This window comes from Microvirga makkahensis (genome assembly GCF_009830105.1).
Taxonomy (GTDB): Bacteria; Pseudomonadota; Alphaproteobacteria; order Rhizobiales; family Beijerinckiaceae; genus Microvirga; species Microvirga makkahensis.
This window is the reverse complement of the sequence record NZ_WURB01000010.1, coordinates 1-112647: the sequence shown is the minus strand read 5'-3', so window position 1 is coordinate 112647 and position 112647 is coordinate 1. Positions and strand designations below refer to the sequence as shown.

Sequence of the window (112647 nt, the reverse complement as noted above, 5' to 3'; positions counted from 1 at the left end):
CGAACACCTCCGCACCGACCAGGATCATGATGCTGACGACGGTGATGAGATTGCGCCAGTTGGTGCTTTTCGCCTGAGCCACGGTTCCATTACTCCATTCGCTGCCGGAAGGGACTACCCTAAACGCCCCCTCCGGTGCAAGGTTCGCCTGACATTCCGTTCCGTCGTGTTAGTCTTGAAGCCCATGCCCGAAACTCCCGTCTTTTCCACCACGGCGGTTGCCGCCCCCCACATGCTCGCCGCCGAGACCGGCCAGACGATCCTGGCGGCGGGCGGCAACGCCGTGGAGGCCATGGTCGCCATGGCCGCCACTATCGCCGTCGTCTACCCGCACATGAACGGGCTGGGCGGCGACGGCTTCTGGCTGGTGCGCGAGCCCAAGGGCCGGGTCCATGCTCTCGATGCATCGGGTCCCGCCGGGTCGCTCGCCACCATCAAGCGCTACCGGGACAAAGGCTATGACGGCGTTCCGCCGCGCGGTCCCGATGCGGCGCTCACCGTCGCGGGGGCCGTCGGCGGCTGGGGTCTGGCGCTGGAGCTCGCGAAAGCCCTCGGCGGGCAGTTGCCGCGCGACATGCTGCTCGCCGATGCCGTCCGTCTCGCCCGCGAGGGCTATCGCGTCGGGGCCGCCGAGGGACGCAACCCCATGCTGGAGGAGGCTGCACTCTTTGCCGCACCGGGCTTCGCCGAGGCCTTTCTCAAGGACGGCAGGCTGCCGCCCGCAGGCGAGACGCGGCATTCCCCCAGGCTTGCCGATACCCTCGAACAGCTCGCCCATGCGGGCCTTGGGGACTTCTACCGGGGCGATGTGGGACGCGAGATCGCGGCGGATCTGGAGCGCATCGGAAGCCCGATCACGCGAAAGGACCTGGAGACCTTCCAGGCGCGCGTGGTGAAGCCGCTCTCGGTGGAGCTGAAGCACTCGACCGTCTACAACATGCCGCCGCCGAGCCAGGGGCTCGCCACGCTGCTGATGCTCGGCCTGTTTCACCGGCTCGACGTGAAGCATGGCGAGACGCCGGAGCATCACCACGGTCTCATCGAGGCGGCGAAGCGCGCCTTCGCGATCCGCGACAAGGTTGTCACCGACCCGCGCGATCTGAGCGCCGATCCGGCCTCCTTCCTGACACCCGCATTGCTCGAGAGGGAGGCGGCGATGATTGAGACGCGCCGTGCCGCCCCCTATCCGCCGCGGCCCGCCGAGGGTGACACGGTCTGGATGGGCTGCATCGACCGGGACGGGCTGGCGGTATCCTACATCCAGTCGGTGTTCTGGGCCTTCGGCTCGGGCTGCGTGCTGCCGTCTACCGGTGTTCACTGGCACAATCGTGGCTTCGGCTTCTCGCTCGATCCGAAGAGCCTGAAGGCCCTGGAGCCCGGCAAGAGGCCTTTCCACACGCTCAGTCCCGGCCTTTGCGCCTTCGACGACGGGCGCGTGCTCTCCTACGGCACCATGGGCGGCGAGGGGCAACCGCAGATCCTAGGCCAGATCTTCACGCGCTATGCCGATTTCGGCATGAGCCTCGCCGATGCGGTCGATGCGCCGCGCTGGCTCTTCGGCAAGCGATGGAAGGAGCCCGCCGCAACGCTGAAGGTCGAGGACCGTTTCGATCCGAGCCTGCTGCGTGCGCTCAAAAGCTACAGCCATCCGGTGGAGGAACTGGCCAAGCCTTATGCGGATATGATGGGCCATGCGGGCATGCTCGTGAGGCACCCGCGCAACGGCCGTGTCGAGGCCGTGCACGATCCGCGTTCGGACGGCGGTTCGCTGGGGCTCTGACCGGCCTCGCGCCCGCTCAGCTCATACATGAGTTCTAGCTTACGCCCATGTAGCGGCCGGGCTTGTGGTTGGTCGCGATGACGAGGTTGATCATCGTCGTCGCCAGGAGCGAGAGCGCGAACTGCTCCACGCTGATGACGAACAGAGAGGCCAGCAGGATCAGGCCGTCCACGGCGAGCTGGACGTATCCGGCACGCAGGCCGTAGCGCTCCTGGGCGTAGAGGGCGAGGATGTTCACGCCGCCGAGGCTTGTCCGGTGGCGGAACAGGATCAGCAGGCCCAGCCCGATGAGAATGCCGCCGACGACAGCCGCATAGACCGGTTCGAGATACGCGATGCCAATCCAGACGGAGGTCAGCTTGGTCAGGTAGGAGACCAGCAGAACGGCGAGAAAGGTCCGGATCGTCAGCTTCCAGCCCATGCGCAGGATGGACAGCGCGTAGAATGGCAGGTTCGCCACGAGGAAGAGCGGCCCGAACTCGAACTCGGTTGCATATTGCAGCAGCAGCGCGAGCCCGGCGGTGCCGCCCGTGAGCAGCGTGGCCTTCGAGAGAAAGGCGATGCCGAGGGCCACGACCAGGGTGCCCGTGAGCCCGGCGACGACATCCTCGTACAGACGATGGGCATGCGGTGGCGATGTAACGGACGCGCTCAAGTTCCGACCTCCGAAAGATCGGCCCGCTATAGCGGCCTCTCGCAGGTGCAGCAATATGTGTAAAACAGGGAGGCGCCGCCGGACTTGCCCCAGGCGCATCCCTCGCGGAGGGGGCTTACAGACCGCCCGCCGTGCTCCAGAGGCCGATCAGCAGATTGACGCCCAGTACCAGGACGAACGCCGCGGCCAGCAGCTCGAGTCCGGCCACGGCGACGGCGCCCGAAGCTCCCCGTCCGCCCGCCACCTTCAGGGCCAGGGTCTTGGCGAAGACCGCGACCGCCGCGATGGCGCTGGTGGTGAGCGCGGTGCCGAGCGCCATGGCGAAGGTGGCGGCGATCCCCGCCGCGAAGAGACCCTGGGCCAGGGAGAATACGAGCACGATCAGCGCCCCCGCGCAGGGGCGGATGCCGGCGGCGAGCGCCACGCCCGCCATGTCGCGCCAGCGGGTGAGGCGGCCGATCTCCTCAGGCGGCGGCATGTGGATATGGTCGCAGCCGGCTTCCTGCGTAGGCGCCAGGGGATCGCGCGCGAGGGCCAGGACGCCCAGCACCTTGCCGCTCTTGCGCCATGTGATCACGAGCCCCAGCAGGGCGACCGCGACGAAGCTCGCGAGCTCCACGTTCATGGCGAGCTTGTTCATGGTGGAGGCAGTCGCGCGCAGGACAAGGCTGACCGTGCCGACGATGAGGATGGCGACCGCCGCCTGCACGAAGGCCGCGGCGAAACTCAGGGCGAAGCCCTTGCGGAGCGCCTTCTCGTCGGCCACCAGATAGGCCGAGATCACGCTCTTCCCGTGCCCCGGCCCCGCCGCATGGAAGACCCCGTAGGCGAAGCCGACGGCGAGGAGCGAGCCGAGGGCAGCGCCGCTCTCCTTCATGGCGTGCACGCTCGCCCGGAGGCTGGCGTAGAAGCCGGATTGCACGGACAGGAGCCAAGCCCCGAAATCGCCCGACGGGGCCGCCTCCCGGATGCCCATGCCGAAGGGGCTGCGCGGGGCGGGCGCATCAATGGGACCGAGCCAGAGCGCGAGCAGCCCCATGGCCGCCGCTACGACAACGGACGCTAGGACCATCAGGACGAGCCTCTGCCGGAGCCGCGTCTGACCGGGGGCAGAAGAGGCGAGCGGAGCGGAGGTCACGGACATGCGATGATCGCCTTGTTCGAATATTCGACGCTGAAGCTCGCGCCCGGCGCTGCCGCCTGGATCGCGCCCTCGTCCTGAAGGATCTTCAGCATCGCCTCATCGAGCGGCTTGGCCTTGGCGATAGTCGTGACGCAGCCCTGAGGAGCGTTGGCCAAGGTCACAGAGGTTTGATCGTTGAGGCTGAAATAGACGAAGAAGGTCGGGTCGTCGATCTCGATGGCGAGAGCGCCGTTCACCGGGGCTGGGGCCTTCAAGGGCAGCAGGAACGTCATGGTGACCTGATTCCGGCTCATGGTCATCCGGGCGTTTCGTGGGTCGCTGAACGCCTGCGGCCTGCCGTGCACCTTAAAGGTCGTGAAGTACTCGAATTCGGAGAGGCTGCCTGCGTTCTCATCGGCCAGCTCCTGCAGCTCCTCCGGCGTCAGCTTGCCGTCGCCGTCCTTGTCCAGCCCCTGCGTGACATAGGCCGTATAGGCCTCGTCGAACGTCCATTCGTGCCGAATGCCCGTGACCTTGCCGTCGGGAGCGAACACCACCTCGGCCCTGGCGGTGATCCAAACATGGGGATGCGCAAGGGCCGGCACGCTGAGCCCTGTCAGAAGAAGCGCGAGGCAGAGGATGGGACCAAGGCGGATGTTCATGCGTTGACTTCTAAAGCGACGCTTCCGAGGCTCCGGAAGCCGATTCAAGATCTAGAGGCATCAAGGTTAATGGAGGCAAAACGAAGGCCTGGGCCGGATCGCCGCCGGACGGTTTGATTGACGTGATCCGGCGATTATGTCAGCCTTGCTGACGTAATTAGTGGAACCAGCAAGAACCGGGGCAACCGGCGGGCGGGGGCAAGAGGGCTCCAAGGAGGAACGGCATGACCGCAGGTCATGTGGCGCTTCGTAGCGTTACGCTCGACGACAAGTACGATCTCACGAAGGATCACGTGTTCATCACCGGCACGCAGGCCGTCATCCGCATGCTGCTGATGCAGCGCGAGCGGGACAGGCTCGCGGGCCTCAACACGGCCGGCTTCGTCTCCGGTTATCGCGGCTCGCCGATCGGCGGCCTGGACCAGAACCTCTGGCGGGCCAGGAAGTGGCTCGAGCAATCCAACATCGTCTTCCAGCCCGGCCTCAACGAGGAACTCGCCGCCACCGCCGTCTGGGGTTCACAGCAGGCCGAGATCCGCGGCGACGGCAGGTACGACGGTGTGTTCGGCCTCTGGTACGGCAAGGGCCCGGGCGTCGACCGCTCCGGCGACGTGTTCCGCCACGCCAATATGGCGGGCTCCTCCAGGCATGGCGGTGTGCTCGCCCTTATGGGCGACGACCACACGGCGGAATCCTCCACCGTCGCTCACCAGTCCGAATTCCATTTCGTCGACGTGATGATCCCGATCCTGAACCCGGCAGGGGTTCAGGAAATTCTCGATTACGGCCAGTACGGCTACGCGATGAGCCGCTTCTGCGGCACCTGGGTGGCCTTCAAGTGCGTGAAGGACAACATCGAATCCACCGCCTCCGTCGACGGGTCGCTCGATCGCGTGAAGATCGTCATTCCCGACGATTTCGCCATGCCGCCGGGCGGGCTCAACATCCGCAGCCGCGACGGCGTGCTCGATCAGGAGGCGCGCCTCCAGGACTTCAAGCGCGATGCCATGCTGGCGTTCGTGCGTGCCAACAATCTCAACCGCATCGTCCTGTCCGGTGGGCGCAATCCGAAGATCGGGGTCATCACCGTCGGCAAGTCCTATCTCGACGTGCGCGAGGCGCTCGACGAACTCGGCCTCGACGAGGTGAAGGCCAACGACATGGGCCTTCGCCTCTACAAGGTCGCGTGCCCCTGGCCGCTCTCGCAGCGCGAGCTCCTGGAATTCGCGCAAGGGTTGGACAAGGTCATCGTCGTCGAGGAGAAACGCTCGCTCATCGAAGTGCAGCTGCGCGAGGAGCTCTACGGCACAGCGAACCAGCCGCTCTGCATCGGCAAGAAGGACGAGAGCGGCAACTGGCTCTTCCCCGTCAAGGGCGCCCTCGATCCCAATGACATCGCCATCGTCATCGGCGAGCGGCTGCTCGTCTATCACAACAACGACGACCTGCGCGGCCGCGTGGCGCGGCTTCGCCACGCGCAGGAGGTGCTGAAGGTCACCGGCGACGTGGCGACCCGCGTGCCGCATTTCTGCTCAGGCTGTCCGCACAACACCTCCACCAAGGTCCCTGAAGGCATGCGGGCCTATGCGGGCATCGGCTGCCATTACATGGTGCAGTGGATGGGCCGAGCCACGGACGGCTTCACGCAGATGGGCGGCGAAGGCGCGAACTGGATCGGCGAGGCGCCGTTCTCAAAGCGCGGACACGTGTTCCAGAATCTCGGGGACGGCACCTACAATCATTCCGGCGTTCTGGCCCTGCGGTGGGCGATCCACACCAAGACCAACGTCACCTACAAGATTCTCTTCAACGACGCGGTCGCCATGACCGGCGGGCAGAAGCACGAGGGCGGACTCACCGTCGACATGATCGCCCGTCAGGTGCGCGAGGAGGGAGTGGAGCGCATCGCGCTCGTCACCGACGAGCCGCACAAGTATCCCAAGTCGATCCGCTGGCCTGCGGGCATGACCATTCACCACAGAGACGAACTGGACGCCGTGCAGCGCGAGCTGGCCGGAATCCCCGGCGTCACGGTGATGATCTACGATCAGACCTGCGCATCCGAGAAGCGCCGCCGCCGCAAGCGCGGCGAATATCCGGATCCGGACAAGCGCGTGATCATCAATGATCTCGTCTGCGAAGCCTGCGGCGATTGCTCCGTGCAGTCGAACTGCGTGGCCGTGCAGCCGGTCGAGACCGAGTTCGGCCGCAAGCGCCAGATTGACCAGTCCAGCTGCAACAAGGACTTCTCCTGTGTGAAGGGCTTCTGCCCGTCCTTCGTGACGGTGCACGGAGCCAAGGTGAAGAAGGCGGCACCGGAGACGGTCTCCGCCGACGGCATGACCTTCAGGCCGCTGCCCGATCCGGAGCTGCCCGGCATCGACCGCACCTTCAACGTGATCGTGACGGGCGTGGGCGGCACGGGCGTCGTCACCATCGGCGCGATCCTCGGCATGGCGGCCCATCTCGAGGGCAAGGGTCTCGGCATGATCGACATGGCGGGCCTCGCCCAGAAGGGCGGCGCGGTCTACAGCCACGTGCGCCTCGCCAATCACCAGGACGATATCCACGCCATACGCGTGAGCGCGGAATCGGCCCATCTCGTTCTCGGCTGCGACCTCGTGGTGACGGGTACGAAGAAGGTGCTCGCCTCCGTTAAGCAGGGGCAGACCGCGCTCGTGGTGAACACAGCCGAAGTGATGCCCGGCGAGTTCACGCGCAACGCCGATTTCTCGCTGCCCACCGAGCGCCTGAAGCGCGCGATCAGGGGCGCTGCTGGCGACGACGCCGTCGCCTTCGTCGATGCGACGGCGATCGCCACCGCGCTTCTCGGCAATGCCATCGCCGCCAACATGTTCATGCTGGGCTATGCCTACCAGACGGGCCGCGTGCCGCTGTCGGCAGCCGCCATCGAGAAGGCCATCGAACTCAACGGCGAAGCGGTGAAGATGAATCTCGAGGCTTTCACCTGGGGCCGCCGCGCGGCTGCCGAGCCCGGGCCCATCGCCGCCATGATGAGCGAGCTGAAGGCGCCGACGGAGTCGCGCAAGATTTCCGAGACGCTGGATGAGGTGATCGATCGCCGCCAGGAGTTTCTGTCCGCGTACCAGAGCAAGCGCTACGGCAGGCGCTACCGCGCGCTCGTGGAGCGCGTGCGCGAGGCGGAAGCGAAGGCGGTTCCTGGCTCCACCGCGCTCACCGACGCCATGGCGCGCTCGCTCTTCAAGCTCATGGCCTACAAGGACGAGTACGAAGTGGCGCGCCTCTACACGAACGGCGACTTCGAGCGCCAGGTGGCCGCCACCTTCGAGGGCGAGAATCTGAGGTACGAGTTTCACATGGCTCCGCCGGTCCTGGCCAAGAAGGACCCGGCGACCGGCCTTCCGAAGAAGATGAGCTTCGGCCCGTGGATGATGAACGCCATGCGGGTTCTGGCAAAGTTCAGAATCTTGCGCGGCACGCCCCTCGACGTGTTCGGCTACACGCAGGAGCGCCGCACCGAGCGCCGGCTCATCCGCGAGTTCGAGGCTCGGATCGAGGAGATCCTGGCAAGGCTCGACGCGGGGAACCATGCGCTTGCCGTAGGCCTCGCCAACATCCCGCAGAAGATCCGCGGCTTCGGCCATATCAAGGAGAGCAACCTCGAAAAGGCGAGAACGGAGGAGCTGGAGCTGCTCGCCAAGCTCCGCGCCGGGCAGCCGCAGCCGGTGCCGGTTGCGGCGGAGTGAGAGGAGATCGAGATCGCTCCGCACATCTCACGCACTTCCCGTCATGGCCGGACCTGGTCCGGCCATGACGATCGGAATGTCGCCGCGCTTCGCGGGTCGGGATCACCGGCACAGGGCCGGCAATGGCGAGTAAGGTTCGGCAAGCCCTACGCTTGGCTTGCCGCGACGAAGCTCTCGGCGACCTTCGGCACGTTGTCCGCGTTGAGACCCGCCACGCACATGCGGCCCGATCCCACGAGATAGACGCCGTCCTTCTCGCGCATGTCGCGGACCTGCTGCTCGCTCAGGCCCGTGAAGCTGAACATGCCGCGCTGGCTCAGGAGGAAATCCACGTCCACCTCGTTCGACAGGGCGCGGATGCGCTCGGCGAGGAGCCTGCGCATGGCATCCATGCGGGTGCGCATTCCGTCGACCTCGGCGATCCACCGGGCGCGCAGCGTGTCGTCGCCGAGCACGGTTGCGACGAGAAGGCCGCCGGTCATCGGCGGGCTCGAATAGCTGCGGCGCACCGCGAGCTTCAGCTGTCCCAGCACGCGCTCGGCCTCGTCCGCGTCGCGGCAGACGATGCTCAGGCCTCCGCAGCGCTCCCCGTAGAGCGAGAAGTTCTTCGAGAAGGAATTGGCCACGAGGCAGCTGGCGCGCTCCGCGAAGCGGCGCACGAAAGCGGCATCCGCCTCGATGCTGGTGCCGAAGCCCTGATAGGCCATGTCGAACACCACGATATGACCCTTGGCGACGAGCACGTCGGTCACGGCGGTCTGCTGCTCCTCGCTCAGGTCCACGCCGGTCGGGTTGTGGCAGACGGGCTGGAGAATCACGATGGACCCCGCCTCGGCGGCTTCCAGCGCCCTGACCATGCCCGTAAAATCGACCGATCTGTTGGCGCGGTCCCAATAGGGATAGGTCGTCGTCCTGAAGCCTGCCCGCTGGAACAGGCCGTGATGGTTCTCCCAGGTCGGGTCGCTGACGAGAACGGTGCGGCCGGGCGTGTGCTTGGCCAGAAAGTCGGCCGCGATGCCGACCGCTCCCGTGCCGCCGATGGTCTGGATCGTCGCGATGCGCTTCTCTGCACGGGCCGGGTGCCCGCCGCCGAAGACCAGCTTCTGCACGCCCTCGCGATAGCCGGGATGGCCTTCCATGGGGAGATAGGGCCGCTCCGCGAAGCCGATCCGCTCATAGGCGGACCTGACGGAGCCCAGCACCGGAATGCGGCCCTTCTCGTCCGTATAGACGCCGATGCTGAGATTCACCTTCTCCGCCCGGGGATCGGCCTTGAAGCTGTCGTTCAGGGACAGGATCGGGTCACCCGCGAAGGGCTCCACATGTCCAAACAGTGATTCCGTCATGCTGATCTCCAGGGTGTCGCGGTCGCATTCCGCGAGAGACCTACTCCCCGGCCCGTTTCCCGGCAAGGCTCTTCGTGGGGCGCCGCATTCCCGTATGATCAGGAGGCGAGCCGCCAGTCGATGGGCTCCAGGCCCTTCTCGACCAGCCAGTCGTTGGCGCGGCTGAAGGGGCGGGTCCCTTTGAAGTCGTTGAGGCGGTTGAGGGGAGAGGGATGCCCCGCTTCGATCACGAGGTGCTTCCCGCGATCGACGAGCGCGGCGCGCTTGCGGGCAGGAGCACCCCAGAGCAGGAACGCGACGGCGGGTTGCCGCGCGGAAACGGCGGCGACGGCCTGATCGACCAGGTCGGACCAGCCGAACCTCATATGCGCGCCCGATTTCCCGGCCTCGACCGTCAGCGCCGTGTTGATGAGCAGCACGCCCTGTTTCGCCCATTTCGTCAGGTCGCCCGATGCCGGCATGGGGGCATCCAGATCCGACGACATTTCGGCGAGGATCGTGCGCAACGAGGCGGGCAGCCTCCGCGCGCCGCGGTAGGAGAATGCAAGCCCATGGGAATCCCCCGGGGTAGGGTAGGGGTCCTGACCGAGGATCACGACCTTGACCTTGTCGAGAGGGGTCAGCCTGAGGCTGGTAAAGACCGCCTCGGGCGGCGGAAGCACATGACCGCCGCCGGCAATCACGGTGTCGACCTTTGCGGCGACCCGGTCGGCGCTGCCATCCTGAAAGAAGGGAAGCGCCAGCCAGGAGGCGGCCTGACGGTTGCGGCGGAACTCTGCAAGGGCTTGGCTGATGGGACCTGTCATGAAAGCCGTGCCTTTCGGGTAGGGGAACGCATGGGCGTCGTGTCAGATGGTGTCTAGCCGGCAGGGATGAAAATGGCATCACCCCGTGTCCGCGTTCGAGGCGCGGAGGACATCGACAGGATATTGTTTCTGTGACACGCTTCCTGTCTAGGCTCCCGGCCGTCCGCTCTGGGCGCCGCCCGATACGAGGATCCGTGATGATATCGACTAGCCGACCCTCCGCTGCCCTGCGTGCCGGTCTCCTGGGATTGTCCCTGCTCCTGTCCGGCACCGCTCTGGCGCAGGAAACCGTGACCCTGCGCTTCGTCCAGACCAACGACATCGACCGCATGAGCGCCGAGAAGGGGCGCGGCGGCTTCGCCCGGCTGGCGACCGTGATCAAGGAGGAGAAGGCGAAGGGCAATGCCTTCTTCGTCCATGCGGGCGACACCATTTCGCCCTCGCTGCTGTCGGGTTTCGACAAGGGTGCGCACGTGATCGACATCCTCAACCGCATGGGCGTCGATGCGATGGTGCCGGGCAACCATGAGTTCGACCTCGGCCCCGACGCCTTCCGGGCCCGCATGAGAGAGGCCAAGTTCGACGTCCTGGCCACCAACATCATCGACGGCAACGGCCTGCCTGTGAATACCAAGCCCGACAAGATGGTCGAGGTGCAGGGGGTCAAGGTCGGCTTCTTCGGCCTCACCACGGAGGAGACGCCCATCGCGTCGAGCCCCGGCGACATCAGGTTCGCCTCCACCATCGACACGGCCCGCACCAAGGCCAAGGAATTGCGCGAGAAGGGCGCCGACATCGTGGTCGCCCTCGCTCATACCCCGCTCGAAGTGGACATGATCATCGCCCGCTCCGCCGGGGTGGACGTGATCATCGGCGGTCACGACGAGCATCTTCTGGCCTTCTACGACGGCAAGGTGGTTCTGTCCGAGTCCGAATCCCAGGCCAACTACATCAACGTGGTCGAGCTGGCCGTCACGAAAACCACCAAGGACGGCCAGACCCGCGTCACCTGGATGCCCAATTTCCGCATCGTCGACAGCGCCGGCGTAAAGCCCGATCCGGAGATCGAGGCCGTGGTGAAGGGCTACGAGGACAAGCTCTCCAAGGAACTCGATGTGGAGATCGGCGTCACCGAGACGCCCCTCGACAGCCGCCGGGCCACGGTGCGCGGCGGCGAAGCCGCCATCGGGAACCTGATCGCCGATGCCCTCAGGGCCTCCGTCGGAGCCGACGTGGCCATCACCAATGGCGGCGGCATTCGCGCGGACAAGCAATATGAGGCCGGACAGAGACTGACCCGGCGCGACATTCTGTCCGAAATGCCCTTCGGCAACACCACGGTGCTGCTCGAGGTGAAGGGCGAGCAGATCAAGGCGGCGCTGGAGAACGGCGTGAGCCAGGTGCGCGAGCTCGGCGGCCGTTTCCCGCAGGTCTCCGGCATCGTGGCCGAGGTCGATGTGAAGGAGCCGGTGGGCAGCCGGGTGAAATCGGTGAAGATCAACGGAGAACCGCTCGATCCTGCCAAGACCTACAGGCTCGCCACCAACGACTTCATGGCCCGCGGCGGCGACGGCTACCGGGTCTTCGCAGACGCCAAGTCCCTCATCGACGTATCGGCCAGCCAGCTCATGGCGAGCCAGGTGATCGAGTATGTGGCCAAGGCCGGGAAAGTCGCGCCCAAGGTCGAGGGACGCATCGTCCTGCGCTGACCCCCGAGGCGCAGGCAATCGCCGCCGGGATCGCGAGAGATCCCGACGTTTCTTTTTCAAGGGGGGAGGGGCCTAATTTTACCCCTCCATCTCTCGCCGAGGCTGTGTCATGGTGGCCCGCCTGATGCGAATCGCAGCACCAACACGACCTGTTTCATTGCAGTTTTCACCGCGACCGGAGCCTAGAAGCCTGTCCGTCAAGCGCCGCCGCCAGCGGCTGGCGCGGGGCCGCTTGACCCTGATCATGGGTCTTTTCGGTGTTGCCTTCATCCTCATCACCTTCGGCTACATCGCCTGGGAGCAGCGCAGCCGCCTGATCCAGCGCCACGAGGCGGATATCGCCAGCAACGCCTTTTTCCTGGCGGATCATACGGCTCGCCTTCTCGAGGTCACCGATCTCACCCTCAGGCAGCTGAGCATGCAGTTCGAGGGAGGCAGCTGGGATCGGATCGAGACATCGAGGCCGCATTGGCAGCATCTCAAGGAAGTCAAGGAAACGCTGCCATATTTCGACAATCTCTGGCTCAGCGACTCGACGGGGCGCCTGCGGATGACCACGGCGCAGTTTCCGGCCCCGCCATCGAACGTGTCGGACAGGGATGCCTTCAAGGCTCAGGTCCGACCGGGTCAGGGGCTTTTCGTCGGCGAGCCGATCATCAGTCGGATCACCAAGCGCCCGACCTTCATGATCAGCCGCCGCCTCAGCGGCCCGAACAACACCTTCCACGGCATCATCTCGGCCACCGTCGCGCTGTCCTATTTCGAGGCCTATTGGGGCAAGCTGCGCCTGCCGAAGGGCAACCGCATCACGCTGCTGCGCACCTCGGACGGTGGCGTCATCGCGCAATTGCCCCTGCCGCCCGACGGCCTGTCGTTCGCTCCCATCGACAAGGCGGCTCTCGACGCAGCGATCGAGCGGAACCGCGCCGCCGGACACTATTACTTTCTCAGCAACGGCGAAAAGCGGACCGGAGCCTACCGCAGGGTCGGCGATCGGCCGCTCTATGTCAGCGTCAGCATTCCCGACGATGCCTATTGGGTGCCCTGGACGGTCCAGATGAAGCTCTACGGCGCCTTCGCGCTGATCGCTCTTCTGGCTCTGGCCGCGCTCACCTCCCTGGCGTCCCAGCAGTTCCGGGAGCAAGCCGCCAACGAGGCGTTCCTGCAAAAGGAAGTCGCTCTGCGCACCAGCGAATTGCAGGCCGAAACGGCGGCGCTCGAGGTGCTCAACCGGACGGGCCGGGCGCTTGCGGCCGAACTCGACTTGGACCGCCTCGTCGAAAGCGTGGTCGAGGCAGCGGTGCTTCTCACCGGCGCGCAGGCCGGCGCCTATTTCTCCAACCGCAGGGATGGCTCCGGGGGCGAGGCGCGGACCGAGGATTACGGGCTCTACACGTCGGGAGGAGCCCGCACGGCCTTTACGAAGCTCCCCAGCGACAAGATCTGCAGAGCCGTCTTCGAGCAGGGCCGGGTCCTGCGGTTCGACGACGTCTCCGACGATCCGGAATTCGGAGGGCCGGGCGGCGGGGCCTCTTCCCCGGACGGGGCCAGGGCGCGCAGCATCATGGCGGTTCCGATCTCCTCGCGGAATGGGCAGATTCAAGGATTGCTCCTCTTCGCCCACGAGCGGGCGGGAGCGTTCACGGATCGTGCCGAGCGCCTCGTGACAGGCCTTGCCGCGCAGGCGGCCATCGCCCTCGAGAACGGCCGCCTCTACAGCGAGGCGCAGCACGAGATCGAGGAGCGCAAACAGGCGCAGAACCAGCAATCCTTCCTGATCCGCGAGCTGCACCACCGGGTGAAGAACACCCTGGCGACCGTACAGGCGGTGGTGGGCGCTACGGCTCGCTCGACCTCGAGCATCGACGATTTCTACAAGGCCTTCGTGGGGCGCATCGTCTCGCTCGCCAACACCCATTCCCTGCTGACCGAGGCCCTGTGGCAGACTGCACCCCTGCGGGACATCCTGGAAAAGGAATTGACTCCCTATAATGATGCGTCCGGCGGACGGGTCACGCTCCACGGGCCTGCCGTGGAGTTGCCGTCCGAGATCGCCGTTCCCATCGGCATGGCCATTCACGAGCTGACGACGAATGCCGCGAAATACGGGGCTCTTTCCGTGCGCAACGGCAAGGTTTCCGTGACATGGGACGTGCACGAGGAGGATGGCGGCGAAAAGCGTCTCGCCATGACCTGGCAGGAGCGGGGCGGGCCGAGCGTCTCGCAGCCGGAGCGGCAGGGTTTCGGTTCGCGCCTCCTGCACCGGGTTCTGACGACGCAGCTCAACGCCAAGGTCGAGGTCGAATACGACCCGGCCGGTCTGCGCGTCGCCATCGATGCGCCGCTCAGGGCCACGGCGAACCTGAGCCCGCCGATCCGAGAGCGGTCTTGAACCACGTCAAAGTGAAACAGAACGCATTGGCGTAACGGGAAGAAAGCCACTATCTAGGACCCATTCCGAGCGGGATCCGCCCCGGATCCCGCGGCCAAGGGGCTTCGATCCATGAATGAACGCGTGAGCATGACCGAGACCAGCCAGGGCGTACGTCCGGCGGATCATCCGCCTGTGAAGGCGGGGCGGATCGGCGTGCTTCTGATGAATCTCGGAACGCCGGAGGGCACCACCTATTGGCCCATGCGGCGCTACCTGAAGGAGTTTCTTTCCGACCGCCGCGTGATCGAGACCCCGCGCCTGCTCTGGTGGCCGATCCTCAACCTGATCATCCTCACCAAACGCCCCAGCGCGAAGGGCCGCGACTACGCCTCGATCTGGAACAACGAGCTCGACGAAGGTCCGCTGAAAACCATCACCCGCAACCAGGCCGAAAAGGTCACCGCGCATCTGAAGAGCATCGCCGGCGACAAGATCTCCGTAGATTGGGCCATGCGTTACGGCAAGCCCGAGGTGCGCGAGCGAATCCAGGCGCTGCTCGACCAGGGCTGCGACCGCATCCTGCTGGTGCCGCTCTATCCGCAATATGCGGCGGCAACGTCCGCGACGGCCTGCGATCAGGCCTTCCGCGCCCTCATGGACATGCGCTGGCAGCCGACGGTGCGCGTCTCGCCGCCCTATCACGATGATCCGGTCTACATCGAATCCGTCGTCGCATCGATGAAGCAGGAACTCGCCAAGCTCACCTTCGAGCCGGAGGTGATCCTCGTCTCCTTCCACGGCGTGCCGAAGGAATACCTGCTTAAGGGAGATCCCTATCATTGCCACTGCGCGAAGACTTGGCGACTGATGCGCGAAGCCTTCGGCTGGCCTGCGGACAAGTTCCGCATGAGTTTCCAGTCGCGCTTTGGAAAGGCGGAGTGGCTCCAGCCCTATACGGACAAGACAGTGGAAGCACTGGCGAAAAGCGGCGTGAAGCGCATGGCCATCGTGGCGCCGGGCTTCTCCGCCGATTGCCTGGAGACCCTGGAGGAGCTCAACGGCGAGAACAGGGAGATCTTCATGCACAATGGCGGTGAGGAATTCGCCTATCTGCCGTGTCTCAACGACAGCCCCGAGGGCATGCGCGTGATCAACCACATCGTAGAGCGCGAACTCCAGGGCTGGATTTGATCAATCGGCGAAGCCGACGCGGATGCGCCGGTTTTGCTTTCCTTTGTTGTCGACCTTCAGAATCCGAACGGGACGGGCCAGACCCGTGGAAGTTAGGTGCGTCCCGCCACAGGCCTGCCGGTCGAGGCCGGCGATCTCTACGATCCGCACCGATCCATCCTCCTGCGGCGGAGGCGAGACGGATTTGCTGCGGAACATGCCCGCCTCCGCCTCGGCTTCAGTCCAGGGCATGTGGAAGGTGCGGATCGCAAGGTCGTGACGGATGACGTCGTTGATGGGGCCGTCCAAGGACCGCAGCCAGTCGGGATGAGTTCCCGGCATATCGAAATCGACGCGGAAGGTGCCGTCGGCCGCCAGTTGCGCGCCCGTCAGCAGCGCGCCACCGAAATCCCGATAGACGATGCTGTTGAGCACGTGCGCCAACGTGTGCAATTCGCACATGAGCCGGCGAAATTCCGCCTCGACTTTGGCCATCACCATTCCCTGAACGGTGATGGGCTCGGCAAACACATGCCAGAGTCCATGCGGATCGGGCTCGATCCTCTCGACGCTCAGCACGCCGCCTGACCATTCGAGAAAACCCCTATCGGCCACCTGTCCCCCGCCGCCCGGAAAGAAGGGCGAATGAGCCAGCAGAACTGCGCCGGGACGTGAATCGAGCACGAGCGCTTCGAGTTCGAGCTGATCCGGATGATCCTGGCAAAAATAACGCGGCATGGTGTGTTATTCAGCGATGGTAGGTGCAGAATAGCAGCTTGGAAGGCACCCGCTAGCGCATCGTGCGAAAAAATGGACCCGATTTTCGTCAAGAACGATACGCTGCTTGAAAGAGGGCGCGCAGGATGGGCCCAGAGGTGGAGGCACCTTTGGGGCCGATGCTATAGGAGTTCCTGCTCCCATCGGGTAGTCTGCCTGCTTTGCAACTTCGTTGCTCGGGGGAAGGGATGTTGGGTGGTTTCGATATCTTCGTGATCGTTCTCGTGCTCGTGGTCGTGGTGACGATCGCGATGGGGGTGAGAACGGTGCCGCAAGGGTATGCCTATACGGTGGAGCGCTTCGGCCGTTACTCGCGCACGCTCACGCCGGGCCTCGCCCTAATCATTCCCTATATCGAGCAGATCGGGAAGAAGGTGAACGTCATGGAGCAGGTGCTCGACGTTCCGAGCCAGGAAGCGTTCACCCGGGACAATGCGGGCGTCACCATCGATGCGGCCGCCTTCTATCAGGTGCTCGATGCGGCGCGTGCCTCCTATGAGGTGGCGGATCTCAACCAGGCCCTGCTCGTGCTGACCATGACCAACATCCGTACGGTTGTCGGATCCATGGATCTGGATCAACTCCTGTCCCATCGCGACGAGATCAACGAGCGGCTTCTGCGCGTGGTCGATGCGGCGGCATCCCCCTGGGGAGCCAAGGTCACCCGCGTCGAGATCAAGGACATTCTCCCGCCGCAGGATCTCGCCGGTGCCATGGCCCGGCAGATGAAAGCCGAGCGCGAGAAGCGCGCCGCGGTGCTGGAGGCGGAAGGTCTGCGGCAGGCGGAAATCCTGCGGGCCGAAGGCGAGAAGCAGGCGCAAATCCTTTCAGCGGAAGGCCGCAAGGAAGCGGCCTTTCGTGACGCGGAGGCGCGTGAGCGCCTCGCGGAGGCGGAGGCAAGGGCCACCAGCATGGTGAGCGACGCGATCACCCGCGGTGATCTCGCGGCCGCCAACTTCATCGTGGCGGAGAAATACATCGACGCCATCCGCAGCCTCGCCACCGCTCCCAACCAGAAGGTCGTGATCGTGCCCATCGAAGCGGCGGGCCTCGCAGGCACCCTGGGCGGCATCGCGGAGCTCACGAAATCCGTGTTCGGCGGCGATGGCGGCGCAACCGCGTCGAAGCCCGCGCGCAGCGTACCCGCGGTGACAAAGGGCGCGGAGTACCCATGATTCGGGAGGCGTTCATCGGTCTCGGCGCCTGGGGCTGGATCATTCTCGGACTCGTGCTGATCGGCGCCGAGCTGATGGCGCCCGGGATCTTCTTCATATGGCTGGGGCTGGCGGCCATCGTGACGGGCGTGCTCGATGCGGCGCTCGATCTCTCCTGGCAGGCCTCCCTCATTCTGTTCGCGCTACTGTCGGTCGCGGCGGTGCTCCTGGGACGATACGTCACCCGCTCGAAGGAATCGCCCGAATCTTCCGCTTATCACCTCAATCAGCGCGGACAGACGCTGGTCGGACGCGTGTTTACGCTGGAGACGCCGATCAAGGACGGTGAGGGGCGCATCCGCGTCGATGACAGCTCATGGCGTGTCACCGGCGCGGATCGACTCGCTGGCGCCAAGGTCCGGGTCGTTCGCGTGGAAGGCTCGACTCTCGTCGTCGACGATCCTTGAGCACCCGGAGGCGAGCAGATCTCGCATCGGCACTGGACGTGCACCCCTTCTCGTCCTATCGCCAGAAGGTGGTCACCGCACTCTACGAGAACGGGACGTCCTTCGAATACCGGATGTTCGATAACGAGCGGGCGAGTGCCGAGCTGGCGGCCCTCTGGCCGATCGGACGCTTCCCGGTCCTGGTCGATGGCGGGCGTACCATTCCCGAGGCGAGCATCATCATCGATCATCTCGGTCTCCGTCATCCCGGGCCGGTGCGGCTCATCCCGGACGATCCGCGTGCGGCTCTCGACGTGCGGATGATGGACCCTTCTTCGACATTTACGTGATGACGCCGATACAGTGGATCGTGGCTGATCGCCTCCGCCCGGAGGCCGATTGCGATCCCTACGGCCCCACCGAAGCAAGACCAATGCTCGACACGGCCTGTGCATGGGTCGACCGCGCATTGGCCGGACGGGAATGGGCGACGGCCTCACCATGGCCGACTGCGCGGCTGCCCTGACATTGTTCTACGCAGATTGGACGCATCCGATCGGGACTGAGGGCGAAAGTTATGCGGCGCCTGCCCGCAGCAGGTCGAGGTAGTGCACGAGGCCGACAGGCCTGTCGTTCTCCACCACGATCAGCGCGGTGATGCGCGCGGTTTCCTCGATCTCGAGCGCGGTGGCCACCAGCGCATCCGGCGCGATGGTGCGCGGCGTGCGGGTCATGATGGCGGTGATCGGCAGGCTGCCGAGATCGGGGCGAAGGTTGCGGCGCAGGTCGCCATCGGTGACGATGCCGGCAAGCGTGCCGTCCGTGTTGACCACGATGACGGAGCCGAAGCCCTTCCGGCCGATCTCTTCGATGGCCTGATCCATGCGGGCCTCGACGCCGATGATCGGCAGGCGCTCGTCCTTGTGCATGATGTCGCGCACGAGCTTGAGGCGCGCACCGAGCTTGCCGCCAGGATGGAACACGCGGAAATTCTCGGCCGTGAAGCCCCGCCTCTCGAGCAGCGCGATGGCGAGGGCATCGCCGAGCGCCAGCTGAATGGTGGTGGAGGTGGTGGGCGCAAGCCCGTTGGGGCAGGCCTCCTTGGCCTTCGGCAGCGCCAGGCAGACATCGGCGGCTTGGCCCAGGGTCGAGGATGCGTTCGAGGTGAAGGCGATCAGCGGCACCCGGAAACGCTTGGCATAGCCGATGATGTCGGCGAGCTCGGCGGTCTCGCCGGACCAGGACAGGGCGAGGATCACGTCGTCGGTCTGCACCATGCCCAGGTCGCCATGGCTGGCTTCCGCCGGGTGGACGTAATAGGCGGGGGTGCCGGTCGAGGCGAGGGTGGCTGCGATCTTTCGGCCCACATGGCCGGATTTGCCCATGCCGGTGACGATGACCCGCCCCCTGGCGGATGCGATCGTCTCGACGGCGGAGGTGAAGGAGGGGGCGAGCCCGTTGCCGATGGCTTCCATCAGGACGGACAGGCCCTCGCGCTCGGTGTCGAGCGTGCGAAGGGCCGAGGCGATAGCCTGCTGGACGTGCGAAACGGGTTTGGTCTGTGCGAGTGCCATGGCCGCCCTATAGCGCATCGTGCGGAAAAGTGGACCCGGTTTTCCGCATGAGCGATGCGCTTTCAAGGATTGAGCATCGGATAGGACCCCGAAGTGGATCCCACTTTTGAGTCCGATGCTCTAGCACAATCGCGCGGCCATGGGTAATCCTGAAACCCGCTCACTGTCCGCGCAGGAGGGCCTCCAGCTCCTGCCGGAAGACGGGCCCGAGGTCCTCGCGCTCCAGGGCATAGGCCACGTTGGCCATCAGAAACCCGATTTTCGAGCCCGTATCGTAGGTTGTACCCTCGTATTTCATGCCGAAGAACTTCTGGTCCTTCATCAGGCGGATCATGGAGTCGGTGAGCTGGATCTCGTTGCCAGCGCCGCGCTCCTGGTTGGAGAGCAGATCGAAGATCTCGGGCTGCAGGATGTAGCGGCCGGAGATGATGTAATTGGAGGGGGCGGTGCCCTTCGGGGGCTTTTCCACCATCCCCGTGATCTCGAAGGTTTGGCCGAATTCCTCGCCTACCGAGACGATGCCGTATTGATGGGTCTGGTCCTCCGGCACCTCCTCCACGGCGATGATATTGCCGCCGTGCTTCTCGTAAGCGGCGAGCATCTGCTCCATGGAGCCACGGCTGAGCATGTCGGGCAGGAGGACGGCGAAGGGCTCGTCGCCCACGAGTTCGCGGGCGCACCAGACGGCATGGCCGAGTCCTAAGGGCTCCTGCTGGCGGGTGAAGCTCGTCTGGCCGGCTTTCGGCTGATCCTTCGTCAGAAGCTCCAGCTCCTTCGTCTTTCCGCGCGCTTCCAGGGTCTGGTTCAACTCGTAGGCAATGTCGAAATGGTCCTCGATCACGGCCTTGTTGCGGCCGGTGACAAAGATGAAATGCTCGATCCCGGCGGCCCGGGCCTCGTCCACCACATGCTGCACCACGGGGCGATCCACCACGCACAGCATCTCCTTCGGCACCGCCTTGGTGGCGGGAAGGAAACGGGTGCCGAGACCGGCAACAGGAAGGACTGCTTTGCGAATGCGCTTCATCGATCAAGCCATGTTTGAGCAGAGAGTAGAGGGAGGTCAATCTAAGGCAGGGCAGGCAAAAGAAAACCGTTTACCGTCAAGCTTAGGCTCCTCTTAACGCCCGGCGCGCTGCCTTGTTGCACCGGGGCCGGGTCTTCTTTGCGGCTCGGGACCTGAATTGAAGCTGAAGCGTTTGGGTTAGGCTACGACGGCATCGGGCCGGGGAGGGGCGCTCTCCCTTTCCGCGCAATGCGCCAGGTCGGGCAGATCTCGGGGAGAACGGATATGGCGGTATTGGTGACGGGCGGCGCGGGTTATATCGGCAGCCACATGGTGCTCGAGCTGTTGGATGCGGGCGAGCAGGTGGTGGTTCTCGACAACCTGTCCTCCGGATTCCGCTGGGCCGTCCCTCCGGAGGCCGCCCTCGTCGTGGGCGACGTGGGCGACCAGGAACTGGTGACCAGGATCGTCGAGGAACACGGGATCGACAGCATCATGCATTTCGCGGCCCGGATCGTGGTGCCCGAATCGGTCACCGATCCGCTGGGTTACTATTTCAACAATACGGTGAAGACCCGCTCCCTGGTCGAGACGGCGGTTCGGACGGGCATCAGGAACTTCGTCTTCTCCTCCACGGCTGCCGTCTACGGCAATGCCGATGCGCCGCTGCTCGCCGAGGACAGGCCCCTGTCCCCGATCAATCCTTACGGCCGCAGCAAGCTCATGAGCGAATGGATGCTCCAGGACGCCCATGCGGCCCATAGCCTGCGCTATGCGATCCTGCGCTATTTCAACGTGGCGGGCGCGGATCCGAAGGGCCGCTCGGGTCAGTCGACCCCCCACGCCACCCATCTCATCAAGGTGGCGGCTCAGGCGGCCCTCGGCCAGCGCCCCCATCTCGACGTATTCGGCACGGACTACGAGACGCCGGACGGCACCTGCATTCGCGACTACGTTCAGGTGAACGACCTCGCCCGCGCGCATCTTGCCGCACTGAAATCCTTGCGCGAGGGCGGCGATTGCGCCGTTCTGAACTGCGGCTACGGTCACGGCGCCTCGGTTCTGGAGGTCGTGGACGTGGTCAAAAGAGTCTCAGGCGTCGATTTCGAGGTACGCCTCGGTCCCCGCCGCCCGGGCGATCCGGCTCGGCTCGTGGCCCAAGTGGACCGCATCCAGGGCCTCGGATGGCAGCCGCAGCATGACAATCTGGCCGAGATCGTCGATCAGGCCCTGCGGTGGGAACACATTTTGGCGGCGCGCAAAGCCGCATAACCCCCCTCTATCAACCGGCTGTTAACTCTCTTAGTGTCGCAATGGCGGGGTCAATTCCGCCCCATTCCGACGAGCGACATTCATGCAGCTGCCGCTTCTCTCGATGCGCCGCCTCGGCGGTGCCCTCCTTCTCGGTTTGAGCCTCATCATCGGCGTGGAGGGCCCGATTCGGCCGGTCCAGGCACAGGGGGGGACGGAGGCTGGATTCCAGCGCTTCGTGCAGGGCCTGTGGCCGACGGCCAAGGCGCGCGGCGTCTCGCGCGCCACCTTCGATGAGGCCTTCCGGGGCGTCGAGCCCGATCCGAAGATCATCGCGCTCACCAAAAAGCAGTCGGAGTTCGTCCGCCCGATCTGGGACTACATCAACGGCTCGGTTTCGGCTCAGCGCCTCCGGCGCGGCCGCGAGATGGCCGCCGAATGGCCGAAGACCCTGACCGCCATCGAGAAAACCTACGGCGTTCCGCGTTCCGTGATTCTCGGCGTCTGGGGCATGGAAACCAATTTCGGCAGCTTCACCGGCTCAATCTACGCGGTACGGGCCCTCGCGACGCTCGCCTATACGGGCTACCGGGGCGACTTCTTCAAGAAGGAGCTGCTCGATGCGCTCCAGATCCTCGAAGAGGAGCACATCAGCCGCGACAAGATGCTGGGCTCCTGGGCCGGGGCCATGGGGCAGACCCAGTTCATGCCTTCGAGCTTCTTGAAATATGCCGTGGACGGCAATCGCGACGGGGTGCGCGACATCTGGTCCTCCGTGCCCGACGCCATGGCCTCGACCGCCAATTACCTGCGCCGGCAGGGCTGGGAGCCGGGTCTGCCCTGGGGCTTCGAGGTCAGGCTGCCGGCGCGGTTCGACTTCAGGTATCTGAAGCTGAGCTTCGCCGAATGGCAGGCCCTGGGCCTGCGCCGGGCCGACGGAAAGGCCATGCCGCGGGCGGGGGAGGCGAGCCTATTCCTGCCGGGCGGAGCGGGCGGACCGGCTTTCCTGGTCACGCGCAATTACGACGTCATCAAGAGCTACAACTCGTCGGATGCCTATGCCATGGGCGTGGCCCATCTCGGCGACCGGATCATGGGAGGGCTGCCGATCCAGGGATCCTGGCCCAAGGACCAGCCCCTTCTCGGCAAGGACGAGCGCCACGAGCTGCAGGTGCGCCTTGCGCGGCTGGGCTTCTACGAGGGCGAGATGGACGGCAAGTTCGGGTCGAAGACACGGGAAGCCGTGCGGAACTTCCAGCTCGGACGCGGCTTGATTCCCGACGGTTACGCCGATTACGCGGTCCTGCGCGAATTGCGCGCGGCCCGCTGACGGATCCGGTGAAAGCCCTATAAAACGGGTGGTCCGGATCAACATGGAACCACCATGCGTTTGCTGACGATCCTTGGCCTGCTGACTTTGAGCCTGTTTCTCGCCCTGGGAAGCGGTCAGTCGGTCTTGGCGCAAGGTTATTACTATTACCCGCCGCAGCAGCAGCCGCAACGGCCCTACCGAGATCCCAGAGCCTATCCGCCGGGCTATTATCCCGGAAAGCTCGTTCAGCCGGCGCAGCCTCGGCAGGGATTCAGCCTGCGACGCTTCTTCGGAACCCCCGAAGAACCGCGGGCGCCGGCGCGCGCTCCTGTCGCCAAGCCGCGCAAAGCTCCACAAGCTACGAGCGTCGCGCGCTCTGAAAAGCCCAAGGTGGATCCCAGCACCCACATCGTGGTCTTCGGCGATTCCCTAGCCGAGTTCGCGCGCCAGGGGCTCGAGGCGGCCTATGGGGAGAATCCTGATGTCGCCGTGGTGGGCAGGATTCGAAGCGGCAGCAATCTGGTGCGCAGTGATCCGGCGGATTGGCCGAACTTCATCAGATCGACCCTCGATTCCGGCCAGAAGGCGACCGTCGCCATCGTCATGCTGGGCCTGAGCGACCGCCAGAATCTGCAGGAGGGCGAGGAACGGATCGAGCTGCTCTCCGACCGCTGGAAGGAACTCTACGGGCAGCGGATCGACGGGATCCTGAACGCCTTCAGGGAACGCAACATTCCCGTGGTCTGGATCGGCCTGCCGCCCATGAAGAGCAGCAAGCTCTCCGAGGATCTCCTGGCCATGAACACCGTCTATCAGGAGAATGTGCAGCGCCACGGCGGGGCTTACGTCGATATTTTCCCCGGATTCGTGGACGACGAAAATCACTACACCTCCACCGGCCCCAACGTGGACGGCGAGCCTGCACGGCTGCGCACCGGCGATGGCGTCTCCTTCACCAAGGCGGGTGCGCGCAAGATCGCCTTCTTTGCGGATGTGGAGATCAAGAAGATCCTGGAATCGATCCGCACCGGCACGCCGGTCGCGACCGCTCCGACCGCAGTCTCGGGCATTGAGGCCGCTCTTCCCGCACCGCCGGATGCTGCCGCTCCGGTTTCCCTTCCCAGCAAGCCCCTGGTCGGCCCCGTCCTGCCGCTGACGCGTCAGGACGTGACGCCGGGCGGAACCCTGATCTCCGGCGTGCCGAAGCTGAACGGCGATCATGCCTATCCCGTGCAGCGCGCGCTGCGCAATGGCATCGCGCCAAGCTCCCGCCCAGGGCGCGCGGACGACTTCCGCTGGCCGCGAAGCTGACGAATCCAAATCGAGGAAGGGCTTTTCGGAAACGGCGCGCTGCCGGCTCTCCCCCAACAGGGAGAAAGCCAGGCTCTCAATCCTGCGCCCGAGGGCCGGGTCGCGTTCCGCCGCTTTCCCTCCCCCTGCGGGCTCTCCTCCCCGTCATCGCCGCCTCGGACTTGATCCGAGGATCAGTCCCGGCGATCTCGATCGGAAAAGCCTTGCGCCTTATTGAAGCGTCATCACCGGCACGAGGCCGGTGATGACGTGGCGGGGAAGGACAATGCAGCGTGCCGACGATCACACCGGCAGGTTGCTGTCGCCCATCAGATAGGTGTCGATAGCGCGCGCGGCCTGGCGGCCCTCGCGAATCGCCCAGACGACGAGGGACTGGCCGCGGCGCATGTCTCCCGCCACGAAGACCTTATCGTTGGAGGTCCTGTAGCTACTGTCGTCCGCCACCACGTTGCCGCGCCTGTCCATGGCGACGCCGGACTGCTCCAGCAGGCCCTCCTTGACGGAACCCGCAAAGCCGATGGCGATGAAGACGAGGTCGGCCTTGAGCGTGAACTCGGTGCCCGGGATCGGCTGACGCCTCTCGTCCACGCGCGCGCATTGCACCCCGGTGGCCTGCCCCTTCTTGCCGACGATGCCGAGCGTCGCAGCCTGGAACTCGCGCTCGGCGCCCTCGGCCTGGCTGGAGGAGGTGCGCATCTTCGTCGGCCAGTACGGCCACACGGTCAGCTTGTCCTCGCGCTCCGGAGGCCTGGGGCGAATGTCGAGCTGCGTGACGGAGAGCGCGCCCTGGCGGAACGCGGTGCCCACGCAGTCGGAGGCCGTGTCTCCGCCGCCGATGACCACGACGTGCTTGCCGCCTGCGAGGATCTGCTCGTCGGTGACATCCTCACCGCCCACGCGCTTGTTGGACTGGGTCAGATAGGGCATCGCGTAATGCACGCCCTTCATATCCTGGCCCGGCAGGTTCGGGTTGCGCGGATCTTCTGCGCCGCCGGCGAAGAGTACCGCGTCGTACTCGTTGTGAAGTGAGGCGAAGCTGCGGTCCACGCCGATATTGATACCACAATGGAAGGTGACGCCCTCGGCCTCCATCTGCTTCACGCGGCGGTCGATGTGGTACTTCTCCATCTTGAAGTCCGGAATGCCGTACCGGAGCAGGCCGCCCGGCTTCGCCTGACGCTCGAATACATGAACGTCGTGGCCCGCGCGGGCGAGCTGCTGCGCAGCGGCAAGGCCCGCAGGGCCCGAGCCGATGATGGCGACGCGCTTGCCGGTGGAGAAGCCTGCGGGTTCAGGCTTGATGTAGCCCATCTCCCACGCCTTGTCGGCAATGGCCTGCTCGATGGTCTTGATGGTGACCGGCTGGTTTTCGAGGTTCAGGGTGCACGCTTCCTCGCACGGGGCGGGGCAGATGCGGCCGGTGAACTCGGGGAAGTTGTTGGTGGTGTGGAGGTTGGCTGCGGCCTGCTCCCAGTCGCCCTGCCAGACCAGATCGTTCCAATCGGGGATCTGGTTGTGCACCGGACAGCCCGTCGGCCCGTGGCAGAACGGGATGCCGCAATCCATGCAGCGGCCCGCCTGTTTCTTCAGATCGCTGTCGTCGAGCGGCAGGGTGAACTCGCGGAAGTGGCGCACGCGCTCACCGGCGAGCTGATACTTCTGCTCCTGGCGGTCGTATTCGAGAAAGCCTGTGACCTTACCCATCGGTTTGCCCCTTATCCTTATTCCGCTGCCTGCAGGTTCCGGAGACGATCCATCTCCTGGAGCGCGCGACGGTATTCGACCGGCATCACCTTCACGAACTTGGTGCGGAAGGTCGCCCAGTTGTCGAGGATCTCCTTCGCGCGGGCCGAGCCCGTATAGGTGTGGTGATTGGTGATGAGCTGCATCAGGCGCTCTTCATCGGGGCCTGACATGTTGGCCATGATGTCGATGCGTCCCTTGGTCTCCAGGTCCCCTCCGTGATGGTGGAGGCGGCGCATGAGATCCTCCTCCTCCTCGACGGGTTCGAGATCGACCATGGAGAGATTGCAGCGCTTGGAGAACGTGCCGTCCTCGTCGAGCACATAGGCGATGCCGCCCGACATGCCCGCCGCGAAGTTGCGGCCGGTTTGTCCCAGCACGACCACGAGGCCGCCGGTCATGTACTCGCAGCCGTGATCGCCCGTGCCTTCCACCACCGCGATGGCGCCGGAATTGCGCACGGCGAAACGTTCGCCCGCGACGCCGCGGAAATAGGCTTCGCCGGAGATCGCGCCGTACATCACCGTATTCCCGACGATGATGGAGCGCTCAGGTTGAGCCTTCGAATGCGGCGACGGCTTGATGACGATCTTGCCGCCCGACAGGCCCTTGCCGACATAGTCGTTCGCCTCACCCTCCAGGTTCAGCGTCACGCCGGCGGCGAGCCATGCGCCAAAGCTCTGGCCCGCCGTGCCCTTCAGGTTCACGGTGATCGTGTCGTCCGGCAGGCCCTCGTGGCCGTAGCGCTTGGCGACCTCGCCCGAGAGCATCGCGCCTACGGAGCGGTCGGAGCTGCGCACGCCCGCCTCGATGGTGACGGCCTCGCCATGATCCAGCGCGGGACCGGCCTGAGCGATGAGCTCGCGGTCGAGCACGTTCGCGATCGGATGAGCCTGACGCTCCTGATGGCGGACCGCCACATGCGGAGGAACATCGGGCTTGTGGAAGAGCTTCGTGAAGTCGAGGCCCTTCGCCTTCCAGTGGTCGATGGCCGCGTTCTTGTCGAGGAGATCGGACCGGCCGATCAACTCGTCGATGGAGGTGAAGCCCATCTCGGCCATCAACTCGCGCACTTCCTCGGCGACGAAGAAGAAGTAGTTGATGACGTGCTCTGGCAGGCCCTTGAAGCGCTTGCGCAGAACCGGATCCTGCGTGGCCACTCCCACCGGGCAGGTGTTCAGGTGGCACTTGCGCATCATGATGCAGCCCGCAGCGATCAGCGGCGCGGTCGAAAAGCCATACTCGTCGGCGCCGAGCAGCGCCGCGATCACCACGTCGCGGCCGGTGCGCAGGCCGCCGTCCGCCTGCAGCGCCACGCGGCCGCGCAGGCGGTTGAGGACGAGGGTCTGCTGCGTTTCGGCGAGGCCGATCTCCCACGGCGAGCCCGCATGTTTGAGCGAGGTGAGGGGAGAGGCGCCCGTTCCGCCTTCGAAGCCCGAGATGGTGATGTGATCGGCGCGCGCCTTCGCGACGCCGGCCGCCACCGTACCCACGCCCACTTCCGACACGAGCTTCACCGAAACGTCGGCCTGAGGATTCACGTTCTTCAGGTCGAAGATCAGCTGGGCGAGATCCTCGATGGAGTAGATGTCGTGGTGCGGCGGCGGAGAGATGAGGCCCACGCCCGGGGTCGAGTGGCGCACGCGGGCGATCTTGGCATCGACCTTGTGGCCGGGCAGCTGGCCGCCTTCGCCGGGCTTCGCACCCTGCGCGACCTTGATCTGCATCATGTCCGCGTTGACGAGATATTCCGTCGTCACGCCGAAGCGGCCCGAGGCTACCTGCTTGATGGCGGAACGCTTGGAGCGTCCGTCCGGAAGAGGACGGAAGCGCTCCGGTTCCTCGCCGCCCTCGCCGGTGTTGGACTTGCCGCCGATGGCGTTCATGGCCAGTGCCAGGGTCTCGTGCGCTTCCTTCGAGATCGAGCCGAAGGACATGGCGCCGGTGGAGAAGCGCTTCACGATCTCCTGCGCGGGCTCGACTTCTTCCAGCGGAACCGGCGTGCGGCCCGCCTCGTCCGCCTTCCTGATGCGGAAGAGGCCGCGGATTGTCTTGAGCTCGTTGTCCTGCTCGTTCACGAGGCGCGCGAATTCGCGGTAGCGCTCCTGCGCGTTAAGGCGCACGGCGTGCTGGAGCGTGGCGACCGTATCCGGGTTCCAGGCATGCACCTCGCCACGCTGACGATAGGCGTAATCGCCGCCCACATCGAGCGCGTTACGATAGATCGGCGCGTCGCCGAAGGCGTCGCGGTGGCGGCGTACGTTCTCCTCCGCCACTTCGTCCATGCCGATGCCTTCGATGGTGGTGGCGGTGCCGAAGAAATCGCGCCCCACGAAGTCGGACTTGAGACCGACCGCATCGAAGATCTGCGCGCCGCAATAGGACTGATAGGTGGAGATGCCCATCTTGGACATGACCTTCAGGAGGCCCTTGCCGATGGACTTGATGTAGCGCTTGATCGCCTCGTCGGCGTCCACCTCTTGCGGCAGCTCGCCGGACTCGTGCATAGCCGCGATGGTCTCGAAGGCGAGATACGGGTTGATCGCCTCCGCGCCGTAGCCGGCCAGGCACGCGAAGTGATGGATTTCGCGCGGCTCGCCGCTCTCGACCACAAGGCCGACCGAGGTGCGCAGGCCCTTGCGGATGAGGTAGTTGTGCACGGCGGCGGTGGCGAGGAGCGCGGGGATCGGGATTCGATCCGGCCCCACCATGCGGTCGGAGAGGATGATGATGTTGTAGCCGCCGTGAACTGCCGCTTCCGCACGGTCGCAGAGGCGGTCGAGCGCACCGTCGAGGGCGGATGCGCCGAGTTCGGCGTCATAGGTGATGTCGAGGGTCTTCGTGTCGAAGCGGTCCTCGAAGTGGCCGATGCAGCGGATCTTCTCCAGATCCTCGTTGGTGAGGATCGGCTGGCGCACTTCAAGTCGCTTGCGGCGCGAGGTGCCTTCGAGATCGAGGATATTCGGACGCGGTCCGATGAACGAAACGAGGCTCATGACGAGTTCCTCGCGGATCGGATCGATCGGCGGGTTCGTCACCTGGGCGAAGTTCTGCTTGAAGTACGTATAGAGAAGCTTCGGCTTGTCCGAGAGGGCGGAGATCGGGGTGTCGGAGCCCATGGAGCCCACGGCCTCCTGGCCGGTGACGGCCATCGGCTGCATGAGCAGCTTCAAGTCTTCCGCCGTGTAGCCGAAGGCCTGCTGGCGGTCGAGGAGCGACACGTCGGTGCGCGACTCGCGCGCCTGCACGGGCTTCAGGTCCTCCAGCACGATCTGGGTGCGCTTCAGCCACTCCTTGTAGGGGTGCGCGTTGGAAAGCTGCTGCTTGATCTCGTCGTCGGAGATGATGCGGCCTTCCTCAAGATCGATGAGGAGCATCTTGCCCGGCTGCAGGCGCCACTTCTCGACGATCCTCTCTTCCGGGATCGGCAGCACGCCCATCTCGGAGGCGAGCACCACGAGGCCGTCGTCGGTCACGAGGTAACGGGCGGGGCGAAGGCCATTGCGGTCGAGCGTCGCGCCGATCTGCTTGCCATCGGTGAAGCACACGGCGGCCGGGCCGTCCCACGGCTCCATGAGAGCGGCGTGATATTCGTAGAACGCGCGGCGGTCGTCGTTCATGAGCGGGTTGCCCGCCCATGCTTCGGGGATCAGCATCATCATGGCATGCGACAGCGAGTAGCCGCCGCGCACAAGGAATTCGAGCGCGTTGTCGAAGCAGGCGGTGTCGGACTGGCCTTCGTAGGAGATCGGCCAGAGCTTGGAGATGTCGTTGCCGAAGAGCTCCGAATCGACGGAAGCCTGCCGCGCGGCCATCCAGTTGACGTTGCCGCGCAGCGTGTTGATCTCGCCGTTATGCGCGACCATGCGGTAGGGATGCGCGAGCTGCCAGGTCGGGAAGGTGTTGGTGGCGAAGCGCTGGTGCACGAGAGCGATGGCGCTCTCGAAGCGCGGGTCCTGGAGGTCGAGATAATATTGACGCAGCTGGGTCACGAGCACCATGCCCTTGTAGACGATGGTGCGCGAGGACAGGCTCACCGGATAATAGCCGGCGGTGCGCTCGTCCTTCATGTCGTAGACGGCATTCGAGATGACCTTGCGGGCGATGAACAGGCGACGCTCGAAAGTCTCCTGGTCGTCCATTCCCTTGCCCTTGCCGATGAAGATCTGGCGGTGCAGGGGCTCGGTGGCCTTCACGCTCTCGCCGAGATCGCTCGAATCGACAGGCACCTCGCGCCAGCCGAGGACCTGCAGGCCTTCGTCGATGATCGCCTTTGAGACGATCTCTTCGACCAGCTTGAAGCCCTCCGGATCACGCGGCATGAACAGGTGGCCGACGCCATACTGCCCTTCCTCGGGCAGCCAGATGCCGAGCTTGGCGCATTCGGCGGCAAAGAATTTGTGCGGGATCTGAACCAAGATGCCGCAGCCGTCGCCCATCTTGGGATCCGCACCCACCGCGCCGCGGTGGTCGAGATTGTGCAGGATCGACAGCCCCTGCTCGACGATGGTGTGAGACTTGCGATTCTTCATGTCGGCGATGAAGCCGACACCGCAGGAATCCTGCTCGTGATGCGGATGATAGAGGCCCTGAGGGGCAGGCAGGCCCGGGTCGCGCATGAATTTCACGGTATCCGCCGTCGTGGCCGTGCGGCTTGGCACTTCGTTTTCCAGGCTCTTCGTTGGCACGTTGCTCATGGCAGATCCTTACATCCGAACACGTCTTCAAGGTGTTTGAGGCGGTTTTCGGGCCCGTCGGATGGTTGGATCTTCCGGATGCCCGCCGCTTCCCGCGTCTTGCGAGGCTCGGGTCACCGGAGGGAGAGCCCGCACCTCGCGGGCATCCCAGGCTTGAATTCAGCCCAAAGTTGCCCGCCCCGCCCGCGCTTTGCGGGCAGGTTTTTCGGTATCTCGCGTCGTTCGCATTTGACGAAGCATCAAGAAAACCTCAGGCCGTGGGGTGCAGGCACCCCAAATGGGACAGTATCGCTGTCCTAATAGGGGCAAATTGCCAGAGAACCAGGAAGGGCACAAGAGGGTTTAGAAAAATTTTAGATAAAAGTTACAAGCAGCCAACCTGGAATGTAACAAAAGCAACCTTTGCTGCGCGGAAACGAAAGTCTTCGCCGATGGGTCAACGATCTTGACATGTCGGCTCTCATGGGGAGGCTGCGCCGGTCCGGTGCAGCGTGGCCCTTCGGTTCGCTGACGCGGGCCACCCGGTTCCACAGCGGGCGATGCGCCGCTTCAAGAAGGGAGCATCGGAGCGAAGGGCGGCGGCCGCCCTTCGCTCCGATGTTCAAGGAGACGATCGATGAATTTCGCAAGCGACAATATCGTGGGCGCCAGTCCCCCGGTTCTGCAGGCCCTGACCCAGGCCAATGTGGGGGCCATGGCGGCCTATGGGGGCGATGAGATCACCAGGCGGGTGAAGGCGCGCTTCAACGAGATCTTCGAGCGGGAGGTCTCCGTGTTCCTCGTGACCACCGGCACCGCCGCGAACGCGCTTGCGCTCTCCTCCGCGGTGCCGCCCTACGGCCTGTGCGTCTGTCACCGGGAGGCGCATGTCATCGACGACGAATGCGGCGCGCCGGAATTCTTCATGCACGGAGCCAAGCTCGCAGGCCTGCCGGGGGTTGGTGCGAAGCTCACGGCTGAGGGGGTCTCGGCCTATCTGCGAGGGCTCCCCCGGGCCGTGAAGCAGATGCCGCCCAAGGCCCTGTCGATCTCGCAGGTATCCGAATGCGGCCTCGTCTACGACCTCGGCGAGCTCAAGGAACTCGGCGATCTCTGCAGGGAGCACGGGCTTGCCTTCCACATGGACGGGGCGCGCTTCGCCAATGCCCTCGTTTCGCTCGGCTGCACCCCGGCGGAGATGACCTGGAAGCAGGGCGTGGACATTCTGTCCTTTGGCGGGACGAAGAACGGGTGCCTGATGGCGGAGGCCATCGTGGTGTTCAGGCCGGAACTCGCCGAATCGCTCGATTACCGGTCCAAGCGCGCCGGTCAGATCGTTTCCAAGGGCCGCCTGATCTCGGCGCAGTTCGAGGGCTATTTCGCCGGCGATCACTGGTATGAAAATGCCCGCCACGCCAACCGCTTGGCGAAACTCCTCTCGGCGGGGCTCTCGGAGCTTCCCGGCGTGCGGCTGGCCTGGGAAACCCAGGCCAACGAGGTCTTCCCGATCATCCCGGCCGCCATGGACAAGGCGCTCAAGGAGGCGGGCGTGCTGTATCATCCCTGGACGGAGCTGAGTCTGCCCGCAGGCGAGACGGTGGGGCCGAACGAGGCTTTGATCCGCCTCGTGCTCTCCTTCGCCACCCGGGAGGAAGACGTGCACAGGGTGCTCGCCATCGCCCGCTCGGCCTCCTCCCGGCAGGCGGCGGAGTGATCTTCCCACAGCCTTGCCCTAACCCTGCCGCATTCACCCGCGATGTGTGACCCCACGAGACCTTTACCAACGGGGCTCACCTCCAAGCCCCGGCGGGAAGACCAGGACCAAGTTCCCATAAAGAAAAGCGCCCCGGATCAACCGGGGCGCTCTTTTTGTTTTCAGGCTCTCGTGAAGGCTTTACGCAGCCTGGTTGGTCTCGAGGGCCTGAGCGCCGTCCGTGGAAATCGGGATGAGCTTCGGCTTCTTGGCCTCGGGCGTCTCGCGCACGAGATCCAGGTGCAGCAGGCCGTTCTCAAGGGAGGCACCCGTCACCTGAACGCCGTCAGCCAGTTGGAAGCGGCGGTCGAAGCTGCGCGCTGCAATACCCTGATGGAGCACTTCAGCCTTGCGCTCTTGACCGGTCTTCTTCTCCCCGCGCACGGAGAGTGTGTTTTCCTTCACCTCGATGGTGAGGTCCTTGTCGGTGAAGCCGGCAACCGCGATCGATATGCGATAGGAATTCTCGCCGGTGCGCTCGATGTTGTAGGGCGGATAGCTCGGGGCCGCGTCGACGCCGACCATCTGGTCGAGCATCGAAAACAGGCGGTCGAAACCGACCGTGTTGCGGTAGAGGGGAGCAAGATCGAACTGTCGCATGGCATATCCTCCATCAGAAGCAACATGCATTGTGTGAAGATCCACCTTTCTTGAGGCTGGATCCGGAATTCGTGACGCCATCGGGCCGCCACCGCTTCCATGTGGGAATAAACAGGTTTGCGTACAAGAGGCTCGCCCCAGCGGCCAGGAGCGCCCTATAAAGGGGTCACATCGTTTCGTGAGGCCCACCGTGGAATTCTTCCCAACTCCCGACAATCCCGTGCCCGGCGAGCCGGTGCTCACCAGCATCACCGCCGCCGACGGCACCGCCCTGCGCGTCGCCTATTGGAAGGCCGAGACAGACCAGCCGAAGGGGACCGTCTGCGTTCTGCACGGCAGGGCGGAGTTCATCGAGAAATATTTCGAGACGGTGGGCGACCTGCTCAAGCGCGGCTTTGCGGTCGTGACCTTCGACTGGCGCGGGCAGGGCTTTTCGGGGCGGCAGGTCAAGAATCCCCGCAAGGGTCATGTGAGGCGTTTCTCCGAGTACAGGCTCGACCTGGAGGCCGTGCGCGACCAGGTCCTGATTCCCCACATGCCCGCGCCTTATTTTGCGCTCGCCCATTCCATGGGCGGGGCCATCGCGCTGAATGCGGCCTATGAGAACTGGCTGCCCTTCCGCCGGCTCGTGACCACCACGCCGATGATCGCACTGTCCATCGTCAAGCGCCCGCGCGGCGTGGCCTTTCTCGCGCGCGTCCTGAGGCTTCTCGGGCTCGGCAAGATGTTCGTGCCCGGCGGCGGCGAGACGTCGATCTCGACCCTGCCGTTCAAGGGAAACCGCCTGACGAGCGATCCCGCCCGATATTCCCGCAACGCGGGCGCGGCGACCGCCGTCGGGCCCGGCGCCATCGGCGCGCCGACGGTGGCGTGGCTCGACTCCGCCTTCCGCTTCATGAAGCGCTTCACGGCGCCGAACTTCGCGCTGAAGATCCGACTGCCCACGCTGATCATCGCAGCGGGCGCCGACCCGGTCTGCGCCACGCCTGCGACGGAGCGCTTTGCCGCGCGGCTCAAGGCGGGCCATGCCATCGTGCTTCCCGGCGCACGCCATGAGCTCCTTATGGAGCGCGACGAGGTCCGCGAGCAGTTCTGGGCAGCTTTCGACGCCTTCATTCCGGGCACGCCCGATCCGGCCGCCGAATCGAGTGCCGACTTGGCGGTTCTGGGCCTATCGGCTGAGCAGCTCGACGGCGGCGGCGTGAACCCGGCGGTCGCCAGCCGCGACGATGCGCCCGCCATTGGCGGCTGACCCGCCGTCCCAGGTGGTGACGATGCCGCCCGCGCCCTCGATGATCGGAACCAGCGCCGCAATGTCGTAGGGCTTCAGGCCCGATTCCACCACGAGGTCGATGTGGCCGGCGGCAAGCATGCAATAAGCATAGCAGTCGCAGCCATAGCGTGCGAGGCGGGCCACGCTCTCCACGCGGTCGTAGGCGCGCAGTTCCTCGCCCGCGAAGAGGCGCGGGCTCGTGGTGGAGATCACCGCATCCTTCAGCGAGGTGCAGCGGCGGGTCATGAGCCTGCGTTCGCCGCCCGGACCCCGGTAGGTGCTCGAGCCGCAATCTCCGAAGAAGCGCTCGCCCGTGAATGGCTGGTGCATCATGCCGAAGACCGGGCGGCCCTTATAGGTGAGGCCGATCAGGGTGCCCCAGGTGGGAAGGCCCGCGATGAAGGCCCGCGTCCCGTCGATAGGGTCGAGCACCCAGACGTAATCCGCATCCGCGTTCTCGGTCCCGAACTCCTCGCCGATGATGCCGTGCGTGGGAAAGCTGCGCTTGATGAGGTGGCGCATGGTGGCCTCGCTCGCCCGGTCCGCCTCCGTCACCGGGTCGAAGGCGCCGCCGCGCGACTTGTCCTCCGACGCGATGGCGGTGCGGAAGAACGGCATGATTGCCTGGCCGGACGAGGTGGCGAGCTCGTTGACGAAATGCGTGAAGTCGATGAGCCCCATGCCCGGATTTCCTCTATGAAACGTGACGGCCGGTCTTGGCCTGTCGTCGCTCCGCTTTTATCAAGCGTGGTGTGCGCGGCAAGTGAGCAGCGGCATCGGGAGGGCCTGTCGTCCATGGATTCTACTGCCAAGGTTCTCTCGGCCCGCTCGGAAAGGGCCGTTTTCCTCATCGCCGCGCTGGTTGCCATCTATGCGGTCAGCCAGTTCCTGCGCAATTCGATCGGCGTCATCGCCAATGATCTGGCGCGGGAGCTGTCCCTTTCCGCCACCCAGACCGGCCTTCTGTCGAGCGCCTTCTTTCTCACCTTCGCGGCAATCCAGATTCCCGTCGGGATCCTCATCGATCGCTATGGGCCCAAGCGCGTCATGCTCGCCACCGCCGTGATTGCCGTGGCCGGGACCGTGCTGTTTGCGCTCGCTGCATCCGCTTCCCTGCTGATCGCCGCCCGTGCCCTGATGGGGCTCGGCTGCTCGACCTTCTTCATGGCGCCCCTCGTGATCTATGCGCGGCGCTTCCCGCCGGTGCGTTTCGCAGGCCTCACCAGTATCCAGATGGGCGGCGCCAATCTCGGCACCCTTGCGGCGACCGCACCGCTCGCGGCTTCGTCGGCCGCCATCGGCTGGCGGGGCTCGTTCCTGGCGGTCGCGGCGGTCACCGTCGTTCTGATGCTCGTCATCGTGGTGGCGGTGCCTAAGGATGCGGATGATTCCAAGGGACGGGAGAGCTGGTCCGACGCCTTCAGGGGCGTGGCCGCCGCCGTGATGGTGCCATCCTTCCGTCCGGTCTTCTTCATGCATCTGACCACCTATTCCTGCTTCGTCTCCATCGTTGGTCTCTGGGGCGGGCCGTGGCTCACGGATGTGCATGGGGCGGATCTCGCCACGCGAGGGCAAATCCTACTGCTTGGGGCAGGGGCCCAGATCTTCGGCATGCTGCTGTGGGGGGCGACCGACCGGTTCTGGGGCAGCTACAAGAAGCCGGTCCTTGCAGGTGGCGCGGCGGCCGTCCTGATGCTGGCGGCCGCGGTTCTCGTGCCCCTGGATCTCGCCCTCTTGCAGGTCTGGTTCATCCTGTTCGGCCTGAGCGTGTCCTGCACGCCCATCCTGACCTCTCACGGCAAGTCCCTGTTCCCGCCGCACCTGACGGGCAGGGGCATCACGCTCATGAACATCGGCACCATGGGGGGAGCTTTCCTGTCACAAAGCGTTACGGGCGTTCTGATCGACCTGATGGGACGCTCCGCCACCGGAGGCTACTCCCCGGAGGGATACCGGCTCGTCTTCGGGGCCCTGAGCGGCTGGTTGCTTCTGAGCCTGATCTTCTACGCCAGGGCTATCGATCCGCATCCAAGCAGATATGCATCAAAGGCATAGCAAAGCGGGTTTTTTTTATTGATTCTTGTGCAGCGCGAAGGCAATATTGCACTGCGATATGGCGATGGCGTCGCCTTGTCGTAGCCCTTCTTGGGCGTTTCCTCCCTAAACTTCGGGCCGCCGGTAACGGTGGCCTTTTTTCTTTTTCAGGGCCTGTCCTACTCGGCCGCGATGCGCCGGGTCGTCAGATCGCCTTCAATATCCGCGACGACCCGGGTGAAGGCCTGGAACAGATCCTCCGCCAGCACGGTAAAGCCCGGCTTCTTCGCCATGCTGCGCTCCTCCATGTAGAGCGCCCGATTGATCTCCACCTGCAACGCATGCCGCCCCAGGGCCGGCTCCCCGTAATGCTCGGTGATGAAGCCGCCCGCATAGGGCTTGTTGCGCACCACCGTATAGCCACGCCCCTTCAACGCGGCCTCGACGAGATCGATCAGCGGACTCGCGCAGGAGGTGCCGTAGCGGTCGCCCAGAACGATGTCAGCTCTGGTGCCGTCGTCCCGGTGCACACTGGAGGAGGGCATGGAGTGGCAGTCGATGAGGATGACGTGGCCGAACAGGTCCCCCGTGCGGCGCACGAGCTGGCGCAGCGCCCGGTGATAGGGCTTGTAGAGCCACTCGATCCGGTGCAGCGCTTCGTCGACGGAGAGGCGCGAATGGTAGATCTCCTGCCCGTCGGCGACGATGCGGGGGATGGTTCCAAGGCCCCCGGCCACCCGCATGGAGCGGGTATTGGCAAAGGGCGGGAGCCTGCCCTCGAACATGCGCGAGTCGAGTTCGTAGGGCTCCCGGTTGAGGTCCAGATAGGCCCGGGGGAATCGCGCCGCCAACAGGGGGGCGCCCAGCCCCGTCATGGAGGCGAAGAGCTCGTCGACATAGGCGTCTTCGGAGCGGCGCAGCGCCACGGCGTCCAGGCGGGACGCCGCCAGGAAGGAAGCCGGATAGACGGCGCCGGCATGGGGGGCATTGAAGACGAAGGGGATCGTCTGCGCCGCTGGCTCTGTCAGGACAAAGGGAGGATCGAACTCGTCAACGATGGCTGGCCGCATGAAAACTGGCTGTTCTGGAAATGAAACGGGCTTTTTCGTTAGTGTAAGGCAGCAGTGCCGCCTGTCCAAGACAATATGATGGGGCGCCGCGTCGCTCTTTCACGGGTTATTTACCCGTCGGGAGCATGAAGTATTTCTGAGATCATTCGCCACGATTCGGGGCTTGGCAGCCGATGAAGATTCTTCTCGCCGAAGACGATAACGATATGCGGCGCTTTCTGGTGAAGGCGCTCGAGAACGCAGGCTACGAGGTGGCCCCGTTCGACAACGGCCTATCCGCCTATAACCGCCTGCGGGAGGAGCCGTTCGAGCTTCTTCTGACGGACATCGTCATGCCGGAAATGGACGGAATCGAGCTGGCCCGCCGGGCCACCGAGCTCGATCCGGACATCAAGGTCATGTTCATCACCGGCTTCGCCGCCGTGGCCCTGAACCCGGATTCGGAGGCCCCGAAGGATGCGAAGGTGCTTTCCAAGCCCTTCCACCTGCGCGACCTGGTGAGCGAGGTCGAGAAAATGATGGCAGCCTAAAAAAGGTTGCTCATCATGACTTGCGCATATGCCCAGTTCTGGGTATATCGCCCCCCACAGCCGAGACGGGACGTCAAACATCACCGTTTCCCGGGCGCGTAGCTCAGCGGGAGAGCACTACGTTGACATCGTAGGGGTCGCTGGTTCGATCCCAGCCGCGCCCACCATTTCTTTTTCCGGCCTTCCCGAAGGGCCGCAGGAGACCGGATATGAAGATCCGTAACTCGTTGAAGTCGATCCGCGGCCGTCACCGCGACAACCAGCTGGTGCGTCGCAAGGGCCGGGTCTACATCATCAACAAGACCCAGAAGCGCTACAAGGCCCGCCAGGGCTGAGCAGGGCGCGGCAACGCCGCGCACGCTTTTATGAATTGACCGCGCATGCCGGGACCCTACAATCCCGGCATGCGCTTTTTTGCGTTCCTGCTGACCTTAACTCTGAGTGTGGCCGCGTACCCGTCGAGTGCGCAGGAGGCCGTTCGGCCCAAAGCTCCGGCGAGGGAGCAGCCGCCTCCGCCCAAGCCCGTCACGCTCGACGATCTGTTCGAGCGCCTCTCCAAGGCCGGCTCGGAGCGGGAGGCCGAGGGCATCTCGAAACTCATCGAGCGGCGACTCGCCCGCTCCGGCTCCGACACGGCGGACCTGCTGCTCAGCCGGGCCACGCAGGCTTTCGAGAAAAAGGATTTCCCGCTCGCCATCGAGTTGCTCGACCGGGTTTTGGCTCTTCAGCCGAACTGGGCGGAGGCTTGGTATCGACGGGCGACGGTGTTCTACCAGATCGACGATCCTGTCGCGGCCATGGCCGATCTCAGCCGTGCCCTGAAGATCGAGCCGCGCCATTTCAACGCCTGGACCGGGCTCGGCCATATCCTGATGGCCTCCGAGGACAAGGCCCGGGCACTCGAGGCCTACCGGCGCGTGTTGAAGATCAATCCGCAGGAATCGAGTGTGCAAACCATTGTGAACCGCCTGATCCCCGATGTAGACGGGCAGGATCTCTGATCCGCGGTTCATGATGAGCTTTGTCCTTGGCCTTCTGGCTGCTTGCCTGCTTCTCCTCATGGCCGGAGCGGCGTTCACTTACGCCTACGGCTGGTTCATCGGGCGCCGCTATCCACCGACGGGCCGCTTCATGGAGGTCGGAGGCTTGAGGTTGCACTACCGGGATGTCGAACCCGCAGGGGAATCCCGCGGCACCATCGTTCTTCTGCATGGTGCGTCATCCAACCTCGTCGAATCCATGCTCGGCCTCGGCTCGCATCTTGCGCCGCGCTACCGGGTCATCGCCTTCGACCGGCCCGGCCACGGCTGGAGCGAGCGCAGCGGCGGCCTGAGCGCGGCCGAGCCCGCGCGGCAGGCCGCCCTGATGGCGGAGGCCCTGCGCAGGCTCAAGGTGCGCAATGCGGTGGTCGTCGGGCATTCCTGGTCAGGGACCATCGTGCCGTACTTCGCCCTGGATCACCGGGACGTGACGGGGGCCATCCTGATCCTGTCCGGCATCACCACTCCCTGGCCCGGCGGCTATATCGGCTGGTACCGGCGGTTCATCGCATCCTGGGCGGGATGGCTCGCCATGCGCACCTTGGCGCTTCCCGTCACGCTCGTGATGCGGCCCTGGCTGAAGAGAAAGACCTATGCGCCGCAGCTGCCGACGCCGGGTATCGTGCGCAACGGCTTCATTCCCCTTGCGTTCCGGCCTGGCGCCTATGAGGCCAACATGCAGGATTTCGCCGTCATGTTCGATGCCGTATCCCGGCAGAGCCCGCGCTACGGCGAGATCCGCATGCCCGTCACCGTCATCGCCGGAGATTGCGACGAAATCGTTTGGAGCGATCTGCACAGCCGTTCCTTCGCGAATGCGGTTCCCGGCGCGCAACTCATCCTGCTGCCGGGCATCGGCCATATGCCGCAATATGTGGATGGGAGAACCGTGCTGGCCGCTATCGAGGCCCTGGCCGAGCGGATCGAAACCGTTCCCGTTCCCCTGGCGAGGATGGACAGGGATGGGAGCGACGCGATCGGGTGAAGCGCCGCGCCTCTTCGATCGGGATGCCGGGGCTGATCCCCGGATCAGGTCCGGGGGCGGCCATGACGGGTAGGGTGTCGTTCTCTCGGGAGGACTGGCCGCGCCTTATGCCTGGGCGGCGTGCTCCTGATTGATGAAGGCGATGCGCACCATATTGGTGGCGCCCGGGGTGCCGAAGGGAACGCCCGCCACGATGATGATGCGGTCCCCCACGTCGGCGAACTCTTCCCGGACGGCGAACTTGCATGCGCGGAAAGCCATGTCGTCGATGTCGCTGGCGTCCTTGGTGCGGATCGAGTGCACGCCCCAGACCAGAGCGAGGCGGCGCGCCGTGTCCTGGCTGGGCGTGAGGGCGATCACCGTGGAGTTCGGGCGCTCGCGCGCGATCCGGAATGCCGTGGAGCCCGAGGAGGTCCAGGCCGCCATGGTCTTGAGGTTGAGCGTGTCGGCGATCTGGTGCGCGCCTGCGGCAATGGCATCCGAGCCCGTCGCCTCCGGCTCGGTGTTGAGGGTGCGCATGATCGACCAGTAATTCTGGTCCTGCTCCACTTCCTCCGCGATCCGGCTCATGGTGGCCACCGCATCGATGGGGTATTGGCCCGAGGCGCTTTCGGCCGAGAGCATCACCGCATCCGCACCGTCATAGACGGCGGTCGCCACGTCCGAAACCTCGGCGCGCGTCGGCACCGGCGAAGTGATCATCGATTCCAGCATCTGGGTCGCCACCACCACGGGCTTGCCCAGGCGACGGGCGGCGCGGACGATGCGCTTCTGGATGCCGGGCACCTTCTCGAGCGGCATTTCCACGCCGAGATCGCCGCGGGCGACCATGACGGCGTCCGAAATCTCCATGATCTCGTCGAGGCGCGCGATGGCCTGGGGCTTCTCCAGCTTCGACATGACGAGGGCGCGCCCGCGCGCGACCTTCTTCACCTCGGCCACATCCTCCGGGCGCTGCACGAAGGACAGCGCGATCCAGTCGACGCCCGCATCGAGGGCGGCCTCGAGATCCGAGCGGTCCTTGTCCGTCATGGCGGCGACGGGAATGGTCGTATCCGGCAGGCTCACGCCCTTGCGGTTCGAAATCTTTCCCGCGATCTCGACGGTCGTTGCGGCGGCGCCCTGCTTCACGCTCTTGACGCGAAGGCGCAGCTTGCCGTCGTCGATGAGCACCGTATGGCCGGGCTCGAGGGAGGACAGGATTTCCGGGTGGGGGAGGTGGACGCGATTCTTGCCGCCAGGCGCCATGTCGGCGTCGAGGGTGAAGGTCTGGCCCGGCTCCAGCATCGCGCTGTCGCCCTCGAAAGCGCCCACGCGCAGCTTCGGACCCTGCAGATCCGCCAGGATTGCAATGGGGCGCTTGAACTTCGCTTCCACCGCACGGATCGTCGCCACGCGATCCTTCAGCTTCTCGCGCGGCAGATGGCTCATATTCAGGCGGAACACGTCCGCGCCCGCCTCGAACAGCTTTTCGATCATCTCCTGGGATTCGGAGGCCGGACCGAGCGTTGCGAGAATTTTCGTACGCCGTGAGCGTCTCATGGCTGTGTCCCCCCTGGGCGGTTCGCCTCTGTGAGCTGGATGGTCCAGCTCTTCTGTTCACCGGTATCGACTTCGAAGAAGCCGCTGCGATCAAAGCCCCGTGCGAGGCAATCTTCCGTGCCGCGGATCGTGAATTCCCGCTCACGGGTGCACATGAAGGAGCGGCCGCTCCACTCACCGCCGCGGTCGTAATCGATGGCGTAGATATAATAGAAGCGGCCGCTGAGCTGTCCCTTGAGCAGGGTTTCGCAGCCGCGGGCGTTCAGGTTCCACCAGCCTTCCGTCACCCATCCCTGCGGATCGCGATAGCCGAGCGCCACCCCCACGCGGCTCGATGTCATGTTGCACAGGCGCAAATCAGCCTGTGCCGGAGAGGCCGCGAGAAAAGCGCCGCCGAGCAGGCACGCCATCAGCGCAAGGCTTCGCTGCCTGCGAGAGGCCGGGGGGAGGATCGGAATCTTCATGGATGTCGATTCAGTCAGCAGATCAGGAATGAAATCGCACAATGGTTCAAGTCTATGTCGGATCCTTGTCGGCCAGAAGACGCATGGCATCAAGACTAAAAGGCGCTTCGGACGACGTTTCATCCGCTAAAAACTCCCCGGCCCGCCTCGAACCGCCTTTGATGGGCAATTCTCCCCTTTGTTCGAAGAGGGTCCGGTCCTCGGCATCTCGGCTCAACTCTCCGGCCGGGCCACCCAGATCCCCAGCAGAATCAATGCTCCGCCGAGACTCTGGATCAAAGTGAGCTGTTCGCCGAGAATCACCCAGCCGAACACAGCCGCCGCGATCGACTCGAGGAAGATCACGAGGGACGAGAAGATCGGGGGCAGGATCCCCAAGGCGATGGAGAGCAGGCCCTGTCCCCCCGCATGGCTGACATAGGACATGGCGAACAGCGCCGCCGCGCCCTGCCAGGTTTGCGGCATGATGCGGTTCTCGAAGGCGAGCGCTACCAGGAGAAGAAGGCCGGCGGTGACGAGGCTCGTTTCGAAGGTCACCCGCGCCGCGCCCGCGGTTTTGCGCGCCCGGCTCGCGACGATGAAGTAGAGGCCGAAGAAAAAGGCGGTGGCGAGGCCGAAAAGGTCACCCGTCAGGCGCGCGGGATCGGCGTGAAGGCTCTGCCCGATCAGAGCCGTGCCGCCCAGAAGGCACAGCCCCAAACCGAAGAAGGTGCCACGCGACACCTTCTGCCGCAGCACCAGCCAGACCACCAGCACGACCACGAGCGGAGCCATGGTGGCGAAGAAGGTCGCGTTGGCCACGGTGGTCTTGAGAATGGCGAGGTGCCAGACCAGAAGGTCGCCCGTGAAAACCAGACCAGCCAGTATGGCGGCCCTGGAAAAGCGAACCCGCGGCGCGTCGGCGGGCGCCTTCCTCTCCTCGATCCGCATCCAGGCGTAAAGCAGCGGCAGACACAGGGACACCCGCCAGAAGGCGCTGGCGAAGGGGCCCACATCGGCCGGCGCTCCTCCCACGCTGGCGGAGGCGAAACGGACGAAGATGGGGGAAATGCCCATGGCCACCGCACCGAGGCAGAGGGCTGCGAATGCGGTGGCAAAGCCGGTCCCGGGCCGGGCCGAGGTGGATAGAGAGGACATCTTCGTTTCGCCGGATTGTTGCGCGGATGGTCGCGTTGTCAGGGAGCGGTGTGCAGGGTAAGGATTTTCCTCCGCCGATCAACGTGTTGTTTATTCCCCTTCCACCATGTCCTCCTCTGCCGCGCTCAAGAGCCCGGAGCCTGCCCTTGAGCCTCATCCCGTCGAGATCATTGAGGGTGCCCTCGAATCCGGTCTTCTCCTCCTCTGCGATCATGCTTCCAACGCGGTGCCGCCGGATCTGGGCGATCTCGGCCTGCCTGCTTCCGAGTTCCAGCGCCATATCGCCTATGACATCGGGGCTGCCGCGGTCACCCGTTCGCTCGCCCGCCGTCTGAAGGCTCCGGCGATCCTGACCCGGTTCTCCCGTCTCATCATCGACCCCAACCGGGGCCGGGACGACCCGACTCTGGTCATGCGCCTGTCGGACGGCGCGGTTGTGCCGGGCAACGCCAAGGTGGACGAAGCGGAGATCCAACGGCGGATCGAGCGCTTCTATGATCCCTATGACGCCGCCGTTTCGGAGGCCATCCACAGGGCCATGGCGGCGGACCATCCGCCGGCCGTCGTGACCGTGCACAGCTATACGCCGGTCTGGCGCGGCTGGCCGCGACCCTGGCACGTGGGCATCCTCTGGGATGCGGACGACCGCTATGCCAAGCCCCTCCTGGAGGGGCTCATGGCCGAGGAGGGACTCGTCGTGGGCGACAACGAGCCCTATGATGGGGCGCTCGCAGGGGACACCGTCGACCGGCACGCTACGATCAGGGGGCTTGCCAATGCCTTGATCGAGATCCGGCAGGACCTGATCGCCTCGGACGAGGGGGCGGAGGAATGGGCCGGGCGTTTCGCCCGGCTTTTGAAGCCGCTGGCGGCGCGGGCGGCGTTGCGCAAGCCGACGATCTTCGGGACGCGCACACGCGAGCGCCTACGCCAACACTGAAAGAAGGGGGAGGGTTCATGAAGGACCTCGATGCCGCGACCCGTACGGAACTGGAGGCCGCCGCCTTCCGCAGGCTTCTCGAGCACCTGCGCGAGCGCACGGACGTTCAAAATATCGACCTGATGAATCTGGCGGGCTTCTGCCGGAACTGCCTCTCGAACTGGCTGAAGGATGCCGCAGACGCCAGGGGAGTGCCTCTCTCCAAGGAGGAGAGCCGCGCTCATGTCTACGGCATGCCCTACGACGAGTGGAAAGTGCGCTACCAGACGGAGGCGTCCCCCTCTCAGCTCAGCCGCTTTGAGGAATCGAAGCCGGAGCATTAAACCCCCTTCAACCAAATGAACCGTAACACTGGCCTCAACGCCATCAATTCAAGGGGCTTCATCATGGATGACGCAGCTTTCAACACCGAATCCGTCGCAGCCGATCAGCTGAAGGCTTTCATCGAGCGCATCGAGCGTCTCGAGGAGGAGAAGGCCGGCATTGCCGGCGACATCAAGGACGTCTACGCGGAGGCCAAGGGCAACGGCTTCGACACGAAGGTTCTTCGCAAGATCGTTGCCCTGCGCAAGCGCGACTATGCCGAGCGCCAGGAGGAAGAGGCGATCCTCGAACTCTACATGCAGGCTCTCGGGATGGTTGGCTGATTTCGCCTGCCGCGCCGCAGGCCTGCACCGGATCCGGTTCCGGATCCGGTGCCTTCCTGCCGCGCCGCTTCATCATTCAAGGCGGGGCTCAACTGATCGGACCTCTCTCGTGGCACATCCCAATCTTGATCCAACGGCATTCGAGGCTAACGCAACGGAAGTAGCGGATATCCTGCGAACGCTCGCGAACGAGCGCCGTCTGATGATCCTGTGCCGGCTGGTGGAATGGGGGGAGGCGAACGTGACGACGCTGGCGGAGGCGGTGGGGCTGTCGCAATCGGCGCTGTCGCAGCATCTGGCCAAGCTGCGCGACGAGGGGCTAGTCGCCACCCGGCGCGAGAGCCAAACGATCTGGTACCGGATCGCCGATCCGCGCATCGAGCAGCTCATGGCCACGCTCTACAGCCTGTTCTGCCGGCAGGCCAAATCTGCCAAGGGTCGGAAGGGCCCGGCTCGCTAGAACATTCTTCGGCGACGTGGATCCGGTTCGCCGCTGATCGCCGTGCCCGTGCGAAAGCTCAGCGGCGTCAGTCAGACGCCGGAACGCCGGTTTCGAGCGGCGCCCGATCTTGTCCAATCCATCCCGTGAAGGTCCCGATCGCATCGCGGAGCGTTCGCCGGCCCGGTTCCAGGGGCTTGCGATCTCCCTGCTGTTCGGGCTGGCGTCCTCGACGGCGCTCACGGTGCTCGTCATTCCGGCGATCTGCGTGGCGTTGCGCCGCGAGACGGCCCGCGCCGCCAGAAGGGGCTCACCCGCGAGCGCGATCATGGTGGCGCAGGCTCGTCATCGGGAACGTTGCTCTCCAGTTCCGCAAGCCATACCTGCGGCGCTGCATCCGAGGGCGCGCGCCAATCGCCGCGTGGCGACAGAGAGCCGCCGGACGAGATCTTCGGCCCGTTCGGCATGGCGGTGCGCTTGAACTGGCTCGTGAAGAAGCGCGACAGGAACACGCGCAGCCAGCGCTTGATCTCGCCGAGATCGTAGGTCCTGTGCGCGCCGGCAGGAAGGTTCGGCGGCCATGTGCCCGCCTCGGCGTCTCTCCAGGCGTGCCAAGACAGATAGGCGATTTTCGACGGACGGTAGCCGAAGCGGGTGAGATAGTAGAGGTTGAAATCCTGCAGGGCATAGGGTCCGATCATCGCTTCCGTCGATTGAAGCTGTCCCGCGGCATCCTGCGGAACGAGCTCCGGCGAGATCTCGGTTGCCAGAATCGCATGTAGGATGTCGGCCGTTGCCTTGTCGACGTCGCCGGATGCCGCGACGAAACGGATCAGGTGCTGGATCAGGGTCTTCGAAACGGAGGCGTTGACGTTGTAGTGAGACATCTGATCGCCGACGCCGTAGGTGCACCAGCCGAGCCCCAGCTCCGAGAGGTCGCCCGTGCCGACGACGATGCCTCTGTTGTGGTTGGCGAGACGGAACAGGTAATCGGTCCGCAGGCCCGCCTGAACGTTCTCGAAGGTCACGTCGTAGACGGGCTGCCCCTCGGCGAAGGGATGGCCCATGTCCTTCAGCATCTGGCGCGCCGCGGGCCGGATGTCGATCTCGGCAGCGCTGACGCCGAGCGCGCGCATGAGCGCCCAGGCATTGCCCTTCGTGCCTTCGCTGGTGGCGAAGCCGGGGAGAGTGTAGGCGAGAATGTTGGTGCGCGGCAGAGCCAGCTTGTCCATGGCGCGGCAGCAGACGAGGAGGGCCTGCGTGGAGTCGAGGCCACCCGAAACGCCGATCACGACCTTCTCGGTGCCCGTCGATTGGAGGCGCTTGGCCAGGCCCTGAACCTGGATGTTGTAGGCCTCGTAGCAGTTCTCGGCGAGCTTCGCCGGATCGGACGGAACATAGGGAAAGCGCTCGACCGGGCGGCGGAGCGGGAGGGCTTCCTCCGGCGCGTCGAGGACGAGCGAAATCGTGCGGAAGTCCGTCGAGACGACATCCAGGACACGTCCGCAATCGCCGAAGGTGACGCGCCGCATCCGCTCCGCCCGCAGGCGTCCCAGATCCACATCCGCGACAGCCATGGTGGAGGCCGAGGGGAAGCGCTCGGTCTCGGCGAGCCGCAGGCCATCCTCGAAGATGCCGCCATGGCCGTCCCAGGCGAGATCGGTGGTCGACTCGCCCGGGCCTGCCGCCGAATAGGCATAGGCTGCGATGCAGCGCATGGACTGCGAACCGCACAGGAGCCGCCGGTCCTCGGCCTTGCCGATGGTGATGTTGCTGGCCGACAGGTTCAGAAGGATCTCCGCTCCCGCGAGAGCCGCCGCCGTGCTCGGAGGCTGAGGAACCCACATGTCCTCGCAGACCTCCACATGAAAGGTAAAGCCGCAGCTGCCGGTCGAGCGGAAGAGAAGGTCGGTGCCGAAGGGGGTTGCATGGCCCGCAACGTGGATCTCCTGTCCGCGGATCGTGGCGCCCGGCGCGAACCAGCGGCGTTCGTAGAACTCCCGGTAGTTCGGCAGATAAGCCTTCGGAATGACCCCAAGAATGCGTCCGGCGTGGATCACGACGCCGGCATTGTAGAGCCGGTTCTCCCAACGCAGCGGCGCTCCGACCACGAAGGCGGGGAAAAGGTCGGCGCTTTCCGCCACGAGACGGGCGATGCTCTGCTCGACCGCCTCCAGCAGCGCGTCCTGGTGCAGGAGGTCGTCGATGGAATAGGCCGACAATCCGAGCTCGGGAAAGACCATGAGGGCGATGCGCTCCCGGTCCCCCTGGCGAAGAAGCGCCAGCGTACGCTCCCCGTTGAAGTCAGGATTCGCGACGTCGATCTGCGGCACGCAGGCGGCGACACGAACGAAATCGTGACGATAGGGAGAAAAGAACGAAACCATTCCACATCCGATCCAGGTTGGTTCCAAGCGGTATCCTTGCCGTACAGGCGGGGAAGATTACGGATAACAGAGAAAGTTCCTTCTTCAAGGATCGTCACGTCCGGAATGAGCGGGTCGCGGCCATCCCGATACGAGGGGCGCGATGCTTGACGGGCCGGGATCACCGGCACAAGGCCGGTGATGACCTGGCGCGGAGCGAGCGGGCGGAAAACAGGTTCCGCCTTTTGCCGGGGCGGCCCTTCGGGTCAGCGGGATGCGCAAACGCATCGTGCGAAAAATTCGACCCGGTTTTCCACTAAGGCGGCCCTTCGGTCGCACCAAACGATGCGCTATCTCTTCGACGCTCTAGTGGGACATGAAAACGGGTACCGTCATGGAGCGGAGGATCTCACGGGTCGTTCCGCCCAGAACGAGCTCCCGCAATCGCGAGTGGCCGTAGCCGCCCATGACGATTAGATCGGCGCCGCTGTCAGCGGCATGGGATAGAAGCACGTTGGCGACATCGATCCCGCCCCCGCAAAGCAGCCTGACCTCCACCTCCACTCCGTGTCGCGCCAAATGCCGGGCGAGATCTCGCACCGAGTGATGGGGTCTGTTCTCCTCTCCTCCGATCGTGACGACTTGCACGTGGCGGGCGAGCATGAGAAGGGGCAATGCGTCGGATGCTGCGCGGGCCGCTTGCACGCCGCCATCCCAAGCGACGAGAACGGTCTTGATCTCCTGGCGCGTCCGGATATAGGGCACGATGACAAGGGGACGGCCGGAGCCGAACAAAGCGGCCTCGATGATGGGCGTCGTATCCAGGCCGCTCGGATCGGGTTGAGAAAGGATGCTGAGGTCGAAGCAGCGTGCCACTCGACTGAAGGGATAGCCTATATCCCCGGCAGCGGCATCGAATCTGATGGTCTCCGCCTTCGCCCCGCTTTCATGCATGGTATTCATGAAGTCTTGAATGGCTTTGGTTGCCGATGCCTCTGCATCATCCCTGATGCGCGCAACGATGTCGTCCGGCAACTCGGCCTGGATACCGTACGGAAGGGAGGACCCGACGACCGGAATCGCTCCGGTCAGACAGGCGCCGGTCACCCCCGAAAGCCATTTCCCATACGTGCGGGCCGGTTCCGTGCCGGCTCCTCCGAGAACCAGTAGATCCTTGAAGGACATGCTCGTCTCCCTTGTGGCGCGGGTCAATTCGGCGCCAAGCCAACGCCCCATCCTCTGCGCATTTGATGAACACGCCCGAGAAGCCGGCCGTCCGTTTTGATCTCACTCAATATTCCGAGAAAACCATCCTGGACCGGCGTTGTTTCCACGAGCTTCGCCAGACGCAATGCGCGGCATGCCTGCGAGACGTGTGATAAAGTCCCCCTTCTTCACCACGGTGCCGCGCTCGAGCCGGCAATCCCATCGGCTCGTGGCGTCGGTCACGTCTTTAGCCTTTCTTTCATTTGGGAATGCTATCGTCGTATGTGACAAATTCCATATTTCCCTATATGTGGCCTGTTATAGCATAGTTTTGAAGATTTTTCGGTGATGGAGCAGGGTCAAATTGCCGAGGCGCGCGCCCAGCTGAGCGGAGCGGCGCCTCAGATCGCCATTGACGCGATGCCTCACATGGTCCGGCTGTTCTGTGTTGACGATCACAGCGTTCATCATAACAGGCGGTGGCATGAATTCACCGGTCTATCCCGATCGGCCCCTGGAGAAGCATGGCTTGACCTTGTTCATCCGGACGATCGGGAGGGCGCTCTCGCAGCCTGGAAGAACGCTCTCGAGACAGGGGCGGCCTGCGAATTCGAGCACCGGCTCCTCCATCGCTCCGGCGCGCATCGATGGGTCTTGTGCCATGCCAGCCCCATTCGCGGCGCACAGGGCAGAATCGAGCATTGGGTCGGCACCTATACCGACATTCATGCCTGGAAAGAGGCCGAGCAGACTTTCGCCGAGAGCGAGGAGCGGTATCGTGCGCTCGTCGAGGCCACCGCTTCCATGGTCTGGCGTGCCTCTCCGGACGGACGGATCCTGCGAGGCTGGGGCTGGAAGGAATTCTGCGGACAGGAGCCTGAAGAATACGAGGGCCATGGCTGGCTGAATGTGGTCCATCCCGAAGATTACGAGGCCGTCACGTCGGTCTGGTGCGGGGCCCTGTCCTCGAGCCAGGTGGCGGAGAAGGAATTTCGGGTCCGGCACAGAAGCGGTGACTATCGGTGGGTCCTGTCGCGAGCCATCCCGTTGAAGAACGCCGACGGTGCGGTGCGGGAGTGGGTCGGGACGATCACGGATATCCATGATCAAAGGCGGGCTCAGAACACGTTGAGGACCAGCGAGGAGCGGCTGCGTCTTGCCGCCGAGACCACCTCCGCGGGTATCTGGGATCTGGACCTCGTCACCGGTTCAGTGGAGTGGACTGCCGAGATATGGGACATCCTGGGCCTCACGCCGGACGTTCCCGCTGCCATCGAGCACTTCTTCGCGCGCGTTCATCCCGACGATCTTGCCGATGTCAGGGGCAAGGCCTTCGCCGATGTGCCCGGAAAGGGCCCGCAGTACAACAGCATGTTCCGGATCGTCCGCGCGGACAGCGGACAGGTGCGATGGATCGAATCCAGCGTCAGAATGGTGCTCGGTGACAACGGGCAGCCGATCCGCAAGGTCGGAATGATTCAGGACGTGACACAGCGCAAGCTGTCCGAAGACATGCTTCTCGCGACGGAAGAACGCCTGAGGCTGGCAATGCAGGCAGGGCGCATGATCGCCTGGGAGCACGATCTCGATACGGGCTATGTCACGCGTTCAGTCAATTCCATCGAATTGCTTGGAATCGACTCCGGCCCTTTGTCGGAATTTCTCGAGAGGGTTCCGCCCGAGGACCGGCTCGCGCGGGATCAGTTCATCGAGAAGATCAGCGCCACCGGCAGCGACACCATGGAGTTCCGGTACACCCTTCCGAGCGGAAAGACGCTGTGGCTGGCCTCCCGTGGAGAGAGGGCCGGTCCCAATCGTGTGGTCGGCGTCACGTTCGACATCACCGACCGCAAGGCGGCGGAGGAGAAGGTGTGGCGGTCCGCCAATCACGACGGACTCACAGGGCTGCCGAACCGCGTCCTCTTTCAGCGCTACCTTGAACAGGCCCTCGGGGAAGCCAAGGAGAACGGCACCAGCGTCAGCCTGTTGATGATCGACCTCGACGATTTCAAGGATGTCAACGACACGCTCGGCCACGATGCCGGCGACATGCTCTTGAAGCAAACGGCGGACCGCCTGTCGGTGATGATGCGCGAGCAGGACACGGTTGCCCGGCTCGGCGGAGACGAATTCGCCGTGCTGGTGGTGGAGCCCTTGCGGTTGAGCCATGCCGCCAATCTGGGGGAAATCATCCTCAGGAGGCTGCGCAAGCCGTTCACGTATGCAGGGCGAACCCTGATAAACCGAGCCAGCATCGGCGTTGCCGCCTATCCGGATCATGATTCCGAGCCGGTGGAGCTCATGAAGGATGCCGACATCGCGCTGTACCGCGCCAAGGCGGAGGGGAGAGGCCGCGTCGTGACCTACGATCCCGGGATGCGGCTGCTCACGGAGCATCGCCTGGCGCTGGGACGAGACATGCGGGAGGCGATCTCCCACGACCAATTCGTCCCCTTCTATCAGCCCAAGATCTGCCTTTCGAGCGGGAGAATCGTCGGTCTCGAGGCACTTGCCCGTTGGCAGCACAAGGACAAAGGCATTCTCACGCCCAGCGTCTTCGAGGCGGTCTTCGACGATCCTGAGTTGGCGCCCGCGATCGGCAAGAGGCTGATCGGAAAGATCGCATCCGATATGCGCCGATGGCTGGATGGAGGATGCGAATTCGGCCGCGTGGCTTTCAACCTTTCTTCCGTGGAGTTCAACCAGCCGAATTTGGCCGACGATGTCATTCGCGTTTTCAATCTGGTGAAGGTGCCCACGGACCGTTTCGAGGTTGAGGTGACCGAAAAGGTTTTGCTCGACGGACAATTCGGCTTGGTATCCCATATTCTGGAGCGTTTTCATGAGCACGATGTCCGGATCGCGCTTGACGATTTCGGAACGGGCTACGCGTCGTTGATCCATCTCAAGAGGTTTCCCGTCGACCACATCAAGATCGATCGCAGCTTCGTCGCCGATTTGGAGCATGACGATGATAACGCCGCCATCGTAGCGGCCGTCATCGGCCTCGGCCACAGTCTCGGCCTTCACGTCACCGCGGAGGGTGTGGAAACGGAAGGGCAGGCGCTGCGGCTGCGCACGATGGGCTGTCACAGCGCTCAGGGCTATTTCTATGCAAGGCCTATGCCTGCGGCGCAAATGACTGAGCTGCTTGCCGCGTGGCCGGTCAGGGTCACGTCGGAAGCCTCCGAATCCTGAAGCCTTGAACCTTGTCCCATCCCCCGGCCGGGATCATCAGCCTCAAGGCTCGTGAAACCCGCGATCGGCATCGACCGGATCATGAATGCCGCTGGGGGCCAGCGCAGCGTGCGAAAAAGTGGACCCGCTTGTCCGCATGAGCGATGCGCTTTCAAGGATCGAGCATCGGATAGGACCCCGAAGTGGATCCCACCTTTTTCGAGTCCGATGCTCTAGGCCGCCTTGCCCAGGCCGGGGATGTCCGCTGTGAAGACGACTCCTTCCGGCAGAAAATCGATCTTCATCTGCGCATCGAGCTCGCGGGCGAGGCTGCGCTCGATGAGCCGCGTGCCGAAGCCCCGCCGGGTCGGGGGCTCCACGGGCGGACCGCCGCTTTCCTGCCAGGTGAGGTGCAGGTGCAGGCCGTCCGCCGCCTCTTCATGATACCATTCGATGCTCACCAGGCCCTCGTCGTTGGACAGGGAGCCGTATTTGGCGGCGTTGACGGCGAGTTCCTGGAGCGCCATGGCGAGGGCGAGTGCCTGCTGCGGTGTCAGGCGGGTCTCCGGCCCCTTCACCTGGAAACGGCCCTTGCCCCGGTTCAGGTAGGGCGCGATGGCCTGCTCAACGATGTCCGAGAGGCGCGCACCCTCCCAGTTCTCGCGAGTCAGGACATCGTGGGCCCGGGACAGGGCCAGGAGGCGGCTTTCCAAATCCTCCACAGCCTGCGCTGGCGTGCGCGCATTGTGCAGGGTCTGCCGCGCGATGGATTGCACGGTCGCGAGCGTATTCTTCACCCGATGGTTGAGCTCGTTGATGAGCAGTTCCTGACTCGCCTCCGCGTGCTTTCTGGCCGAAATGTCGCGAATGACCCGGATGCCGTAGAGGGGGCGCCCGTTCAGGTCGTCCACCCGGGAGGCGGAAACCCCGATCCAGACGGGGTGCCCACCTTTGTGAATGATGCGCTTCTCGAGGGCGTAGGACGCGATCTCTCCGGACATCTGCTTGCGGAACATCTCGGCCTCGACACTCAAGTCCTCCGGATACGTGATATCCTCCAGGGACATGGCGAGCAGTTCGCTGCGATCATAGCCGCTGATCGCGCAAAGCCGCTCATTGACTCGAAGGAAACGGCCCTTCGTGTCGATTTCGCCGATCCCGATTGCCGCCTGTTCGTAAGTGGCGCGAAGCCTCTGCTCGCTTTCGCGCAATGTCGCTTCGGCCAGCCTGCGAGCATGAATGTCCGTGGAGCAGCCGAACCAGGCCAGAACCTCGCCGCTCTCGGAGTGGCGGTAAGGATTGGCCCTGACGACGTGCCAGCGATAGACGCCGTCGTGACGAAGGTAACGAATCTCTGTTTCGTAAGGAGCGCCGCGGGCACGAACATCCGCCCACATCTTCATTGTCTGCTCGACGTCGTCGGGATGAACGGTTCTGAGCCACCCCTCGCCGAGGGCTTCGTCCGCTGGCTGTCCCGTGTACTTGGTCCAGCGATCGCTGGTATAGATGACCTGGCCGTCGGCATTGCTGACCCAGACGAGATCAGGCACCGAGTTCGCCAGCAGGCGGAAGCGTTCCTCGCTTTCCCGCAGGCTCAGTTCGAGCTCCTTGTAGCCGGATATATCGACGCATACGGCCAGGGCCTTCTCGGGCTCGCCCCTCTCGTTGCGGATGAGGCTCGCGGCGCTGCGGGTCCAGACGATCGAACGGTCCGGCTTCAGGTAGCGTTTCTCGACCTCGTACCGATCCTCCGTCATCAGCCCGGCGAGGAGCGCTTCGGTCCGCGGCAGATCGTCCGGATGAACGATGTCGCTGAGGTGCCGCCCGAGCAGCTCCTCGCGGCTGCGCCCGAGCATGGCGCAGAAATAGTCGTTCGCACGCAGAATGCACCCGCTCAGATCGCACTCAGCAAGGCCGACTGTCGCCTGGTTGAAGAGCGCGTCCACAGAGTTCCGCTCCTGATCGGGCTCGTTTCGGAGGTATATTGGGTTAGGAATTGCCGGGGGAGGTCAAGGTTCCGGTCCGGAACGCGGCAAAGCCTGGGGGAGGGCTGACTTTTCGGTCGCGGGAGCCATCCTGCGAGAATCGGTCACGCAGCGAGGACTACCGCGAATACGATCATGCCCACGGCGGCCGACAGGCCGATCCAATCCATGGCTCGGGCGAGATCGTCGGTAGCGGGCGATCGGGGCTGAATCTCGAGAAGTCGGTCGTCATCCTCGTCATCCATGGCCTGCTCCACGCATCACGCGTGATGTCTAGAGCCGTGGAACGCGCAAATCGATCACCCTTAAGCAGACGAGCCATAGGGCGAAAGGGGGGGAAGGAGGCCCGGAGGGGGTACCGGCAATGGGCTCTATGCGGGGGCTCACGTCTGCGATGGATCCAGCAGGCGAAGCCGCTCCAGAGCCGCGAGCGTCTCGGGTGGAAGCGGCGTCGAGCGGCGCGTCCGCCCGTCGACCAGGACGATGGTGCACTCTGCGGTCGCGGCTAGGCGTCCCTTGTTGAAGATGCCCTGCGCCAGCGTGAAGGAGCTTCGGCCAATCCTGAGAATTCCCGTGCCGATCTCGACGGTGCCGGGCCAGAACAGCTCGGCCCGGAAATCGATGACGAGCCGGGCGATCACGAAGCTCGTGCCCGGAGGGGCGAGGGGACGGTCGGGATCGTACATGAAAGCGACCCGGCCGATCTCCGAGTAGGTTGCGAACACCGCGTTGTTCACATGCCCCTGCCGGTCGAGATCCGCGTAGCGGATTTCGGCGGAGGTCCGGTGCGGATAGCCTTCGAGCAGGCGTGGGGAGATCTCTGCGTTCGTCATCGTGCGATCCTGGTTCCGCTGCCATGGAACAGGAATTCGGGCTCCGGCGAAAGGTCTTGTCGCCGAACTCTTGTGTTGTCGCCGTCTGCGCCGTCCTCCTATATCGTGGCGACGGCCAGCGGATCGCCAGGAGAGATGCATGAAGAAAGCGCGCAACGAAGTCACTCAGCCCCAGGACGCGGGGGAGCGCCGGAGGATCCCGCCGGTCATCTGCTATCCGGTCGACACTCTTCCAAGGCCGGATCTCGTCGCCTACCAGACGGCGCGGGAGGGCTGGAGGAAGGTGGACGAAGTGGTCGTTCCGCCGCGCGAGGCGCGCTGCTTCTCCGTGCCGGCCGGCTTCTTCTTTCGCATCGTCAGCATCGAGGGGCCGCAGGTCGGAGACCTGAACCTGTGGGCGGCGCAGGACCTCGACGAGCGCTTCTTCTCCGGCAAGACGCGCGCGCTTCACGGCACGCATCTGTCCACCGGAGACCAGCTCTGGTCATGTCTGCCTTACCTGCGGCCCATGGCGACCATCACGTACGATACGCTCGACTGGTACGGGTTCGACGAGTTCGGCGGCTCCGTGCACGACGTGATCGGAACGCGCTGCGATCCCTATACGCACAAGCTCCTCTCCGGCCACGAATATCACCATTGCTGCCACTCGAACCTCACCCGCGCGCTCGCCGACAGGGTCGGCCGCCCGCGCGAGGCGGTGGAGGTCGCGGTGCACGATGTGCTCAACGTCTTCATGTGCACGGGCTTCACCCGCGACACGGGACAGTACTTCATGAAGGCGAGCCCCGTGCGCCCGGGCGATTATCTCGAGTTCTTCGCGGAGATCGATCTCCTCGGCGCCTTGTCGGCCTGTCCCGGCGGCGATTGCAGCTCGGAGCATTCGAGCGATGCGGCCGCGTGCCATCCGCTGCTCGTCGAGATCTACGAACCGAAGGCCGCGCCCGCCGGATGGACCTCCCCGCCGCGCAACGGCTACAGCCGCCGGCACGGCGACTGACATGAAAAGGGCCCCGGATGGGGCCCTTCCTTCTTCATCTCACCACCGGCAGCGGCTTGACCGCCGGACCCGTGAACCTGTTCGTCGCCAGGTCCCCCACGGGCTTGCTGGAGAAGCCCATATGGATGCTGGGCTCGGCCGACATCAGGGCGCTCAGCGCGGTCACCGGCTTCTGCGGCGCCTTGGTCGGAGGAGCCTTGATCTCGGGTGCCGCAGCCATGCCTGCTTTCGTATTCTTCGCCGGGATCTTCGGAGTCGAGCCGGTGACGGGAATATCGACGGGGCTTGCGGCGGCCACGACGATGGCGCGGTCGGGACGGGGCGGGGGCAGGGGCGCGGAGCTTGCCACCATGGTCTCCGCCGAGCCGCGCAATTCGCTCAGCACCGGGATCGGATTCGTCGCGGCGAGCGAGCCGGGGCGAGCCGGCGGCAGAGGCGCATAGGCGAGAACAGTGGCTTCGGCTGCATCATCCGTCCCCGCGCCCGGGCGGCGCGGCGGCAGCGGCGCAAAGGCCATGCCCTTGCCGATCGACAGGTCGCTCTGCGCGCTCGGACCCTGCTGCCAGGCGAGCGTCGGGCCGCTTGCTGTCTCGACCGTGCTCGGCGGGCCGCTGATCCGGGTGGGAGGCAGGGGAGCCGCCGCAGGCGGCGAAAGATCCTCGCGCAAAGCCGGCGCCATCGCGGCCATGACCGAAGGGGCCGGCGGGGGCTCGGGCCGCGCCTGCGCCACCGCCACGGGGGTTTGCGCGGGAGGCCGGCGCGCGGCCGGCGCATTCCTGTTCTCGTACTGACGCAGGGCCGCCATGGGCGACGCATTGCCGTCATCCGCATAATAGCCGCCGGCGGCGCTGCGGGACGCCATGAGCGTGCTGCTGGGACGTGACGCGGTGCGGATTTCCTCCACGTCCTCCGCCTCGTCGTCGCCGAGGCCGAAGAGGGTGGCCCAGAAGCTCTTGCGGCGCGGCTGCTGCGCGGCGAGGGCCTCTTCGGCATCCGCATAGGCGCTGTAGCCCGCCACGGAGCCGCCCCGGGCGAGCACTTCGGCCCGGGCAAGTTCGTAGCCCGGCAGGGGCTTGCCGTCGGCGGGGATATGCACCGTTTTGCCGTCGGGGAAGATGCGCGCGAGCTGGTCGCGGGTCATGCGCGGCCAAGCGCGCACGCTGCCGACGTCCAGATGCACGAAAGGCGTATAGGCGTTGGGATAGTAGCCGACGCCGCCTCTCTGAAGCTTCATGCCGACGGCGCGCAGACGGGCCGCGGACACGTCGGGAAGGTAGAAGTCGAGAGCCTTGCCCTGCATGTGCTGGCTGTTCTTGGCCACCCCGCTGGAGCGGCGGCGCAGCATGGCGTTGGTCCGGGGCGAGCGATAGGCCGAGTTCACGTGGACGGGCGCCCTCGAGCCCACCTCCCGGTAGACTTCCCACACCGTGTCGAACAGGCGCGGATCCATACGGGTCGCCTCGCTCCGCCGCCAGTCGCGCAGGAACCAGTTGAGCTGCTGGAGGGCGGCCGAATCGTACTGGCCATTGCGCCGGAACGTGACGGTGAGAGTTTCCTTGGTGTTGTTGTGATAGAAGGTCAGGGTGCGCGTGTCGCCGTTGGCGATGGCATCCTGCGTGCCGCGTACGCCGCCGACCATGACGGCCAGAAAGGCCGCAAGACCAATGCCGGCGCGACGCGCCAAGCCGTCCGAACGCAATACTCTCACTGGGATACTCGTCTCACTCGCCGCACTTCGGGGAATGCGGTAATCGCTTATAGTGAAAGGATCTTTGCCGAGGACGGTTACCTTCAGGTTAAGTGCCGCGCAAAAAGACGGGCCGACGCATCGTGTGGAAATATCGTGTGCACATGAGGGGCGCTCATGGGCCGATGGTCGAGGCCCTCGCCGAGATGGCTAGCGCGCGAGGTTCAGGGCCGTTCGAACCTTCTGGTCCAGGCCGTAGAGATCGGGAAAGGACTTGAGGGAGCCCTTCTCGTCGACCCTGAGGGTGAAATAAGTCAGGTGCACCGGAAGCGGCTTGGGCAGGAAGATCGTGCGCTCGCCTTTGCCGATCAGGCCGCGCAATCTCTTCTCAGTCCATTTGCTGTCCTCACCCATGATGATCTCCGCAAGCGCAAAGGGCTTCTCCACGCGCACGCAGCCATGGCTGAAGGCGCGCTTGGCGGACGAGAAGAGATTGCGGTTGGGAGTGTCGTGCAGATAGACGGCGTGCCGGTTCGGGAACATGAACTTCACGTATCCCAGTGCATTGCGCTCGCCCGGGGGCTGCTGAACGATGAGGCGGCCGTTCTTGCGGATGACCTTGTAACCCTTCCTCGCGGCATAATACGGATCGTTGGCGAGGCCGGGCAGAATCTCTTTCTTCATGATGGACGGCGGGATCGTCCAGGACGGGTTGACCACGAGGTACTTCATGTCCTCGGAGAAGACTGGCGTCTGAGATTGTTCCTTGCCGACGATCACCCGCGTCTCGTGCGCGACCTCGCCGCCGTCCACGAACCGCAGGCGGTATTCGGGAACGTTCACCATGATGTGGCGTGATCCGAGGTCCTGAGGCAGCCAGCGCCAACGCTCCATGTTGGCGATCAGATCGGCCTCGCGCCGGGCCAGCGACGGACCGGAGAGGGCGGCCACCGTCCGCGCCGTGAGAACGCCGTTGGTGGGCAGGCCCTTCTCCTTCTGGAAGGCGGCCACCGCCGAGGCCAGGCGCCTGTCGTAGACGTTGCTGTCGTTCTCGTCCTTCAGGTTGAAGCGGGCGCGGATCAGCGGGACGCGCGGGTCCCTCATGCCGACCCGAAGGGCAGGTCCCTTGGGGACGCGCACGCTCGGTGTGGAGGGATGGCTGGCGCGCAGCTCCGCGAGCTGCTCCCTCAGGGCTCGATACTCCGCATGGGGCGGATTGTAGGAGGCCAGCGCTGCATTCGCGTCCCTTGCGACGGCGACCGTCCTGAGAACCTCGCCGGCCTCCGGGAGCGTCAGGGTCGGCGTGACCAGCGGCGACAGGCGGGAAGGCTCGATGCGTCCGCCCCGCGCATCGCGCGCATAGCGGATCACGGACGCGGAGAGCTTCAGATCGGCTTCGGCCCATTGCGCCGGAGAAGCAGCCTTGCGCAGTGTCACGTCGGGCAGGGGATAATCTGTCGGATCCAGACCGTCCTCATCCGCGGACTTCAGCCGTGCGATCGCACCCATGGCCGCCTGCGTGAAGGCGCCGTCACGCGACCAGGCCAGTGGGCGCTCGGCCTGCGCATAGAACGACCTCAAGGCCTCGCGCTCCTTCGGAGACAGGCGCAGGTCGCGCATGATGGCATCGTCCGCAAGCATTCCTTCGACGGTCATGCGCAGCACGTCCTGCTGCATGAGGACCGTGACGGGGGCCGCTTCGGGCAGAGGAATCTCGATGGCGGGCTCTGGCCTCAGATCGACGATATCGAGATGAACCGGTGCGGGCTCGGGCAAGGGGATGGCCCGGAGAGACGAATTCTCCTGCGCCGGAGCAGGTTGAGGATCCGCGTTGCGGAATGCGGGCTCGGCAGGCGCTTGTACGGGAACGGCCCGGGAGACGTCGGGTGAATCGCTCGTCATGGTCTGCGCCGTTGCGGAAAGAGACAAGAACGAGGCCGATCCGATCAGGCCGAGCCACAATGCCGTCTTGCGCAGATCACGCATGACCCATCTCCTTCACGCAATGGGGTTGGAGGACGTTGCATCCTCCACATCAAATGATTTCGTCAGTGTGCGGGCACACGTCTGCCACGCTTAACGCACGAAGACGTCATGCGGCTGCATCGTTTAAGCCAAGTTCCTTCAATTTTCGGTAAAGGGTCGAGCGGCCGATCCCGAGATGACGCGAGATGGCCGACATATGTCCTTGATAATGCACAAGGGCGAAGCGGATGGCGCGCTCTTCCAGCTCCGCCAATGTCAGCATGTCTCCGCTTTCACGAATGAGTGAAAACGCATGCGGCTCGACTTTCGCGGCAGGTTCCTGCGCATGAACGGGCGCAAGCATCCGCGCCGGCGGGAGCGGCGGGATGTCGATGCGAAAGCCCTCCACGTGGGCGGCCACTTGAGGAAACTCGCGCGGAGTCAGAAAAGCTCCGTCCGCCAGAACGACGGCGCGATAGACCGCATTTTCGAGCTGCCGGAGATTGCCCGGCCAGTCATAGCGGGCAAGCAGGGCCAGCGCCTCCGCGGACAACCCCCGAACCGTCCTGCCCTCGTCCGCCCCGAAACGCCCGGCGAAGAAACGGGCCCATTCGGCGATGGCCTCTCTCCTGGCTCTCAATGGGCGCAAGGAGAGAGTCACAGCCTGGAGGCGGTGATAGAGATCCTGCCGGAACCGGCCTTCGTGCACCTTGCCCGAGAGGTCGAAGTCCGCGCTGGCGATGAACCTGATATCGGGGCGGCGGCCCGCGCGCGGACCGGCTTCCCGGAACAGGACGTCCACCAGGCGCTCCTGCGCTTTCCCGGTCAGGCGCTCGACGTTGTCGAGGAACAGCGTGCCGCCATGGGCTTCCCTCATGTGGCGGAGAAGGACGGCCTCCAGGGGCTCTGTTCCGGAAAGGGCCTCGTCTGTCGGGAAGGCGACGAAGGAGCGGGCCTTGCGCTCTCCGCTCGCGTGGATCGCCTTGGCCAGATCCTTGGCGCCGCTTCCCGGCTCAGCCTCGATCAGGACGGGCAGGTCCGAGCGCGCCGCCCGGTCGGCGAGCCGAGCCGTCCTCTCCCGTTCGGAGCCCGCGACGAGTCCGGCCGCGCCTTGGCGAAGGGCACGGATGTCGTCTGCGAAGAAGCGGTGGAGGGGCATGCGGCGGACGCGTCTTGAGGGAATCGCTCCCGCGATGCTGGGCGACAAGGGTAAACTAGGCCTTAACGTCGCCTCCTTTCGGAAGGGACCTGGATCCCATCACCCGGGTTGATCCCGAAGGCCAGGCGGCCAATATGTGGTTCAACCTTTTCCAACCCCGCTTCCAGCAATGTTCCAGAAAGCTCCTCCCGTGCATCAGACATCCTCTACCGGCGCCGCTCAGGTTGCTCTTGGCCCGCTTCCGGAATGGGACCTGTCCCATCTCTACCCGGGGATGGAGAGCGGGGCGTTCAAGGGCGATCTCGCCAGGGCCGAGGAGGAGTGCAAGGCCTTCGCGGAGACCTATCGCGGCAAGCTCGATGCGATGGCGCGGAGTGAGAACGCTCCCCAGGCCCTGACCGACGCGGTCCGACGCTACGAGGCCCTGGAGGATCTTCTTGGTCGCATCATGTCCTATGCGGGCCTCGTCTATTCAGGAGACACGACCGACCCCGTCCGCGCGAAGTTCTACGGCGATACGCAGGAGCGCCTCACCACAGCCTCCACCGAACTTCTGTTCTTCGGCCTCGAACTCAACCGCATCGACGATGCGGTCCTGGACAAGGCGGTGGCTCAGGCGCCGCTCGCGCATTACAAGCCCTGGATCGAGGATCTGCGCAAGGACAAGCCCTATCAGCTCGACGACAGGATCGAGCAGCTTTTCCACGAGAAATCCGTGACCGGGCGCTCCGCCTGGAACCGGCTGTTCGACGAGACCATCGCTTCCCTGCGCTTCACCGTGCGCGGCGAGGAGCTGCCCATCGAGCCCACGCTCAACAAGCTGCAGGACCCGGACGAGAGCGTGCGCAAGGATGCCTCCGACGCTCTCGCCAGGACCTTCAAGGCGCATCTGCGCACCTTCACCCTGATCACGAACACCCTCGCCAAGGACAAGGAAATCTCGGATCGCTGGCGCGGCTTCAAGGACGTGGCGGATTCGCGCCATCTCGCCAACCGCGTCGAGCGCGAGGTGGTGGATGCGCTGGTGGCGGCCGTGCGCGAGGCCTATCCGCGCTTGTCGCATCGCTACTACGCCCTGAAAGCGCGGTGGTTCGGCAAGGACAAGCTCGACCATTGGGACCGCAACGCGCCCTTGCCGAAGGTGGAGCAGCGCACCATTCCGTGGGGCGAGGCGCGCGAGACCGTGCTTTCCGCCTATTCCGCCTTCTCCCCGCGCATGGCCGACATCGCCCGCCGCTTCTTCGACGAGGGCTGGATCGACGCGCCGACGCGCCCCGGCAAGGCGCCCGGCGCCTTCGCGCATCCGACCGTCCCGTCGGCCCACCCCTATGTTCTGCTCAACTACCAGGGCAAGCCTCGTGATGTGATGACGCTTGCGCACGAGCTCGGTCACGGCGTTCATCAGGTGCTCGCAGCGCCAAACGGCGCGCTCATGGCGCCGACGCCGCTGACGCTCGCGGAAACGGCGAGCGTATTCGGCGAGATGCTTACCTTCCGCCGCCTGCTCGATCAGACCACCAACCCGGTGCAGCACAAGGCCATGCTGGCCGCGAAGGTCGAGGACATGATCAACACCGTGGTGCGCCAGATCGCGTTCTATTCCTTCGAGCGCAAGGTGCATGTGGAGCGCCGCAACGGCGAGCTGACCGCGGAGAGCCTCTGCGAACTCTGGATGTCAGTGCAGGATGAATCGCTCGGGCCGGCGATCCGCCTCGGTCCCGGCTACGAAACCTTCTGGACCTACATCCCCCATTTCATCCACTCGCCGTTCTACGTCTACGCCTATGCGTTCGGCGATTGCCTCGTGAATTCGCTCTACGGCATCTACGAGCGTTCCGACGAAGGCTTCGTGGACCGCTATTTCGCGCTGCTCTCGGCGGGCGGCTCCAAGCCTTACACGGAGCTTCTCGCCCCGTTCGGGCTCGATGCGCGCGATCCGTCCTTCTGGCAGATCGGCCTCTCCATGATCGAGCGGCTGATCGGCGAGCTGGAAGCCATGGAAAGGACAGCGTGATGCTTGTTCTGGCGCAACGTGCCGGGGTGCTTCTTCGACGAAGAGGCTCGCCGGCATGTTCATGAAATGATCGGAAAGACCTCTTCCCATGGCTGATCGCGACAACGAGGCGAACCGCTTCACGGCCCGCGCGGCGCGCTATGCGCGCGTCGGCGCGAACATGGGCGGCGTGGCCGCGCGCATGGCGGGCGCGCGTTTCTTCGGCGGAGATGCCCGCGACGCCTCCAGCGCGGCGGCGCTCGCGCAGGCCCTGGGCGGCCTGAAGGGCCCGATCATGAAGGTGGCGCAGCTGCTCGCCACTATTCCCGATCTCATCCCGCCGGAATACGCCGCCGAACTGCAGAAGCTGCAAAGCGAGGCGCCGCCCATGGGGGCGGCCTTCGTCAAGCGGCGCATGCAGGCGGAGCTGGGGCCGCAATGGCAGGGCCGCTTCGGGTTTTTCGACCTCAACCCTTCCGCAGCGGCATCCCTGGGCCAGGTCCATCGGGCCACCACGAAGGACGGCGAGAAGCTCGCCTGCAAGCTGCAATATCCGGACATGCAATCGGCCGTCGAGGCCGATTTGAAGCAGCTCGAATTCGTCTTCGCCCTGCACCGGCGCATGGACCCCGCCATCGACACCCGCGAGATCGCCAAGGAAATCGGAGAGCGCGTGCGCGAGGAACTCGACTACGAGCGCGAGGCCCGGCACGCATCGCTCTATGCCGCGGCGCTGTCGGATGTGGAGGACGTGCATGTCCCGAAGGTGCACCCGGAGCTCTCCACGAGGCGGCTCCTGTCGCTGCAATGGCTCGAGGGCGAGAAGATCCTGCAATTCACCGAGAGCCCGGTCGAGATCCGCAACCGGCTGGCCGTCGCCATGTTCAAGGCGTGGTGGCATCCCTTCAGCCACGCGGCCGTCATCCATGGCGACCCGCACCTGGGCAATTACACGGTCTTCTCCGAGGGCCGCGAGGCGAGGGGGATCAACCTTCTCGATTACGGCTGCGTCCGGATCTTCCACCCGCGCTTCGTCGGCGGCGTGGTGGATCTCTACCGCGGCCTTCAGACGGACGACCGGGCCCGGGTGGTCCACGCCTACGAGACCTGGGGATTCCGGAGCCTGTCGAACGAGTTGATCGACATCCTCAACATCTGGGCGCGCTTCATCTACGCCCCGCTTCTCGACGACCGGGTCCGCACAGTGGCCGACGGCGTGAAGCCCGGCGAGTACGGCCGCCGTCAGGCCTTCGAGGTGCACAAGGCGCTGAAGGAGAAGGGGCCCGTGACGGTGCCGCGCGAATTCGTCTTCATGGACCGGGCGGCGGTGGGCCTCGGCGCCGTGTTCCTGCATCTGAGGGCCGAGCTGAACTACCACCGGCTGTTCGAGGCCGAGATCGAGCGGTTCTCGCTCGACGGCCTGGCGCAGCGGCAGGCAGCGGTTCTGGCGGCGTCCGGGCTGCCAATTCCAGCGTAATGAGGTTGCATTCTCCGCGGGGCGGCCTTACAGGTCGTAACCCAGCGTCAGAGGCAATCCATGAAGATCGTCTTCGTTCACCAGAACTATCCGGGCCAGTTCCTGCGCCTGTCGCAGAGCTTCGCCGCCGAGGGGCATGAGGTCGTGGCGCTGGGCGTGGTGAAGCAGAGCCGCCTGCCGGGCGTGACCTATTACCCCTACGAACCGGTGCCGGGTCCCGAGGACCCGCGGCACGAGGCGCGCTTCTCCCCGGTCGTCCCCCGCCTGCGCCGGGCCTACGGCGTCGCGCTGAAGGCGCGCGAGCTGGCGAGTCAGGGCTTCGAGCCCGACGTGGTGGTGGTCAATACGGGCTGGGGCGAGAACCTGTTCCTGAAGGACGTCTGGCCCAAGGCCCGGCACGTGGCCTATTTCGAATATTACTACCGCGCCGAAGGGCAGGACCTCGATTTCGACCCCGAATTTCCCGTCACCAACGACGAGGTGATCTGGCGCCTTCGCCTGAAGAATGCCATGCAGCTCGGGGCTCTGGATGCCGCCGACCTGGCCGTCGCGCCCACGCGCTATCAGCGCGATACCTTCCCCTCCTATCTCCGGGACCGGCTCGCCGTCATCCATGACGGCATCGATACGAGGCGGCTCGTGCCGGACCCGGCGGCGGGAATCCAGATCGGCAAGGACGGTCCGAGGCTGAGCCGCGAGAAGCCGGTGGTCACCTACGTGACCCGCAATATCGAGCCCATGCGCGGGGCCCATATCGTCTTCAGGAGCCTGCCCTATCTGCTCGACATCGAGTCCGAGCTCCAGGTGGTCGTCATCGGCGGGAAGGGCAACAGCTATTCGGGAGCCGCCCCGGGAGGGCTCTCCTGGTTCGAGCACTTCAAGGCCGGGATCGACCGACCGGTGGACTGGTCCCGGGTCCATCTCGTCGGAAACCTGCCCTACGACCAGTTCGTGAGGGTGCTCCAGATCTCCTCCGCCCATGTCTACATGACCTATCCCTTCGTCCTGTCCTGGTCCTCCATCGAGGCCATGGCCCTGGAATGCAGGATCGTCGCCTCGGATACGGCGCCGGTCCGGGAAATCGTCACGGACGGGGTGAACGGGCGCCTCTTTCCCTTCTTCGACCACAAGGCCCTGGCGGAGCGGGTGCGGGAGACGCTGGCGGAAAAGGAGAAATCCGCCGCCATGGCGAAGGAGGCGCGACGGATCGCGGTGGAGCGCTACGATTACGAGACGGTCTGCCTGCCGCAGTGGCGTGAATTCCTCGGGATAAAATGACGGCTCCCGACGTTCATAAAGTTTCCTCGGAGTTGCTTGGAAAGATTGCGGCTCCTCACCGCATGCGCTAAACGCAGCAATTAACAACCGATGCTAATAGGGCGTTGAATCATGGCCGATACAAAACATGCGCCGCATGGGGGTTACAGTCCGGATATGGACGGCCCTGCCCATGAGGTGACCTACACCGGGTTCGTGCGGTTCGCCGAGATCGCGACGGCCGTCGTCATCTGTCACGTGCTGGCTCTGGCGGTCGGCGGTATCAAGCATGCCTGGCTAACGGCGATCTTCGGGGTCATCCTCTCCCTGGCCTCCGGCGCCATAGGAGCCATCGCTCCATCGATCGGGGTTCGCGCCCCAGCCGCAGTCGGTGTTCTTCTGCTGCTTGCACTCATCTTCTACTGACCAGCACCAAGGCCCTGTTTTCAGGGCCTTTTTTTTGTCTCAATCGATCGCAGGGGGCATCATGCGTATCGCCGTTCTTTCCGAGACCGAGGGAGCGGAGACCCGCGTCGCCGCGACCCCCGAGATGGTCAAGAAGTACAAGGGCCTGGGCGCCGACGTGGCCGTTCAGGCGGGCGCCGGGGCCAAAGCCGGCTTCCCGGATGCCGAGTTCGAGGCCGCGGGGGCCGTCATCGCTCCCTCCCGCGAGGACGCCCTGCGAGACGCCGATATCGTCCTCAAGGTCCGCCGTCCTGCGGAGGGCGAGCTTGCCGGCGCGAAACCGGGGGCCCTCGTCATCGCCATCATGGACCCTTACGGCCAGGAGCCGGCGCTCAGGAGCATGGCCGAGGCAGGGGTCGCCGCCTTCGCCATGGAGCTGATGCCCCGCATCACCCGCGCGCAGGTCATGGACGTGCTGTCCTCCCAGGCCAATCTCGCCGGCTACCGCGCCGTGATCGACGCCTCTGCCGAATATGGCCGCGCCATGCCGATGATGATGACGGCGGCCGGCACCGTGCCGGCGGCCCGCGTTTTCGTCATGGGCGCGGGCGTGGCGGGCCTCCAGGCCATCGCCACGGCCCGCCGCCTCGGCGCGGTGGTGACCGCCACCGACGTGCGCCCGGCCGCCAAGGAGCAGGTGGAGAGCTTGGGGGGCAAGTTCGTCGCCGTGGAGGACGAGGAGTTCAAGCAGGCTGAGACCGCGGGCGGTTACGCCAAGGAAATGTCGGCGGAATACCGCGAGAAGCAGGCGGCGCTCGTCGCCGCGCACATCGCCAAGCAGGACATCGTCATCACCACCGCACTCATCCCGGGCCGTCCCGCGCCCAAGCTCGTGACGAAGGCCATGGTGGAATCCATGAAGCCGGGCTCCGTGATCGTGGATCTCGCGGTGGAGCGCGGCGGCAATTGCGAGCTCTCCAAGCCGGGCAAGATCGCAACCCACAACGGCGTGAAGATCGTCGGGCATCTGAACGTGCCCGGGCGGCTGGCCTCCACCGCTTCCAGTCTCTACGCGAAGAATCTCTATGCCTTCGTGGAGACCCTCGTCGATAAGGAGAGCAAGACGCTGTCCGTGAAATGGGATGACGAGCTGGTCAAGGCCACCTGCCTGACCCGGGACGGGGCCGTCGTCCACACCGCTTTCCAGCCGACCGCTTAAATCCGTCCAGGGGAGGACATCATGGCAACGCTTACGCCTGAACAGGCTGTCGAGCAGGCCCGAGCGGCGGCCGAGGCCGCCCGACGCTCGGCCGAGGCCGCCCGACGCTCGGCCGAGGCCGCCCAGGCCATTGCAGACCAGGTGGCGGAGGCCGCAGGAAACGCCGCCGCAGCCGTGACCCACGGCGCGGTGGATCCCACCGTGTTCCGCCTGGCCATCTTCGTGCTGGCGATCTTCGTCGGCTACTACGTGGTCTGGCAGGTCACGCCCGCGCTTCACACGCCGCTCATGTCGGTGACGAACGCGATCTCCTCGGTGATCGTGGTGGGCGCGTTGCTGGCGGTAGGCGTCGATGTCGCCGACGGCCTCGGCGAGGGGCCGGTCTGGGCGCGGGCGCTCGGCTTCATCGGCCTGATCCTCGCCAGCATCAACATCTTCGGCGGCTTCCTGGTGACCCAGCGCATGCTCGCCATGTACCGCAAGAAGGGTTGAGGCCATGTCGGCGAACCTTGCCTCGATCCTCTATCTCGTCTCCGGCGTCTTGTTCATCCTGGCGCTGCGCGGCCTGTCGCACCCCACCACCTCCCGGCAGGGCAATCTCTTCGGCATGATGGGCATGGGGATCGCCATTCTGACGACCCTGTTCGTATCTCCCCCGAGCGGCTTCGGGGGCTGGGCCCTCATGGTTCTCGGCCTCGTCATCGGCGGCGGCGTTGGCGCAATCGTCGCCCGGCGCGTGCCCATGACGGCCATGCCGCAGCTGGTTGCCGCCTTCCACTCTCTCGTGGGTCTCGCCGCCGTGCTGGTGGCAGCGGGCGCGCTCTACGCGCCCCAGGCCTTCGGCATCGGTGTGCCGGGGACGATCCATGGCGGCTCGCTTTTCGAGATGGGCCTCGGCGTCGCCATCGGCGCCATCACCTTCACCGGTTCCGTGATCGCATTCCTCAAGCTCGACGGGCGCATGTCCGGCAAGCCGATCCTGCTGCCGGGCCGGCACCTCATCAATATCGGCCTGGGGCTGCTGCTGCTGGTGCTGCTCGTCGCCTTCATCCGCACTGAGAGCCACGCGGCGTTCTGGCTCATCGTGCTGGTGTCCTTCGTGCTGGGCGTGACGTTGATCATCCCCATCGGCGGCGCGGACATGCCCGTCGTGGTGTCGATGCTCAATTCCTATTCCGGCTGGGCGGCGGCGGGCATCGGCTTCACCCTGGGCAACCTCGCGCTCATCATCACCGGCGCGCTGGTGGGCTCGTCGGGTGCGATCCTGTCCTACATCATGTGCAAGGGCATGAACCGGAGCTTCATCTCGGTCATCCTCGGCGGCTTCGGGGGCGAGACGGCGGGCGCCGCCGGCGGCGCGGTCGAGACGCGGCCCGTGAAGCAGGGCTCGGCGGACGATGCGGCCTTCATCATGAAGAACGCCGCCAAGGTCATCATCGTGCCGGGCTACGGCATGGCGGTGGCGCAGGCGCAGCATGCCCTGCGCGAGATGGCCGACGAGCTGAAGGCCGAAGGCGTCGAGGTGAAATACGCCATTCACCCTGTAGCGGGCCGCATGCCCGGCCACATGAACGTGCTGCTGGCGGAAGCCAGCGTGCCCTATGACGAGGTGTTCGAGCTCGAGGACATCAACGGCGAGTTCCCGCAGGCCGACGTGGCCTTCGTGATCGGCGCCAACGACGTCACGAACCCGGCCGCGAAGACAGATCCCGCATCACCCATCTTCGGCATGCCGATCCTCGATGTGGAGAAGGCGAAGACCGTGCTGTTCATCAAGCGCGGCATGGGCTCCGGCTATGCGGGAGTCGAGAACGAGCTGTTCTTCCGCGACAACACCATGATGCTCTTCGGCGACGCCAAGAAGGTGGTGGACGAGATCCTGAAAAGCCTCTGATTCGGCTCGTCGTCCCCTCTTTCCGGCCTCATCACCGGCCCTGTGCCGGTGATGACGGTTGACTGAAGCGTCGCGCCTTTCCCTATCGGGATGGCAGGGGCGCGCCCGGCCATGACGAGAGAGGAGGCGTGATTCCCTCGTCACTTCCTCCCGCCTCGTCGCCGGTCCTGTGCAGGGGCGGCCGGACCATGGCGTCAGACGACATGACGAAGCGTCCGAAAGCTGTTTTAAAGAGCATCGCACTCGTCACGCCGGAAGACCGTTCATGCCCCCCATCACCCTCCGCACCGCCTTGCCCCAGGATCGCGATACGGTCGTCGAGCTGATCCATCAGCTCAACCTGTTCGAGGCCAATCTCGTGGGCGACCGGCGGCGGGACTACGGCGGCGCCAGAGCTTATTACGACGAACTCATGATGCGGCTCACCCGGCGCAATGGGCGGATCGTCCTGGCCGAGGAGAGCGGTGTCGCCGTCGGCGCCATGGGCTTCTCGCTCGATCAGGACGCCGCCTATGTGGTGGACGGGGTCCGCAGCCACGGCACGGTGACGGACCTGATCGTCCACACGGAATGGCGGGGCAGGGGAATCGGCCGGATGCTGCTCGACGAAGCGGAGCGCCTTACCAGAGAGGCGGGCCTGAAGCGCCTCATGATCGGCGCTCTCGTGGCCAACGAGCGCGCCGTGCGCACCTACACCCGGTTCGGCTTCGATCCTTACGTGTCGTTCCTGAAGAAGGAGCTATGAAAAAGCCGGCGCATCGCGCCGGCTTTGAAAGGTGTCGACGGAGACCCTTCCGTCACCCGCGGAACAGGCTCGCCACGCCGCCCTGGAGGCGGGAGCTGCCCTGGCGGGCCACCGAGTTCGAGCTGTCGATCGCAAGCGCGTGCTGATAGCTCTCGATGGCCTGCTGGCGGTCGCCCTTGCGCTCGAGCGCGAGGCCGCGCCAAGCCCAGGAATCGGCGTCCTTGCCGTTCACGTTCAGCGCAGCGTTGAAGTCCTCGATGGCCTTGTCGAGCTGGTTCGTGGCCACGTAGCTCTGGCCGCGGGCCGCATAGGGCGCGGCCACGAAGGGGTTGCGGTCGATGGTGGCGTCGAAGTCCAGGATCGCCTGCTGGTGCATGCCCTGGCGCTGGTAGAGAAGGCCGCGGGAGTGGAGCGCCTCGGCCGATTCGGGCAGAAGGCGGGTGGCCATGTTGAGGTCGTTCAGGGCTTCCTGGTAATTGCCCTGGACGCGCAGCAGGTTGGCACGGCCGATATAGGCGGGGCCGTAATTGGGATCGGCCTGGATCGAGCGGCTGAAATCCGCCAGCGCCTGGTCGTTCCGGTTCGTCTGGCGCAGAGCCAGGGCGCGGTTGGTGTAGGCCGGGGCGTGGTTGGGATCGAGCTGGATGGCTTTCGAGAAATCGGCGATGGCGTCGCTGTAGCGGCCGATGCGGGCATAGGCTGCGCCGCGGGTATTGTAGGCGCTCGGGTCGTTCGGGTTGCGCCGGATGACGTCCGAGAGGGATGCAATGTTCACCTCGCTCGTGCCCTGGGTGTCCTCCTCCACCACGGCAATCCGCTGGGTGGGCGCACCGCCTCCGGTCGTGCTGCAGGCGGCAAGGCTCAGGGCTGTCAGGGCCAAGCTCAGGGGCGCAAAGCGGCGAATCGATGGGGCGATCACCTTCGTCTCCAACTTCTTTGACTCAACAAGGTTGAGGGGGAGGTCTAGCAAATAAACCTTAACAGCCGTGAAACACGGCAACAGCAAGGCGGATCGGCCAGGAAAGCATCACCGGCGCCAATCCCTCGGATCCGGGCGAGCGGCTGACATGCGAGGCGCTCCAATCAATCGTGATCACCGGCACAAGACTGGCGACGACGCGGAGGACTGGGGGTGACGTGGGGGTGGAGGGGGAAATGGACGGCCGACGCCGTATCGTCGCAATCTCGTGGCCAGACATGCAAACAGCGCCCCTGCTGGCGCAGCGGGCGCTGTTTCACAACCGATGGGCTGGCCTTAAAGGGCCTGCGTCAAGATCTCAGCGAGAGGGGCGCGGCTTGGAAGGCAGAAGGCCTTCACGCTGCATGCGCTTGCGGATGAGCTTGCGGGCGCGGCGGACGGCCTCGGCCTTCTCGCGGGCCTTCTTCTCGGACGGCTTCTCGTAATGGCCGCGGAGCTTCATCTCGCGGAAGATGCCCTCACGCTGCATCTTCTTCTTGAGAGCGCGGAGCGCCTGATCGACGTTGTTATCCCGGACAAGAACCTGCACGCGAATTCCTCGTATTTTGAGCCGTTTCGATTGTGTAAAAGAAAAACGAGGCGCGTCACGCGCACCTCTATTGGCTGGCGTCGATAGCAGAAGAAGCCTTGCCTGTCCAGGGTTCCTTCCGACAAAAGCGCCGAGCCAGGGTGGCAACGCGGCCGAATCCGAAAGGTTCAACCCTTCTCCGGAAAAACTTTCGTCACATGGCCCATCTTGCGGCCTGCCCTGGCCTCGGCCTTCCCGTAAAGGTGCAGATGCGCGCCCGGCTCGGCCAGAATGCGCTCCCATTCGTCCGCATCGTGGCCGATGAGGTTGCGCATTTCCACCCGGCCCAGACGCGAGGCTGCCCCCAGGGGCCAGCCGCAGACGGCCCGGACATGCTGCTCGAACTGGGAGGTCACGGCCCCGCCGAGGGTCCAGTGGCCGGAATTGTGGACCCGGGGAGCGATCTCGTTGACCACCAGGCGTTCCTGTCCGCTCTCCGTGACCAGGAAAAGCTCGACTGCGAGCACGCCCACATAATCGAGGGCATCGGCGATGGTCCGGGCGATCCGAATGGCCTCGGCCTCGGTCGCCTCCGAGACGCCAGCCGGAACCCGCGTGGTGTCGAGGATGTGGTGCCGGTGCTCGTTGGCGCACAGATCATAGGCCGCGAAGGCTCCGGCGGCGGTGCGGGCCGCCACGACCGAGACTTCCCGCTCGAAGGGAACGAAGCCCTCGACGATGGAGGAGGCGTGGCCCACCTCGGCCCACGCGGCGGCAAGGTCGGTCTCGGGCCGGATCATCACCTGGCCCTTGCCGTCATAGCCGAAGCGGCGGGTCTTGAGCACGGCGGGCCGCTCCAGCCGCCCGACGGCCTCGGCCAGTTCCGCCTCGTCGGAGAAGGCCGCGAAAGGGGCGACCGGGATCCCGAGGCCCGCGATGAAGGTCTTCTCCAGGAACCGGTCCTGCGAGACGGCGAGCGCCTGGGCATTGGGCGCGAGCAGCGTATGGGCGCTCAGGATCGAGGCGGTCTCGCTCGGCACGTTCTCGAACTCATACGTGACCACGTCCACGGCCCGGGCGAAGCGCACGAGGGCCGCCTCGTCCTCGTAAGGGGCGATGGTGACCTCGGCCGCCACGTCGAAGGCGGGGCTGTTCTCGTCCGGGGCGTAGACATGCACCTTCAGGCCGAGCTGCGCCGCAGCCATGGCCATCATGCGACCAAGCTGCCCCCCGCCGAGAATGCCGATCGTGCAGCCAGGACGGATCATGGGTCTTCAGCCTTCGTCTGAGGGGCGTTCGGCCACGCTGTCGCTCTGGCGCTTGCGCCAGGCGTCGAGCCGTTCGGCCAGGGCGGGATCATGGAGGGCGAGCACGGCAGCACAGAGCAGGGCTGCGTTCACGGCCCCCGCCTTGCCGATGGCGAGCGTTCCCACCGGGATGCCAGCGGGCATCTGGACGATGGAGAGGAGGCTGTCCTGACCCGAGAGGGCCTTCGATTCCACCGGAACGCCGAAGACGGGGAGGGGGGTCATGGAGGCGGTCATCCCGGGAAGATGCGCCGCGCCGCCCGCGCCCGCGATGATCACCCGGAAGCCTTCCGCCTTGGCGCCCTTCGCGAAGGCGACCAGTCGGTCGGGGGTCCGGTGAGCCGAGACGATGCGAGCATCGTAGGCAACGCCGAGCGCATCGAGAGTCTCGGCGGCATGGCGCATGGTCGCCCAGTCAGACTGACTGCCCATGATGATGGCAACGGGGACGCTCGCCATGATGTGCTCCGGCCTCTCAGGCGCAAATATTCGAAAGCCGGACATAACGAAGGCGTCTCCGGCAGGCAAGACCGCGGCCGAAGGAAAGCGCGGCCATTCAGGCGATGATGTCGGGAGTGAGCTGGTCTTCCAGCTGGATGATCTGATCCTTCAGGGCGAGCTTTCGCTTCTTGAGGCGCTGAACCTGGAGCTGATCTCCGGCTATCATGCTCTCAAGAGCGTCGATCGCCATGTCGAGGTCGCGATGCTCCTGCTTGAGGCGCGCCAAATCCGCTTCCAGTTCAGCCAAATCGGTCATTGAAAATCGATCCAAATATCCGATGCTCTCCTTCGACGAGCGCATCGTTTGAGCGAAAGGCCGGACCCCTTTAGCAGCCGCGGCCTTCGGTTCCGCACGATGCGCCAAGGGATCCGGCGAGACGGCGGAATTATGCTCTCAAGGCTTTCCAAGGGCAAGCCGAGGACCGCATCATCTACTATCGATTTTGCGGTCTTTGCCTTCGACTCGCCACACTGTGGTTGGCAAAATATGCCTGTCAGTAATCAGACAGGAGGAACTGACATGCCGCTGCAGAATCACCTGACGGAGCTCGAACGGAAGCATCGGGCTCTCGAGCGCGAGATCCAGGACGCCCTGAACAGACCAGCCATGGACGACATGAGACTCGCGGAGCTGAAGCGGAAGAAACTCCAACTGAAGGATGAGATCACCCGGCTGAGAAGCTCAGATACGGCGGTGCATTAAGATCATCTTTACGGCATTCCCACCAAGAGCCGTCGCTTCCTTCAAGGAGCGGCGGCTTTTTCGCGATGTGGTCAGAGGAGGGCGCTCGCCCCGTCATAGGCGAGCTTCGCGCCGACCAGAACCAGGAGCATATAGACGGCGGTGTAGAAGCTCTGGCCCGAGACCCGCCGCACGAGCAGGACGCCTGCCCAGGTGGAGGCGATGGCCACGGGGAAGAGAACGGCCGCAGTCGCCAGGTTCTCAGACGTGAACTGGCCGAGCGCCATATAGGGCGGCACCTTGATCCAGTTGATGATCGCGAACAGGAGCGCGCCGGTGCCGATGAAGACGTCCCGGGGCAGCTTCTGCGGCATGACGTAGATCTGGAAGGGCGGTCCGCCCGCATGGGCGATCATGCTGGTGAAGCCCGTCACCCAGCCCCAGAAGAGCCCGCGCGGCGTATCGGCCGGCGCGGCTTTTGGCGGAGTGGCGCCACGCTCCAGCAGCATCCGGCGGATGGCGAAGCCGATGGAGATCACGCCGACGGCGAGCTTGATCGCCGCATCCGGAACCTGTGCCGCCAGAAGGTAGCCCATAAGGATGCCCGCGACCGCTCCCGACACCAGAAGCACCACGTTGCGCTTGTCCCAGGTTCTCCAGTAGGCCCAGACCGAGACTACGTCCTGCACGATCAGGATCGGCAGCGTGATGGCCGCCGCCTGCACCGGCGAGACCACCAGCGCCATCAGGGGAAGCGAGAGAAGCCCGAGCCCCGAGAAGCCGCCTTTGGCAAGTCCCAGGAGGGTGACCGCCGGGATGGCGGCGGCATAGAACAGAGGATTGGTGATCATTGGAAAACTCGGGGAACTCGCCGAAAGTCGCCGCTGACCACGGCTGCGCTGCCTGCTACCACAAAGGCAAACGCAAGTCTCATGCGGTAACAGCAACGGGGAAACGCCATGCCATCGACCCAAAGCCGCTACCACGAGGTCTATACGCGCTGGAAGTCGGATCCCGAAGGGTTCTGGCGCGAGGCCGCCCAGGAGATCGATTGGTTCAAGCCCGCCGACAAGGTCTTCGATCCCGCAGCCGGAGCTTACGGCCAATGGTTCGTCGGAGCGCGGTGCAACACGTGCTACAATGCCGTCGACCGGCACGTGGCTGCTCGCGGCGACCAAGCGGCGATCATCTACGACAGCCCGGTCACGGACTTCAAGCGGACCATCTCCTACGCCGAATTGCAGGACGAAGTGGCGGCGCTAGCCGCCGTGCTGCAGGACATGGGCGTCGAGAAAGGCGACCGGGTCGTCGTCTACATGCCGATGATCCCGGAGGCCGCCTTCGCCATGCTGGCCTGCGCGCGGATCGGAGCCATCCACTCCGTGGTGTTCGGCGGCTTTGCCGCGAAGGAGCTGGCCACCCGAATCGACGATGCAAGGCCGAAGGTCATTCTCTCTGCCTCCTGCGGCCTCGAAGGCGCGAAGGTCGTCCCCTACAAGCCGCTCCTCGACGAGGCGATTGAGCTCTGCGCCTCTAAACCCGATGCATGCCTGATCCATCAGCGCCCGCAGCTCGAATGCTCGCGCATCGAGGGGCGCGATCTCGACTGGGCGCAGGAGATCGCGAGGGCCAAGTCCGCGGGCAGGAAGGCCGATTGCGTGTCGGTCGCTGCCACCGATCCGCTCTACGTGCTCTACACCTCCGGCACCACCGGCAAGCCCAAGGGCGTCGTGCGCGACAATGGCGGCTACATGGTCGCGCTCAAGTGGAGCATGGGCAACTTCTTCGGCGTGGCGCCGGGGGAGGTGTTCTGGGCCGCCTCCGACGTCGGCTGGGTGGTCGGCCATTCCTATATCGTTTACGGCCCGCTGCTCCATGGCTGCACAGCCATCCTCTACGAGGGCAAGCCCGTGGGAACGCCCGATGCGGGGGCCTATTGGCGCGTGATCGCCGACCATGGAGTCGTGACGCTGTTCACCGCGCCCACCGCCTTCCGCGCCATCAAGAAGGAGGATTCGCAGGCGGAGCTACTCAAGAAATACGATATGTCATCCTTCCGGGCCCTGTTCCTTGCGGGCGAGCGGGCCGATCCCGACACGGTCAAATGGGCCGAGGACATCCTGAGGGTGCCCGTGGTTGATCATTGGTGGCAGACCGAGACCGGCTGGCCAGTAGTCGGCAACCCGCTGGGGCTCGGGGCGCTTCCGATCAAACACGGCTCGCCCACGGTGCCGCTGCCGGGCTATACGGTCGAGGTTCTGGACGAGGGCGGCAACGCGGTCCCGCCCGGCACGATGGGGGCGATCGTCATCAAGCTGCCGCTGCCGCCCGGCGCCCTTCCGACCCTCTGGCAGGCGGAGGACCGCTTCCGGGAATCCTACCTCTCCGTTTATCCGGGCTACTACAACACGTCGGATGCGGGCTACATCGACGAGGACGGCTACGTCTGGGTGATGGGCCGCACGGACGACATCATCAACGTCGCGGGCCATCGCCTCTCCACCGGCGGTATGGAGGAGGTCCTGTCCTCCCACCCGGCAGTTGCGGAATGCGCCGTGATCGGCGTGAGGGACCCGCTCAAGGGCGAGGTGCCCTGCGGTTTCGTGGTGCTGAAATCCAGCACGCAGCAGGCCCCTGCCGAAATCGAGAAGGAGCTGGTGGGTCTGGTGCGCGAGAAGATCGGCCCCGTGGCGGCCTTCAAGCTCGCGATTACCGTCCCGCGCTTGCCGAAGACCCGCTCCGGCAAAATCCTGCGCGGCACCATGAAGAAGATCGCCGACGGCGACCCGTGGAGCGTGCCCGCGACCATCGACGATCCGATGATCCTGGACGAAATCGGCGACGTGCTGAAGAGCAGGGGCGTGGCAGGCTAGCGCATCGTGCGGAAAAGTAGATCCGGTGTCTCGCACGATGCGCTCTCCCTACGATGGAGCATCTGACGGCTGTGGCAATCGATACGGATCCGGTCAGGAGGTCGAAACCGGTTTCGAAACTTCCCGAACTTTGATGCATTGACCCGCTGAGATCTCTGTCGGACGCGGGTCATGCGACCGGCTTTAGGAACGAGAGGAGACGCTGTGGTTGTCGCATCCAGCCCGGGTCCTCCAAGGCCGCTTCATCCCCTTCACGCGATCCTTCTCGCCTTTCCGCTTCCCCTGTTTCTGGGTGCGCTGGTCAGCGATTTCGCCTATCGGTCGAGCTTCCACGTGCAATGGGCCAATTTCTCATCGTGGCTCATTGCCGGCGGGCTGCTTGTCGGCACCTTTGCGGTGCTTTGGGCGCTCATCAATCTCTTTCGCAGAGGAACGGCACGCAAGGGGCGGCTGGTCGTCTATTTCGTCGTGCTGCTCGCCATGTGGGGGCTCGGTTTCGTCAATGCCCTCGTTCACGCGAAGGATGCCTGGGCGACCATGCCGGAGGGGCTTTATCTCTCGGCGATCACGACGCTGCTGGCTCTCGCGGCCGCCTGGATCGGGTATTCCGGGTTTCGGACAGGGGAGGTGAAATGATCCGCTCCGCCCTCCTGATCGGCGTCCTGGCCGTCACCCTGTCCGCCTGCAACAGTGAGCCCGACCCAGTGCAATACGGCTCAAACCCGAACCTGCCCGAGGCGCAGCGGGGCCTGTTGCCATCTATGAAGATCCCTCGTCCCGCCAATTGGGGCAACGATCTCCCAAAGGTGCCGGAGGGCTTCAGGATCCAACCGATCGCTACGGATCTCAAGATCCCGCGCCAGACCTTGGTTCTTCCCAACGGCGATATTCTGGTCGCGGAGGGGGCGGGGGGCTACGCGCCTTCGCTGCGCCCCAAGGACATCATCGCGGGCTTTATCAAGAGCCTCGGCAAGAGCCAGGTCGAGGGTGGGGATCGGCTGACGCTGCTGCGCGACGCAGACGGCGACGGCACCTACGAGAGACAGGGCGTCTTCGCTGACGGCCTGAACGCTCCCTACGGCCTCGCCCTGGTTAACGGCGCCATATTCGTTGCCAACCAGGACGCGCTGGTGCGCTTCGATTATCAGGACGGGCAGACCCAGGCGAGCGGGCCGCCGGTGAAGGTAGCGGATCTCCCAGCCGTGATTAATCACCACTGGACGAAGGCGATGACCGCGAGCGCCGACGGGCGCTTTCTCTATGTCGGTATCGGCTCCAACAGCAACATCACCGAGCGCGGGATGGACGTCGAGGAAGACCGGGCAATGATCTGGCAGATCGATCCCCGGACCGGTGCGCACAAGCCCTACGCGACCGGCCTTCGCAATCCCACGGCTCTTGCCATCCAGCCGGGAACGGGGCAGCTCTGGGCGGTGGTGAACGAGCGGGATGAGATCGGTCCCAACCTCGTGCCCGATTATCTGACCTCCGTACGAGAGGGCGGCTTCTACGGCTGGCCCTACAGTTATTGGGGGCAGAACATCGATCCGCGCGCCCAGCCGCAGGATCCGGAGAAGGTCGCCGCGGCGATTCGCCCGGATTACAGCCTGGGATCGCATGTGGCGGCGCTCGGCCTTGCCTTCTCGGCCCCGGCCATGGGCGCGGATTTCGCCGAAGGGGTGTTTGTCGGCGAGCATGGCAGTTGGAACCGTAGCGTGCCGGTCGGCTACAGAGTGATCTTCGTGCCGTTCCGCGACGGCCAGCCCGCCGGCGAGCCGATCGATTTTGTTTCCGGCTTTCTGGTCGACGACGGCAACACGCGGGGACGACCGGTCGGGGTGACGGTGGATCCGCGCGGCGCTTTGATCGTGGCTGACGATCTGTCGAACACGGTCTGGAGAGTTACAAGGAACTGATCCCGGACAAAAAAGGCCCGGATCGCTCCGGGCCCTCTTGCTTTACTCTTCCTCGTCGTCCGAGCGCTTGAGCTGCTTCAGTTTCGCGAAGACCGAGTTCACGTCGATGTCCTCTTCCTGCGGCTTCGGGCGGCTCATGTCGGCGAAGGGCTCGTCGCGAGCCGGCTCGGCCGTGGTGACCTCGGCCGGCATCAGGGTGCCGCCGTATTCCTGCGTCTCCACCTGCGGGCGGTCCTTGGCGGCGCGCTGCACCTCGAAATCCAGGTCGATCTGCGAGCACAGGCCGAGCGTCACCGGATCCATCGGGGTGAGGCTCGCCGAGTTCCAGTGGGTGCGGTCGCGGACCTGCTGGATCGTGGTCTTGGTGGTGCCCACCAGGCGCATGATCTGCGCATCCTTGAGCTCGGGGTGATTGCGCACGAGCCAGAGGATCGCGTTGGGGCGGTCGTGGCGGCGCGAGACGGGGGTGTATCGCGGGCCCTTCTTCACCCGCTTCTGCTCGGGCAGCTTCACCCGCGACTCGGCGAGGCGCAGACGGTGACTGGGGTTTGCCTGAGCTTTCTCGATCTCCTCGCGGGTCAGCTGGCCCGTGGTGATCGGGTCGAGGCCCTTGATGCCTGCCGCAACCTCGCCGTCCGCGATGCCCTTCACCTCGAGCGGGTGGAGCTTGCAGAAATCGGCGATCTGGTCGAACGATAGGGATGTGTTCTCGACGAGCCAAACGGCCGTCGCCTTTGGCATCAGCGGTCCCTGGGACATGGGGCGAACCTCCTTGGAGCCGGGCACCGGACATCGGCGCCGCACGGCAAAACTCTCTTGCGCTCCGAACCGGTCCGGACCGGAGCATCTCGTCTCACATTGTGAGGGAAACGGGATGATTATAGGGAGCGTGGAGCGATGTTGCAAACTCTAACGCATCGGACGTAGAAAGTAGCCCGTTCCGGGCCCCGCCCGATGCGGGGCTTTCGGAGCGAGCCGCATCGACGGTGCGGAGGATGGGGCGCTGTTCCGCCGGCGCGCTACAGGCGCAGCACGATTTTTCCGATATGCTCGCCGGAATCCATGCGGGCATGAGCCTTGGCCACTTCGTCCAGGGCGAAGGTCGAATCCATCACAGGCTTGCATCGCCCCTCCTCCAGCAAGGGAAGCACCTTGGCCTCAAGCGCCTCGGCGATAGCGGCCTTCTCGGAGACGGAGCGTGAGCGCAGGGTCGAGCCCGTATGGGTGAGGCGCTTGAGCATGAGGCGGCGAAAGTCCAGCTCGACCTTGCTGTCCTTGAGAAAAGCGATCTGCACGATGCGTCCGTCCTGGGCCGCAGCCTCGTGATTGCGCGGGATGTAGTCGCCCCCGACCATGTCGAGAATCACGTCCGCACCGCGCCCTTCGGTTCGCTCCTTCACCACGGCGACGAAATCCTCGCTGCGGTAATTGACCGCGACGTCCGCGCCGAGCCGTCGGCAGGATTCGCATTTCTCCGGACTGCCGGCGGTGGCGATCACGGTCGCCCCGAAAGCCTTGGCGAGTTGGATGGCGGTGGTGCCGATCCCCGAGGTGCCGCCATGGACGAGGAGCGTTTCGCCGGGCTTCAGGCCGCCGCGCTCGAACACATTGGTCCAGACGGTGAAATAGGTCTCCGGGATCGCGCCTGCTTCCTCGAAGGACAGCCCCTCTGGGACGGGCAGGGCGTTGCTTTCGTGAACCACCGCAAAGTCGGCGTAAGCGCCGCCGGCTACCAGAGCCATCACCCTGGCGCCGAGCGGAAAGCGATTGGCGTTCGGGTCCGAGCCCACCACCTCGCCGGCGAGTTCGAGGCCCAGGATGTCCGGCGCGCCGGGTGGAGGAGGATAGCCACCCTGACGCTGGATCACGTCCGGGCGATTCACGCCCGCGGCCCGCACCCGGACCAGGATCTCGCCCTCCTTGGGCTGGGGCACCGGCCGCTCGACCGCCTTCAGAACTTCCGGTCCGCCGCTGCCCTCGGCGATCACCGCGCGCATCGTGCCTGGAATCGGCTCCATATTTTCCCTCCTTTGGTCAAGCTCCGCTCATATAGGGCGAAGTTGGCAAGGTGTGCATGCCGGATTAACGTTCGAACGACATCTCTTCAGGAGGAGAATGCCATGGCCTTCGATCCCTTCGCCGACGAACCGCGGACCGCGTTGAGCGCCCACGAGATCGGCCAGGACCTGTCGATGCTCTCCGTCGATGAGCTCGACGAGCGTATCGCGTTGCTGGAAAAGGAAGTCGCTCGCCTGAAGGAAGCCAAGGCCGCCAAGGAAGACACCCGCGCCGCCGCCAGCGCCTTGTTCCGGCTCGGCCAAGGTTAACGCATTTTTAACGGCTTGGGGCGCTTCATGACGGTGTCCAGTCTTCTCCCGCTGGACGCTTCGAGTGGTTCTTCCTCCCACTCCTGTTAGACGCTTCCCTGTCGACTTGAAGAGCCGCTCCGGCGGCTCGCTTTTTGTCGGGCTTCTCGCGCTTAACCTTAAGAAGAGGTTACCAGAGCATCCTGCAAGCGTCCGTTCTATATTCCCTTCCGACATCGAACATCGCTTGGCTCTGGGCCGGGCGAAGCGCCTTGGGAGACGGTGGGTGAGTGAACCCGACGTGATCAAACTTGACGTGGATCCTGTCCGCTTCGGGCAGAGCTTTGTGGGGTCCGAGGCCTTCACGGCTCTGTTCCAGGAGGGAATGGAGCTGGTCGAGGAGACGGCCGCTTACCTCGACGGCCAGGGCCGCGAGGATTCGCGCCTCCTTCGGCGCGAGGCAAGCGTGGCCTATGCCAGCGAGAGCATGCGCCTGACCACCCGCCTCATGCAAATCGCTTCCTGGCTTCTTCTCCAGCGGGCCGTCGCCGAGGGCGAGATCACCCCGGACCAAGCCCGCGCCGAGAAGGCACGCGTGCGCCTGAACTCGGTGGAGACCGCCACCACGCTTGTGGAATACGAGGCCCTGCCGGCCCGCCTGCGGGAGCTGATCGGGCTCGCGACCCGCCTCCACGCCCGCATCCTTCACCTCGAGCGTCTGCTCTCCGAAGTCGAGGCTGCGGCGCCGCAGCCGCAGGGGGTGAACCCGGTGGCGGCCCAGATCGGCCTGCTGGAAAAGGCATTCGCGCCGACAGAATGACGGCAACGAAAAAGCCCCGCGGCAGCGGGGCTTATTGCATTGCTTGGAAGATCCGAAAGAGCCGGATTACTTCTTGCTGCCGATGCCCAGATTGCCGAACTTCGAGGTGAAGCGAGATACGCGGCCGCCGCGGTCGAGCAGTTGCTGCTGGCCGCCGGTCCAGGCCGGATGAGTGTTGGGGTCGATGTCGAGGTTGAGGGTGTCGCCCTCTTTGCCGTAGGTCGAGCGAGTGGTGTACTCGGTGCCGTTGGTCATGACCACCTTGATGAAGTGGTAGTCGGGATGATCGGTTTCTTTGCGCGCCATTGCCATAGTCCTTCTCGCGGCCAGCCACATCTGGTCAGCCCGCAGCGTAAGATCGAGCCTGAATTGATGAATGCGCGCCTATACCTCACTTAGAACCTTGAAACAAGCCGGGGCAAAGGTGTTAAACCGCTCCAATCCGCGAATTGACGCAACAAAGGCTGCCATGGCCGATCTGCCAGACCAACAGCGCCGCTCCAAAGCCGCGCTCAGTGCCCTGAAACCGCTCATTCCCTACGGCCTCGCTTACAAGGGCCGGATTGCGGGGGCGCTCGCCGCGCTCGTCATGGCCTCGGCGGCCACCCTCGTGGTGCCCATCGCCGTGCGCCGGGTGGTGGATTTCGGTTTCTCGGAAGAGGGCCATGCCTACATCAATGCCTATTTCGCCCTGCTGATCGTGGTGGTGGCCGTGCTCGCGCTCTCGAGCGCCCTTCGCTACTACCTCGTCATCACCCTGGGAGAGCGGGTCGTTGCGGACCTGCGCTCCGCCGTGTTCCGGCATCTCACCTCCCTCGACCCGGCTTTCTTCGACCAGACCAAGAGCGGCGAGATCGTCTCGCGGCTCACGGCCGACACGACCCAGGTAAAGGCCGCCTTCGGGGTGAGCATCTCGATCGCGCTGCGCAACATCTTCCTGTTCTCCGGCGCCGTGGTGCTCATGGTCATCACGAGTCCGAAGCTTTCGGCCCTCGTCCTGCTGGCCATTCCGGTGATCGTGCTGCCCCTCGTCCTCTCGGGGCGGGCGGTGCGGCGGCGCTCGCGAGCGGCGCAGGACAGGCTCGCCGATGCCTCGGCCTATGCGGCGGAGGCCATCGGCGCCGTCCGGACCATGCAGGCTTTCGGCATGGAGAGTCTCACCGCTTCCCGCTTCGCGCTGGCCGCCGAGGAGGCCTTCGACGCCGCGCGCCTGTCCACCACCATGCGCGCCTTCCTGACCGGCGCAGGCATCTTCATGGTCTCGGCCAGCGTGGTCGCCGTGCTCTGGTACGGCGCTCAGGATGTTCTCGCAGGCGAGATGACCGGCGGCCGGCTTTCGCAATTCGTGCTCTACGCAGTCTTCGCCGCGAGCTCGCTCGGCCAGCTCTCGGAGGTCTACGGCGAACTGTCGCAGGCCGCAGGCGCGGCGGAGCGTCTGGGCGAGATCCTCGCTGCCAGGCCGGCCATCGAGAGACCCCGCGAGCCGAAGCTCCTGCCGGAGCCTTCGCCCGGCACCGTCGCCTTCGGGGACGTGCACTTCGCCTATCCAACCCGGTCCGAGCAGCGCGCCCTCCACGGCTTGAGCTTTTCGGTGGCTTCGGGCGAGCGGGTCGCCATCGTCGGACCCTCGGGCGCGGGCAAGAGCACCATTCTCCAGCTGCTGCTGCGTTTCTACGATCCGCAATGGGGCTCGATCCGGGTCGATGGGGTGCCGATCCCCGAGGCCGATCCCTCCTCCTTACGCGCTCGCATGGCCCTGGTGCCGCAGGAGCCCACAATCTTCGCCGCGAGCGTTCTCGACAATATCCGCTATGGCCGCCCCGAGGCCTCCGAGGAGGAGGTGCGCCGCGCGGCGGAGCTCGCCTCCGCCCATGGCTTCATCCAGGCCCTGCCGCAGGGCTACGAGACCCTCATCGGGGAGCGCGGCGTGACCCTCTCCGGCGGACAGCGCCAGCGTCTCGCCATTGCCCGCGCCATCCTCAAGGATGCGCCGATCCTGCTTCTCGACGAGGCCACTTCGGCGCTGGACGCTGAAAGCGAGCGCAAGGTGCAGGAAGCCCTCGACCGGCTCATGGAAGGGCGCACCACTCTCGTCATCGCCCACCGGCTCGCTACCGTGCGGTCGGCGGACCGCATCCTCGTCATGGACAAGGGCCAGATCGTGGAGGAGGGAACGCACGAGACCCTGCTCCACAAGGACGGTCTCTATGCGCGTCTCGCCCGGCTCCAGTTCACGGGCGAGCGGGAGCGCGAACTCGCCGCCGAGTAGGCGTGTCGCGGCGAACCAAATCCCGCCCCCGCGGTTGTTTCAGGGCCGACAGCAAATCGGCTCCTGAAACGACGAGGGAGGTCAGGGATGGCGGCCACCTTCAGGAGGCATCCGCAGGATGCAGCCCGCATCAATCTCCATGAGGACTGGGAGATGCGCTACTGGTCCGATAAATGGGGAGTCCCGCGCCAGCGGATCCTGGATACGGTCAAGCGTGTCGGTGTCCAGGTGAAGGACGTCGCCCGCGCGCTCGGCAAAAGCGCCTGATCCTCACCGCTCCGTCAGCTTCAGCTCGATGCGCCGGTTGCGCGCATAGGCCTCTTCCGTCGTGCCGTTGTCCAGGGGCTGGAACTCGCCGAAGCCCGCGGCGACGAGATGCTGGGGCTGCACCCCCCGAGCGATCAGCGCCTGCACCACGGCGATGGCGCGGGCGGAGGAGAGGGCCCAGTTCGACGGGAATTGAGGGGTGTTGATGGGGCGCTGGTCCGTATGCCCGTCGACGCGAATCACCCACGGAATATCTGGCGGAACCTGGCGTTCCAGCTCCGTGAGCGCGGTCGCGATGCGGTCGAGTTCGCCTGCAGCTTCAGGGCGCAGGGTGGCCTGGCCGGCGGGAAAGAGCACTTCCGACTGGAACACGAAGCGGTCGCCGACGATCCGCACGTCCGGCCGGTTGCCGAGAATCTGGCGCAGGCGACCGAAGAAGTCCGACCGATAGCGGGCCAGTTCCTGCACTCGCTGGGCCAGCGCCACGTTGAGGCGGCTGCCGAGATCAGCGATCCGGGCCTGGCTCTCCCTGTCCCGGTTCTCGGAAGCCGCGAGCGCCTCCTCCAGGGCCGCGAGCTGGCGCCGCATGGCGGCGATCTGCTGGTTGAGGATTTCCACCTGGCTGAGAGCGCGTCCCGTGGCCTGCCTCTCGGCCTCCAGGGCCACGTTCAGCTCGCCCGCCTGGCTCTGCGCCGCATTGCCGGATTCGAGAAGCCCCTGCAGGCGGGCCCGCTCGGCCTCGTTGGCCTTCAGGGTACTCTGGAGGGCGGCGAGGTTCTCCTCCACCGTGCGGCGTCCGGAGCGTTCGAGGGAGAGAAGATCGGTCAGTTCCGCGATCTGCCGGTTGAGCCGGTCGAGCACCGTGTCGCGGCCCGAGATTTCGGTGGACAGGAAGAACTGCCCCACTGTGAAGACCGAGATCAGGAAGATGATGGCGAGCAGCAGGGTGGACAGGGCGTCCACGAAGCCCGGCCAGTAATTGATCTGGCTCATGCGCCCGCGGCGGCGTCCTCCTGCGCTCGAAACCGGCATCAGGGCAGCCTTTCGCGGGAAATGCGGTCGAGCACCTGCTTCAGCTCCTTCTCGCGGGCGGCCTGGGCCTCCACCCAGTCGCGGATCATCTGCTGCTCCGCGCGCATGTGCTGGACGAGGCCCTGGACGCCTTCGGCGAGATTCGCCATGGCCTGGGTCGCCGCGCGTCCGCCCGCGCCGTCGTTCACGGCGGCCGTGAGCCGGTTGAGCGCCACCGTCAGGTCATGGGAGGTGGTGGACCGCAGGGAGGCGTCGGCGGGCATGTCGGAGGTCGTGGTAGCGAGCCAGTCCTCAAGTTCCGTATAGAAGCGGCTCTGGGCTTGGCCGGCCTGGAGATCGAGGAAGCCGAGGATCAGAGAGCCGGCGAGGCCGAAGAGCGAGGCCGAGAAGGCCAGTCCCATGCCCTGGAGGGGGCCTGCCAGGGAATTCTTCAGCTCGTCGAAGATGGCGGCGGTGTCCTGTCCCGTTCGCAGGGAACCGATGATGTCGCCGACCGAGCCCACGGTGTCGATCAGGCCCCAGAAGGTGCCGAGAAGGCCGAGGAACACGAGAAGGCCCGCCATGTAGCGCAGGATCTCGCGGCCTTCATCGAGGCGGGCGCCGATCGAATCCAGCAGGGAGCGCATGGCCGCGATGGACAGGGAGTTCCCGGACCTGTTGCTGATGAAGGCGGCCATGGGGGCCAGCAGCACGGGCGGGGTCGGGGCGACCAGCCCTTCCTCGGTCTGCCGGAGGGTGTTGACCCAGCGCACCTCGGGGAACAGGCGCCAGACCTGCCGGATGGCCAGGATGATGCCGATGAACATGACGCCCAGGATCAGGGCGTTGAGGCCGGGATTGGCCTGAAAGGCGGCCCAGATCTGCCGGTACAGGATGAAGGCGATGAACCCTGTCAGAACCAGAAAGACCGCCATGCGGACGAGATAGATCCGCGGTGGGGTAAGGGGTTGGTCCGCCATCGTTATCCTGTGCTCATGTGCTTCGGGCCGGCTCTAATGTGACCGCCCCGGAGGCGAGGATCAAGCGCGAGCTCGACCTCCCCTGGGGACACGAACAGAAATATCGGCCAGAAATGCCCGCGCGGGCGATCAGCCCTTGGACTTTTTCAGGAGCCTGAGAAGCTCGCGATGCATGCTCTCGTTCCCGCAGGCGACGGAGCCGGTGGCGAGCGGGTTCGGAACGCCGTCCGCGTCGGTGACGAAGCCGCCGGCCTCGCGCACCATGAGGATGCCCGCCGCCATGTCCCAGGAGTTCAGGCCCCGTTCCCAATAGGCGTCGAAGCGTCCGCAGGCCACATAGGCGAGGTCGAGGGCGGCGGCGCCCCAGCGGCGCATGCCGCCCACATGGGCCATCACGGAGGCGCATTCGCGCAGGAAGAGGCCGTGGTCGCCCTTGCCGATATGCGGCAGCCCGCAGGCGACGACCGCATCCGGCACCTCGGTGCGGGCCGCCACGCGGATGCGGCGGTTGTTGAGATAGGCGCCCTTGCCCTTCTCGGCGATGAAAAGCTCGTCCTTGGCAGGATCGTAGATCACGCCGGCGACGATCTGGCCGTCGCGCTCGAGGGCCACGGAAATCGCGAATTGCGGCAGGCCGTGGAGGAAGTTCGTGGTGCCGTCGAGGGGGTCGATATGCCAGCGATGGCTGGTGTCGCTGCCTTCGACGATGCCCTGCTCCTCCATGACGAAGCCGTAGCCGGGGCGGGCCTTCTCGAGCGCCTCGCGGAGGATCTTCTCGGCCTTGCGGTCGGCGGCGGACACGAAATCGCCGGGGCCCTTGCGGGAAACCTGCAGGTTCTCCACCTCGCCGAAATCGCGCTTGAGGGAGCGCGAAGCCTTCATCACGGCATCGGTCATGACGGTCATGAGGGGCGAGCGGATCATGGGACTAGTCCTGGCAAAGAGCAAAATGGAAGGAAAGGGGTCGATGGACCACGGGAGGGTCGACGTCAAGCAGGGGGATAACCGAAGGACGCTTCAATTGATCCCGTGCTTCGCGGTTTCGGGCGCATGGCGGAGCAAAGCCGGCCATGACGGGGCGGGCACGGGTAGAGGATAGGGGTCGGAGCGGTCTCACCGCATCCCGAGCCGTTCGGCGGCGAGCTTTTCGGCGCGGGTCCGCTCCTCGGCGCTGAGGTCTTTGAGCGCATCGTCGAGCCATTGGTCGGTGAGGCCCTGGGCCGCGGCGAGGATGTGCCAGGCGGCCGCATCCACCTTGTTGGCGGGCACGCCCCGTCCTGCCACCAGCAGGCGGGCCAGGCGGTTCTGGGCGATGGCGTTCCCCTTGGCCGCAGCGCGGCGGAAATACCGGGCGGCCTGGGATTCGCTCTTCGCCACGCCCTCGCCGTTGAAGAGCAGGATGGCGTATTCCACCTCGCCCACGGAGCTGCCGTTCTTGGCTGCGCGCTCGAACAGACGGGCGGCCTCGGAGGTGTCCTTGGCCACCCCCCGGCCCTGGAGATAGAGCACCCCGAGTGCATGCTGCGCGTCCGGGATCTCCGCATCGGCGGCCTTGCGCAGCATCTCCACCGCCTGCTCCAGGTCCATGTCGGAGCCGCTGGTGAGGAGCAGGAGGGCCAGATTGTAGCTCGCGACCGCGTTGCCCTTGGCCGCGGCCTTTTCGAGCCAGGCCTTGCCCTCGACGGGATTCTTCTCGACGCCTCGTCCATCGAGGGTCATGAGCCCGAGGGAGGACATGGCGTTCGCGTCGCCGCGCCTGGCCGCGAGCAGATACCATTCGGCGGCTTTCTTCGGGTCGAGCTTGACCCCGAGGCCCTGGTTGTAGAGCTCGCCCAGGAGGGTCATGGCGGCGGCGTCGTTCCTGTTCTTCTCGAGCCGCAGGGTCGCCTCGCGGAACGCCGTCAGGTAGAGGCCGCGCTGATAGGCCCCATAGGCGAGATCGGGCTCGGCCGCCTGGGCTCCCGCAACGGAAACCAGCAGCAGGACGCCGCCGATGAATCCACAGACCCGCGTCAATGCGAGGCCTCCGGCCGGCTCAGAATCTCGGCTGCCGCCTTCACGGCCGCGAGCGGCCCGTCCGGATGGCTCCACACCGCATCCCCGAGGGCGATGAATTCCGCCTGGGTAGCCGCTAGGGTCTCGACCGTGTCGAGGCCGGGGGCGAAGGCCACGCAGGGGGTCTCGAAGATCTCGGCCCACCAGGCGGCGCGCTCGGCGACGCTTTCCAGGGAGGGCAGGGAGCCGTCGCGGCGCGGCTCGCCGAAGAGCAGGTAATCGACCCCGGCTTCACCGAGCGTCATGGCGTCGTCCCTGGTGCGGATGCCGCCCACGCCCACGGCGCGCTCGCCTTTGAGGCGCTCGCGCAGTTCGCGGACGAGTTCCGGGTCCGCGCCCGAGACATGGGCCCCGTCGGCGCCGCCGCGCACGGCCACGTTGGCCAGATCCGCCTCGCCCTCGGTGGAGACGATGAGGGCCGCTCCATGTTCCTGGACCGAGGAGGCGACGGCCTTCACCAGATTGACGAGGCTGCGCTCGTCGGCCGCGGGCAGGCGCAGCAGCACGGCGGCCACGGCCCCGCCCTTGCAGGCTTCGGCCAGCGTGGGAGCGAAGGAGGCGTCCTCCACGACGGGGGTGATGAGGTAGAGGCGGGCAGATTCGGACATCGATCGTGGAACTCGGATGGAAAGGACAGCATCCATAACGAAAACGGGGCCATCTTGCGAGGCCCCGCTTGTCGGTGAGGATTGAGGCGACTGTATGGGCGGTCGAGCGAGACCGTTCTCCGTCGTCCCCGGCCTCGTGCCGGGGATCTCCGTCTTCGGACACGCGGTGCTTCCAAGACGGGGATGGCCGGGACAAGCCCGGCCATGACGTTGTGAGGCAGTAATTTCAGGCGCCTTTACTCGGCCGCCTGCTTGGTGGTGCCGAAGGTCGGGTCGAGCTCGCCCGAGGCGTAACGCTTGGCCATCTCGGCGAGCGTATACACGCGTTTGATCTTCGAGGCCTGACCGGCGGTGTTGAACTCCTGGAAGCGCTGCCTGCAGAGCTTCGTCATCGCTTCCATGGCGGGCTTCAGATACTTGCGCGGGTCGAACTCGCCGGGGTTCTCGGACAGGACCTTGCGGATCTGGCCGGTCATCGCCATGCGGTTGTCGGTGTCGATGTTGATCTTGCGGACACCGTGCTTGATGCCGCGCTGGATCTCTTCCACCGGAACGCCCCACGTCGGCTTCATCTGGCCGCCGTACTGGTTGATGATGTCCTGCAGCTCCTGCGGCACGGAGGACGAGCCGTGCATCACGAGGTGCATGTTCGGGAGCCTCTTGTGGATCTCCTCGATCACGTGCATGGCCAGGATCGCGCCGTCCGGCTTGCGGGTGAACTTGTAGGCGCCGTGGGAGGTGCCCATGGCGATGGCGAGTGCGTCGACCTTGGTTTCGGCCACGAACTTCACGGCCTCGTCCGGGTTCGTCAGGAGCTGATCGTGCGACAGCTTGCCCTCCGCGCCGTGGCCGTCCTCGGCCTCGCCCATGCCGCTCTCGAGGGAGCCGAGCACACCGAGCTCGCCTTCCACCGAGATGCCGCCGAGATGGGCCATCTCGACCACCTTCCTGGTGACGCTGACGTTGTAGTCCCAGTCGCCCGGGGTCTTGCCGTCCGCCTTTAGCGAGCCGTCCATCATCACCGAGGTGAACCCGGCCTGGATGGCGGTCATGCAGGTGGCGGGCTCGTTGCCGTGGTCGAGATGCACGCAGACGGGGATGTGCGGATAGATTTCCGTGACGGCGTCCATCATGTGCTTGAGCATGACGTCGTTGGCGTAGGAGCGCGCGCCGCGGCTCGCCTGGATGATCACCGGCGCATCGACCTCGTTGGCGGCCGCCATGATCGCGAGCGCCTGCTCCATGTTGTTGATGTTGAAGGCAGGCACGCCGTAGCCGTGCTCGGCGGCGTGATCCAGAAGCTGCCTCATGGTGATGCGGGCCATTTCGTCCTCTCCGATTGATCTTGGCTTCTTAAATGCGCGTGAAAGCTGAACCTGAGCTTAAGCCATTCCACCCGTAATGTTGTCCGGCGAACGGACGGCGATCCCCTTCGCCGGAGCGGAACGGTCAAGCGCGCAGGGCCTCCACGCCCGGAAGCGCCTTGCCTTCGAGCCATTCGAGGAAAGCGCCGCCTGCGGTGGATACATAGGAGAAGCTTTCCGTAACGCCAGCGTGGTTGAGCGCGGCAACGGTATCGCCGCCGCCGGCGACGGAGACGAGCTTGCCTTCCTTCGTGCGCCGGGCCGCGTGGCGGGCGGCCGCGACCGTGCCCTGGTCGAAGGGTGGGATCTCGAACGCGCCGAGCGGGCCGTTCCACACCAGCGTCGCCGCGTCGTTGATGGCGGCGCAGATGCGCTCGACCGATTGCGAGCCCACGTCGAGGATCATCTGGTCCTCGGGGATCGCATCAATGCCGTAGGTCTGGTTGTGGGCGCCCGCCTTGAACTCGTAGGCGCAGACCCCGTCGACGGGCAGGATGATCGCGCAGTTGGAGGCGCGTGCCTTCTCGATGATGCGCATCGCGGTCGCGGCGAGGTCCTTCTCCGCCAGCGACTTGCCGATGTTGAGGCCCGTCGCGTGCACGAAGGTGTTGGCCATGCCGCCGCCGATGACGAGGGCATCGACCTTGGCCACGAGGTTTTCCAGGAGGTCGATCTTGGTGGACACCTTGGCGCCGCCCACGATGGCCACCACGGGACGCTTGGGAGTTTCCAGGCCCTTCGTGAGGGCGTCGAGCTCCGCCTGCATGGTGCGGCCGGCATAGGCCGGCAGCGCGCGGGCGAGGCCCTCGGTGGAGGCATGGGCACGGTGGGCCGCCGAAAAGGCGTCGTTGACGTAGATGTCGCCGAGCTTCGCCAGCTCCTGGACGAACCCTGCGTCATTCTTCTCCTCGCCCGCATGGAAGCGGGTGTTCTCGAGAAGAAGCACATCGCCGTCCTTCAGGGCGGCGACGGCGCCTGCCGCGGCTTCGCCGATGCAGTCGTCGGCGAAGGCCACCGGTTTTCCGAGATGCTGCGAGACCGCTTCCGCGACCGGCTTCAGGGACTCCTTCGGGTCGCGTCCCTTCGGGCGTCCGAAATGGGCGAGCAGGATCACCCTGCCGCCCTTGTCGGCGATTTCCCGGATGGTGGGAAGGACGCGCTCGATGCGCGTCGCGTCAGTCACCCTGCCGTTCTCCTTGGGGACATTGAGGTCAACCCGGACGAGAACGCGTTTTCCCTTGACGTCGGCTTGGTCCAGCGTGCGGAAGGCGGTCATCGAAGCAGCCCTCCTTAGATGAGCTTCGCCATGGCGATGGCGGTGTCCGCCATACGGTTCGAGAAGCCCCACTCGTTATCGTACCAGGACAGCACGCGCACGAAATTGCCCTCCATCACCTTGGTCTGGTCCAGGTGGAACACCGAGGAATGCGGGTCGTGGTTGAAGTCCGAGGAGACGTTCGGCTGGTTCGTGTAGCCGAGGATGCCCTTCAGCTCCTGATCGGCTGCGCGCTTGATCGCCTCGTTGATCTCCTCCTTCGTGGTCGCCTTCTTGGCGACGAACTTGAAGTCGACCACGGAGACGTTCGGGGTCGGCACGCGGATCGAGGAACCGTCGAGCTTGCCGTTGAGCTCCGGCAGGACGAGGCCCACGGCCTTGGCGGCGCCCGTGGAGGTCGGGATCATGTTCAGGGCCGCCGCACGGGCGCGGTAGAGATCCTTGTGCATCTGATCCAGCGTCGGCTGGTCGTTGGTGTAGGAGTGGATCGTGGTCATGAAGCCCTTCTCGATGCCCACCGTCTCGTGAAGCACCTTCGCCACGGGGGCGAGGCAGTTCGTGGTGCAGGAGGCATTCGAGATGACGACGTGATCCTTGGTCAGCTTGTCGTGGTTCACGCCGTAGACGACCGTGAGGTCGGCGCCGTCAGCGGGAGCCGAGACGATGACGCGCTTGGCGCCCGCCGCGAGGTGGGCGGAGGCTTTCTCCTTGGAGGTGAAGATACCCGTGCATTCCATGGCGATGTCGACGCCGAGGTCCTTGTGCGGCAGGGTCGCCGGATCCTTGATGGCGGTCACGCGGATGCGCTGGCCGTTGATCACGAGGAACTCGCCCTCGACCGCCACATCGGCCGGGAAGCGGCCATGGACGGAGTCGAAGCGAAGCAGGTGGGCGTTCGTCTCGACCGGACCGAGGTCGTTGATGGCAACCACCTCGATATCCTTCCGGCCGCTCTCCACGATGCCGCGGAGGATGTTGCGTCCGATGCGACCGAAACCGTTGATCGCGACCTTCACCGTCATAGTCTTAACTCCCTTGTGATGAGGCGTTGAGCCTCCTTCGGTCTCAGAGATTGTGCGTCCTGAGAACTTTTTCCGCCACTGCCTCGGCGGTGATGCCGAAGTGCTTGTAGAGGTCCTTGTAGGGCGCGCTCGCGCCAAACCCATGCATGCCGACGAAAATTCCGTCGGGGCCGATCACCGAATCCCAGCCGAAGCGAACCGCCGCCTCGACCGCGACCCTGATCGGCGCGTCGCCGATGATCTCGTGGCGCACCTTCTCGGGCTGGGCCAGGAACAGATCGAGGGACGGCACGGAGACCACGCGGGCTTCGAAGTTCTGCTCGGCCAGCAGCTTCTGGGCCGCGAGTGCAATCTCCACCTCGGAACCCGAAGCGAAGATGGTGGCACGGGCCTTGCCGTTCGCAGGCGACAGCTCGTAGGCGCCGGTGGCGGAGAGGTTCTTCGCCCCGCCCTCTTTCCGGACCTGCTGCAGGTTCTGGCGGGTGAGCGCCAGGGTCGTCGGCCCGTCCGTGCGCTCGAGAGCCATCTGCCAGGCCTCGGCCGTCTCGATGGCGTCCGCCGGACGGAACACGCGCATCTTCGGCATGGAACGCAGGGCGGCCAGATGCTCCACCGGCTGGTGGGTGGGACCGTCCTCGCCCAGGCCGATGGAATCGTGGGTCATGACGTAGACTGCGGGAATCCCGGCGAGCGAAGCGATGCGCATGGCGGGACGTGCATAATCGGTGAAGACCAGGAAGGTCGCTCCGGCGGGCACATAGCCGCCATGGAGCGCGATGCCGTTCATGGCCGCCGCCATGCCGTGCTCGCGGATGCCGTAATGGATGTAGCGGCCCGCGAAGTTGCCGGGCGAGATGGCGGTGAGATTCTTGGTCTTGGTGTTGTTGGAGGGGGTCAGGTCCGCCGAGCCCAGCACCAGTTCCGGCACGGCCTCGGTGATGACCTCCAGCGCGATCTCGCTGGCCTTGCGGGTGGCGACGTTCTGGGGCTCGGCCGCCAGACGGTCCTTCAGCCTCGCGACGGCATCGCCGAGACCCTCGGGGCGCACGCCCCTGACGCGACGCTCGAACTCGCCGCGCCGGTCGGCGGGCAGGGCACTCAGGCGGTCCGCCCAGGCCTTGCGCAGGCGGCGGCCCTTCTTGCCGGCCTTCGCCCAGGCGTCGCGGATATTGTCCGGGATCACGAAGGGCTCATGGCTCCAGCCGAGAGCGGCCTTGGCGCCCGCCAGTTCCTCGGCGCCGAGCGGCTCGCCGTGGGCCTTGGAGGTGCCTGCCTTCTTCGGCGCGCCGAAGCCGATAGTGGTCTTGCAGGCGATGAGCGTCGGCTTGTCCGACTTCTGGGCGCGGGAAATGGCGCGCTGGATCGCCTTCGGGTCATGGCCGTCGATGCGCACGGCGTTCCAGCCGCAGGCCTGGAAGCGCTTCACCTGGTCGACCGAGTCGGAGATGGAGAGCGGGCCATCGATGGAGATGCCGTTGTCGTCCCACAGGACGATCATGCGGTTGAGCTTCAGGTGGCCGGCAAGGGCGATGGCCTCCTGGCTGATGCCTTCCATGAGGTCGCCGTCGGAGGCGAGCACATAGGTGTGATGGTCGACGAGATCGTCGCCGTATTCGGCGTTCAGCATGCGCTCGGCGAGCGCGAAGCCTACCGCCGTGGCGATGCCCTGGCCGAGCGGGCCCGTGGTCGTCTCGACGCCCGGGGTCATGAAGTTCTCGGGATGGCCCGGGGTCTTCGAATCGAGCTTGCGGAAGTTCTTGAGCTCTTCGATGGTCATGCCCTTCACGCCCGTCAGGTGGAGCAGGGCGTAGAGCAGCATGGAGCCGTGGCCGGCCGAGAGGATGAACCGGTCTCGGTCGGGCCAGGTCGGGTCGGCGGCGTCGTACTTCAGGAACTTGGTGAATAGCACCGTTGCGATGTCGGCAGCGCCCATGGGCAGGCCGGGGTGACCGGATTTGGCTTGTTCGACGGCATCCATGGCGAGGACGCGCACGGCGTTCGCCAGATCGGAATGGGTGACGCGATCGGCGGGGACGGTGTTCAGCACGGCGTGATCCACAAATCTTGAAGCCCCGCAAAGGGGCGGGTCTGTCTGGAAAAGGCGTGGGCTCCTTAACACGCGGGGGGATCGAGTCAAAGATGTCAGGCGGAATCCTTCGAAGGATTGCCGCGGACCGAGGGCCGCGTCGGCGAGAAGCGGATCCGGTTCCCGGCCCGCTCGCCCTTCCAGTCATCACCGGCTTGTGCCGGTGATCCCGATCCGCCAAACGCTGCGCTCATCAGAGGAGGAAGGGCCTGGCTGATCCCCGGATCAGGACCGGGGACGGCCGTGGCATGGTGTCCTGCACATCGTGCGGACCCGGAAGGCCGCACCGAACGATGCTCCCGCCCAAGAGTGAGGCATCGGCTCGATTCCGAAAGCGGTTTCTCTTTTCGCGTCCGGTGCTTTAGGGAAAACCGGATCCACTTTTGTGCACGATGCGCTAGTCTCATCCCGATTCCCGGAGGCAGAATGACGTCCCCCCTCGACGATGCGATGAAACGGCTCGATGCGGCCCTGGGGCTTCTCGAAGCTGCGGTGTCCCGCCGCCTCGATGCCGAAAAGCGTCGGGGAAGCCTGGAGACCGAGCTCCAGCTCATGCAGGACGACCGCTCTCGCCTCGCCGAGGAGCTGGACGGGACCCTCACGCGCCTCCACCGCTTCGAGGCCGCCACGGACGACGTGGGCAGGCGCGTTCAGCTGGCGATCCTCGCGGTTCAGAACGTTCTGGCTCAGGCCGGCGAGCTCGAGCTGGAGGAGGGCTAGGCCATGACGCACGTGACGGTTGCCATCGCCGGACAGACCTACCGGATCGCCTGCGCCGAGGGCGAGCAGGCGCATCTCGAGCGGCTGGCCGCGTCCTATGATGCCAGAATCGGGCAGATGCGCGCCGCCTTTGGCGAGATCGGCGACCTGCGCCTTCAAGTCATGGCTGCCATCGCCCAGGCCGACGAACTCCACGAGACCCGGATGCGGCTGGCGGCTGTCGAGGCGGAGCTGGCCCGCCTGAAATCCTCGTCCGGAGACGAGCGCGCGCGGATGATCGAGGCTAGGCTGGCGGAGGGCGTTCACAGGGCCGCCGAACGGATCGAGTGGCTGGCGCGCAGCCTGAATACCCCGAGCGTGGCGGAAGGATAGGGCTCTCGGCCCCCCCGTCATGGCAGCCCCGACCGGGGGAAGCGAAGCATTCCGAGGACCGGGATCACCGGCACGAGGCCGGTGACGGCGCGAATGCCTCAGGTCTTGGGCGACAGCCCCTGCTGCCGTTGGCGCAGCGAGGCCAGGAGTTCCACATAGGGCTCCCGCCGCTCGCGATGGGCGGTCCTGATTTTCCTCTTGATATGGGCTTTCAGCTCCGGATCAGCGGCGCTGTGCTCGGCCCGGTCGAGCCGGATCTCGTACTCGGCATCGATATCGCCGAGCATGTGCAGCACCTCCCGCATCATGGAAAGGATACCCGGGGAGTGGACATGGGGCTGTTCCTGCCGCGGTTCCGCGGCGATCTGCCTGGGTGGGATCATGCTTCCTCCGTGCTCTTGCATGTTCTTGGCTAATCGGCGGCGGAAGTGTTTGATCGGGCACCAGCCTGGCGCCATCCGTAGAACTACGGTGCCGATTCCTTACCTCCTCGGGGGTAGGCGCCGTCCCAGCGCCCTCCAAGAAGATGAAGCCTTGCTCACTTTTCCCCTTCCAACCGGACCCCTTCATCCCTACATAGGGAAGGCGGGGCTGCGGGGCGCGTTAGGAGTTCATATTCCCCGGGGCCTTATCGATCCTGAAGGGAGCTGTCCCTGACCCGGTCCGTGGACCGGGACATACGGCGCCCACCTACTTTGTAGGTTCCCGGGATCGCTTCTCCGACGGCTTTTGTGGCTCCGCACGTCATGCATTCTCTTCCTCCTCCGGTCTTGAAAGAACAGCTCCGCACCGAGGCGCTCGCCCGCCGGGACGGGCTCGACAAGGCGTTCCGCGAAGAGGCGGCCCGGGCGATCACCGAGCGGGCCCTCGGCTTTCCCGATCTTCGAGACGTCACTCCCGTGGGAGCCTACTGGCCGATCCGCAGCGAGGTCGACCCGCGCCCGCTCATGGCGGCGCTCCTGGAGCGTGGACAGGATGTGGCCCTCTCCCAGATCCTGCATCCCCATCTGAGCTGGCGCCTGTGGCAGCCGGGCGACGTGCTGATCAAGGGAGGCTTCGGCGTGCGCGAGCCCGGGCCGGACGCCCCGGAGGTCTTTCCCAAATGCCTCATCGTGCCCTTGGCAGCCTTCGACCGGAGGGGAGGGCGCATCGGCTACGGCAAGGGGCATTTCGATCGGGCCATCGCGGCGCTCGAATCGCAGCATCCGGTCTTGACCGTCGGCCTCGCTTATGCGGTTCAGGAGATCGGGCAGGTTCCGGTCGAGGACCACGACCGCCTGCTCGACATCGTCATCACGGAAACCGAGCTCATTCGGACCAAGCCTCTGTAGAAGGACCATCATGCGTATCCTCTTCCTCGGCGACATCGTCGGTCGCGCCGGCCGCAGCGCGGTGATCGAGCGGCTGCCGGGGCTTCGCGAACGCTGGAACCTCGATTGCGTGGTGATCAACGGCGAGAACGCGGCCGGGGGGTTCGGCATCACCGAGGCCATTTGCGACGAGGTCCTGAACGCGGGCGCCGACGCCATCACCCTCGGCAATCACACCTGGGACCAGCGTGAGACGCTCGTGTTCATCGAGCGCCAGCCGAGGCTTCTGCGCCCCGCGAATTTTCCGCCCGGCACGCCGGGGCGCGGAGCGAACCTCATCGAGACCCGCTCGGGAGCCCGGGTGCTGGTGGTGAACGTCATGGGGCGCCTCTACATGGACGCGCTGGACGATCCCTTCGCGGCGGTCGATCAGGCCCTTGACGACTGCCCCCTGGGGCAGGTGGCGGACGCCATCGTGGTGGATGTCCACGCGGAGGCCACCAGCGAGAAGGAGGCCATGGGCCATTATCTCGACGGGCGGGCGAGCCTCGTGGTCGGCACCCACACCCATGTTCCCACCGCCGATCACAGGGTTCTCCCCGGCGGCACCGCCTACATGACGGACGCGGGCATGTGCGGCGACTACGATTCCGTCCTCGGCATGCAGAAGGAGGAGCCCATCCGCCGCTTCCTCCAGAAGACCCCCGGCACCCGGCTCGAGCCGGGACTCGGGGAGGGCACCCTCTCGGGGATCGCGGTGGAAACGGACGACCGGACCGGCCTCGCGGTGCGGGTGGCGTCGGTGCGGCTCGGGCCTCACCTGGAGGAAACCTGGCCTCAGTTCTGGGATTGAGCGCGCCTTTCTCCGTCATGGCCGTCCCCGGACTTGATCCGGGGATCAGCCCGGCCCTCGCGACGCGAAGAGCGCTGCGTTTCACGCAATCGGGATCACCGGCACAAGGCCGGTGACGACGGGAGGGCGATCCGGTTCTGCCTCTCCCCGCCAAGGGGAAGATCGCCACTCTTTACCTCTCGCCTCCCCATCCCCATCTTTGCGCCACGGAGGACACCGGTGGACGCCAAGACACAGCCAGCCAGCGCCAGACGCTCCTATCGCGAGGACAGCGAATTCCACCGGGCGCACGAGCACCAGAGCGCCTCCGCCGTTCTGCGCGCCGTGATCGAGGACGCCGAGGGAGAGGTGATCTCCATTGGCGAGATCATCGAAGCCTTCGGCGAGCGCGCCTTCGGTTTCGTGCTGATCCTGTTCTCCCTGCCCAATTGCGTGCCGAACGTGCCGGGAATCGCGGGCATCGTGGGCACGCCGGTCCTGATCTTCGGCATTCAGATGATGCTGGGCCACAAGCGGCCCTGGCTGCCCGGCTTCATCCTGCGCCAGACGGTCTCGGTTTCGAAGTTCAAGCGCCTGATCGACATCGCCGAGCCCAGGCTCCAGAAACTCGAGAGCTATTGCCGGCCGAGACTGCCCCTTCTGTTCGGCCCCATCGGGGACCGGATGGTGGGGCTTTTCGCGTTCCTGGTGGCCCTTTCGGTGCTCATCCCCTTTCCCGGCACCAATTTCCCGCCCTCGATCGCCCTCGTCATCGCCTCCATCGCAGTGATGGAGGAGGACGGCTATCTGCTGATCCTGGGCTATCTCATCGGGCTTGCGGGCCTCGCCTACACGGCGACGATCCTGGGCGCCTCCTATCATCTCGTCATGGCCGGTATCGCCGCGATCCCGTCCTGGCTGGGGTTTTAAGTCGCCGCTTTGTCCCGGGGGGCTTGGCCTCGGGCCCTACACCGCCTTATAAGCCCCATCGTCAACATTCACGAGCCTGACGAGCGCCTGTCACCGGGCCGCTCTCGGCGGTTACCTCGGAGGCCCCGATGGCCGGACATTCGCAGTTCAAGAACATCATGCATCGCAAGGGGCGCCAGGACGCGATGCGCTCCAAGCTCTTCTCCAAGCTCGCCCGCGAAATCACCGTGGCGGCCAAGATGGGCACGCCCGATCCGAACATGAACCCGCGCCTGCGCGCCGCGATCCTCGCCGCCCGCGCCGAGAACATGCCCAAGGACAACATCCAGCGCGCCATCAACAAGGCGTCGGGCAACGACGGTGAGAACTACGAGGAGATCCGCTACGAGGGCTACGGCCCCGGGGGCGCCGCCATCATCGTCGAGGCGATGACCGACAACCGCAACCGCACGGCGTCCGACATCCGCTCCTACTTCACCAAGAGCGGCGGCAACCTCGCCGAAACCGGCGCGGTGTCCTTCATGTTCGACCGGGTGGGCCTCGTGGAGTTTCCGGCCGCCGCCGCCGACGCGGACGCCATGCTGGAAGCCGCCATCGAGGCTGGCGCCGACGACGTGGTCTCCACCGAGGACGGGCACGAGATCTACTGCGACCAGGGTTCCCTCAACGAGGTGACCAAGGCGCTGGAGGACAAGTTCGGCGAGCCCAAGGCCTCCAAGCTCGTCTGGAAGCCTCAGACCCCGGTTTCCGTGGACGACGAGACCGGCGAGAAGCTCATGAAGCTCATGGAATCGCTGGAGGAGCACGACGACGTCCAGAACGTCTACGGCAATTTCGAGCTCTCCGACGCCCTCATGCAGAAGATGTCAGGCTGATTGCCCATAGGCGTCATGACCGGGACAAGCCCGGGCGTGACGGTGGAGAACAGAAGTGACCGAACGCGTCCGCATTCTCGGCCTCGACCCCGGCCTGCGCAACACGGGCTGGGGCATCATCACCGTCGAGGGGACGAAGCTCTCATACGTCGCCTGCGGGGTCGTGACTTCGGACGGGGATCTCGACCTGGCGCTGCGCCTCAAGCAGCTTCATGACCGCATCACGGAGGTGATCCGCGCCTGGGCGCCTGACGAGGTCGCGGTCGAGGAAACCTTCGTGAACAAGGACGCGCAGGCCACCCTCAAGCTCGGCCAGGCCCGCGCCATGTCCCTGCTGGTGCCCGCGCTCCACGGCCTGTCCGTGGCGGAATACGGCGCGAACCAGGTGAAGAAGACCGTGGTGGGCGTCGGCCACGCCGAGAAGGATCAGGTGCAGGCCATGGTGAAGATCCTGCTGCCCAAGGCGGATTTCAAGAAGGCGGACGCCGCCGATGCCCTCGCCATCGCCATCGCCCACGCCCACCACCGCAAGGCCCGCGCCTTGGCGGCGAGCCTCAAGGTGTTATAGAAGAACGGGCATCGCCCCGGCTGTCCTTCCGAGTTGCGGAGAGGCAGGGCTGGCGCAGCCGGGTGAGCCCTGAACCTGGTGAGACTGTCATCACCGGTCCTGTGCCGGTGATGACGTTGTATGGCTCTGATCCGGCCTGGAGCGCGCGCTGTGCTCCGACTGTGTGACCCCCACCTCGATCCCTCCCTGGAATGGGGAAGGAAGCAGGAGCAAAGACTGACGTGATCGGCAAACTCAAAGGCGTGGTGGATTCCTACGGCGACGATTTCGTCGTCATCGACGTGCATGGGGTCGGCTACGTGGTCCACTGCTCCTCCCGCACGCTTCAGAACCTGCCGCCCATCGGCGAGGCGGCGACGCTCGCCATCGAGACCCATGTCCGCGAGGACATGATCCGCCTGTTCGGCTTCCGCTCGGATTCGGAGCGGGAGTGGTTCCGCCTGCTGCAATCGGTGCAGGGGGTGGGCTCCAAGGTGGCCCTCGGCATCCTCTCGGTGCTCGATCCCGGAGCTCTCGCCACGGCCATTGCCACCGGCGACAAGGCTTCGGTCGCCCGCGGCCCCGGTGTCGGGCCGAAGCTCGCGCAGCGCATCGTTTCCGAGCTCAAGGACAAGGCTCCGGCCTTCGCCCCCGTCGATCCGGCGCTGATCCGCCTCACGGGAGCGGTGGAGGACAAGAGCGCTCCCGCGCCGGTGGCCGACGCCATCTCCGCCCTGGTCAATCTCGGCTACCCGCAGGTCCAGGCCTCCGCGGCGGTGGCCGCCGCCATGAAGCAGGCGGGCGAGGAGGCCGAGGCGAAGACTTTGATTAGGCTGGGCTTGAGGGAGCTGGCGCGGTGAGTCTTCCCTGCGCCCCGGCGGCTGCGAAGCCGTCGGGAAGGGGATCCATAGCGCAGCGCTTGATCATGGATTCCATTCCCGGCCGCTACGCTCGGTCGGGAATGACAAGGAAAGGATGTTCCTGTTTTGATCCCGTTAAGAATGGCGTATTAAGGTTCCAGCGCCTATATGAAGCCCTCGGAAGGTAACCCTCTTTGACCGATTCACGCCGCCTGCTCAGCCCCGAAAAGCGCGAGGACGATATCGAGGCATCGATCCGGCCGTTGTCGCTCGGCGACTTCACGGGTCAGGCCGCCGCCCGCGCCAATCTCCAGGTTTTCATCAATGCCGCCAAGGCCCGGGGCGATGCCCTCGACCACGTGCTCTTCGTCGGCCCGCCGGGGTTAGGCAAGACCACGCTCGCGCAGATCGTCGCCCGCGAGCTCGGCGTGAATTTCCGCTCGACCTCGGGCCCCGTCATCGCCAAGGCAGGCGACCTAGCGGCGCAGCTCACGAATCTCGAAGAGCGCGACGTGCTCTTCATTGACGAGATCCACCGCCTCAACCCGGCGGTGGAGGAAATCCTCTATCCCGCCATGGAGGATTACCAGCTCGACCTGATCATCGGCGAAGGCCCGGCCGCGCGCTCGGTGAAGATCGAGCTGCCGAAATTCACTCTCGTGGGCGCCACCACCCGCGCGGGCCTGCTCACCACGCCGCTGCGCGACCGCTTCGGCATCCCGATCCGCCTCGAATTCTATACCGTCGAAGAGCTAGAGCTCATCGTGCGCCGCGGCGCGCGGGTGCTCGGCTTGCAAATGAGCGAGGAGGGCGCCAACGAGATCGCCCGCCGCGCCCGCGGAACGCCGCGCATCGCGGGCCGCCTGCTTCGCCGCGTGCGCGACTTCGCCATCGTGGAGGGGGTCGAGATCGTGTCCCGCGAACTGGCGGACCGGTCGCTGCGCCTGCTCGACGTGGACCCCATCGGCCTCGACCTGATGGACCGCAAGTATCTCACCATGATCGCCTCCTCCTTCGGCGGCGGTCCGGTGGGCATCGAGACGATCGCGGCCGCGCTCTCCGAGCCGCGCGACGCCATCGAGGACATCATCGAGCCCTATCTCATCCAGAAGGGCTTCGTGCAGCGCACCCCGCGCGGCCGCATCCTCACGCCGCACGCCTTCAAGCATCTCGGGCTTCCCGAGCCCACCCGCGAAACCACGGCCCAGTTCGGCCTGTTCAACGGAGTCGAGGATGAGTGAGGCGGAAGGTCCCTGGCCTCATCTCTCGGGGCGCATGGACGGCGATGCGCATGTCCTGCCGGTTCGCGTCTATTACGAGGACACGGACTTTTCCGCCCGCGTCTATCACGCGAGCTACCTTCGCTTCCTGGAGCGCGGGCGCACGGAGCTTTTGCGCGCCGTCGAGGTGGCGCAGTCGGATCTTCACGCGCAGATGGGCGGGCTCGCCTTCGTCGTCCGCAGGATGAATATCGACTTCCTGGGGGCTGCCCTCATGGACGACGTGCTCACCGTGGTCACCCGGTCGAAGGAGATGCGGGGGGCCTCGATGATCCTGGCCCAGGAGGTGCGCCGGGGCGAAGAGGTTCTCGTGGCCGCCGACGTGATGGTCGCCTGCGTCCGGGAAGGGCGGGCCGTGCGGATCCCGGACAAGCTGCGGGCGGCGCTGACCCTTCCGGATCGGTAACCGAATTCCCATCGTCCGGCTTAACAATTCCCGTCGCAGAAGTTATATCAATCCGCGTGCGATGGGGCTGGATGAGCGTTCTTCCGAAGAGCTGAAGGCATTATCACAGTCGCGATCCCGACGAGGAGGTGCGCCGCCTGAAGAGCCGCTTCCGGACGATTTCGCGCCGCTACGAGCGGGCGCTCAAGCGGCGACGCCTTTCACCCTGGCTCAGGGTTTCCGCTCTGGCGAGCCTATGCGCCTTCGTGCTCAGCTGGGGGGTGCTGAGCCTGAGCCCCTGGCCTCCTTCTTGTGACGCTGAAGCACTTGGCATCCTTCCCCAACTGCGATGCCGTGCGTGCTGTCGGTTTAGCCCCATCCCACGGTGGCCAGCCGGGCTGCTGGGCCGGCCACGACGACGACAGGGACGGGCAGTCCTGCGAGCCTTGACGGGGCCTTACGGGCAGCAGCGGCGTAACGGCGCGGACCCGTGTCTTCAAGGGCTTAGGAGGTGATTTCGCCCCTATCCGGCCCCGCTTAAACCAAGCCTTAACCACACTGGGTGCCTAAAAGGCCACAGGCTGGAGGTCTTGGCTGCCCTGCGAGTCAGCGCCCTTATTTTCGACAGATTCGCGGGCGAACGAGCAGGGTAACTCAACAAGATTTTCCTAGACCTGACTGCGGTGGGCCTTGGGACTTCCTCCCGAGGTTGCTCGAAGAGCGAGGACGAAACTGATGAATCCGGCTGATGTGGCCCAGGCCGCTCCTGTGGCGCACGACCTGTCCTTTTTTAGCCTGTTCTGGCAGGCACATTTCGTCGTCAAACTCGTCATGATCGGGCTGCTCGCGGCCTCCGTGTGGTGCTGGGCCATCATCATCGACAAGACACTGCTCTATGCCCGCACCAAGCGCGCCATGGACCGGTTCGAGGACGTGTTCTGGTCCGGCCAGTCGCTGGAAGAGCTGTTCCGGTCCCTCCAGAGCCGCCCGGCGACGGGGCTCGCCGCCGTTTTCGTCGCCGCCATGCGCGAATGGAAGCGTTCCTTCGAGGGTTCCGGGCGTTCCTTCCAGAGCCTCTCGCAACGCATCGACAAGGTTCTCGACGTCACCATCCAGCGTGAGGTGGAGCGTCTCGATTCCCGCCTCATGATCCTGGCCTCCATCGGCTCGGCCGGTCCCTATATCGGCCTCTTCGGCACGGTAGTGGGCATCATGAACTCGTTCACCTCCATCGCCGCCTCGAAGAACACGAGCCTTGCGGTCGTCGCGCCCGGCATCGCGGAGGCCCTGTTCGCCACCGCCATCGGCCTCTTCGCGGCCATTCCGGCGGTGCTCGCCTACAACAAGCTCCAGTCCGAGGTCGGCAAGCTGCAGTCGCGGCTCGAGGGCTTCGCCGACGAGTTCTCCGCCATCCTGTCGCGGCAGATCGACGAGCGTCTCTCGTCGACGCGCGCGGCGTGAGGGAGGAGGCCCGTCATGGCCATGGTTGCAGCAGGAGGCGGAAGCGGACGCCGGCGCCGGCGCGGGAAACGCGGTGGTGCGATCAACGAGATCAACATGACGCCGTTCATCGACGTCATGCTGGTGCTGCTCATCATCTTCATGGTGGCGGCTCCGATGATGACCGCGGGCGTGCCGCTCGACCTGCCGGAAACGAAGGCCGCGCCGCTCAACTCCGACGCCAAGCCCGTGACGCTCTCCATCAAGGCGACGGGGCAGGTTTTCCTAGGAGAAACCGAGCTGACGGACGATGCGATCGTGGGCAAGCTCGCCGAGGTGTCGAAGGCGGGCTTCGACGAACGCATCTTCGTGCGCGGCGACAAGAGGGTCGATTACGGGCGCGTGGCCCAGATCATGTCCATCGTGACGACCGCGGGCTACAAGCGCGTCGCGCTCGTGACCGCCGTGGATCAAGATTGAGCGGGATGAACGCAAGGGGCAAAGACAAGTGGCGTTGAAGGATCGTTTCAACCCCTCCGAACCGGGCTTCTGGATCTCCGGCGTCGCGCATGTGGCGTTGCTGACGGCCGCCCTCGTCGGATTGCCTTACGCCTCCGAGTTTCCCGAAGCGCAGGAGGGCATTCCCGTCGAGATCATCACCGACAACCAGTTCTCGCAGATTACCAAGGGCGAGACGGACGCCAAGTCGGTGCAGCCCACGCCCAAGCCGCGCGCGGATCGCATCGCCGACAAGACCGAGCAGCGCGCTCCCGGCGAGGACAAGCTCGACACGCCCGCGCCTCCGAAGCGTCCCGACGACATGATGGTCGCCGACGAGGAGGCCGCCGCCGCAGCAGCGGCCGCCGCCGCCGCCAGGGCCGAGGAACAGAAGGCTGCGCAGGCCAAGGCGGAAGCCGAAAAGAGGGCGGCCGAGAAGGCCGAGGCTGAAGCCATCGAGAAAGCGAAGATCGAGCAGGCCAAGGCCGAAGCGGAAGCCAAGGCACGCGCGGAGGCCAAGGCGAAGGCCGAAGCGGAAGCCAAGCGCGTCGCCGAGGCGAAGGCGAAGGCGAAGGCGGAGGCTGAAGCCAAGGCGAAGGCCGAAGCGGAAGCCAAGAAGATCGCGGAGGCGAAAGCCAAGGCCGCGGCGGAAGCGAAGGCGCGCAAGGAAGCGCAGCTCGCCAAGAAGCTCGACATGGGCGATCTCAAGCAGTTCCTCGACAACAAGCAGAAGAGCCAGTCGAGCGGAGCCACGGGAGCGGAGGTTCAGAAGACCGCCTCGCTCGGCACGGCGACCGGCACGGCCGCGAAGCTCAACCCAAGCCAGCGCGATGCGCTCATGGGCATCCTGCAGGAGCAGATTCAGCGCTGCTACACCGCTCCGATCAGTGCCTCGGGGGGCGATGGGACGCCGCCGCTGCTCGACATACGCCTGAACCAGGACGGTACGCTCGCGAGAGAACCGACGGTCCTGCGCGCCGGCAGCAGCAGCACGGATCAGGCCGTGGCCGGCGCCGCCCTGCGCGCGGTGCGGCGCTGCGCCCCCTACCGTGTGCCGCCCCAGTACATGCAATATTATTCGGACTGGCGAATCCTGAACGTCCAGTTCGACCTTTCCTGATCTTTAAGCCCATTACGCTTGAGACCTGACATCATGATCATCCGCCTCGTCTCCCGCCTTCTCCTCGCGCTCTCCATCATCGTTCCGATGGCGGCGCTCGCACCCGAAGCCCATGCGCAGCTTTCGTTCCGCGTCGGGCCGGGCGGGCAGTTCCAGCCCATGCCCATCGCCATCGCCGATTTCTCGGGGGAGGGCGATCTCGGCCAGCGCGTGTCCGGCATCATCGGCAGCAACCTGCAACGCTCCGGCTATTTCACCGTCCTCGACAAGTCGCGTTTCCCAGAGCGCCCGTCCTTCGATGCGGCGCCGCGCTTCGACGCATGGAAGATGGCGGGCGCGCAGGCTCTCGTGACGGGCCGCGTTTCGCGGGATCCGGCGGGCCGTCTGCGCGCCGAGTTCCGCCTGTGGGACATCGATTCCGGTCAGCAGCTCACCGGCCAGCAATATGTGACGGACGCCAATTTCTGGCGCCGCGTCGGCCACATCATCTCGGATGCGGTCTACACGAAGGTCACGGGCTTCGGCGGCTTCTTCGACACGCGCATCGTATTCGTCGAGGAATCCGGCCCCAAGGAGAACCGCCGCAAGCGTCTTGCCATCATGGACCAGGACGGCGCCAATGTGCGCTACCTGACCCAGGGCGAGAGCCTCGTGGTGACGCCCCGCTACTCGCCGGTGACGCAGGAGATCACCTTCATGTCCCAGGTGGAAGGCCAGCAGCCGCGCGTGCAGGTGATCAATCTCGAAACCGGCTCCCGCCAGATCGTCGGCAACTTCCCTGACATGACCTCGAGCCCGCGCTTCGCGCCCGACGGCCAGCGCATCGTCATGAGCCTGCAGCAGGGCGGCAACGCCAACATCTACATGATGAACCTGAGCTCGCAGGCGACCACGCGCCTGACCTCGACGGCCGCCATCGACACTTCGCCCTCGTTCTCGCCGGACGGGACGCAGATCGTGTTCGAGAGCGACCGTGGCGGCAAGCAGCAGCTCTACGTGATGGGCGTGGACGGCTCCAACCAGCGCCGCATCTCCTTCGGCGACGGTGCCTATTCGCAGCCGGCCTGGTCCCCGCGCGGCGACTACATCGCCTTCACGAAGCAGCATGCCGGCGGCTTCGCCATCGGCATCATGAAGCCGGACGGATCTGGCGAGCGCATCCTGACGGAAGGCTTCCACAACGAAAGCCCGGTCTGGGCTCCCAATGGCCAGTACATCATGTTCTTCCGCGATCCCGGCGGACAATCGGGCGGCAAGCTCTACATGGTGGACATCACGGGCCGTGTGGAACAGCCGATCCCGACGCCCTCCTTCGCATCGGACCCGACCTGGTCTCCGCTGCTCAGCGAGACGCGGCAGTAAAGTCAGAACGAAGGGCGCCGAGAGGCGCCCTTTTTCGTCGATGTGATTCTGCCCGCTCGGCGGGCCTCCCACGCCATCACCGGACCCGTGCCGGTGATCCCGCTTCCGTCAGGCGCTGCGTCCTTTGACCGGGATGGCCGGGACAAGCCCGGCCATGACGGGGTCAAGCGGGTTCACGCACGCAGCGAGGCGCTTCCGATGAAATCGTCCTTCCGGCTGCGCAGCTTGAAGGCGAGAGCGATGAGCGCGATGCCGAAGAGGAGCGCATAGGCGCCGAGCCACCAGGTCAGGACCACGGCGCCGACGAGCGGCGCGATCAGAAGCGCCACGCCGAAGAGAACCGACACGAGGCCGCTGAGGATCAGCCAGCCGCGTCCGAAGGCCGGACTCAGCTTGAAGGCGGCGACGATCATCAGAACGCCCGTGATCAGCGACCAGACGGCGAGCAGTGTCACGAAGAACACCACCGTCAGCCCGGGCATCAGGAACGCGACGATGCCGACGAGAATGTTGAGGACGCCTTCCAGGACCAGCAGTCCCCAACGCTCGTTGCGGGAGGCCGCGCGGATGCCGGAGACGATGCCGAACACGCCGTCGACGAGCATGTAGGCGGAGAAGAACAGAACGAAGGACAGAATCGTCGCGCCCGGCCAGAAGAAGGCGATCAGCGCGAAGATCACGGCGAAGACGCCGCGCAGGGCCACGGCCCACCAGTTGCGCGCCAGCAGGGCGCTCATGGATTCCGCACGATCAAGAGGATCGTAGGAAGAGGGCTTGAGGGTGCCGGTCGCCATTGTCGTCTCCTTCGGTCAGGTCTCCCGCACGGGAGCATCCTGTCAATGCCAGGCTTGACGGCTGGTTTCCCTTATTTCTCAGCGGAGACCGTTTCTTCCTTGATCTTGCTCAAGCGGCGCCGGATCGCGATCTTGCGCCGCCTCAGGCGCACGCGCCGCTTGAGGCGAAGGGCGCGGATGAGGAGAGCCAGGCCGAACCAGACGAGGCCGATCACGATGGGAGAGATGATCAGCACCGGGAAGACGGTGATCAGGGCAGCCAGGGCCAGAAGGGCGGAGCCGATGATGGCTATGCTGCTGGTCTCGGTTGCGGTGAGAGAGCGAGAGCTCATCGCCTTGCCGATGCTGCTCGAGAGCGCGAGGGCGCCAGCGGCCAGCCTGCGCACGCCGCCCCTCTTGAACCGGTGGCTGCGGCGGGACCGCATGTTCCGGGCCCGCCTGCGGCGGGCTTGCCAGCCGGGAACGATTTCGGTGGCGTTGGCGAGGTCCTCCAGATACATCGCCTCCATGGCCTCGGCGAAGCCCGCATCCTCCACGATGACGTCGAGCTCCCAGTTGGTGGCCCAGCTCGCGAAGTTGAGATTGGTGGAGCCCACCCGCGCCCAGCGCCCGTCCACCACGGCCGTTTTCGCGTGCAGCATCGAGCCGTTCCACTCGAACACCCGGATGCCTGCCTCGATGAGCGAGCGGTAGCCTGCGCGAACGATGGGCTGCAGCGCCGGCACGTCGCTCGAGCCCGGCACGAGCAGGCGCACGTCGACCCCGTCGCGCGCCGCCTCGCCGAGGGCCTGCACGTAGGACGTGGTGGCGACGAAATACGCATCCGTGAGCCAGAGGTTGCGCTGCGCGGTGGCAGCGATGAACTGGTCGACGCGATAGGTGCGGAACATGCCGGGCTCGCCTCTGATCAGCCGCGCCGCCATGCTGCCCGCGTGCGGGACCCCCTCGGCGACGGGCAGGTCCGACCTCGGAATCGCCCGCATCCCCGAGAGCGTCCAGCTATCGGCAAAAGCCGCATCGAGATCGGAGACAATCGGGCCTTCCACGGAGATGCCGGTGTCGCGCCAGGGTTCTGTCTCCCTGCCGCCCTCCCAGCTGTCGGAGATGCACAGGCCGGACACGAAGCCGATGCGGCCGTCCACGGTGATAAGCTTGCGATGGTTGCGCCGGATCCAGAACGGATCCGTCAGCCGGGGCGGGTTGAACACCCGAGCCTCCACTCCGGCCTCGCGCAGCCTCCGCCAGAAGGGGGGGAGGGCGCGGAAGGACGAGCCGAGCCAGTCGTAGAGAACCCGGACCTTCACGCCGGCCAGCGCCCGCTCCATCAGCGCATTCGCGAACATCCGGCCGGTCTCGTCGTCCGCGATGATGAAGTTCTCGAAATGGATCACCCGTTCCGCCGAGCGGATCGCCTCCAGCCAGACGGGGTAGTTCTCCTTGGAATTCTTGAGCAGCCGGATCGCGTTGCCTTGGCGCAGGTCGCTGTCGGCGATGCGCGAGAAGGCGCGCTCCATGCGGAGCTCGTCGAGGGCCGCGCGATAGGGTTGAGCCGATAATCCGGGCTGGTTCGTCATGAGATTCATGACCTTTCAACGCGTGAGACGGGCAATCGGCTCACGGAGCGGAGGCGGGGCCGTTCCGACTTCACTTCCTGTTAACCCTGAGCGGAAGTTCCACAACTTGGCCATAATTCACCTTAATCCCGGCTCCCTCCCATAAGGTTGACGGAACCCTCCTTTAACCATCCGCCCGATATGAAAGACACAACGTTCGGCAAACGTATGTGTAAGGAGTATTGCCAATGATGTCGCTGCGCGCCGTCAAATTCGCCGCTGCCATGGTCCTCGCCCTCGGGGCGGCAGCGTGTTCTTCCAACAAGGATGGCATGGCCGACGGATCCGGCGGCTTCGGCGCCGGCGGCGCCGCAACCCCCGGCAGCGCCCAGGACTTCGTCGTGAACGTGGGCGACCGCGTGTTCTTCGAGACCGATTCGACCGATCTCACTCCCACCGCCATCGCCACCCTCGACAAGCAGGCCCAGTGGCTGCAGCGCTACCCGAACTACACCTTCATCGTGGAGGGCCATGCGGACGAGCGCGGCACCCGCGAGTACAACTTCTCGCTCTCGGCCCGCCGCGCCCAGACCGTGCGCGACTATCTGATCTCCCGCGGGATCCCCGGCAACCGCTTCCGCACCGTGTCCTACGGCAAGGAGCGCCCGGTAGCGGTGTGCAACGACATCTCCTGCTGGTCGCAGAACCGCCGCGCGGTCACCGTGCTCGGTGGCGCCAGCTCCTAATCGTCGGGCCGAAAGGTCGTGAAGCAGCAGAGCGCCGCCACATTATCGCCGTGGCGGCGCTTTTGTGTTATCGGCACTCCTCGCATCCGACCCTATACGGAAACAAGCATGTTACGACGCCTCCTCGTCTTTTTCACCTTGGCGCTCGCTTGTGCGGCGCCTGCCGCCGCGCAGGACGCGGCCGATGCCATCGTGCGCCTGAACCGCCTCGAGAACCAGATGCGCCAGATGTCCGGCCAGATCGAGCAGCTCGAGTATGAGAACCGCCAGCTGAAGGATCAGCTCCGCAAGTTCCAGGAGGACGTGGAGTTCCGCTTCCAGGAGATCGGCGGCCGCGGCGGCTCCAAGTCCGCGCCGTCCGCGGCACCGGCGCCACGTCCCGCGCAGCCGCAGGCTCAGACGCCGCCTGAGCGCCGCAGCGATGTGTTCGATCCGTCCCAGGATCCCTATGCCCCGGGCGCTCCGCGCCCGTTGGGCACCACCCCTCCCTCCGCGCCCCTGGCCGATGCCGGACCGGGCGGGGGAGGCGGGCAGTTCGCCGGCATCGGCGAGCTGATCCAGGAAGAGGAGGCCGCCTCCGGCGCCTTCGGCGACGGGATGCCCCTGCCGCAGGGGGCGCTTCCGGCCCGGCCCGGCCCGAGCGTGGCGGCGACCAGCGTGGGCGATCCTCGGGTCGACTTCGATGCAGCCTACGCGGCCTTCTCGCAGAAGGATTATGATCGGGCCGAGATGGGCTTTCGCCGCTTCCTCCAGTCCAACCCCCGTGACGGGCTGGTGCCCGAGGCCACGTTCTGGCTCGGCGAGACCTATTTGCAGCGGGGCCGGTACCGGGAGGCCGCCGAGCAGTTCCTGAACGTCTCCGCAGACCACCCGAACGCGGCCAAGGCCCCCGATTCCATGCTCCGCCTCGGCATGGCTCTCAACGGAATGGGCGCCCGCGACCGGGCCTGCGCCGTCTTCGCCGAGCTGGACCGCAAGTATCCTCAGGCCGCCAATGTGCGCCAGGCCTCCCAACGCGAGCAGAAGCGCAACAAATGCACCTGATGGGCGATCAGTCGAGCACCCGAACCGTGGCCGCTCCTCCGCCTGACGACTTGCTCCCGACCTGTGATCCGGAGCCACTCTTTTCCAATCTGAACCAGGCCGCGGGCATTCTGGCCGCCGTTTCCGGCGGGCCCGATTCCATCGCCATGATGCATCTGCTCGCCCGCTGGGGCTCCGAGCGCCGCCCGTTCCTCCTGGTCGCCACCGTGAACCACGGCCTGAGGCCCGAGGCAGCCGGGGAGGCCGCCTTCGTCGCCCGGGAGGCTGAGGCCCTGGGACTGTCCCACCGCACCCTCGTCTGGACCGGCGACAAACCCGCGACCGGCCTGCAGGATGCCGCTCGGGAGGCGCGCTATCGCCTGCTCGTCCACTTGGCCCGCGAGGCCGGAGCCTCTCATCTGATCACCGCTCACACGCTGGACGATCAGGCGGAGACGATCCTCATGCGCCTCGCCAGGGGCTCGGGGCTCAGGGGCTTGAAGGGCATGCGCCGGGAGCTGGATCGCGACGGGATCGTCCACGCGAGGCCCCTGCTCGACTGGCCGAAGGCAAGGCTCGTCGACCTCTGCCGGCAGAGCGGCTGGGCCTTCGTCAGCGATCCGTCCAATGCGGACGAGCGCTTCGCCCGGGCCCGCTGGCGTCGGCTGATGCCACTGCTGGCCGCGGAGGGGCTGACCGCCGACCGTCTGGCGCTTCTGGCGGGGCGGGCTGCCCGGGCAGACGAGGCCCTGGAGATCAAGGCCCACCAAGCGTTGAAGGCTGCGGAACCGGTGGCGGGAGAGGGAGAGCTTTCCTTCCGGGCGGCCTGCCTCGCCGGGGAGCCTTTCGAGATCGGCTTGCGGATCCTGGAGCAGGCTCTGGGTCTGATCGGGCTCGAAAGCAGCCGCCTGCAGCGGCTCGAAGCCTGCCTGGAGCGCCTGCGCGCGGCAATTCCGGCGGGGAGGGGCCTGCGCCTGACGATCGGGGGGGCTGTCCTTCACCTCGACCGGGCCGGGCGCCTGAGGCTTCGGCCGGAACCGCCCCGCTCGCGTGGCCGTTAGCCAATTCTCTTAGCCAAGACCGACGGATGATGCCGTATGCACGCCGCATTCCCTTGGCAATGGAGAACGGTATGCCTAAATTGAGTTTAGCCGCATGGGGAGATCCTATGTCTTTCTCGTGCTTCATCTCCCTCTGGGGCAGAACCTGATCCGATGAATTCAAATTTCCGCAACTTCGCCTTGTGGGTTGTCATTTTCCTGCTGGTGCTGGCGCTCGTCACCCTTTTCCAGAGCCCGGGCCATCGGGGCGGCGGCAGCGACATCGCCTATAGCCAGCTCCTGAACGACGCCGATGCCGGGCGCATCACCAGCGTGATCATTTCCGGTCCGGAGATCAGCGGCACCTATAACGACGGCCGGGCTTTCTCGTCCTACGCGCCCAACGACCCCAACCTGGTCACGAAGCTGCAGCAAAAGGGTGTGCAGATCACGGCTCGTCCGCAATCGGACTCGACCCCCTGGTTCATCGCCGTTCTCATGAACATCCTGCCGATCGCGCTCTTCATCGGCGCCTGGGTGTTCCTGTCGCGGCAGATGCAGAACGGCGCAGGCCGCGCCATGGGTTTTGGCAAGTCGAAGGCGAAGCTTTTGACGGAGGCGCATGGGCGTGTGACGTTTGAGGACGTGGCGGGGATCGACGAGGCCAAGGAGGATCTGCAGGAGGTTGTGGAGTTCCTGCGCGAT

The 112647-nt window shown here is 65.4% G+C and carries 105 protein-coding genes, 1 tRNA gene and 1 other RNA gene (1 of these 107 only partly in view); 61 read left to right on the top strand and 46 right to left on the bottom strand.

All coding sequences use genetic code 11. The annotated features are described in order from the left end of the window. Positions 1-82: the start of a hypothetical protein gene (locus GR328_RS15280; RefSeq protein WP_425487042.1), read on the bottom strand. The gene continues 155 nt to the left of window position 1, outside the view; only the first 82 of its 237 coding nucleotides appear in the window; it begins with the start codon at positions 80-82; its stop codon lies beyond the left edge, outside the window. Positions 83-184: 102 nt separating this feature from the next. Between GR328_RS15280 and GR328_RS15275 the strand changes: the two genes are divergently transcribed. After that, positions 185-1780 (top strand): gamma-glutamyltransferase family protein, encoded by a 1596-nt coding sequence (locus tag GR328_RS15275; protein ID WP_160885383.1) that lies wholly within the window; start codon positions 185-187, stop codon positions 1778-1780. 34 nt (positions 1781-1814) lie between these two features. Here the strand turns inward: GR328_RS15275 and GR328_RS15270 are convergent, their stop codons facing one another. From GR328_RS15270 to GR328_RS15260, 3 genes are all read right to left on the bottom strand, one after another. After that, positions 1815-2435, bottom strand: coding sequence for a YitT family protein (locus GR328_RS15270; RefSeq protein WP_246215896.1), 621 nt, complete (start codon positions 2433-2435; stop codon positions 1815-1817). Positions 2436-2550: 115 nt separating this feature from the next. Then, positions 2551-3579, bottom strand: coding sequence for a nickel/cobalt transporter (locus GR328_RS15265; RefSeq protein ID WP_160885381.1), 1029 nt, complete (start codon positions 3577-3579; stop codon positions 2551-2553). Further along, positions 3570-4220, bottom strand: a complete 651-nt coding sequence (locus tag GR328_RS15260; RefSeq protein ID WP_160885380.1) for a DUF1007 family protein — start codon at positions 4218-4220, stop codon at positions 3570-3572. Before GR328_RS15260 ends, GR328_RS15265 begins: the two co-directional genes overlap by 10 nt. Before the next feature lie 224 nt (positions 4221-4444). Between GR328_RS15260 and GR328_RS15255 the strand changes: the two genes are divergently transcribed. Next, positions 4445-7948 (top strand): indolepyruvate ferredoxin oxidoreductase family protein, encoded by a 3504-nt coding sequence (locus tag GR328_RS15255; RefSeq protein ID WP_160885379.1) that lies wholly within the window; start codon positions 4445-4447, stop codon positions 7946-7948. Between the two features lie 146 nt (positions 7949-8094). On the opposite strand, the gene GR328_RS15250 is transcribed toward GR328_RS15255, so the two are convergent. Both GR328_RS15250 and ung read right to left on the bottom strand, forming a co-directional pair. After that, positions 8095-9294, bottom strand: coding sequence for an amino acid aminotransferase (locus tag GR328_RS15250; protein ID WP_246215895.1), 1200 nt, complete (start codon positions 9292-9294; stop codon positions 8095-8097). A 98-nt stretch (positions 9295-9392) separates the two neighbouring features. Beyond that, complete coding sequence (gene ung / locus GR328_RS15245; protein WP_160885378.1) at positions 9393-10100, bottom strand: uracil-DNA glycosylase; 708 nt, start codon at positions 10098-10100, stop codon at positions 9393-9395. A 197-nt stretch (positions 10101-10297) separates the two neighbouring features. Between ung and GR328_RS15240 the strand changes: the two genes are divergently transcribed. From GR328_RS15240 to hemH, 3 genes are all read left to right on the top strand, one after another. Next, positions 10298-11809 carry a bifunctional metallophosphatase/5'-nucleotidase gene (locus GR328_RS15240; RefSeq protein WP_246215894.1) on the top strand — a complete coding sequence of 504 codons (1512 nt, stop codon included), beginning with the start codon at positions 10298-10300 and terminating at the stop codon, positions 11807-11809. Between the two features lie 232 nt (positions 11810-12041). Then, positions 12042-14201 (top strand): HWE histidine kinase domain-containing protein, encoded by a 2160-nt coding sequence (locus tag GR328_RS15235; protein WP_160885377.1) that lies wholly within the window; start codon positions 12042-12044, stop codon positions 14199-14201. A gap of 111 nt (positions 14202-14312) precedes the next feature. Further along, positions 14313-15374, top strand: a complete 1062-nt coding sequence (gene hemH, locus GR328_RS15230) for a ferrochelatase (RefSeq protein WP_160885376.1) — start codon at positions 14313-14315, stop codon at positions 15372-15374. Here the strand turns inward: hemH and GR328_RS15225 are convergent, their stop codons facing one another. Beyond that, the gene (locus GR328_RS15225; protein ID WP_160885375.1) at positions 15375-16091 is read right to left on the bottom strand and encodes an alanyl-tRNA editing protein; all 717 of its coding nucleotides are present in this window, start codon (positions 16089-16091) and stop codon (positions 15375-15377) included. It lies immediately after the preceding gene. A 227-nt stretch (positions 16092-16318) separates the two neighbouring features. Between GR328_RS15225 and GR328_RS15220 the strand changes: the two genes are divergently transcribed. The 3 genes from GR328_RS15220 to GR328_RS28285 are packed head-to-tail and all read left to right on the top strand — an operon-like array spanning position 16319 to position 18080. Further along, entirely contained in the window at positions 16319-17305 is a 987-nt protein-coding gene (locus GR328_RS15220) for an SPFH domain-containing protein (RefSeq protein ID WP_160885374.1), read from the top strand. After that, entirely contained in the window at positions 17302-17751 is a 450-nt protein-coding gene (locus GR328_RS15215) for an NfeD family protein (protein ID WP_160885373.1), read from the top strand. Before GR328_RS15220 ends, GR328_RS15215 begins: the two co-directional genes overlap by 4 nt. Beyond that, positions 17748-18080, top strand: coding sequence for a glutathione S-transferase family protein (locus GR328_RS28285; protein ID WP_246215893.1), 333 nt, complete (start codon positions 17748-17750; stop codon positions 18078-18080). The genes GR328_RS15215 and GR328_RS28285 overlap by 4 nt, the downstream gene beginning before the upstream one ends. Positions 18081-18305: 225 nt before the next feature. On the opposite strand, the gene GR328_RS15205 is transcribed toward GR328_RS28285, so the two are convergent. Both GR328_RS15205 and galU read right to left on the bottom strand, forming a co-directional pair. Continuing rightward, complete coding sequence (locus GR328_RS15205; protein ID WP_170304128.1) at positions 18306-19304, bottom strand: KpsF/GutQ family sugar-phosphate isomerase; 999 nt, start codon at positions 19302-19304, stop codon at positions 18306-18308. Positions 19305-19464: 160 nt separating this feature from the next. Beyond that, positions 19465-20331 carry a UTP--glucose-1-phosphate uridylyltransferase GalU gene (gene galU, locus GR328_RS15200; RefSeq protein WP_160885371.1) on the bottom strand — a complete coding sequence of 289 codons (867 nt, stop codon included), beginning with the start codon at positions 20329-20331 and terminating at the stop codon, positions 19465-19467. Between the two features lie 264 nt (positions 20332-20595). Between galU and galE the strand changes: the two genes are divergently transcribed. The 3 genes from galE (at position 20596) to GR328_RS15185 (ending at position 24184) form a co-directional block, all read left to right on the top strand. Continuing rightward, complete coding sequence (gene galE / locus GR328_RS15195; RefSeq protein ID WP_160885370.1) at positions 20596-21582, top strand: UDP-glucose 4-epimerase GalE; 987 nt, start codon at positions 20596-20598, stop codon at positions 21580-21582. A gap of 82 nt (positions 21583-21664) precedes the next feature. Then, a complete protein-coding gene (locus tag GR328_RS15190) occupies positions 21665-22891 on the top strand; it encodes a lytic murein transglycosylase (protein ID WP_246215892.1) in 1227 nt (408 codons plus the stop codon). Positions 22892-22945: 54 nt separating this feature from the next. Further along, positions 22946-24184, top strand: a complete 1239-nt coding sequence (locus tag GR328_RS15185; RefSeq protein WP_160885369.1) for an SGNH/GDSL hydrolase family protein — start codon at positions 22946-22948, stop codon at positions 24182-24184. A 282-nt stretch (positions 24185-24466) separates the two neighbouring features. Here GR328_RS15185 and GR328_RS15180 read toward each other — a convergent pair whose 3' ends face one another. Both GR328_RS15180 and gltB read right to left on the bottom strand, forming a co-directional pair. Then, entirely contained in the window at positions 24467-25888 is a 1422-nt protein-coding gene (locus tag GR328_RS15180; RefSeq protein ID WP_160885368.1) for a glutamate synthase subunit beta, read from the bottom strand. A gap of 17 nt (positions 25889-25905) precedes the next feature. After that, complete coding sequence (gltB, locus tag GR328_RS15175) at positions 25906-30624, bottom strand: glutamate synthase large subunit (RefSeq protein WP_160885367.1); 4719 nt, start codon at positions 30622-30624, stop codon at positions 25906-25908. 616 nt (positions 30625-31240) lie between these two features. On the opposite strand from gltB, the gene GR328_RS15170 reads away from it, so the two are divergent. Then, complete coding sequence (locus GR328_RS15170) at positions 31241-32317, top strand: threonine aldolase family protein (protein WP_160885366.1); 1077 nt, start codon at positions 31241-31243, stop codon at positions 32315-32317. A gap of 180 nt (positions 32318-32497) precedes the next feature. Here GR328_RS15170 and GR328_RS15165 read toward each other — a convergent pair whose 3' ends face one another. Beyond that, positions 32498-32956 (bottom strand): Hsp20 family protein, encoded by a 459-nt coding sequence (locus GR328_RS15165; protein WP_160885365.1) that lies wholly within the window; start codon positions 32954-32956, stop codon positions 32498-32500. A gap of 190 nt (positions 32957-33146) precedes the next feature. Between GR328_RS15165 and GR328_RS15160 the strand changes: the two genes are divergently transcribed. Then, the gene (locus tag GR328_RS15160) at positions 33147-34208 is read left to right on the top strand and encodes an alpha/beta fold hydrolase (RefSeq protein ID WP_160885364.1); all 1062 of its coding nucleotides are present in this window, start codon (positions 33147-33149) and stop codon (positions 34206-34208) included. Here GR328_RS15160 and hisN read toward each other — a convergent pair. Then, positions 34128-34910: a histidinol-phosphatase gene (gene hisN / locus GR328_RS15155; RefSeq protein WP_160885363.1), complete on the bottom strand. Its 783-nt coding sequence runs from the start codon at positions 34908-34910 to the stop codon at positions 34128-34130. The genes GR328_RS15160 and hisN overlap by 81 nt on opposite strands. A 114-nt stretch (positions 34911-35024) precedes the next feature. Between hisN and GR328_RS15150 the strand changes: the two genes are divergently transcribed. Then, positions 35025-36284, top strand: a complete 1260-nt coding sequence (locus tag GR328_RS15150) for an MFS transporter (protein ID WP_160885362.1) — start codon at positions 35025-35027, stop codon at positions 36282-36284. Positions 36285-36442: 158 nt separating this feature from the next. Here GR328_RS15150 and GR328_RS15145 read toward each other — a convergent pair whose 3' ends face one another. Beyond that, positions 36443-37333 carry an N-formylglutamate amidohydrolase gene (locus GR328_RS15145; protein ID WP_160885361.1) on the bottom strand — a complete coding sequence of 297 codons (891 nt, stop codon included), beginning with the start codon at positions 37331-37333 and terminating at the stop codon, positions 36443-36445. A gap of 173 nt (positions 37334-37506) precedes the next feature. Here GR328_RS15145 and cpdR point away from each other — a divergent pair, with 173 nt between their 5' ends. From cpdR to GR328_RS15120, 5 genes are all read left to right on the top strand, one after another. Further along, the gene (cpdR, locus tag GR328_RS15140; protein ID WP_160885360.1) at positions 37507-37863 is read left to right on the top strand and encodes a cell cycle two-component system response regulator CpdR; all 357 of its coding nucleotides are present in this window, start codon (positions 37507-37509) and stop codon (positions 37861-37863) included. Between the two features lie 92 nt (positions 37864-37955). Beyond that, positions 37956-38030, top strand: a tRNA-Val gene (locus tag GR328_RS15135). 42 nt (positions 38031-38072) lie between these two features. Further along, the gene (gene ykgO, locus GR328_RS15130) at positions 38073-38198 is read left to right on the top strand and encodes a type B 50S ribosomal protein L36 (protein WP_009763379.1); all 126 of its coding nucleotides are present in this window, start codon (positions 38073-38075) and stop codon (positions 38196-38198) included. Positions 38199-38243: 45 nt separating this feature from the next. Continuing rightward, positions 38244-38864 carry a tetratricopeptide repeat protein gene (locus tag GR328_RS15125; protein ID WP_246215891.1) on the top strand — a complete coding sequence of 207 codons (621 nt, stop codon included), beginning with the start codon at positions 38244-38246 and terminating at the stop codon, positions 38862-38864. Positions 38865-38874: 10 nt separating this feature from the next. After that, entirely contained in the window at positions 38875-39888 is a 1014-nt protein-coding gene (locus GR328_RS15120; RefSeq protein ID WP_160885359.1) for an alpha/beta fold hydrolase, read from the top strand. A gap of 105 nt (positions 39889-39993) precedes the next feature. Here the strand turns inward: GR328_RS15120 and pyk are convergent, their stop codons facing one another. From pyk to GR328_RS15105, 3 genes are all read right to left on the bottom strand, one after another. Further along, on the bottom strand, positions 39994-41430 hold the full coding sequence (gene pyk / locus GR328_RS15115; RefSeq protein WP_160885358.1) for a pyruvate kinase: 1437 nt from the start codon (positions 41428-41430) through the stop codon (positions 39994-39996). Beyond that, on the bottom strand, positions 41427-41840 hold the full coding sequence (locus GR328_RS15110; protein ID WP_160885426.1) for a DUF1036 domain-containing protein: 414 nt from the start codon (positions 41838-41840) through the stop codon (positions 41427-41429). Before GR328_RS15110 ends, pyk begins: the two co-directional genes overlap by 4 nt. A gap of 267 nt (positions 41841-42107) precedes the next feature. Then, positions 42108-43031, bottom strand: coding sequence for a DMT family transporter (locus GR328_RS15105; protein ID WP_160885357.1), 924 nt, complete (start codon positions 43029-43031; stop codon positions 42108-42110). 106 nt (positions 43032-43137) lie between these two features. Between GR328_RS15105 and GR328_RS15100 the strand changes: the two genes are divergently transcribed. From GR328_RS15100 to GR328_RS15085, 4 genes are all read left to right on the top strand, one after another. Next, positions 43138-43971, top strand: a complete 834-nt coding sequence (locus GR328_RS15100; protein ID WP_160885356.1) for an N-formylglutamate amidohydrolase — start codon at positions 43138-43140, stop codon at positions 43969-43971. 17 nt (positions 43972-43988) lie between these two features. Beyond that, positions 43989-44294 carry a DUF1244 domain-containing protein gene (locus GR328_RS15095; RefSeq protein WP_160885355.1) on the top strand — a complete coding sequence of 102 codons (306 nt, stop codon included), beginning with the start codon at positions 43989-43991 and terminating at the stop codon, positions 44292-44294. Between the two features lie 63 nt (positions 44295-44357). Beyond that, the gene (locus GR328_RS15090) at positions 44358-44618 is read left to right on the top strand and encodes a DUF2312 domain-containing protein (RefSeq protein WP_160885354.1); all 261 of its coding nucleotides are present in this window, start codon (positions 44358-44360) and stop codon (positions 44616-44618) included. Positions 44619-44727: 109 nt separating this feature from the next. Further along, the gene (locus GR328_RS15085) at positions 44728-45078 is read left to right on the top strand and encodes a metalloregulator ArsR/SmtB family transcription factor (RefSeq protein WP_160885353.1); all 351 of its coding nucleotides are present in this window, start codon (positions 44728-44730) and stop codon (positions 45076-45078) included. 305 nt (positions 45079-45383) lie between these two features. Here GR328_RS15085 and GR328_RS15080 read toward each other — a convergent pair whose 3' ends face one another. Together GR328_RS15080 and GR328_RS15075 are read right to left on the bottom strand one after the other, a co-directional pair. Then, positions 45384-47444, bottom strand: coding sequence for an NAD(+) synthase (locus GR328_RS15080; protein WP_160885352.1), 2061 nt, complete (start codon positions 47442-47444; stop codon positions 45384-45386). A gap of 345 nt (positions 47445-47789) precedes the next feature. Further along, on the bottom strand, positions 47790-48608 hold the full coding sequence (locus tag GR328_RS15075; RefSeq protein ID WP_160885351.1) for a universal stress protein: 819 nt from the start codon (positions 48606-48608) through the stop codon (positions 47790-47792). Between the two features lie 369 nt (positions 48609-48977). On the opposite strand from GR328_RS15075, the gene GR328_RS15070 reads away from it, so the two are divergent. Then, complete coding sequence (locus tag GR328_RS15070; protein ID WP_160885350.1) at positions 48978-51827, top strand: sensor domain-containing protein; 2850 nt, start codon at positions 48978-48980, stop codon at positions 51825-51827. A 212-nt stretch (positions 51828-52039) separates the two neighbouring features. Here the strand turns inward: GR328_RS15070 and GR328_RS28280 are convergent, their stop codons facing one another. The 3 genes from GR328_RS28280 to GR328_RS15055 form a co-directional block, all read right to left on the bottom strand. After that, the gene (locus GR328_RS28280; protein ID WP_160885349.1) at positions 52040-53752 is read right to left on the bottom strand and encodes a PAS domain S-box protein; all 1713 of its coding nucleotides are present in this window, start codon (positions 53750-53752) and stop codon (positions 52040-52042) included. Between the two features lie 143 nt (positions 53753-53895). Next, positions 53896-54036: a hypothetical protein gene (locus GR328_RS15060; protein ID WP_160885348.1), complete on the bottom strand. Its 141-nt coding sequence runs from the start codon at positions 54034-54036 to the stop codon at positions 53896-53898. Positions 54037-54174: 138 nt separating this feature from the next. Then, a complete protein-coding gene (locus GR328_RS15055; protein WP_160885347.1) occupies positions 54175-54624 on the bottom strand; it encodes an acyl-CoA thioesterase in 450 nt (149 codons plus the stop codon). Positions 54625-54763: 139 nt separating this feature from the next. On the opposite strand from GR328_RS15055, the gene GR328_RS15050 reads away from it, so the two are divergent. Then, a complete protein-coding gene (locus GR328_RS15050; RefSeq protein WP_160885346.1) occupies positions 54764-55624 on the top strand; it encodes an urea carboxylase-associated family protein in 861 nt (286 codons plus the stop codon). A gap of 34 nt (positions 55625-55658) precedes the next feature. Here GR328_RS15050 and GR328_RS15045 read toward each other — a convergent pair whose 3' ends face one another. The 3 genes from GR328_RS15045 to GR328_RS15035 form a co-directional block, all read right to left on the bottom strand. After that, positions 55659-57332, bottom strand: coding sequence for a peptidoglycan L,D-endopeptidase MepK (locus GR328_RS15045; RefSeq protein ID WP_343039395.1), 1674 nt, complete (start codon positions 57330-57332; stop codon positions 55659-55661). Between the two features lie 189 nt (positions 57333-57521). Further along, positions 57522-59297, bottom strand: coding sequence for a L,D-transpeptidase family protein (locus GR328_RS15040; RefSeq protein ID WP_160885345.1), 1776 nt, complete (start codon positions 59295-59297; stop codon positions 57522-57524). A gap of 106 nt (positions 59298-59403) precedes the next feature. Continuing rightward, positions 59404-60435, bottom strand: a complete 1032-nt coding sequence (locus GR328_RS15035) for a sigma-54-dependent transcriptional regulator (RefSeq protein WP_160885344.1) — start codon at positions 60433-60435, stop codon at positions 59404-59406. Between the two features lie 169 nt (positions 60436-60604). On the opposite strand from GR328_RS15035, the gene GR328_RS15030 reads away from it, so the two are divergent. From GR328_RS15030 to GR328_RS14995, 8 genes are all read left to right on the top strand, one after another. Further along, positions 60605-62449, top strand: a complete 1845-nt coding sequence (locus GR328_RS15030) for a M3 family oligoendopeptidase (RefSeq protein WP_160885343.1) — start codon at positions 60605-60607, stop codon at positions 62447-62449. A gap of 88 nt (positions 62450-62537) precedes the next feature. After that, a complete protein-coding gene (locus GR328_RS15025; protein WP_160885342.1) occupies positions 62538-63905 on the top strand; it encodes an ABC1 kinase family protein in 1368 nt (455 codons plus the stop codon). A gap of 60 nt (positions 63906-63965) precedes the next feature. Further along, positions 63966-65183: a glycosyltransferase gene (locus GR328_RS15020; RefSeq protein ID WP_160885341.1), complete on the top strand. Its 1218-nt coding sequence runs from the start codon at positions 63966-63968 to the stop codon at positions 65181-65183. Positions 65184-65294: 111 nt separating this feature from the next. Beyond that, positions 65295-65588 carry an aa3-type cytochrome c oxidase subunit IV gene (locus GR328_RS15015; protein ID WP_160885340.1) on the top strand — a complete coding sequence of 98 codons (294 nt, stop codon included), beginning with the start codon at positions 65295-65297 and terminating at the stop codon, positions 65586-65588. A gap of 61 nt (positions 65589-65649) precedes the next feature. Continuing rightward, on the top strand, positions 65650-66786 hold the full coding sequence (locus GR328_RS15010) for a Re/Si-specific NAD(P)(+) transhydrogenase subunit alpha (protein WP_160885339.1): 1137 nt from the start codon (positions 65650-65652) through the stop codon (positions 66784-66786). Between the two features lie 21 nt (positions 66787-66807). Continuing rightward, the gene (locus GR328_RS15005) at positions 66808-67278 is read left to right on the top strand and encodes a proton-translocating transhydrogenase family protein (protein WP_160885338.1); all 471 of its coding nucleotides are present in this window, start codon (positions 66808-66810) and stop codon (positions 67276-67278) included. Between the two features lie 4 nt (positions 67279-67282). Further along, positions 67283-68680, top strand: coding sequence for an NAD(P)(+) transhydrogenase (Re/Si-specific) subunit beta (locus GR328_RS15000; RefSeq protein ID WP_160885337.1), 1398 nt, complete (start codon positions 67283-67285; stop codon positions 68678-68680). 265 nt (positions 68681-68945) lie between these two features. Then, entirely contained in the window at positions 68946-69425 is a 480-nt protein-coding gene (locus tag GR328_RS14995; RefSeq protein ID WP_160885336.1) for a GNAT family N-acetyltransferase, read from the top strand. 52 nt (positions 69426-69477) lie between these two features. On the opposite strand, the gene GR328_RS14990 is transcribed toward GR328_RS14995, so the two are convergent. The 5 genes from GR328_RS14990 to GR328_RS14970 form a co-directional block, all read right to left on the bottom strand. Next, entirely contained in the window at positions 69478-70344 is an 867-nt protein-coding gene (locus GR328_RS14990) for a tetratricopeptide repeat protein (protein WP_160885335.1), read from the bottom strand. Between the two features lie 358 nt (positions 70345-70702). Further along, positions 70703-70933, bottom strand: a complete 231-nt coding sequence (gene rpsU, locus GR328_RS14985; protein ID WP_160885334.1) for a 30S ribosomal protein S21 — start codon at positions 70931-70933, stop codon at positions 70703-70705. A 167-nt stretch (positions 70934-71100) separates the two neighbouring features. Then, positions 71101-72180: a 5-(carboxyamino)imidazole ribonucleotide synthase gene (locus GR328_RS14980; protein WP_160885333.1), complete on the bottom strand. Its 1080-nt coding sequence runs from the start codon at positions 72178-72180 to the stop codon at positions 71101-71103. Between the two features lie 6 nt (positions 72181-72186). After that, on the bottom strand, positions 72187-72678 hold the full coding sequence (gene purE, locus GR328_RS14975) for a 5-(carboxyamino)imidazole ribonucleotide mutase (protein WP_160885332.1): 492 nt from the start codon (positions 72676-72678) through the stop codon (positions 72187-72189). A gap of 97 nt (positions 72679-72775) precedes the next feature. Then, positions 72776-72976, bottom strand: coding sequence for a YdcH family protein (locus tag GR328_RS14970; RefSeq protein WP_160885331.1), 201 nt, complete (start codon positions 72974-72976; stop codon positions 72776-72778). Between the two features lie 264 nt (positions 72977-73240). Here GR328_RS14970 and GR328_RS14965 point away from each other — a divergent pair, with 264 nt between their 5' ends. Then, entirely contained in the window at positions 73241-73423 is a 183-nt protein-coding gene (locus tag GR328_RS14965) for a YdcH family protein (protein ID WP_160885330.1), read from the top strand. Positions 73424-73494: 71 nt separating this feature from the next. On the opposite strand, the gene GR328_RS14960 is transcribed toward GR328_RS14965, so the two are convergent. Beyond that, positions 73495-74253 carry a sulfite exporter TauE/SafE family protein gene (locus tag GR328_RS14960; protein WP_160885329.1) on the bottom strand — a complete coding sequence of 253 codons (759 nt, stop codon included), beginning with the start codon at positions 74251-74253 and terminating at the stop codon, positions 73495-73497. A 108-nt stretch (positions 74254-74361) separates the two neighbouring features. Here GR328_RS14960 and GR328_RS14955 point away from each other — a divergent pair, with 108 nt between their 5' ends. The 3 genes from GR328_RS14955 to GR328_RS14945 all read left to right on the top strand — a co-directional run bounded on the left by GR328_RS14955 (position 74362) and on the right by GR328_RS14945 (position 78191). Next, positions 74362-76275, top strand: coding sequence for a propionyl-CoA synthetase (locus GR328_RS14955; RefSeq protein ID WP_160885328.1), 1914 nt, complete (start codon positions 74362-74364; stop codon positions 76273-76275). A 204-nt stretch (positions 76276-76479) separates the two neighbouring features. After that, positions 76480-76911, top strand: a complete 432-nt coding sequence (locus GR328_RS14950; protein WP_160885327.1) for a DUF2231 domain-containing protein — start codon at positions 76480-76482, stop codon at positions 76909-76911. Then, a complete protein-coding gene (locus GR328_RS14945) occupies positions 76908-78191 on the top strand; it encodes a PQQ-dependent sugar dehydrogenase (RefSeq protein ID WP_160885326.1) in 1284 nt (427 codons plus the stop codon). Before GR328_RS14950 ends, GR328_RS14945 begins: the two co-directional genes overlap by 4 nt. Before the next feature lie 42 nt (positions 78192-78233). On the opposite strand, the gene GR328_RS14940 is transcribed toward GR328_RS14945, so the two are convergent. Both GR328_RS14940 and GR328_RS14935 read right to left on the bottom strand, forming a co-directional pair. Then, a complete protein-coding gene (locus tag GR328_RS14940; protein WP_160885325.1) occupies positions 78234-78950 on the bottom strand; it encodes a DUF1013 domain-containing protein in 717 nt (238 codons plus the stop codon). A 260-nt stretch (positions 78951-79210) separates the two neighbouring features. Beyond that, the gene (locus GR328_RS14935; RefSeq protein ID WP_160885324.1) at positions 79211-80209 is read right to left on the bottom strand and encodes an NAD(P)H-quinone oxidoreductase; all 999 of its coding nucleotides are present in this window, start codon (positions 80207-80209) and stop codon (positions 79211-79213) included. A gap of 102 nt (positions 80210-80311) precedes the next feature. Here GR328_RS14935 and GR328_RS14930 point away from each other — a divergent pair, with 102 nt between their 5' ends. After that, complete coding sequence (locus tag GR328_RS14930) at positions 80312-80518, top strand: DUF1192 domain-containing protein (RefSeq protein ID WP_160885323.1); 207 nt, start codon at positions 80312-80314, stop codon at positions 80516-80518. 265 nt (positions 80519-80783) lie between these two features. Next, complete coding sequence (gene rcdA / locus GR328_RS14925) at positions 80784-81317, top strand: protease adaptor protein RcdA (protein ID WP_160885322.1); 534 nt, start codon at positions 80784-80786, stop codon at positions 81315-81317. Between the two features lie 66 nt (positions 81318-81383). On the opposite strand, the gene rpmE is transcribed toward rcdA, so the two are convergent. Beyond that, on the bottom strand, positions 81384-81623 hold the full coding sequence (rpmE, locus tag GR328_RS14920) for a 50S ribosomal protein L31 (RefSeq protein WP_205790029.1): 240 nt from the start codon (positions 81621-81623) through the stop codon (positions 81384-81386). Positions 81624-81786: 163 nt separating this feature from the next. Here rpmE and GR328_RS14915 point away from each other — a divergent pair, with 163 nt between their 5' ends. Next, a complete protein-coding gene (locus tag GR328_RS14915) occupies positions 81787-83586 on the top strand; it encodes an ABC transporter transmembrane domain-containing protein (protein WP_160885320.1) in 1800 nt (599 codons plus the stop codon). Between the two features lie 87 nt (positions 83587-83673). Next, a complete protein-coding gene (locus tag GR328_RS14910) occupies positions 83674-83853 on the top strand; it encodes a DUF3606 domain-containing protein (protein WP_160885319.1) in 180 nt (59 codons plus the stop codon). Between the two features lie 3 nt (positions 83854-83856). On the opposite strand, the gene GR328_RS14905 is transcribed toward GR328_RS14910, so the two are convergent. From GR328_RS14905 to tkt, 9 genes are all read right to left on the bottom strand, one after another. Further along, on the bottom strand, positions 83857-84885 hold the full coding sequence (locus GR328_RS14905) for a peptidoglycan -binding protein (RefSeq protein ID WP_160885318.1): 1029 nt from the start codon (positions 84883-84885) through the stop codon (positions 83857-83859). Continuing rightward, a complete protein-coding gene (locus GR328_RS14900; RefSeq protein ID WP_160885317.1) occupies positions 84885-85844 on the bottom strand; it encodes a MotA/TolQ/ExbB proton channel family protein in 960 nt (319 codons plus the stop codon). The genes GR328_RS14905 and GR328_RS14900 overlap by 1 nt, the downstream gene beginning before the upstream one ends. Positions 85845-85973: 129 nt before the next feature. Then, positions 85974-86768: an inositol monophosphatase family protein gene (locus GR328_RS14895; RefSeq protein ID WP_160885316.1), complete on the bottom strand. Its 795-nt coding sequence runs from the start codon at positions 86766-86768 to the stop codon at positions 85974-85976. A 189-nt stretch (positions 86769-86957) separates the two neighbouring features. Continuing rightward, positions 86958-87860, bottom strand: a complete 903-nt coding sequence (locus GR328_RS14890) for a tetratricopeptide repeat protein (RefSeq protein WP_160885315.1) — start codon at positions 87858-87860, stop codon at positions 86958-86960. After that, positions 87857-88507 (bottom strand): thiamine phosphate synthase, encoded by a 651-nt coding sequence (locus tag GR328_RS14885; RefSeq protein ID WP_160885314.1) that lies wholly within the window; start codon positions 88505-88507, stop codon positions 87857-87859. Before GR328_RS14885 ends, GR328_RS14890 begins: the two co-directional genes overlap by 4 nt. Positions 88508-88743: 236 nt before the next feature. Then, entirely contained in the window at positions 88744-89832 is a 1089-nt protein-coding gene (gene fba, locus GR328_RS14880) for a class II fructose-bisphosphate aldolase (RefSeq protein WP_160885313.1), read from the bottom strand. Between the two features lie 124 nt (positions 89833-89956). Continuing rightward, positions 89957-91147: a phosphoglycerate kinase gene (locus GR328_RS14875; protein ID WP_160885312.1), complete on the bottom strand. Its 1191-nt coding sequence runs from the start codon at positions 91145-91147 to the stop codon at positions 89957-89959. 14 nt (positions 91148-91161) lie between these two features. After that, positions 91162-92169, bottom strand: coding sequence for a type I glyceraldehyde-3-phosphate dehydrogenase (gap, locus tag GR328_RS14870; RefSeq protein ID WP_160885311.1), 1008 nt, complete (start codon positions 92167-92169; stop codon positions 91162-91164). Positions 92170-92212: 43 nt separating this feature from the next. Beyond that, positions 92213-94147, bottom strand: coding sequence for a transketolase (tkt, locus tag GR328_RS14865; RefSeq protein ID WP_246215899.1), 1935 nt, complete (start codon positions 94145-94147; stop codon positions 92213-92215). A gap of 534 nt (positions 94148-94681) precedes the next feature. On the opposite strand from tkt, the gene GR328_RS14860 reads away from it, so the two are divergent. Together GR328_RS14860 and GR328_RS14855 are read left to right on the top strand one after the other, a co-directional pair. After that, positions 94682-94975, top strand: coding sequence for a DUF4164 domain-containing protein (locus GR328_RS14860; RefSeq protein WP_160885309.1), 294 nt, complete (start codon positions 94682-94684; stop codon positions 94973-94975). A gap of 3 nt (positions 94976-94978) precedes the next feature. Then, positions 94979-95347, top strand: a complete 369-nt coding sequence (locus GR328_RS14855; protein ID WP_160885308.1) for a cell division protein ZapA — start codon at positions 94979-94981, stop codon at positions 95345-95347. Between the two features lie 98 nt (positions 95348-95445). On the opposite strand, the gene GR328_RS14850 is transcribed toward GR328_RS14855, so the two are convergent. Beyond that, a complete protein-coding gene (locus GR328_RS14850) occupies positions 95446-95730 on the bottom strand; it encodes a hypothetical protein (RefSeq protein ID WP_160885307.1) in 285 nt (94 codons plus the stop codon). A 202-nt stretch (positions 95731-95932) separates the two neighbouring features. Between GR328_RS14850 and ssrS the strand changes: the two genes are divergently transcribed. The 14 genes from ssrS to tolB all read left to right on the top strand — a co-directional run bounded on the left by ssrS (position 95933) and on the right by tolB (position 106786). After that, positions 95933-96089: non-coding RNA, 6S RNA (ssrS, locus tag GR328_RS14845), on the top strand. Positions 96090-96093: 4 nt separating this feature from the next. Then, positions 96094-96678 (top strand): 5-formyltetrahydrofolate cyclo-ligase, encoded by a 585-nt coding sequence (locus GR328_RS14840; protein ID WP_160885306.1) that lies wholly within the window; start codon positions 96094-96096, stop codon positions 96676-96678. A 10-nt stretch (positions 96679-96688) separates the two neighbouring features. Then, positions 96689-97510, top strand: coding sequence for a TIGR00282 family metallophosphoesterase (locus GR328_RS14835; protein ID WP_160885305.1), 822 nt, complete (start codon positions 96689-96691; stop codon positions 97508-97510). 219 nt (positions 97511-97729) lie between these two features. Then, the gene (locus tag GR328_RS14830; protein ID WP_160885304.1) at positions 97730-98419 is read left to right on the top strand and encodes an exopolysaccharide biosynthesis protein; all 690 of its coding nucleotides are present in this window, start codon (positions 97730-97732) and stop codon (positions 98417-98419) included. Between the two features lie 128 nt (positions 98420-98547). Beyond that, a complete protein-coding gene (locus GR328_RS14825) occupies positions 98548-99294 on the top strand; it encodes a YebC/PmpR family DNA-binding transcriptional regulator (protein ID WP_160885303.1) in 747 nt (248 codons plus the stop codon). A 55-nt stretch (positions 99295-99349) separates the two neighbouring features. Continuing rightward, the gene (gene ruvC, locus GR328_RS14820) at positions 99350-99862 is read left to right on the top strand and encodes a crossover junction endodeoxyribonuclease RuvC (protein ID WP_160885302.1); all 513 of its coding nucleotides are present in this window, start codon (positions 99350-99352) and stop codon (positions 99860-99862) included. 221 nt (positions 99863-100083) lie between these two features. Beyond that, positions 100084-100701 carry a Holliday junction branch migration protein RuvA gene (gene ruvA, locus GR328_RS14815; protein WP_160885301.1) on the top strand — a complete coding sequence of 206 codons (618 nt, stop codon included), beginning with the start codon at positions 100084-100086 and terminating at the stop codon, positions 100699-100701. Positions 100702-100895: 194 nt separating this feature from the next. Continuing rightward, on the top strand, positions 100896-101942 hold the full coding sequence (ruvB, locus tag GR328_RS14810; RefSeq protein WP_160885300.1) for a Holliday junction branch migration DNA helicase RuvB: 1047 nt from the start codon (positions 100896-100898) through the stop codon (positions 101940-101942). Beyond that, positions 101935-102387: a tol-pal system-associated acyl-CoA thioesterase gene (gene ybgC / locus GR328_RS14805; RefSeq protein ID WP_205790023.1), complete on the top strand. Its 453-nt coding sequence runs from the start codon at positions 101935-101937 to the stop codon at positions 102385-102387. The genes ruvB and ybgC overlap by 8 nt, the downstream gene beginning before the upstream one ends. Before the next feature lie 291 nt (positions 102388-102678). Further along, the gene (locus GR328_RS28275; protein WP_343039393.1) at positions 102679-102816 is read left to right on the top strand and encodes an excalibur calcium-binding domain-containing protein; all 138 of its coding nucleotides are present in this window, start codon (positions 102679-102681) and stop codon (positions 102814-102816) included. Positions 102817-103101: 285 nt separating this feature from the next. Further along, positions 103102-103827, top strand: a complete 726-nt coding sequence (tolQ, locus tag GR328_RS14800; protein ID WP_160885299.1) for a protein TolQ — start codon at positions 103102-103104, stop codon at positions 103825-103827. Positions 103828-103842: 15 nt separating this feature from the next. Beyond that, positions 103843-104286: an ExbD/TolR family protein gene (locus GR328_RS14795; protein ID WP_160885298.1), complete on the top strand. Its 444-nt coding sequence runs from the start codon at positions 103843-103845 to the stop codon at positions 104284-104286. Between the two features lie 28 nt (positions 104287-104314). Beyond that, positions 104315-105424 carry a cell envelope integrity protein TolA gene (gene tolA, locus GR328_RS14790; protein WP_160885297.1) on the top strand — a complete coding sequence of 370 codons (1110 nt, stop codon included), beginning with the start codon at positions 104315-104317 and terminating at the stop codon, positions 105422-105424. Positions 105425-105457: 33 nt separating this feature from the next. Then, entirely contained in the window at positions 105458-106786 is a 1329-nt protein-coding gene (gene tolB / locus GR328_RS14785; protein ID WP_160885296.1) for a Tol-Pal system beta propeller repeat protein TolB, read from the top strand. A 173-nt stretch (positions 106787-106959) separates the two neighbouring features. On the opposite strand, the gene GR328_RS14780 is transcribed toward tolB, so the two are convergent. Both GR328_RS14780 and GR328_RS14775 read right to left on the bottom strand, forming a co-directional pair. Next, positions 106960-107580 (bottom strand): HdeD family acid-resistance protein, encoded by a 621-nt coding sequence (locus tag GR328_RS14780; protein WP_160885295.1) that lies wholly within the window; start codon positions 107578-107580, stop codon positions 106960-106962. A 71-nt stretch (positions 107581-107651) separates the two neighbouring features. Further along, positions 107652-109154, bottom strand: coding sequence for a phospholipase D-like domain-containing protein (locus GR328_RS14775; RefSeq protein ID WP_246215889.1), 1503 nt, complete (start codon positions 109152-109154; stop codon positions 107652-107654). A gap of 227 nt (positions 109155-109381) precedes the next feature. Here GR328_RS14775 and pal point away from each other — a divergent pair, with 227 nt between their 5' ends. The 4 genes from pal to GR328_RS14755 all read left to right on the top strand — a co-directional run. Then, complete coding sequence (gene pal / locus GR328_RS14770) at positions 109382-109879, top strand: peptidoglycan-associated lipoprotein Pal (RefSeq protein WP_160885293.1); 498 nt, start codon at positions 109382-109384, stop codon at positions 109877-109879. A gap of 108 nt (positions 109880-109987) precedes the next feature. Next, positions 109988-110923, top strand: a complete 936-nt coding sequence (gene ybgF, locus GR328_RS14765) for a tol-pal system protein YbgF (RefSeq protein ID WP_160885292.1) — start codon at positions 109988-109990, stop codon at positions 110921-110923. After that, entirely contained in the window at positions 110914-111963 is a 1050-nt protein-coding gene (gene tilS, locus GR328_RS14760; protein WP_246215888.1) for a tRNA lysidine(34) synthetase TilS, read from the top strand. The genes ybgF and tilS overlap by 10 nt, the downstream gene beginning before the upstream one ends. Before the next feature lie 153 nt (positions 111964-112116). After that, positions 112117-112647, top strand: a 531-nt coding sequence (locus tag GR328_RS14755; RefSeq protein WP_205790021.1) for an ATP-dependent metallopeptidase FtsH/Yme1/Tma family protein, incomplete at its 3' end; no start/stop codon positions are given.

Excerpts from the sequence above, each read along its gene's own strand:
- GR328_RS15275 (WP_160885383.1), top strand. The coding sequence starts at position 185 with ATGCCCGAAACTCCCGTCTTTTCCACCACGGCGGTTGCCGCCCCCCAC.
- GR328_RS15265 (WP_160885381.1), bottom strand. The coding sequence starts at position 3,579 with ATGTCCGTGACCTCCGCTCCGCTCGCCTCTTCTGCCCCCGGTCAGACG.
- GR328_RS15260 (WP_160885380.1), bottom strand. The coding sequence starts at position 4,220 with ATGAACATCCGCCTTGGTCCCATCCTCTGCCTCGCGCTTCTTCTGACA.
- GR328_RS15255 (WP_160885379.1), top strand. The coding sequence starts at position 4,445 with ATGACCGCAGGTCATGTGGCGCTTCGTAGCGTTACGCTCGACGACAAG.
- GR328_RS15250 (WP_246215895.1), bottom strand. The coding sequence starts at position 9,294 with ATGACGGAATCACTGTTTGGACATGTGGAGCCCTTCGCGGGTGACCCG.
- ung (WP_160885378.1), bottom strand. The coding sequence starts at position 10,100 with ATGACAGGTCCCATCAGCCAAGCCCTTGCAGAGTTCCGCCGCAACCGT.
- GR328_RS15240 (WP_246215894.1), top strand. The coding sequence starts at position 10,298 with ATGATATCGACTAGCCGACCCTCCGCTGCCCTGCGTGCCGGTCTCCTG.
- hemH (WP_160885376.1), top strand. The coding sequence starts at position 14,313 with ATGAATGAACGCGTGAGCATGACCGAGACCAGCCAGGGCGTACGTCCG.
- GR328_RS15225 (WP_160885375.1), bottom strand. The coding sequence starts at position 16,091 with ATGCCGCGTTATTTTTGCCAGGATCATCCGGATCAGCTCGAACTCGAA.
- GR328_RS15220 (WP_160885374.1), top strand. The coding sequence starts at position 16,319 with ATGTTGGGTGGTTTCGATATCTTCGTGATCGTTCTCGTGCTCGTGGTC.
- GR328_RS15215 (WP_160885373.1), top strand. The coding sequence starts at position 17,302 with ATGATTCGGGAGGCGTTCATCGGTCTCGGCGCCTGGGGCTGGATCATT.
- GR328_RS15205 (WP_170304128.1), bottom strand. The coding sequence starts at position 19,304 with ATGGCACTCGCACAGACCAAACCCGTTTCGCACGTCCAGCAGGCTATC.
- galU (WP_160885371.1), bottom strand. The coding sequence starts at position 20,331 with ATGAAGCGCATTCGCAAAGCAGTCCTTCCTGTTGCCGGTCTCGGCACC.
- galE (WP_160885370.1), top strand. The coding sequence starts at position 20,596 with ATGGCGGTATTGGTGACGGGCGGCGCGGGTTATATCGGCAGCCACATG.
- GR328_RS15190 (WP_246215892.1), top strand. The coding sequence starts at position 21,665 with ATGCAGCTGCCGCTTCTCTCGATGCGCCGCCTCGGCGGTGCCCTCCTT.
- GR328_RS15185 (WP_160885369.1), top strand. The coding sequence starts at position 22,946 with ATGCGTTTGCTGACGATCCTTGGCCTGCTGACTTTGAGCCTGTTTCTC.
- GR328_RS15180 (WP_160885368.1), bottom strand. The coding sequence starts at position 25,888 with ATGGGTAAGGTCACAGGCTTTCTCGAATACGACCGCCAGGAGCAGAAG.
- gltB (WP_160885367.1), bottom strand. The coding sequence starts at position 30,624 with ATGAGCAACGTGCCAACGAAGAGCCTGGAAAACGAAGTGCCAAGCCGC.
- GR328_RS15170 (WP_160885366.1), top strand. The coding sequence starts at position 31,241 with ATGAATTTCGCAAGCGACAATATCGTGGGCGCCAGTCCCCCGGTTCTG.
- GR328_RS15165 (WP_160885365.1), bottom strand. The coding sequence starts at position 32,956 with ATGCGACAGTTCGATCTTGCTCCCCTCTACCGCAACACGGTCGGTTTC.
- hisN (WP_160885363.1), bottom strand. The coding sequence starts at position 34,910 with ATGGGGCTCATCGACTTCACGCATTTCGTCAACGAGCTCGCCACCTCG.
- GR328_RS15150 (WP_160885362.1), top strand. The coding sequence starts at position 35,025 with ATGGATTCTACTGCCAAGGTTCTCTCGGCCCGCTCGGAAAGGGCCGTT.
- GR328_RS15145 (WP_160885361.1), bottom strand. The coding sequence starts at position 37,333 with ATGCGGCCAGCCATCGTTGACGAGTTCGATCCTCCCTTTGTCCTGACA.
- cpdR (WP_160885360.1), top strand. The coding sequence starts at position 37,507 with ATGAAGATTCTTCTCGCCGAAGACGATAACGATATGCGGCGCTTTCTG.
- ykgO (WP_009763379.1), top strand. The coding sequence starts at position 38,073 with ATGAAGATCCGTAACTCGTTGAAGTCGATCCGCGGCCGTCACCGCGAC.
- GR328_RS15125 (WP_246215891.1), top strand. The coding sequence starts at position 38,244 with ATGCCGGGACCCTACAATCCCGGCATGCGCTTTTTTGCGTTCCTGCTG.
- GR328_RS15120 (WP_160885359.1), top strand. The coding sequence starts at position 38,875 with ATGATGAGCTTTGTCCTTGGCCTTCTGGCTGCTTGCCTGCTTCTCCTC.
- pyk (WP_160885358.1), bottom strand. The coding sequence starts at position 41,430 with ATGAGACGCTCACGGCGTACGAAAATTCTCGCAACGCTCGGTCCGGCC.
- GR328_RS15110 (WP_160885426.1), bottom strand. The coding sequence starts at position 41,840 with ATGGCGTGCCTGCTCGGCGGCGCTTTTCTCGCGGCCTCTCCGGCACAG.
- GR328_RS15105 (WP_160885357.1), bottom strand. The coding sequence starts at position 43,031 with ATGTCCTCTCTATCCACCTCGGCCCGGCCCGGGACCGGCTTTGCCACC.
- GR328_RS15100 (WP_160885356.1), top strand. The coding sequence starts at position 43,138 with ATGTCCTCCTCTGCCGCGCTCAAGAGCCCGGAGCCTGCCCTTGAGCCT.
- GR328_RS15095 (WP_160885355.1), top strand. The coding sequence starts at position 43,989 with ATGAAGGACCTCGATGCCGCGACCCGTACGGAACTGGAGGCCGCCGCC.
- GR328_RS15090 (WP_160885354.1), top strand. The coding sequence starts at position 44,358 with ATGGATGACGCAGCTTTCAACACCGAATCCGTCGCAGCCGATCAGCTG.
- GR328_RS15080 (WP_160885352.1), bottom strand. The coding sequence starts at position 47,444 with ATGGTTTCGTTCTTTTCTCCCTATCGTCACGATTTCGTTCGTGTCGCC.
- GR328_RS15075 (WP_160885351.1), bottom strand. The coding sequence starts at position 48,608 with ATGTCCTTCAAGGATCTACTGGTTCTCGGAGGAGCCGGCACGGAACCG.
- GR328_RS15070 (WP_160885350.1), top strand. The coding sequence starts at position 48,978 with ATGGAGCAGGGTCAAATTGCCGAGGCGCGCGCCCAGCTGAGCGGAGCG.
- GR328_RS15060 (WP_160885348.1), bottom strand. The coding sequence starts at position 54,036 with ATGGATGACGAGGATGACGACCGACTTCTCGAGATTCAGCCCCGATCG.
- GR328_RS15055 (WP_160885347.1), bottom strand. The coding sequence starts at position 54,624 with ATGACGAACGCAGAGATCTCCCCACGCCTGCTCGAAGGCTATCCGCAC.
- GR328_RS15050 (WP_160885346.1), top strand. The coding sequence starts at position 54,764 with ATGAAGAAAGCGCGCAACGAAGTCACTCAGCCCCAGGACGCGGGGGAG.
- GR328_RS15040 (WP_160885345.1), bottom strand. The coding sequence starts at position 59,297 with ATGCGTGATCTGCGCAAGACGGCATTGTGGCTCGGCCTGATCGGATCG.
- GR328_RS15035 (WP_160885344.1), bottom strand. The coding sequence starts at position 60,435 with ATGCCCCTCCACCGCTTCTTCGCAGACGACATCCGTGCCCTTCGCCAA.
- GR328_RS15030 (WP_160885343.1), top strand. The coding sequence starts at position 60,605 with ATGTTCCAGAAAGCTCCTCCCGTGCATCAGACATCCTCTACCGGCGCC.
- GR328_RS15025 (WP_160885342.1), top strand. The coding sequence starts at position 62,538 with ATGGCTGATCGCGACAACGAGGCGAACCGCTTCACGGCCCGCGCGGCG.
- GR328_RS15020 (WP_160885341.1), top strand. The coding sequence starts at position 63,966 with ATGAAGATCGTCTTCGTTCACCAGAACTATCCGGGCCAGTTCCTGCGC.
- GR328_RS15015 (WP_160885340.1), top strand. The coding sequence starts at position 65,295 with ATGGCCGATACAAAACATGCGCCGCATGGGGGTTACAGTCCGGATATG.
- GR328_RS15010 (WP_160885339.1), top strand. The coding sequence starts at position 65,650 with ATGCGTATCGCCGTTCTTTCCGAGACCGAGGGAGCGGAGACCCGCGTC.
- GR328_RS15005 (WP_160885338.1), top strand. The coding sequence starts at position 66,808 with ATGGCAACGCTTACGCCTGAACAGGCTGTCGAGCAGGCCCGAGCGGCG.
- GR328_RS15000 (WP_160885337.1), top strand. The coding sequence starts at position 67,283 with ATGTCGGCGAACCTTGCCTCGATCCTCTATCTCGTCTCCGGCGTCTTG.
- GR328_RS14995 (WP_160885336.1), top strand. The coding sequence starts at position 68,946 with ATGCCCCCCATCACCCTCCGCACCGCCTTGCCCCAGGATCGCGATACG.
- GR328_RS14980 (WP_160885333.1), bottom strand. The coding sequence starts at position 72,180 with ATGATCCGTCCTGGCTGCACGATCGGCATTCTCGGCGGGGGGCAGCTT.
- purE (WP_160885332.1), bottom strand. The coding sequence starts at position 72,678 with ATGGCGAGCGTCCCCGTTGCCATCATCATGGGCAGTCAGTCTGACTGG.
- GR328_RS14970 (WP_160885331.1), bottom strand. The coding sequence starts at position 72,976 with ATGACCGATTTGGCTGAACTGGAAGCGGATTTGGCGCGCCTCAAGCAG.
- GR328_RS14965 (WP_160885330.1), top strand. The coding sequence starts at position 73,241 with ATGCCGCTGCAGAATCACCTGACGGAGCTCGAACGGAAGCATCGGGCT.
- GR328_RS14960 (WP_160885329.1), bottom strand. The coding sequence starts at position 74,253 with ATGATCACCAATCCTCTGTTCTATGCCGCCGCCATCCCGGCGGTCACC.
- GR328_RS14955 (WP_160885328.1), top strand. The coding sequence starts at position 74,362 with ATGCCATCGACCCAAAGCCGCTACCACGAGGTCTATACGCGCTGGAAG.
- GR328_RS14945 (WP_160885326.1), top strand. The coding sequence starts at position 76,908 with ATGATCCGCTCCGCCCTCCTGATCGGCGTCCTGGCCGTCACCCTGTCC.
- GR328_RS14940 (WP_160885325.1), bottom strand. The coding sequence starts at position 78,950 with ATGTCCCAGGGACCGCTGATGCCAAAGGCGACGGCCGTTTGGCTCGTC.
- GR328_RS14935 (WP_160885324.1), bottom strand. The coding sequence starts at position 80,209 with ATGGAGCCGATTCCAGGCACGATGCGCGCGGTGATCGCCGAGGGCAGC.
- GR328_RS14930 (WP_160885323.1), top strand. The coding sequence starts at position 80,312 with ATGGCCTTCGATCCCTTCGCCGACGAACCGCGGACCGCGTTGAGCGCC.
- rpmE (WP_205790029.1), bottom strand. The coding sequence starts at position 81,623 with ATGGCGCGCAAAGAAACCGATCATCCCGACTACCACTTCATCAAGGTG.
- GR328_RS14915 (WP_160885320.1), top strand. The coding sequence starts at position 81,787 with ATGGCCGATCTGCCAGACCAACAGCGCCGCTCCAAAGCCGCGCTCAGT.
- GR328_RS14910 (WP_160885319.1), top strand. The coding sequence starts at position 83,674 with ATGGCGGCCACCTTCAGGAGGCATCCGCAGGATGCAGCCCGCATCAAT.
- GR328_RS14905 (WP_160885318.1), bottom strand. The coding sequence starts at position 84,885 with ATGCCGGTTTCGAGCGCAGGAGGACGCCGCCGCGGGCGCATGAGCCAG.
- GR328_RS14900 (WP_160885317.1), bottom strand. The coding sequence starts at position 85,844 with ATGGCGGACCAACCCCTTACCCCACCGCGGATCTATCTCGTCCGCATG.
- GR328_RS14895 (WP_160885316.1), bottom strand. The coding sequence starts at position 86,768 with ATGATCCGCTCGCCCCTCATGACCGTCATGACCGATGCCGTGATGAAG.
- GR328_RS14885 (WP_160885314.1), bottom strand. The coding sequence starts at position 88,507 with ATGTCCGAATCTGCCCGCCTCTACCTCATCACCCCCGTCGTGGAGGAC.
- fba (WP_160885313.1), bottom strand. The coding sequence starts at position 89,832 with ATGGCCCGCATCACCATGAGGCAGCTTCTGGATCACGCCGCCGAGCAC.
- GR328_RS14875 (WP_160885312.1), bottom strand. The coding sequence starts at position 91,147 with ATGACCGCCTTCCGCACGCTGGACCAAGCCGACGTCAAGGGAAAACGC.
- gap (WP_160885311.1), bottom strand. The coding sequence starts at position 92,169 with ATGACGGTGAAGGTCGCGATCAACGGTTTCGGTCGCATCGGACGCAAC.
- tkt (WP_246215899.1), bottom strand. The coding sequence starts at position 94,147 with ATGGATGCCGTCGAACAAGCCAAATCCGGTCACCCCGGCCTGCCCATG.
- GR328_RS14860 (WP_160885309.1), top strand. The coding sequence starts at position 94,682 with ATGACGTCCCCCCTCGACGATGCGATGAAACGGCTCGATGCGGCCCTG.
- GR328_RS14855 (WP_160885308.1), top strand. The coding sequence starts at position 94,979 with ATGACGCACGTGACGGTTGCCATCGCCGGACAGACCTACCGGATCGCC.
- GR328_RS14850 (WP_160885307.1), bottom strand. The coding sequence starts at position 95,730 with ATGATCCCACCCAGGCAGATCGCCGCGGAACCGCGGCAGGAACAGCCC.
- GR328_RS14840 (WP_160885306.1), top strand. The coding sequence starts at position 96,094 with ATGCATTCTCTTCCTCCTCCGGTCTTGAAAGAACAGCTCCGCACCGAG.
- GR328_RS14835 (WP_160885305.1), top strand. The coding sequence starts at position 96,689 with ATGCGTATCCTCTTCCTCGGCGACATCGTCGGTCGCGCCGGCCGCAGC.
- GR328_RS14825 (WP_160885303.1), top strand. The coding sequence starts at position 98,548 with ATGGCCGGACATTCGCAGTTCAAGAACATCATGCATCGCAAGGGGCGC.
- ybgC (WP_205790023.1), top strand. The coding sequence starts at position 101,935 with ATGAGTGAGGCGGAAGGTCCCTGGCCTCATCTCTCGGGGCGCATGGAC.
- tolQ (WP_160885299.1), top strand. The coding sequence starts at position 103,102 with ATGAATCCGGCTGATGTGGCCCAGGCCGCTCCTGTGGCGCACGACCTG.
- GR328_RS14795 (WP_160885298.1), top strand. The coding sequence starts at position 103,843 with ATGGCCATGGTTGCAGCAGGAGGCGGAAGCGGACGCCGGCGCCGGCGC.
- tolB (WP_160885296.1), top strand. The coding sequence starts at position 105,458 with ATGATCATCCGCCTCGTCTCCCGCCTTCTCCTCGCGCTCTCCATCATC.
- GR328_RS14780 (WP_160885295.1), bottom strand. The coding sequence starts at position 107,580 with ATGGCGACCGGCACCCTCAAGCCCTCTTCCTACGATCCTCTTGATCGT.
- GR328_RS14775 (WP_246215889.1), bottom strand. The coding sequence starts at position 109,154 with ATGACGAACCAGCCCGGATTATCGGCTCAACCCTATCGCGCGGCCCTC.
- pal (WP_160885293.1), top strand. The coding sequence starts at position 109,382 with ATGATGTCGCTGCGCGCCGTCAAATTCGCCGCTGCCATGGTCCTCGCC.
- ybgF (WP_160885292.1), top strand. The coding sequence starts at position 109,988 with ATGTTACGACGCCTCCTCGTCTTTTTCACCTTGGCGCTCGCTTGTGCG.
- tilS (WP_246215888.1), top strand. The coding sequence starts at position 110,914 with ATGCACCTGATGGGCGATCAGTCGAGCACCCGAACCGTGGCCGCTCCT.